We start from the raw sequence: 115,343 nt of genomic DNA, 5'->3' as shown, positions 1-115,343 counted from the left end.
ATCTATGGACAAACTCGCTAATCCCCTGCAATATCCGCTCGCCGTCCTCCTGGGCGGGATCGTGCTGGTCGCGGGCGCGCGCTTGGCCCGATTGCCGGTTCCAGTCATCGTCCCGGTGGCGGCGATCGTATCAACAGCAGTGGCGATCGCGATCGAAACCCGCCAACCGCCCGAAGTCGATCTGGAAAATCCAGAGCTGGTCCGTCAAGTCCGCGCTGCCCGCCTGCAAGCCGAGCGTCTGGTCCGCCAAGCCGAAGACCTACGCGAGGAAGCCGCCCGCCTGTTGACGGGGGGCGAGCAACTAGAGCTGCTCTCGGTCGTTCAATACGCTTGCGATCGCGCCAGCGAACTGCCGGAACGCGTCGATGCCTTTACTCGCCGCCTGCACGGCAGCGATTCGCTGTTGTCCATCCGCGACCTCGAAGCACAGTTGCAGGCAGTTTGGTCCCAACAACCTCCCGGTAGTGACGCTGCCCTGACCCAACGCGATCGCCTGATTGCAAGTTTGGAGCGCAACCTCGCGCTCGCCCGTGAGGGTCAAGACGCCCGCCAGGCACAGGTAATTGCCTTGTCCACCGCGATCGCCGATGCAGTCGGAACGATGCAGGAGCTGCAGAACCAACTGCGAGTTGCCGATCTGACCGATGCCGATCGCATCCGGGCGCTGCGCTCGCTTGGCGATGACTTGCAGGGCTTAGAAGCCAATCTCGGCGTACTCGTCGCGCGCTAGAAGGCGCGCTTTTGCCGAATTTGCGACCGAATTCGCGGAGCCCACACCATGCGCTTACCGTATTTTTCCAAACGCACTCGCCCGCTGGTATCGATCGCAATCGCCGCGATCTCGGTCGGACTTGCCTACATCCCGCTTCCTGGCTCACGGCGCACCCTCGTCGTCGTCAGCGGCACCGAACTCCAAGAACCGTTAACCTTGCTAGCCGATCGCTTCGAGGCAACCTATCCCACTATCGACCTCGACCTGCGTTTTCAGGGCTCCCAAGATATGGTTAACGCCTACGTCGATCGCGCGGGCGACGTTCAACCGACGGTGTTAATTCCGGCCAACGGGCAGATCCTGGAACAATTGCGCGATCGCATGACGGCGCAGGGTGAAACTGAGGTCTTCTGGGAGGAGCCACGCGCGATCGTCAAAACCGTGCTCGTCGGCATTGCCTGGCCCGAACGCGGGCAGGTGCTCTTCCCCAACGGTCGATTCGACTGGCATCAATTGGAACGCGCTCTGCAAGCGGGTCACTGGTCTGCCCTCGGCGGTGCCCCCACGTGGGGCAGCTTCGATTTCGTCGCCACCGACCCGGCGCGCTCGAACAGCGGTCAGCTAACGCTCGGCCTTTGGACCCAGGCGATCGCGAGGGGGCCGCTGACCCCGGGGAGCTTCGGCACTCCGGAAGCAACCGCGCTGTTCGGTCTGGTACGACGCTCGGTCTATCTGCCGCCGCGATCGACCGACATTTTGCTGCAAGAGTTCATCGCTCGCGGCCCCAACGATGCCGACGTTGCGACGGTGTACGAAAGCATCGCCCTCTATCGCTGGTCGCAGGCTGCCAAGACGCAGAACGGACCCTATCGGATCTATTACGTCGATCCCACCATCGAGACTGTGTCCACTGCCGCGATCGTCCGGCGCGATGTGGGCCGCGCGCAAGCTAATGCCGCCCGGGAGTTGCTGGACTTCCTAACTGCAGACGAGCAGCAGGAGATCTTCGTGCGCTTCGGATTCCGTCCGGTCGTCGGCAAACTCGACCTTACTGCCGTGCCGGAAAGCCCCTGGGCACAGGACGTTCCGGGCGCGCGGGTCGATCTACCCGCTCGCATTGAGGTACCCCTCTCTCCGGAAGTCATCGCTGAGGTTCAACGAACCTGGCAGAGAGCCCGCTGACGGCGATCGCGCGTCGCCGTAACCTTGCGTCCGTCATACCATGAGTCTGGCTTCTTCGGCAGACAAACTCTCATGAAACTGAAGCGCGGTACGCAGGCATGAGGGCACTGGATGTGGACCGCTGGCACAGATGCGATCTCGTCGCTATCGGCAGCTTTTTCAGCAGTTCTACTGGCGCATGCAGACGCGACCATTCGCGTCAATTACGGACTGCTTGGAATTTCCTGGCGCTTCGAATCGTTTGCAGAGTTTGCTGCTTCGAGCGTGGCAGAACGGCAACTGGGCTTTTACATGCCGCACGTAGATCCGGAAACGTAACAACTAGGGCTTGCTGAAAAAGTCCACAAAGCGAATTTAGGGGACAGAGAGCTCATGAAATCAGGCTTTCGCCATCTAGCCCCAGATTTTCGCCCCTAGTTCTCGGCTCAAGTGCAAGGGTTTTGAGGCTCTAGCAACCATAACCTTGCACTTCTCTGACGCAGAAAACGCTGGAACCTTCTCGCTGAAACCATTCCAGCCTTTTTCAGCAAGCCCCAACTAGCTCGCGCGGCTAAGACCGAAACTCAAGACGATCTCGATCCAATGCCGCTGCGTTGCTTTTCAATTTGCCGGCTTGGGAGCACCCCTGGCTCAATTCGACAAATTGCTCGCCGTTCCTGATGGGATTAAAGAATGCACGGTCTACGAACGGCCATTGAGAACTCGGTTCTGTCCGATCGAGGCTTGAATTTGCTCAATATCTTGCGCAGATTTCCCAACAACATCGAACAACCATCGTCCGACGACAACCTTTGTCCTCAAAAATGCCGAAGAGACTATTTCATACCGCCTGCTCGCAAGGGGGGATCGCCCCCTAGTCTAGCAGTCGGCTAGGAAGCTGCTGCGGCAGACATCGAATCGTCGAGATGTCCTTCCATTATTTCCAGCTGCTTAACTATCGAGTCATCCTACTGTCATTAAATCTGCATTTCGCTTCAGCGGTAATCCCCGCAACTGAAAAGAATGGCACCCTGCAGGAGCGCTAGCCGAACTATATTGGGAAGCACAAATATCCGACGAGTCAAACTGAAGGTTAGTTGGTTGCCAGCTTGCCCATGAAATCGGCAAATTAGCCAGAGCAAACCCAACGATCGGATATTACCTAGGTCGACTTGCTACTATTACGAATTAAAAAACTGGGGTGCTAGGATTCGAACCTAGGAATGGCGGAACCAAAATCCGCTGCCTTACCACTTGGCGACACCCCATTGATGCAGCGAAGAATATTCTAGCAGTTGAGTTGCGCTTTATGTCAACGCCCAGTGCAATCGCTGCAAATCCCGCCTAAGCCTTTGCCTCAGTAGCCTCGACGGTTCCGGCCGCAGGAACCGGATAGACGCTAACCTTCTTACGGCTTTTGCCTTTGCGCTCGAAGGTGACGATCCCGTCGATCAACGCAAACAAAGTGTCGTCGCCGCCGCGACCGACATTCACGCCGGGATGGAGCCGGGTCCCACGTTGGCGCACGAGAATATTGCCTGCTCGCACGACTTGACCGCCGTAGCGCTTGACGCCCAGGCGTTTGGAATTAGAGTCGCGGCCGTTGCGAGTACTGCCCGTTCCTTTCTTGTGAGCCATAGTTCCTAACGCTCCTTAACTAAATCTATTTTGCGTTACGTCAGCTTAAGTCAACTAGCTACTGTGGGTAAACTAAGCTTCGTCTTCTTCAGAGCAGGTTGGTTGCTCCTTCGCTAATGCTTGCGGAGTGTGTCAAAGTCCGCGATCTCTATAACCGTTGTTTCGGTTGCGAGCGGTTCGTCCTCTACTTCCGGTGCCAGAGCAATCGCGGTGCCATTGAGGTGAATTGCTGCGATTGCCAAACGCGTTAGCTCTTGTCGGTGACCCCGCTTTTTGCGAGTTTTCTTTTTGGGTCTCATCTTGTAGACGATGACCTTCTTGCCCCGGAAGTGCCGCAGTACCGTCCCTTCGACGACCGCGCCTTCGATGTAGGGTTGGCCGACAGTCACCTCACCCTCGTGGGAGATCAACAGCACGCGATCGAGCGTGAACGTGCTGCCTTCGGCGAGTGGCTGGCGATCGTCATCATCGGTCGTTACGATGCGGTCCAAGTCATAGAAGCGACCGGGCTCAACGCGCAATTGCGTCCCGCTGGCTTCAACAATGGCGTAAGTCATGGCGAATCCTTATCTAGTGGGTGCCGTACGGGTAGCTGCTCTATCAGCAGCGCTTAGCAATCCCGACCCGATCCGAGCAGTGCGTTTGACACGCAGTTTCTGATTCTAACCTCGATTTTGCTTTAGTGCCTAGGTAGATTCCAGGTTGCACCTGCCGCGATCGCATTACCCGTCCGAAACGACCGGCACTTGCATCGTCCCAGGTGCGATTCGGAAAATCGATTCTCGCGCCCGGCCCGCCAGATGTTGTCGATCCGCGATCGCCTGAAGCACTCCACGTGTTACAAATTTGTATTACAATCTGAGGGTCATCGTACGAGCGAGGTTCATGCCATACCAACAGCTCTCACTTCAAACCCCTGCCCCCGTTTACTCCTGGGCGCATCACGAACTGGGCGCGCAGGAAGTGCGGATGGCGAAGAACGTGGCATCGCTGCCGTTCGTGTTCAAGCACGTGGCCCTGATGCCAGACGTCCACCTAGGCAAGGGTGCACTCGTCGGCTCGGCGATCGCCACGCGTGATGCCGTGATTCCAGCAGCAGTTGGTGTCGATATCGGCTGCGGCATGGCCGCACTGAAGCTGCCCTTCACGAGCGAGCACCTCGACGGCAAGCTCAAACCTATGCGGCGAGACATTGAAGCCGTCGTCCCGGTCGGGTTCAACGAAAACGCGGATGCTGACAAGCAGGCCCGCAACTGGCAGGGCTGGCGCGGATTCAAGGACCTGCATCGCGGCGTGCAGCGCTTGGAAGCTAAGGCACTCAAGCAACTGGGCTCCCTCGGCGGCGGCAACCACTTTATTGAGTTATGTCTCGACACCGACGATGGTGTGTGGCTGATGCTGCACTCCGGGTCGCGACACATCGGCAACCGCCTCGCCCAATGTCACATCGCGACGGCAAAGGAGTTAGCGAAGCTTGCCGTCCCCGGTTTGCCCGATCCTGATTTGGCGCACTTCGTAAGGGGAACGCCAGAGTTTGCCGCTTACTGGCGGGACCTTCAGTGGGCGCAAGATTACGCGCGTTACAACCGCCGAGTTATGCTCGATCGATGCCGGCGAGTTATGGAGCTGCACCTGTCCGGTGGCAAGCCCGTTACGCCGCTCTTAGCGGTGAACTGCCACCACAACTACGCGGAGCAGGAAATCCATTTCGGCGAAGAAGTCATCGTGACTCGCAAGGGTGCCGTGCGCGCTCGAACTGGCGATTACGGTATTATTCCCGGTTCGATGGGTGCACAATCGTTCATCGTGAAAGGCAAGGGCAATCCAACGAGCTTTTGCAGTTGCGCCCATGGTGCCGGCCGCCAGCTCTCGCGTACCCAGGCGAAGAAGCGCTTTTCTGTAGACGACCTCGTGCAGCAAACGCAGGGGATCGAATGCCGTAAGGACGGGGGCGTCCTCGACGAAATTCCAAGTGCCTACAAGCCGATCGACAAGGTCATGCACCAACAAACAGACCTCGTTGAAATCGTGGCGACGCTGCGCCAGGTGGTTTGCGTCAAGGGTTGAAGTGGCAGTGGGGACGTCACATTCACCGGCGAGGGCGGACGCGATCGCCCGCAGCATCCTATCCGAATAGGTGGCGCTCCGATGTTGGGAGATGTTTTGGAGCAGCCTTGCGTCTTGCAAACCACGCTTACGTTAAGGTCAGACCGGTTGCATGCCTTACTCCATCCCGATAAATGGTACGCCAATCAGTTCGGCGCGCCCGAGAGTTTCGAGCAGCTCCATCCAGCTTTGTTGGTGGCTTGGATCGTCGGGCTCGGCCGCCAGGCGCTCGGCAATCTCCGCGATCGCATCATTGGATGGATTGTCCAATGGACCGCCCATCGGGAAGCGATTTCCGAGCATACGGCGTACCCATCCGCTGACGACCAAGTCCGGGTCTTCGGTGCGATCGGGCGCGCAATCGAGAAGGAAATACCAGCGATACAACCCACCGGCTTCCAGTCCAACCTCGGGAGGCAAGGTCACGCTGAAGAAACCGGGTGCATTCGGGACTGCGATCTCGCGATGGCGGTGCAGAGTTTTTCGTTCGGTAGCGTTCAACAAAACGAACTGCGCGCCTGCTACCTGCTCTCGAGCCAAGGGCACGTAAAACCAAAAAGTCGGTTGTTCGAATGCCGTCACGTCGTGACCTCGATTGGCATAGAGCGCTGTCAGCTCGGGTTGTTGGGGGTCGAGCGCGCAACTCGACTCCGGTCGAGTTGCGCCAGGTGTTGGGTCGCCGCCCGGTGTGCCGTTCTCGGGCGGCTCGGGGAGCGATACATTCGCATCCTTGGCGGAACGATCCGACGCAGTGGATTGAGCGAGGGCTGTTGCCGGGATCGATCCAAGCGCGATCGCCATAGCGATCGCGCGGGACGAAATTGTTAATGGTGTCATAGTGAAGATTCCGGGGTTGCTTTAGGAATGTTGTCTTTGGAAGCGCAGGTAGATCGAATAAGCTGCTACGCCAGTAGATGCGCTAACGATGCTGATAGCAACCGGGACGAGCGGGAGCCAGCAGCTGTACAGGAGGGCCATCCAGCAGACTCCATAGTTGACGAGACAAAGCGCGACTGCCACGGTAGCCTGCTGCCAGGGTCGCCTAGCGATCGCGACCACCGCTCCACCGGTTAGCGACCAACTCAACACCCACAGTGCATCCCCCCATTGCGGCCACCACCAAAACAGAACCCCCTCGTCCGTCGCTGCATCGAGTAGGTGGCTGATGAGGTGGGCGTGGATGTGAATCCCGCGCATTTCTCCGTAGGGCGTGTCGTGATCGTCGCGCACGGAGTCGGCAACGACGCCGATTATCACGATCCGGTCCTTGACCCAATCGGGATCGAAGCGCGCGCCTTTGCCGCCATCGAGAATTGACTGCACGGATACTTGACGGGCGATCGCCTGTGGGTAGAGCAGGTTGCGATAGCGTACGAGCAATTGATTGCCGTTTGCGTCGAGAGTTTGGTAGCCGCCACTGCGGGACTGGAGTCGTTGAAGTACGGATGAGCCTAGCTGCCAGTTGCCCGCTTCCGTTCCGATCGCGATGCCCTCGGCTCGAAGATAGCGCAGCGCAAGCTGCAAGCCGAAAGAATACTGAGTCGAGCATGGGTTGTCTGATTCGGGGGGCGAGTGCGAGAGTAGGTAGCGCCTAACAACTGCATTTTCCCGCGTGACCGGTTGTGGCTTTGCAAAGATGTCGGTTGCAGGACCGGCTGCCGTTACGCTGCCGCCCGAGATTCCGTCACCAGCAAACAGATCCGCATCGGAAAACAAGTCGGCAAAGCCCAGTCGATCGCCTGCGATTGCAGCGGGTGGCAGGATGCGCGTATCGGTCGCCCCGCCAAACGCGCAGATTGCAACGACGTTTTCGTTACGCTCCAGATGCCTTTCGAACGCCACTCTGCCGGGCAATTCTGGCTGGTCGCGAATGATGTCAATGCCGATGACGCGCGGCTGATATTGCTCTAATGTATCGATCAGTTCGGCTAGGGTCGTGTCGGGCAGGGGAAAGCCATAGCCTTGAGGGCCGACATCTGCTTCCGTTGCACCGACGATCAATAAGCGCTCGTCCGATGGCTGCAGGGGCAGTCGGGACAGCAAGCGATCGAAGGCTGGCAATTCTATGCCTTGCAACGCTCCATACCAGCGGGCGAGCATCACCGCAGTTGCACTCAAGGCACTGACGGCTGGTACGAACCACTTGGGGGGCTTAGCCTCTCGCAGGCGCAGCGCTCGCAGTTGCTCGTCCACCCAGACGCGATCGAATACAGTTGCGTAGATACGGTTTTTGACCGTTAGCTTGCCGTTGACATTGCTGACGATTCCCGACAGACGCAGAGCCATGCGATCGGCGCGATTACTACTCGCAATTGCACCCCGGTTCAGAACGCTCCGATAGAGCCGCAACAGGTGCTCGCAGTCGCGCGGGTTGCGGCGGAAGCGATCGCGAATCGTCCGCAAGTGCTCGGGATTGTCTTGGGATTCCCAGTGCGTCAGCACGCGCTTGCGAACGATGTGCGCCACCGCTGCAGTTTCGCCACCGCTCGGAATTTTTTGCGCGCTGTCGATTAGCAGCCAACACAGTTTCTGCGTCAGAAATGGTTGTCCCCCCGTCCAGGCCAGTACCGACGCGATCGCTGCATGCGGCTGCTCGGCAATGCCAGCCAATCCAGCCGCCAGCGGACCGCACTCCTGTAATTCGAACCCGCACAAATCGACCGCCCTACCGATATTGAAGGGCGTAGAGTGCGGGTCGCCGATCAGATCTGAAGGTGTGGCTACTCCGAGTAAGGCGAATGCAAGTCGCCTATATTCCGGCCGCCGCGCCCGCCGATCGTAGCAGGAGCGGATCAGTGCAAAAAATTCGTCAGTTGCAAAGCGGAGACTGAGTACGCTGTCGATCTCGTCGATGAAGATCACTAAATTACCTTGGATATGGACGAGTAACACCGTTTCGATAAACTCCCCCAAGCGCTGTACGGGTGAAAGGTCGTCACGATCTCGCAGCCAACGCTGGCGATTGACCTGGAGGTTGAAGCCGCTGATCAACTCCTGAACGATTCCGCCATACCACTGTTGCGCGGCGATCTCTTGACTGCCAATACCCGACAGTTCGATTTCAGCGCAGGCAACGTTGCGTGCCTGAAGCCGATCCATCGTTCGGACCCGCAAGCTAGACTTGCCCATCTGCCGGGAGTTGAGCACATAGCAGTACTCTCCCGCCAATAATGCCTCGCACAATTCGGCATCCGAACGACGCACCACATATGTGGAGGCATCTGCCGGCAAGCTGCCGCCGGGTTGGTAAGTCTGGGAACGGGCGGTCATGCAAATTCTCCTAGGCGATCGCGGAAGTAAGTGCGATAAAGATAGCAGCGCGGCTCGACCTCGTTTCCGAGCAATCGCACCAGGCCCATGCTCTGTAATTGATAGGCATGCACGGGGTCGATCTTTACAGGAGTGGTTGCCGCCATCACGCGCTGGCAGGCATTTGCCAACTCCGGTACCTGCTGCAGCCCGATCAGATATTCGCGCAAGTGATTGGCGTAAATCCCGGCTTCGGTAGGTGAGTTGTCGAGCACGTGCCCGAGCGTCTCGTGGGGATGTCCTTTGAGATGCGAGAGAGCTTGTTCGATGAGATATGGGTGACCGCCCACGTGTTCCATCAGCAGTGCGAGTCCCTCCACACCGATTTGTGCTGCATCCAGTTCTAGGTCGTGAAGGTTGGCGAACTCTTCGACTTGCTCGGGCGTAAACTCCGTCAGCTCGATCGGCAAACCGACATTAAATGGCGATTGGTTGATATTGAGCCGGATATACACGTCGGTAGAGTGCACGATCGCCAATCGCAGGCGCTTCCAGATCTTACGACTGCGTCCCTTCTCATACCAAGAACGCAGCAGTCCAAAAAAATCTTCATAGATTACTGGATATGGAAATAGCAAATCGACATCGTCCAAACACAATACGAGTGGACTGTCGGACTGTGCGAGCAGGTATTCCTCGAAATAAGTCGTGCAGCTCACTTTAGACCCCATGCCGGCTGAGTCCCAGTAATCTTCAAGCTGGATAGGTAATCCCAACTCACGAGTCAGGTTCAAACAAAACCAGCGCAAAAAACGGTCCAAGGCGTCGAAGTGCGTGCGTCGTTCCGCTAGTTCGAAACTAAGACCGACCGTCCGATACCCCTGCTCTGACAGTTGAGCGAGAACGCGCTCGACCAATGATGTTTTTCCCATCAGACTTGGTGCTTTAACACGAACCAGCGCGCCTGGATGCAGGAGAGCGTCGTAACATAGCGATTCGAGTGGCGGGCGTTCGACGTATAGGCTCGGTGACAGCGGCGTCGATGGCACAGGTTCTAGTGGTGCAAGCTTGAGAGCGCGCGGAGAGACCGGGGTAATTGGAATCCGTCGCTGGTCCCAGGCCCGCTTGAGTGCCTCGCGGAAGTTACTCTTCTTGACGCGCTCGCCCAATGCTTCGGAAAGTAGCCGCCAGAGTTTGGGAGCTACATCCTGGCTGATATAGCTAGCAGCGTACTGATTGCGAGCTGCAATTCGATCGTAATCGAGTCGCTCCCACGAGCCTTCGAGTACCCAAATCTCGACGTCAGTAAGATTTCTACCAATTTTATCAAAGACAACTTGGTTAGCAACTTTGATAGCCTCGTCGATCGTGAACTCCATAGCAATTAGCACTCGGATCGAGGGGGTAAAGACGTTTTCGAACCGGGCATCAAACCCGCATTGCAGAATTTTACCTGAATTTAACTGAACTTACCCGAATCAGCCAGTATTCAACTTTAGGTTGAGGTCATTTCAGGTGTTTCAAAGGGCATGATTTTAGCTAAACAAATCGAAGGCGAACTCAATGATACTAAGAACAAAGCTTGATTCATTGCTTACGTATATGAGAAATGCACGTATAGACCAACCGATAAGAAGCCGTGCTCGCCAGCCTGCTGCTCGAGTGACTTCGCATCCGCCAGACTCTGCTAAAGGTAAGGCGGAGCACACTCAGTATCTGCGTTGCCTAGCTGCGGGCGATCGCGCGGCATTCTGGCCGTTATGGAGGCAGCACAATGATTATTTATACCGTCGCTGTCTGATATGGATGGGCGGCAATCCAAACGATGCAGAAGAAGCTCTCAGTCGCGCAACGCTCAAGGCTTGGGAAAAACTTCCGGTTTATGCGGATCGGATTGAAAACCTGCGCGCGTGGCTCACTCGCATGACGCACAACCTTTGCGTCGATATGCATCGCGAGCGCGGTCGTGCGGCAATGCCTGTTGGAGATATTGAAGAGCTGATTGCTAGCGGATCGATTCGTTCGCGAATGGAGTCCCCTGAGACAGTTCTTCTCCGCCAGGAACTCAATTGTCATCTCCGCACCGCTATTTCCGAACTGCCCGCCGGATTGCGCGAGCCCTTTGTATTGCACCATTGCCAAGAACAGCCCTACACTCAAATCGCAAGTTACCTGGGACTGACGAATGCTAATGCGCGCAAGCGCGTCCAACAAGCTCGTTCCCAACTCAAGCGTCGTCTTAGCCGATACCTCAACGGCCGCGAGCCAGCGATAGCACGCCGCCGCCAGAACGTACCGACCAGAACCGCACTAGCGGCAACTGCGGCAATTTAATTTTTGGCTACATCAGCAACTGCCGATCGCGCATGCCCGCCGGTTGAGCCGGCGGGCGCAAGTACCCGCACAAATAGCATTCGCGTTGGCAGGATGCTCGGGCCGCACGCGAGTTAGGGAGCTGCACGCGATCGCAGCAAGTCCCTTTTGCACAGGTGCTCGTAGGAGAGCAGGTGAGTATCGCGCTAGATGACAGGACCGAGTCCGATCGTGGCAGCGTAAATCGCGCGATCGCCGAGCTCGTCCTCGATCCGGAGCAGTCGGTTGTACTTTGCGACGCGCTCGCTCCGGCAAAGAGACCCAGTTTTGATTTGACCGGCGCGAGTAGCAACGGCTAGGTCGGCAATTGTTGTATCTTCGGTCTCACCGGAGCGGTGGCTGATGATGCAGCGGTAGCCGCTACGCTGAGCGATCGCGATTGTTTCAAGGGTTTCGGTTAGCGTTCCAATCTGGTTGAGCTTGATTAGGATAGCGTTCGCAATGCCGCTCTCGATGCCTTTCTTCAGGCGCGCCGGGTTAGTGACGAATAGGTCGTCACCGATGAGCTGAACGCGATTGCCCAAGCGCTCGGTGAGCAGTTTCCACGTTCCCCAGTCTTCTTCTTGGAGGCCGTCTTCGATCGAGACGATCGGGTACTTGCCCGCCAGCGCGACGAGTCGATCGACAAATTCTTCGCCCGAATGCGGCTTGCCATCGCAAACATACTGGCCGTCCTGGTAAAACTCATTGGCGGCAATGTCAAGGGCGATCGCCATTTGCTCGCCGAGTGCGTAACCGGCTTTTTCAATGGACTCAACCAGAATCTCCAATGCCGCTTCGTTGGAGGACAAATTCGGTGCGTATCCACCCTCATCGCCGACGCCGGTCAGCAAGCCCTGACTGTCGAGGACTTTGCTGAGTGCGGCAAACACTTCTGCACCCCAGCGCAGCGCTTCGCTGAAGGTCGGCGCGCCAACGGGCACGACCATAAATTCTTGAAAATCGATGTTATTAGCAGCGTGGGCGCCACCGTTAATCACGTTCATCATCGGAACGGGTAACACGTTCGATAGCGGACCGCCAAGGTAGCGGTACAGCGGCAGTGCTAGTTCTTCTGCAGCCGCCTTCGCCGTTGCCAGGGATACGGACAAGATGGCGTTGGCACCCAGCTCGGACTTATTCGGCGTCCCATCGCGGGCGATCGCGGTGCGATCCACAAGGACTTGATCGAGGGCGTTGAGTTCGATGAGCTCGGGAGCGAGCTTCTCGGTGACATTGCGAACCGCGCGCAGGACACCTTTACCGCCGTAGCGCTCCTCGTTATCGCGAAGTTCGTGAGCCTCAAAGCTGCCGGTGGATGCACCGCTCGGCACTTGGGCTAGTCCGACAGCTCCGCTGACCAAGCGCACTTCGGCCTCGACGGTCGGGCGACCGCGCGAGTCGAGAATTTCGCGGGCGGCGATCGCCTCAATTGCCGTTTCCAGGTCGTACAACATACCCTCTTCCTCGTCGCTCGGTTTGTAGGTTTTGATGTGTTTTGATTGCCGGGTTCGGTTCTAAGGATACGTCCGAGTCTTCTAGCCGCGGCATTACTTTAGGTTCTCTTCGCGAGTTGTGGCATCGGCAGCCGATCGCGAGGCAGTGAGTGGCTTTTGCGCTAACACGACCTGTAGGCTGCCACCAGCGTGCAGGGTTCGTTGTGGTGAGACAAAGCCGAGCTCGATCAGTTCGCGCATGAGGTCGGCAGCGATGAACTGCCACGACGTTTCCGTCTCGAACAACCATAGAAATAACCACAGCCCCGGCTTCATCAACCAGTTGCGCGGGCGGTGGAAGTCGATGAACGTTAGCCTGCCGCCAGGCTGTAAGACGCGATATGCTTCGCGCAAAATTTGCTCGCGCTGGCGTGGAGCCATTTCGTGGAGTGCCGCACTGGTGTGGACGATGGTGAAGTGTTCGGCAGCAAAGGGCAACGCTTCCGCTCGCCCGCGCACGAATTCGACCTCCGGAACGCACGCCCGCGCCGCCGCGATCGCAACGGGAGAAATATCCAGTCCCACGACCTGGCGCGATCGCCGCGCGAGAAAACGCGAGGTTTGGCCGGCACCGCAACATAGGTCGAGGACGGGTGTTGACGGGGTAATGTCTAAACCCTGCAGTGGAAGTTGCCGGAAACGCGCTTCGCCGCCAACGGCGAGCGCCGAGAGGCGCGCGATCGCATCGTAGAGCAGTGGGTAGCGATAGCTCCAGGTTCTGAGAATTGTTGCCATTTAGGATTTCGTAACGAATTCGTTAAGGTATTTGCCCGGAGAGGTCGAAATCTATAGCCCTGAGTTGTAATATTGTTTAACTTAGTTAAAGAATCTGAACGCATAGCAACGCATTATAACTATGGGTCGTGTAGGCGTACTGCTGCTGAACCTGGGCGGACCGGATACCCTCGAAGACGTGCGTCCGTTCCTGTATAACCTTTTCTCCGATCCGGAGATCATTCGCTTGCCCTTCCGGCAGCTGCAGGGTCCGCTGGCGTGGTTTATTTCTAGCTCGCGAGCGCGTCGTTCCCAAGAGAACTACCGCGAAATTGGCGGGGGCTCCCCATTGCGCCGTATCACAGAGGAGCAAGCGCGCGAGCTTGAAGCCAATCTCCGCGCGCGCGGCCGCGATGCCACTGTATACGTCGGCATGCGCTATTGGCATCCATTCACCGAGGAGGCTGCCGTTCGCATCAAGCGCGATTGCCCCGAGCGCCTGGCAATTTTGCCCCTGTACCCGCAGTTTTCGATCAGCACCAGCGGCTCGAGTTTCCGCGTGCTTGAGCGGCTGTGGCAAGAGGAGACTGCTCTGCAGCAGATCGACTATACGGTCGTGGAGTCTTGGTACCGGCATCCAGGTTACCTGCAGGCAATGGCACAGTCGATCGCCAACGAGCTCGACAGCTTTGACGAGCCCGATCGCGTGCATTTATTTTTTAGCGCCCATGGCGTTCCGGTCAGCTATGTAGAGGAAGCTGGCGATCCCTATCAGCGCGAGATTGAAGATTGCACGCGCGCGATTGTCGAAACCCTCGGGCGAGTAAACGAGCATACCCTGGCCTACCAAAGCCGCGTTGGTCCGGTGGAGTGGCTGCAGCCTTACACCGACGATGCCCTAAAAGAACTGGGCGAGCGCGGGGTTAAGGAAATCTTAGTGGTGCCGATTAGCTTTGTTTCGGAGCACATCGAAACGCTGCAAGAGATCGATATCGAGTATCGAGAGCTGGCCGAAGAAGCCGGCATCGAGAACTTCCAGCGGGTGCCGGCGCTTAACACGAATCCGGTATTTATCAATTCGCTGGCGGAAATCGTCGAAGACGCCTTGAACTCACCATCGCGCCACTTCTCCGAGGTGACGCCGTTGAAGGAGAATACCAAGATGTATCCTCAAGAGCGATGGGAATGGGGCCTGACGTCGACGGCAGAGGTTTGGAACGGCCGCTTGGCGATGCTTGGATTCCTGGCACTGGTAATTGAAGCGATCAGCGGTTACGGTCCGCTACATTTCCTCGGCATCCTGTAAGTTCCAGTCAATTAAGTTGTTGCCGCCGAGGCGGGTTGTTGATCCCTAACACTATTGCCCGACTCTTCAAGGCAATTACGCTGTGAGCGTAGCTATCTGCGCAAAGCTCTCGGTGAGAGGCACCAGCTCGGCAGCCCGATCGGCAATCACCGAGCGAGAGTTGGCGGTGCAGTGTCTGGAAGCATGAACTCCTCTTCAGCTACGTTAAGGGGAGCATAAAAAGCCGTTGTGTTCTCCCTCTGTTTTTATCAAGATCTCCGATCCGGCTCCACCGAGGATCTGTCGTTTCAACCATTCTCTGCCCGTATTAGCTTAAGCGGGATGTATGGCAATCGCCGTACTGCTGCGGACGTGGGTAATTCCTCGGCAAGGTGACCTAGCCTGGATTATTCACGAAGATTTTGACGAAGCCTCAAACCCTTGCTCTGACTAAGCTCCAATCTACGTGTATAGAAACGAACTGCCTTTGCGCGAAAAAATCTGCAAGCCGTGCACGGCATAAGGATAAGAGTCTCTGCATAAGCGTTCATGAATAATCCAGGCTAGTCTGAGTAGCTATTGCTATTAGTCGGGGTGGTGTCCGCATGTCGGTTTTTCTTCCCGCATTAGTTCCTGTCGTCTTCATCGTGCTGATGGGGATCGTTGCCCAGCGTTTCCTCAAGCTCGATGGCACGACACTTTCACAGCTTTCTGTGTACGTGCTGATTCCAGCGCTGATTGGCGATCGCATTTATCGAGCGGAGCTGCCGGCAACCAGCGCAGCCGGTCTCGTGGCGGGATTCGTTCTGACCTGTGTGGCGATGTATGGACTGGCACTGGCGATCGCGCGATTGAGAAATATGCCGCCGTCGAAGCAAGCGAGCCTGAGCGCGACGACCGTGTTCGGCAATGTCGGGAACATGGGCTTGCCGATCAATGCGTTTGCCTTCGGCGAAGCAGGGCTTGAGCGCGCGGCGATATGTCTGATGGCATCGGCGATTCTGTTTTTCACCGTTGGCCCGGCCATTTATCAAGGTCGCGGGGTCGGGGCAGGGTTGCGACTGATCCTACGACTGCCCCTGCTGTATGCAACGCTGGCGGGGTTGAGCTTGCGCTGGATGGGAGTGTCAATGCCGTGGCGGTTGGGCGAAGGCATCCGCAGTTTGGGGGATGCATCGATCCCGATCGCCTTACTGATCTTGGGCATGCAGTTGGCCATGACGCCATTTGTGCTGGGGCGCTACGAAGTTAGTGTGTCGCTCCTGCGTTTGCTTGTCGGTCCGGCGATCGCGTTCGGGATTGGGCGGCTGCTGCGGCTGGAGGGGTTGGACCTGCAGGTCTTGGTCTTGCAGTGTGCGATGCCGTCAGCGGTTAATACAGTGGTTTGGGCGGCAGAGTTCGGCGGTGATGCCGGTCGCGTAGCCCGCACGGTCGTGGTTTCGACGGTGCTGGCGCTGGTCACGCTCCCGTTAGTGTTGTGGTTGCTGACGTAGGGCGATTGCTGCCGATGTAATTTTCCGTTAGGGGGCTCGGGATACGGGACTTGCCAGGCGATCGCCGAACACTGCTTGCTTATCAGAACCTGACGGTTCCTTAAGGTCTCTGGACGTACCGGACTACTGCGAGACTCGACCTGCAGCGATCGGCATTATCTGGTTTAGATAGGGCTTGCTGAAAAAGGCTGGAACCCCTGTAATGAAAGGATCCCAGCGTTTTCTATGCCAGAAAAGTGCAAGGTTATAGGCACCAGAGCCTCAAAACCCTTGCAATTGGGCCGAGAATCCGAGGCAAAAAGCTGGGGCTAGATAGTAAAAGCCAAATTCCATAAGCTCTCTGCCTCCTAAATTCTTTTTGTGGACTTTTTCAGCAAACCCTAGATAGCGTTCCAACGGGTTTGAAATGAGAGCACCTGCCAGCGAGCGGGCATTTCCGGATCGTTTGCCCGCAGCATAGGGCAGTCGGACTTAGACTTTCAGCTCGAGGGTCTTGAGCAACTCAGTATTGACTCCCGAATCGCGAACCAGGCTGATCTTACCCGTCCGGGCCAGCTCGCGGATGCCGAATTTGCCGAGCATTTTGATAATTGCCACCATCTTGCCGGGGTCGCCGACAACTTCAATCGTTAGGGTTTCTTCAGAAATATCCACGACCCGTGCCCGAAATACTTGTGCCAGCTCGATCGCTTCCGCTCGATTCGAGGTGGTGGCATTGATTTTGATCAGCATCAGCTCGCGCTCGACACAAGGTGTACCCGTGACGTCCTGAACTTTGAGGACGTTGATGAGCTTGTAAAGCTGTTTGGTGAGCTGCTCGACCGTGCGGTTGTCGCCCGGCACGACCATGGTGATGCGCGAGACACCCGAACTTTCTGCCGAGCCGACGGCCAGGCTTTCGATATTAAACCCGCGTCGTGCGAACAGTGCAGCAATTCGCGTCAGCACGCCGGCTTCATCTTCAACCAGCACCGATAATGTGTGTTTCACGGTCATTCTTTATCCTCGATCGCTCTGCCGGTCGATGACGGGGCGCTGCGACCGGTGCGTTGGTAAAGACGCGATCGCGCCGCCGACCCGATCTGCTAGCCACGGCAGTAAAACAGCATGAACTCGGTCGGGTGCCTCATCGTGGGGGCAATGGCCGACATCTTCCAATTCTACGAACTGCAGGAGCGGATTGAGCCCGAGGAACGTTTGCGCCGCGGCAATCGGCACCATGCGATCGCAACTTCCCCAGAGCAGTAGGATCGGAACGCGTACCTGCGGCAGCAGGTCTTTGACCGGTCGCGAAAATCCGGGACGGCGGACGGACTGCGAGAGGGCAACGAGCGTGTCGCCCGCTCCGGCATCGGCAGCTGGATTGGCAAGGATGGCAACGAGTTCGTCCGTGACGGCAGCGCGGTCGCGGTAAGCAACACCCGCCCAGCGGCGAATCACTGCCGGCTGTCGCAATACGCGCAACAGCCCCTTGATGAGTGCCGGCGAAGCCACTGCACCTTCAATCGCGTTGACGAGTGGCAATGCCCAACCGGGGAGCATCTCGGCACGTCCGGCCACATCTGGCAACGAAATCGGCACCAACCCGGCCGTCATTTCGGGATAGGTCGCAGCCGCATTGAGAGCAACGAGCGCGCCGACGGAGTTGCCGATCAATACAGTCGGTTGCCCGACAAATGTCGCCCAAAAATCGCGGACGAGGCGCGCCCAAAAGGCAGCCGAATACTCGGTAGCAGCTTTTCGCGAGCAGCCAAAACCCAATAGATCCAGCGCGTACACAGAATGAGTTGGCGCGAGTACTGGGATGTTGTGCCGCCAGTGCTCGATTGCCGCCCCGAAGCCGTGGAGTAAAATCAGCGGCGGATTGCTGGAGTTGGGGCTGGGGTTGGTGCTGGATTGGGTGCCGAGGTCGGTCCCGATGCAGGGCGATCGCCAGTAAGAATAGCGGATTTGCCAGCCGCGCCAAACCCAGTCGCGCTGGTTGCCGATGCGCTGGTGCCAGCGATCGCGAGCGCTTGGTTCTACAGTGACATCGGGCATAATAGCGAACGTGCCGTCGTAAGGAAGAAGTTAGTCCGGAGACAAGCCGTGCTCGGCAAGCCAGGCGCGATCGAACAGCCGCGATTGGTAGCGCGCGCCACCGTCGCAGAGGACGGTCACGATCGTGCGTCCGGGACCGAGCTGCTTGGCAAGGGTGTACGCTGCAACGACGTTGATCCCAACCGATCCGCCCATAAACAACCCTTCTTCGTGCAGCAAGCGGTAGACCATCTTGATACAGGCCGGGTCGTCAACGCGGACGGCATCATCAGCGGGAGCACCTTCCATATTGGTGGTGACGCGACCATTGCCAATACCTTCCGTAATCGAACGACCTTCGCTTTTGATTTCGCCGGTCTTGACGTAACTATAAAGACCGCTGCCCATCGGGTCGGCAACAACGCATTTGATGTCGGGGTTTTTCTCCTTGAGATAGAGGGCAACACCGGCGTAGGTACCCCCCGTACCCGTAGCCGCGACCCAAGTATCGACGGTGCCGTCGGTTTGCGCCCAGATTTCGGGACCGGTGGTTTCGTAGTGGGCGCGACGGTTGGCAAGGTTGTCAAATTGGTTGGCCCAAATTGCGTTTTCCATCTCTGCGGCCAGCCGACCGGAGACCTTGACGTAATTATTGGGATCGCGGTAAGGCACAGCAGGAACGGTGCGCACTTCCGCTCCGAGGGTGCGGAGTAGGTCGATTTTTTCCTGGGACTGGGTTTCGGGAATGACGATGAGGCAGCGGTAGCCTTTAGCGTTGCAAATGTGGGCGAGACCGATACCCGTGTTGCCCGCCGTACCTTCGACGATTGTGCCACCGGGCGCGAGCAAGGCGCGTTCTTCGGCGTCTTTGATGATGAACAGTGCTGCGCGGTCTTTAACCGAACCACCTGGATTGAGGAATTCGGCTTTCCCGAGGATTTCGCACCCCGTTTCATCGCTAAGGCGGTTGAGTCGAATCAGGGGCGTATTGCCGACGGTTCCCACGAACCCGTTGCGAATGTCCATGTGCGCTTGCTGTCTCGTCTTTGCATCATGGTAAAGCGATCGCGCCCCGGTAACCCGACCTCCCTTGACAGAGGTGGGCATGCTGTCAGGGTTCATACACGAGATCGCTTTGCACTCAAATAGCGCGAGCGGGATCGCGAGCTTTGCCGGGGCTACATTGTTCAAGAAGGCGTTCAGTCGGAAAAATTCGTCACTTTTCCCAAGACGAAGTAGAGCGGATACTGAAGATACGGCCGGCTGCCTTTACGGATGAACTTGTCGAACAACCAGGCTTCAACGCTTCGGTGTTCTTCGCAATAGCCGGGAAGCAACCACGCGCGCTACCCGCTGGTTTAGAGCTCGTTAAGGAAATGTTCGGCGTCGGTGTCGGGCGATCGCAGATATCTCTATAAATCGTCCGCCGGTTCGTAATAATGCGGGATGCGATCGAGAGCCTGGCACGCTTACTCAACCGTTGCCTCAAGAGTCAGACACGGAGTCAAGTATAGTGAGTGCGAGTACGCGACAGTTCGTGCCCTGAATCCCCAACATATATCGGGCTCAGCTAACGCAACCGGAGTGGGAATTGTCTGAGTTTGTCCGAGCGTTCGCGCTGGTGGTAGACGGTTTCTAGCTCGAGCCACCGGCACGTCGGGGGCAAATTGCGGACACAGCTACGGTTCGGCATTCAGTCTCCACGGGCTAGATCGCGCACACTGGAAATGAGCCACGTTCGGATGGCGATCGACAACCAACCGGTCGGTACCCAAATGGATCGCCGCCGAGCCAGACAGAACTAAGGAGTAAATGAGCGTGGATGCGATGGATTTCTTCCGCCGGAGTGCGGGCACGTGGCGATCGCTGCGAACAACTCATCATCTACCGTTTCGGCGGGCGGAAAATGGCAGTTCCTGCGTTGTCGTCGAAGCGCTAGCGGCCGGCACCCCTCAAACTGTCGAGATTTGCCAGATGCACGATATCGACCCAAGCCTTTGCGTCGGCGGCGCGCACGTTACTTGGAACGGGGCAATGGCTTGGGATAAGGATGACGAGAACCACGCGGGGAGCACCATATTTGCGATCGTGCCCGATCCGGGCAGCTCGCAAACTGGGCGACTGCTGCGCGATCGCGGTTATGCCGAGATAGTCCCCGTTGCCGGCTGCTATGTGATGGATGGTGAGGCACTGGTTTTGACAACCGACTACGAAACCATGGGTACATTCGAGCGCTTCTGGTTTGCCGGCCCGGATTTGCGGATGCGGACGAGCACAGTCACCCGCTTCGGCGGTTTTAACTCTGCAACGTTCTGTGCCGAGATTCGCTTGGATGAATCCGGCAATACCGATGGAGCTGCGGAAATACCGACACTTACCCCAACACGAGAACTGCCGGCATTGTTTGCCTGGTAGGTTGCGGTTGCCCTCGGCAGCGGTTGCCCAAAAGAGCGAGCAGCCGCGAGCCCATCAGCATTTCGGAGTCGCGAGCGACTCACTCGCGAGGGTTGAGAAGCTCATCAAACGGTAGTTCCCCCTCGGGATCTGTCGGGTTCTTGATGGCGGAACCGCCCGCTCGAGTTCCTGCGACTTTTAGCCCCTATGGGCGCACATGCCAGCAATGTCTGACGCCGTATAATTGGTCAGGCAATCCGCGCACGAGATAATGGTGTCTAAACCGCGAGTTCTTTCCGGCGTCCAGCCGACGGGTAATCTGCACCTAGGCAACTACCTTGGGGCGATTCGCAACTGGGTCGACGGGCAGCACCAGTACGACAACTTCTTCTGCGTTGTCGATCTCCACGCCATCACCGTCCCCCACGAGCCCAGAGTGCTTGCCAACGATACCCTAGCGATCGCGGCCCTTTACCTTGCCTGCGGGATCGACCTCGAGTATTCAACCATTTTCGTGCAATCTCACGTCAGCGCTCACAGCGAGCTGGCATGGCTGCTGAACTGCGTTACGCCGCTCAATTGGTTGGAGCGGATGATTCAGTTCAAAGAAAAAGCCGTCAAGCAGGGTGAAAATGTCGGCGTCGGCTTGCTCGACTATCCCGTCTTAATGGCAGCCGACATCTTGCTCTACGACGCCGACAAAGTTCCGGTGGGCGAAGACCAAAAGCAACACCTCGAACTCACTCGCGATATCGCCGCCCGCGTCAACGACCAGTTTGCCAGCGCCGATGCACCGGTGCTGAAAATTCCCGATCCGCTGATCCGAACCGAAGGCGCGCGCGTGATGAGCTTGACCGACGGCACGCGCAAAATGTCCAAGTCCGACCCGGCCGACGCTAGTCGCATCAACCTGCTGGACCCACCCGAGGCGATCGCCAAGAAGATCAAGCGCTGTAAAACCGACCCGCTGCGCGGTTTGGAGTTCGACAACCCCGAACGTCCCGAGTGTCAGAACTTACTGTCGTTATACGCCTTGCTCGCAGGCAAAACCAAGGAAACCGTTGCCGCCGAATGTGCGGATATGGGTTGGGGGCAGTTCAAACCGCTGCTGACCGGGACTGCAGTTGAAGCCCTGCGTCCGATCCAGGAGCGTCATCGAGAGCTATCCGATGACAAGCGCTACCTGGCGTCCGTGTTGCGCGACGGCCGCGATCGCGCAGCTGCGATTGCCGATGCTACCCTCGCTCGCGTGCGCGATGCCTTAGGATTCCTCCGGCCGTTCTAAGGCCGATGCGAGCCCGCGAATCCGAGCTAGATTGGCACTAAGATCGTAGGGCTTAAAGCCATGTGCATTTGCATTAATTGCACGTACGTAGATCGCTGTAAGACATACCACGCGGTGGAAACGCAGCACGAACAGCTGCATCTGACCGAAGCTCCGGACTTCGAGCCAGTCGAACCGACAATTAACGTAAATATCCGCTCGCGTCAGGACCACATCGAAATCGAGTGGGACGTGGTCGGCTGCAACAGCTTTGCCGAAGAGATGGGGAAATGGGTCCGCTTGCGACCGGGCGAGCCAGTACCAACCTGAGATTCAATCCGCAATCGTGGGTCGCGATCGCTCGTCGCGGCGACTGAGTCTTCTTGGAGACGTGGCAACTGCTCTCAGCAGGTCAGTGCGGTTGGTGAGGAAGGGCAGCTGACCCCCGCCAGTACCTCGCCTGCGGCAGCAAAGACCTGCATGGGTAAGGTATTTGGGACTGGCGCGTGAAGTGTCGCACTATACTAAGTAGGGCACCGAGCAGAGGGACGAGTTTGGCAGCAGCGGATGCGATCGCGTCGGTCTTTGACGATCTCGTAGCGGCAGGTGCAGCCGAGTGCGCGGTCGATGCATTGAGTTGCACGGTCGTGCCGCGATCGCGCGCGGCATTGAGTTTGGTGCTGGAACGCGCGCAACAGAAACGCCTGCGAGTGGCGATTTACGGTTGCGGGAGTAAGCTGACCTGGGTCGAGCCGTTGAATGCAGACGTGCGCTTGAGTACGCGCGCGCTCGATTGCCTGGTGGAGCATGCAGTTGGCGACCTCACGGTGACGGTGGAAGCTGGGGTTCGATGGACGGAACTCCAACACGTGCTGGCAAAAACCGGGCAATTCGTGCCGCTGGATCCGACATATCCCGATCGCGCCACGGTAGGCGGCGTTGTCGCAACGGCAGACTCGGGCAGCTGGCGGCAGCGGTACGGTGGCGTGAGGGATTTGGCGATCGGCGTCGAGTTCGTGCGAGCGGACGGGCAAGTCGCGCACGCGGGCGGGCGCGTAGTTAAGAACGTGGCGGGTTACGACCTGACAAAACTGATGGTCGGGTCCCACGGAACCCTAGGCGCGATCGCGCTGGTAACGCTGCGCACCTATCCGCTCCCGGATGACTCGGGCACGATTGCGCTGGTGGGGCCGGCAGACGCGATCGCGCGGGCAGCTCAGTGGCTGCGCGGCTCGGCACTGACACCGACGGCGGCGGACTTGCTGTCTGCCGGTGCAGTGCGCGCTCTGGAGTTAGGAACCTCCGGACAGGGAATCGATCTGGGATTGCTGGTTCGCTTTGAGAGCGTGGCGGCAAGTGTTGCCCAGCAGTGCGAGCGCGTTGCGGCGGTCGCTCAGCAGCTGGCAGTTCGGGCGGCAACATTTGCTGGGGAGGGCGAGCGAGATCTATGGGCGCGATTGCCGTTGTTGATTCATCCGCCGAGCTCGGGACTGGCAGTCACTTGCAAAATAGGAGTGTTGCCGGCGGAGGCAATCGCTTTCCTGGCTCGGTTATCAGCAGAGAAAGAATGTGGAATTGTCCGTGCGGGTAGCGGGTTGGGCCGCCTATACCTGGCGAGCGACGACCCGATCGCGCGGCTGCAGGAGCTGCGAGCGCAATGTGAAGCCGGGTGCGGGTACCTTAGCCTTCTGGAAGCCCCAGCAGAAGTGCTGCAACGCATAGGCCGCTGGGGTTACACCGGCAATGCTCTGCCGTTGATGCGGCGATTGAAACATCAATTCGATCCCGACGATCTGCTCAATTCCGGTTGTTTCGTCGGCGGCATCTGAGTGGCGGATGGAAGCCGGCCCGCGCCCTATCCGCAACCCTTATAAAACTGCTTAAAACTGCTATCGAAATCTTTACCCGGTCGACCTAAGTTACATGCAAACTTCGGACTCCCCGCAGCACCCTGCAACGCCACTACCCGAGGCGCGTCCGCTTGTCGCGCGTCCCGATATTCCCGGATTTGATGCCAGCAACCCGCCCGATCCCCAGCTCGCGAACGATTGCGTGCATTGCGGATTCTGCTTGGCAACATGCCCGAGCTATCGCGTCATCGGCAAAGAAACTGACTCTCCGCGGGGGCGTATCGACTTGATGAAAGCGATCGGCGATGGACGCGCGCCGCTAGCTACCGGAACCGTCCAACATTTTGACTCGTGTTTGGGCTGTCTGGCCTGCGTGAGCACCTGTCCCTCAGGGGTGCAGTACGACAAGCTGATTGCATCTACCCGCCCGCAAATCCAACGCAATTACCCGCGATCGCTTGGCGATCGCCTGTTCCGCACGCTGATTTTCCAGCTATTTCCTTACCCGCAGCGACTGCGGGTGCTGCTCGCACCGATGTGGTTGTATCAGATGTCGGGACTGCAGGCAGTCGTGCGCCAGTCGTCCCTGCTTGGATACTTCTCGCCGCGTTTGGCAGCGATGGAAGCTTTGTTGCCGAAGATAAATGCAGCATCATTCCGCGATGATTTGCCGGACGTTATTCCCGCCCGCGGCAAGCGGCGCTATCGCGTCGGGATGCTGCTCGGATGCGTGCAGCGGCTGTTTTTCTCTTCGGTCAATGCTGCCACCGCACGCGTACTTAGCGCTAATGGCTGCGAAGTCGTCATCCCAAAGGACCAAGGTTGCTGTGGGGCGCTCCCGGCACACCAGGGACAAGAAGAACAAGCCCGAGCGATCGCACGCCGCACGATCGACGGTTTTGCAGGCGCAGATGTAGAGGCGATCGTTATCAACGCTGCTGGCTGCGGTCACACGCTCAAGGAGTACGGACACCTAATAGCTGGCGATCCGGAGTATTGCGATCGCGCCGGGGAGTTTGCGGATAAGGTGAGGGACGTGCAGGAGTTTTTGATGGAGGTCGGGTTGACCGCATCGATGTCCCCACTGACGGCGAGTGGCGAGCTGACGTTGGTTTACCAAGATGCCTGCCACCTTCTGCACGGACAGCGTATCAGTTTACAACCACGCCAACTGCTGCGCCAGATTCCCGGGGTACGCCTGCGCGAGCCGGTGGATGCGGCTTTATGTTGCGGTAGCGCGGGCGTTTACAACATGCTGCAACCACAGGTAGCTGACGAACTCGGCCGTCAGAAGGCCAACAACTTGGCAGCTACGGGTGCTGACGCGATCGCGTCTCCCAATCCAGGCTGTGCGTTGCACATTCGCAAACACCTGCAAGGGCAAGATTGCGCGCTACCGCTCCTGCATCCGATGGAACTGCTGGATCGCTCGATCCGCGGCGAGCAGCTGGCGTGAGAGTCGTTAGAAATCTAGGTCGCGCAAAGCGATCGCATCGGTGCTTGACTGTCAGCCCCGAGAACTCTTGTCCGCTGGCAACGCGACTGGGTTAAGGCACGTGCTCCCTAGCGGGCTTAGCCTTTAGGGCATCAACTTGCCTGGCGGTTGGACACTACATCGGGATGGCTGGCGCGCAGATATCTCCTGAGCAGCGGTTCGAGTTCGCAGGTTCCGCCCCCTTCTGACAACAACGACCGTGCTTGGAGCGAGTCAAGTGTTGCTGTCAAATTCCGACCCGGGAATTGGCTCCGCAACTGCGATCGCATTGCTGAGCGAGCCGTCGGGCGATCGCATCGAGCCAGCCAACATGCGAGGGTTTTCTCCCCTGCCGACAGCCGTGCAAATTGGGTACCGAGCAGGTCCTCGAGTTCGGCTGGGAAGGTCTTGTCGGAGGCCAGGAGCGGGGCAACAATGCCATAAAATTTTTGGCGTGCCAGAGTTGCTGCGACCAGGAGGGCGCGGGGGTTGCCTGCATAGTGGTGAGTGAGGGCGTGCAGTTCGGCCGGACTTGCCTGCAGTCCGCGATCGCACAGCAGCTTGCAAGCTGCAGCCGGTAGCAATCCACTCAACTTGAGCTCGCGTGCCGGCCTTGCGCAGTTGCCAACACTCGGCATATTAGCCAGCTGCTCGCGGCTGGTCAGGACCAAGCAGCTTTGGTGGGCTTCAACAACAGCACGTTCTAACAACCGCTCGTAGGGCTTGCTCTCGCTTTCGTAGCGTCCAGCCCGCTCGCCGGTTCGGAACAAAGCGTCGTAGCGGTCGAGCACGATCAAGTAGCGCCGCGATCGCAACTGTGCCATGAGCCAAGCAACTCGGTCGTTACTCCCAGTCGGCGGGGGAATGTCCTTGGGATATCGTCGCGCGATCGCTTCGACCAACCCCGTACAATTTCCTCCTGCAAAAAGTGAATGCCAAATAACACGATCGAAGCTCCCCCCCACCCGTTCGACTAACTTGGCAGCCAGTGCGGTCTTCCCGACGCCGCCAACGCCGCGGATCGAGATAAGCCGGCAGCAATCGCGATCCAGCCAATTTCGCAGGAGCGCGAGGGTTGAGGTGCGGCCGTAGAGTTGCGCGGGCAGCTCTGCTCTACTGATGAAAATAGGCGGGCTATCGGAGTGTGCGGCAGCGGAACCGATTTCCGCGAGCGCGAGCCGAAAGGTGGTCTTGTTGACCGAGCGCTCGGTCAGCCAGCCAAGCACCTGCCAGAGCTGCGAGCCGACTTGACGCAAATAGTGAGGCGAGTAACCCAGATCGCGGGCGATTTCCTCGTAGGAGCTTCCATCCCAACTGCGCCGGAAGATTTGCTCCTGAATCGGGCTCAAAGAGCCTTGCGGATCGCGTTGATGCCACAACTCTATGAACAACGCGATCGCGTCATCGACATTCATAATCAGTCCCAACAGTTGGTTCCAGCTACAAGCGTCGGTCGCACGACCGATGGCAAGAACAAGACGATTTAACCCGGACGGTTGTGAAAATCTTTATCAAACCCGGTTTGGAAGGTTGTCAACCAAGACATATGCAGATGTGTGTTCATCAGTCAAGAGATAGTCAGATCCCTATTGGAAAATACTTTTCGGGATCGCGATGCGATCGCCTATCCTCAAATGACTGCAATTTGCCGCGATAAACACCCCGCATTCTCAACAAAAGAGTTTGTTGCGATTAAACTACAGCCGCTTTTAATTTCGATCCCCCTAGTAGCAAGGGTTACAAGAGTCGGCTCCATCGAAGTTATACGAACTAAAAAAATGGAGAAACGGCTGCTAGGTGGAGGGGCAGCGACCTGAGAAAACTCTGGCGAGTGGCATCTCTCAGGTTGAAATACGCGAAAGTGCCGAGTAACTAAAGATTCTGCTGCGCGCGGAGAAGGAACACCTGGAGGGGGTATGCCGACAGCAAGAGGGCTTTGAGGTGCAGCCGCGGGGATGGGGAGTGATATATGCCTTTGCTTGCTCAGGGGGACAGCTTCGTCTAAGCAATGCCTTCGAGTGGTTTCCTTCCTGACTGACATAAGTACCTCAAACCCCGCAAGCATGTGGCCAGATTCCAGGGGTTTCAGGAGATGTCTCATGTCAATCTCCTAAAGATCTGATACGGATAGCTAGGGCTTGCTGAAAAAGGCTGGAATCTCTGCAATGAAAGGGACTCAGCGTTTTCTATGCCAGAAAAGTGCAAGGTTATAGGCACTAGAGCCTCAAAACCTCTGCACTTGGGCCGAGAATCCGAGGCAAAAAGCTGGGGCTAGATGGTAAATGCCAGATTCCATAAGCTCTCTGCCTCCTAAATTCGTTTTGTGGACTTTTTCAGCAAACACTAGCTAGTCGATGAGCCGCCGCCACCCAGTCAGCGAGGCGATGAGATCCCGTCCCACCAGCTACAAAGACTTGACGATATGGATGTGGAGCGTTCCCGGCATAATGACTCATCTCGCGATGCTGACACCTACTACTCGTATCAAATTTTACGGATTCGGCATCAGAGTGTCAGGTTATCAGCATTGAGTGAAGCGGCAATTTGCTTGGTAATGTTGCCGTTGATGCTAACTTGACTCGTGGCTCAGGCTTTTCTCGACAGATAACCTCCAAGAGGATGGCTAGTAAGGCTTCTGCACCCGCAACACCCTTACCGTACAGTTACCCTGTTTTTTTAAGTATCCCAACCGACCTTTTCGGTAAAGTATCGGCAGGAATTGACGCCGAATGTGTGACCGGACTGAGTGCTATCCTAGAAGGGTTGTCTAAAAATCGCACATCTAGGGCTCGGGTGTTTACCAAGTACTAGCTCTATAGCTCTATAGTCTTGATAAATACGCCTGGATGGAGGTTGAAAACCCGAGCAAGGAGTCAAATTCGCGTTCATGGCAGTCATTAGCTTACAAGAACTACTTGAGTCAGGCGTCCACTTCGGACACCAAACCCGCCGCTGGCACCCACGGATGTCGAAGTACATCTACACGGCTCGAAATGGCGTCCACATTATTGACTTGGTGCAAACCGCTCAATTGATGGAGGAAGCATATTCCTTCATGCGCGACGCATCGGAGCGCGGCGAACGCGTACTGTTCGTCGGTACCAAACGCCAAGCAGCTGGGATTATTGCCCAGGAAGCAACCCGCTGCGGGTCCTACTTCATCAACCAGCGTTGGCTCGGCGGCATGCTGACGAACTGGGAAACGATTAAGACTCGCGTCGAGCGTCTCAAAGAACTCGAACGCCTTGAGGAAAGCGGCGCGCTCGATCGTCGTCCCAAGAAAGAAGCAGCCATGTTGCGGCGCGAGTTGGATAAGCTCCGCAAGTACCTCGGCGGAATTAAGATGATGCGACGCGTTCCCGATGTGGTAGTGATCGTCGATCAGCGCCGGGAACACAATGCCGTTCAGGAGTGCCGAAAGCTCGGCATCCCCATTGTTTCGCTGCTCGATACCAATTGCGACCCAAGTTTGGTAGACGTGCCCATTCCAGCCAACGACGACGCTATTCGGTCGGTCAAGCTGATTGTAGGCAAGCTCGCCGATGCTATTTACGCAGGACGCCACGGCACCCTTGAAGGCAGTGATGTCGGAGAGTACGAGGAGTTCGAAGGTGGGATGAACGAATACGCCGACGACGAGGGTAACCAACCGAGCGGCGAGGAAGAGTAAGGTACGCAAGGAAGGGCAAGGGATAGGTGGCGTACGTGCAGGAAGCAGGTGACAGTTCGGGCGATCCGACGAGGCACTGCATCCAGTGGTACACTGCTCCCAGAGTTCCGGCACGGTCGGGAATCGTCGAAGCAACGCGATCGCCTGGCCGACGAGCCATCGCAACCCAATATTGCTCCCGAACTGCAGCTAAGCCGCAGTTCGGGTCGGACTGTCTAGGAAAGGATACTGAAGCAACATGGCGGACATATCGGCAAAACTCGTCAAAGAGCTGCGCGAGAAAACTGGCGCTGGCATGATGGATTGCAAGAAGGCGCTGAAGGAATCCGACGGCGATCCGACTAAGGCCATGGAATGGTTGCGCCAGAAGGGCATTACCTCCGCCGACAAGAAAGCCGGTCGGACAACCGCAGAAGGTTTGGTCGACAGTTACATTCACACGGGCGGGCGAATCGGCGTACTGGTGGAAGTCAACTGTGAGACGGACTTCGTGGCGCGTCGCGAGGAGTTTCAGTCCCTCGTTCGCGATATTGCCATGCAAGTAGCCGCTTATTCCAACGTCGAGTACGTCAGCACCAACGACATACCTAAAGACATCGTTGAGAAGGAAAAAGAAATCGAAATGGGTCGCGACGACCTCGACAAGAAGCCTGCCAATATTAAGGAAAAGATCGTTGCCGGTCGGGTTGAAAAGCGTCTTAAAGAGCTATCGCTAATGGATCAACCTTACCTACGCGATCAGAGTATTACCGTTAGCGAGCACGTCAAGCAGACGATCGCGCAACTCGGCGAGAACATTCGTGTAAACCGCTTCGCGCGCTTCGTCCTCGGTGGGGACTCCAGCACCGCAGCGGAAGGCGGCAAGGCGGCAGAATAGCCGGCAATCAAAGCAGGCGACTGCAACCCACACGTTCCCAAAACCAGGGCGCGAGCAATTCCTCGAACGAAAAGCCGAGCCTGCCAGCTGTGCGATCGGGCTGATGCGACCGGGCATCTGGTGGGCTTTCAGGCATTCCAAACACATCTTTCAATCACCTTATGACGCGATCGCTCGAGCAGATCGAACGCGACCAAGCGCAGCTAGTGCAAGCGGTGACAGAGCTAGCAGCTCGCATTCGTGAGGTTTACGACGATTACCTGAACGCATTAGGTAACGCGCTTCCGCGTCAGCTTGCCCAGGCAAGTTATCAGATCTGTACGCATGGATATCCAGAAGCCTTTCTGCGGTTGAGGGGCGACCAACGCGAGCAGTTACAGAAGGATCTGCGCCAGCTCGGTAAGCAAGCTCGTGCGGCGATCGTTTCCGCAGGGAGCGCACTGCCGTCAACCGAACCCGATGGTACCAGTGCCAATGCCGAGCGAGCTGGTGATGACGAAGCATCGCTGGCAACCGAATCAGGAGAGCTGCGTCCCGACATGCTTGAAGCAGCACTTGGCGAACAGATACAGGTCAATCCCGAAGCACTGATGCTTTGGTGTCAAGCGCGAGAGCAGAGGATCGCACAGACGCTTAAGTCATTGTCAGGAGAAGCAAATACACTGCTCCAAACTGCAGGGGTGTTGCCTGGGCAAGTGCCGAAGCCAGTTCTTGCTGCAGCAGTGGATGCAGATGAGTCCGAGGCAGGCAGCGACCCGCCGAACACGCTGAGCTTTGTATTAGAAGTTCCTGGCAAGGACGAGTCTGCAAGGGCTACAGATGGTGGGGAGGAACCCGAGTTTGAAGATCGCGAGGTGCCAGCGGTAACGACTCCCATCGCGGCAATTCGCTTGCGTCTGGTAGAAATCGAATTTGCCGATCCGGACCTCAGCGCGCAGCGCGCAGACGTGCGTTCGCTACTCGAACGCTTGAGCCCGCTGCGGCGCAGGGCACGCGACCTGCGTCGCGCGCGCTCGGTTGCCAGAGCTGAAGCAGCGTGGCGCGCGACGTGGTTCGAAGACTAGCCCGACGGAAAGGTGCAAGCGCCCGGGCAACGGCACCGCGATGGCCCGGGCGGTGCCAGACCGAATAAGGTGACCGAGCGAACGGCCCGAACCGCGGTGAGGGCAGTTGCTAAATTGAAGGCATTGCCAAGGCAGTCAGTAAAGACGGGATGCAAACGCCTGATTGGGATCGACTGCATAAAGCCTTGCAAGTGGAAGCCGATCGCGGGTTTGGCAACCTTGCCGGCCGGCAGTACCGCTTCCATGAGTTTCTGTGCTTGAGTTTCGGGCAGCTGCCGCCAGACACGGCAACGCCAGAGCAATGCCACCGCTGGCACAAACTCGCACGCGAATTTGCAATGTATCCGGACATGACCCCGCGCGATCGCCAGCAGCTGCTTGCCGTTGCGCGTCGGTTGCTGCGCGACCTCCATGATTACGCAGCGTCGGTGAATGCTGGGGAGTTTGCAGCTCGCGGATCCGAGGTGCCCGACCGTGCGACAGCGATCCCGTCACAGGTGCCGCCACCCGCCAGCACCGTCCGCGAATCGGATACGCCTTACATTCCCCTCGACCGCCCGCTGCAGGGACTGGGCGGGTTGCAAACGCGACACGTGCGCCATCTGGTGCGGCTCGGACTGCACAGCGTCCGCGACGCGCTATTTTATTACCCGCGCGATTATGTCGATTATGCCCGGCAAGTATCCATTGCCGAGTTGGTCGCGGGCGAAACGGTGACGATCGTGGGCATGATCGCGCACTGCAGTTGTTTCACCAGTCCGCGCAACCCGAAGTTGTCTATTTTCGAACTGCAGTTGCGCGATCGCAGCGGGCGGATCAAAATTAGCCGTTTCTACGCGGGAGCTCGTTACGCCAACCGCGGCTGGCAAGAAAAGCTCAAGCGCCAATACCAAGTTGGGTCGCTGGCTGCGGCATCGGGACTCGTCAAGAAAAACCGCTACGGCCTGACGTTAGACAACCCGGAAATCGAGGTTATTGATAGCTCCGAACGCGGACCGGTCTCGGAGAAGATCGGGCGCGTCCTGCCGGTATATCCGCTCGCTGAAGGCGTCCCCGCCGATGCCGTCCGTCGCGCGATCGCCGCTGCGTTGCCTGCCGCCAAACACTTAAGCGATCCGCTGCCTGCAACCGTGCGGCAAACATACGACTTACTCGACTTGAGTCAGGCGATTGCGGACATTCACTTCCCAGTCGATACCGACGCGATCGCGCGCGCGCGGCGGCGGTTGGTCTTCGATGAATTCTTCTTTCTGCAACTCGGGTTCCTGCGCCGGCGGCGGCAGTTGCAAGCCGAGCAAACCAGTGCCGTTCTCGACCCCAGCGGCCACCTCATCAACCAGTTCAAAACGATTTTGCCCTTCGAACTTACCGGGGCACAAAAGCGCGTCATTAGCGACATTTTGCGGGATTTACAGTCATCGACACCGATGAACCGTCTGGTGCAAGGCGACGTCGGCTCGGGGAAAACCGTGGTCGCCGTCTTTGCCATCCTCGCAGCGATTCAGTCCGGCTTTCAAGCCGCGCTCATGGCACCCACAGAAGTTCTTGCCGAACAGCATTATCGCAAGCTTGTTGAGTGGTTTAACCTGTTACATCTCCCCGTGGAGTTGCTCACTGGCTCGACGCGGGCGGCGAAGCGCAAGCAGATTCGCTCGCAATTGGAAACCGGCGAACTGCCGCTGCTCGTGGGCACGCACGCGCTCATTCAAGACTACGTGAACTTCCAGCGGCTGGGATTGGCAGTTATCGACGAGCAACATCGTTTTGGCGTCGAGCAGCGATCGCGTCTCCTCGATAAAGGACAGTCACCTCATGTATTGACCATGACGGCAACGCCAATTCCGCGGACGCTGGCACTGACCCTGCACGGCGATCTAGATGTATCGCAAATCGACGAACTGCCGCCCGGACGCCAGGAGATTCAGACGACGGTATTGACCAGCAAAGAACGGTCGCAAGCCTACGACACGATCCTCCGCGAGATCGTGCAGGGTCGGCAAGCCTACATCGTGCTGCCGCTAGTCGAAGAATCGGAGAAGCTCGACGTGCGCTCGGCGATCGAGGAGCGCGATCGCCTTCAAGCAGCAGTGTTTCCAGAATTCAACGTGGGCTTATTGCACGGACGCATGAGTTCGGCAGATAAGGAGGCGGCGATCGCGGCGTTTCGCGCCAACGAAACGCAGATTATCGTCTCGACGACCGTGATCGAAGTGGGTGTTGACGTTCCCAACGCGACAGTCATGCAGGTGGAAAATGCCGAACGCTTCGGGCTGTCCCAACTGCATCAGTTGCGCGGTCGCGTCGGTCGCGGCTCGCACAAGTCTTACTGTTTGTTGGTATCGGCGTCCGCAACGGACAACGCGCGCCAGCGGTTGGGAGTTTTGACGCAATCGCAGGACGGGTTCTTCATTGCCGAAATGGACTTGCGGTTGCGGGGTCCGGGCGAGGTGCTGGGGCGGCGGCAGTCGGGCCTGCCGGATTTTGCCCTGGCAAGTCTCGTGGACGACCAAGATGTGTTGGATCTGGCACGCGAAGCTGCTGAGGAATTGCTAGATCGCGATCGCGACCTCGGCACCCATCCCGACCTACGTGCGGAACTGGAGCGGCGCTATCAGCGGATGACTGGCGGTCCGATGCTGACCTAAACTTCCGATGCTGACCTAAACTAACGACGCTTCCGGTTGTCGATATGCCAATGGAAAGGTTGGTCGGAACCATCTCCAGAATAAAAACCCAGATCCAGACTCGGAGAAGACTTGAAGTATTTTTAGCAGCCTCTGAACTGCTACATTTCCAGATGTTGATATGGGTCGCGAGTTGGAGAGTTTGCCGAGACCGAGAATTTGGAAGCCGCCGCATTAGACGATCGCTCTCACTGCCGTTGCACGGATCGTCGGGAAAAGCATTGGCAGATTGCTGGGGATCGACCTGCGCCACAAGGATTTGCCCGATCCCAATAACGCGGTAGGATCGAGCCTATTGTTGTGCCTCAAGTTGAGAACGCTTTTTATGGATATCAAGCTCGCGCTCCGTCGATTGTGTGTCTTCGTGCTGGCAGCTGTTTTCGCGATCGGCGTACTGGGCTGCGGCATCGACAGCGGCTCCGGCCTCTCCGGCAACTACCGCCAAGACACCATGACGCTGCTCGACAACCTCAAAACGTTGATCGCTATGTCGCAAGACGATGCCGGACGCGCCGACCTTCAGGATACTGTCCGTTTGCAAATCAACGACTACGCTGCTCGCTATCGCCGCGATAATAGCGTTGCCGGATTGCGTTCGTTTACGACAATGCAAACGGCTCTTAATGCACTTGCCGGTTACTATAGCTCGCCGTACGCGATCGGCCGACCGCTGCCCGAGAAGATCGAGAAGCGCTTGAATCAGGAGTTCGCTCAGGTGGAGCGCGCCCTTCAACGCGGCGCCTAGGGTGCGCGGCCGCACCGACGTCCCACCAGACCGTTCTCTCCTGGCAGATGCTCTAACCATTTGCAACAATGCGGCGATCGGCAGCCGCGCGCAGGCACGTCCTGGCCCGCAGCTCGTCATTAGTTAAAGCTATTGGGACGTGTCGCAACTGTCGTGCTATGCCTTTCCGTTCCTCAGTTGTCTCTTCTGCTCTTCGCCGTTGTCGCGGTTGGCTGTCACTTGCGGCTCTAGCCAGCACAATTGCGGCCGCTGCCCCGCCTGCCATGGCCGCTCGCCCTGACGCCAACTGTCACTTTGCTGCCGATGCCATCGAGCAGCAGTCCGAGTTAAGGGATGCCGCGATCGCCGGCGATGCGGATGCTCGCCAGCAATACAACGAATTGCTGCAAGAGCACGCGCGCCAGCTTGCTCAATGCCGCCGCCAGACCTGGCCGCCCCAGCAAGCAATTTGGTTGCGATTGTATCCCTGCGATTTACAAACGGGTGCCGTCGATGCCATCCTCGACGACATCGTTGCGCGTGGCTACAACCAGGTTTACGTCGAAGCGTTTTACGACGGACAGGTGCTGCTGCCGGTTGAGGATAATCCAACACCCTGGCCGTCCGCGTTGCGGGCGCCCGGTACCGAGTCAGTGGATTTACTGGCCCAGGCGATCGCCAAGGGACGCGAGCGCGGGCTGCGCGTGTATGCCTGGATGTTTTCCCTCAACTTCGGCTATTCCTATACTCAAGATGCCGAGAGGCAGCCGGCTCTAGCTCTTAATGGGAGGGGTCAGAACACCCTGGACTTTATTCCCAACGCTTCGCAGGTATTTGTCGATCCCTATCACCTGCTGGCTCGACAGGATTACGCCCGGTTGGTGCAAGCCGTGCTGCAGCGGCAGCCGGACGGAGTGCTCTTCGACTACATTCGCTACCCGCGCGGGATTGGCGGTGACTCCGTTGCCGACACGGTATCCGATCTGTGGATTTACAGCGATGCTTCGCGCGCGGCGCTGCTGGCACGAGCCGAGAACGCCAAGAGCCGCTTGTTGATCGAGCGCTACCTGGAGCGCGGGTACCTAACGGCTGACGATCTGAATGCGGCCGACAAACTCGGCAGCGGGCCGGCTCGCTGGCAGGGTCGTCCATCGGGTAGCTCTGCTCTCCAACGCGATTTATGGCGTTTGAGTGTGGCCCATGCTGCCCAAGGCGTAATCGATTTCTTGAATGCTGCAGCGCAGCCCGTGCGACAGCGGGGACTGCCAGCTGGTGCGGTGTTTTTCCCAGATGGCAATCAAATCGTTGGTGCGCAGGGATTCGATTCGCGCCTGCAGCCCTGGGCGAAGTTTCCAAGTACGTTGGAGTGGCACGCCATGTCCTACGGTGTGTGTGGTAAAACCGACTGTATTTCCGATTTAGTCCAACGGGTCGTCGATCGCGCTCCGAGCGGTACTCGGATCATTCCTGCGTTAGCTGGAGACTGGGGTCGCTCTTACGACAACCGCCCGCCCTTGGAAGCGCAGATGAACGACCTCCACCGCCGCTTCCCGCAAATCCAAGCGGTCAGTCACTTTTCTTATGAATGGCAAACCCCCGAACTCGCCCGCGAGCGCAAATTCTGCCCGACGCCATAGCAATCCCGCTGCATTGCTGCGCGATCGCTCGCCTGCAATTCTCGCCACACCTGATGACGTACCAAGACCTCCTCATAACCGGCACACGACTTTACCGACAATTGTCTCGGGAAGCACGGCGCCGAACTGACGGCTGTCGTTACTTGCCGCTGGGTTATCGCCACATACGCGGTAATTGCCTTCGCGAGTCACTTGTTCTATGCGCTTGATGACGAGCAGGGTAGGTCGATACGGATGGTTTAGCACGACTAGATCGCCCGGCCTCAATGGCGCGCGCCAATATAGGCTCGGCACGGCAAGCACCTCATCTCCCGCACGCAAAAGCGGCAGCATCGATTCACCGCTTACCTGGAATCGCTGCCGCCGCCGACATAGCCAGAGGATCAAGTCGACCGGAGATGCACTGGAAAGGAATGCCGTCATCCCGCTGCCAACATACTCCAAACTGTCTGAATCAGAGACCTAGACGGCTGCCACTGGGCTAGCCACGTACCAAGATACGTCGTTACGACCCTTGGTCGCCCAGAAGATTTCCTGTACGTCTTTGATGGACTTCATCAGTTCGAGAGTCTTATCCAGATCGACATTCACCTTACACGCCGAGCAGAGCTTGGCAGCTTTCCAGAACTTCTCGTGAAGTTGAGGATACTGCTCCAGGTGCTCGGGCTTAAAGTAATCCGTCCACAAGATTAGCAGTTCGTCCTTGGTAATTTGCGCCTGCTCTTCCTTAATCGCTATATAGCGAGAGACGGTGTTCTCGTAATCGGCAGTGGTTGCCGGATCGAGATCGAGAATTTTCTTGGTCATCGACACGACTGCTTCTGCAGCAATGCGTGCAGATGCCGGATCGTAAACGCCACAAGGTCCGTCGCAGTGAGCGCTAACGGATTGGGCGGGGAACCACTGCTTCAATTGTGCGGCGATCGATTTTGCAAGTGCCATGTTTTGACTCTCCTAAATCTTCCTCTGTATGCAGGCTTAAACCGCGCGCCCTCACCACACAATCTTGAATCGCTCTACCCTAAGCACAACACTTGTCGGCAGGCGATGGCTCTGTGGGGCAGACGTTGCGGAATCGACTTACCAGCCGTCACCCTTACCCAGCAGGAGTTTCAAACACAACATAGCATAGATGCCCTCCCCCGGCATTTCCGCGATCGCCTGACTTGCAGCCAGTTCCGAGGTAATAGTTAGGGCTTGCTGAAAAAGGCTGGAATTGTTTCAGCGAGAAGGTTCCAGCGTTTTCTGCGTCAGAGAAGTGCAAGGTTATGGTTGCTAGAGCCTCAAAACCCTTGCACTTGAGCCGAAATCTAGGAGCGAAAATCTGGGGCTAGATGGCGAAAGCCTGATTTCATGAGCTCTCTGTCCCCTAAATTCACTTTGTGGACTTTTTCAGCAAGCCCTAGTTAAACGGTTGTCGGCAAGCGGTAAGCGGTTGCCAGGTTGGGAGCTCTCAACCCGGAATGGGAAGACACCAAGTAGATCGGGGTTGCTGTTGGGATAAAACCGCCAAGGATCGGGCGCACGCTAGCTGGTACGCGCGGGGAGTGTCCTCGACAACACTTGCGTTTGTCGGAAACGATTGGTGCAATACCACTTCTGAGAGCAGGAACCTGGAATCCAGATTTTTTTCGGGTTCCACATTTTACCGATTCAAGCATCGAAGTCAACCGAACAATTGCTCGATCTTAGATAAGATTAGCGTCAATACTTCTCATTCCTTGATGGTGAAGTTTCAGTCGGAAAATGCGGGCAGATGTGCTAGTTAAGATCTCTTTGTAAAGGTCCTCATTCTTTCGAGAGACTGCGTGCGCGTTAGTTGCACATGGCACGCTGGCATCACGGCGGACATATTGGCTGGCTCGACATCGAGCGTCTGTTGGCGAGCTGGAATTGGCAGGCCTCTGGGCGATCGCCTGCGGCTGGTCCCGGCGATGTGACTCAAACGACGGACTATAGAAAGTTGCTGAGGCAATTGCCCGGCTGCGCGATCGCCCGAGCAACCAGAACTGCTAGCATGATTGCCACTCCTGAAGCCAGCAAATGCCGACCGCGCGATCGCCACGCTGTTGTCATTACAATATCTCCCAAAAAACTGCTGTCGAACGGCTTTAGGATCGATCCAGACCGCGTTAAGCTGAGTATTATTACAGTTTTCGCTGCAAAACGTCACTTTTGCCGCCCGTTCGCTCGCTCACCCGCGCCCCTTAGCCAATGCTCGACCGGATTCTCAATTCCCCACTCGACATCAGTGCTGAAGTACCGCTGTTGTTACTGGTGCTGATACTGATGGAAGCCGTGTTATCGGCGGATAACGCGATCGCCTTGGCAGCAATTGCCCAGGGACTGCATTCGCGGGAACAGCAGCGGCGCGCACTCAATATTGGCTTGGTGGTGGCGTACACCTTGCGCGTCACGCTGATTTTGACGGCTGCTTGGGTGGTTCGGTTTTGGCAGTTCGAGTTGCTCGGCGCAGCTTATTTGCTATGGCTGGTATTCGATTTCTTCGCTTCCGAAGAGGACGACAAGCACCGGCATCACGGCCATCAGTTTGCCAATGTCTGGCAGGCAGTTCCGGCGATCGCGCTGGCAGACTTGGCGTTTTCGCTCGATAGTGTAACCACAGCGATCGCTCTGTCCGACCGCGTATGGCTGGTCCTGACCGGCGGATTAATCGGCGTGGTAGCCTTACGTTTTCTGGCAGGATTGTTCATCCGTTGGTTGGACGAGTTCGAAAACTTAGAAACGGCGGGCTACATCACGGTAGGTTTTGTCGGGTTGCGTTTGCTCGCGCGGGTCATTGCACACGATTTGGTGCCGCCGCAGTGGGCACTGGTGGTAGTAGTTGCTTCAGTTTTCGCCTGGGGATTTTCGAAGCCATCCCGCCAACCTGAGGAAGTAGCTATCGACGAGGAGCCCGATCGAGAGAGCGCTCCAGACTAGCAAGAGCTTGCAGTTGCTGGGCATGCCGCGAGCTGAACGACTCGGACGGGCTGTTTCAGGTATGAGACTCTGGCGGCGTTGCCTGAGGCGGTTGTGCGGGTTCGAAATACCGGCTTTCAATTAGGAACGTGCCTTTGGGAAAGCGGACGCACCAATAGCCACCCGGCCGGCGATCGACCAGGGTACCTTCTTCGCCAAGCCGGATGACGCTGGGCGGGCGCAGCATCGGCATTGGCTCCGCAGTCTTAACATAGGCGGGCATCGCAACGATCCGAACTTTTTCGCCGATGCGATAAGGACTGCTGCTCTCTAGTTCCTCACTCATGCGTCCTCCTTATCAGGGCGTTTGCCAGGCACGCTCGTGGTAGCCCTCGCGGGTTGCGCAGGGGTCGTCGCCGTGATGGTGTGAGTGCCCGCGATCGTGGTGGTGATGGCCGTGTGACTCGAGACCGTTCTCGGCAGCACGGCGGAATTTGCAAGCCTCGCAGTTCATGTGCACCTGCCCGAGCTGCGCTTCGATTTCGCGATCGCGAAGCACTTGCAGCAGTTCTGGCTGCACTCCCAGTTCGGGCAGGCAGGCGATCTTGGTCTCTGGGAATTGCGCTTGTTGGGCGGCAGCAAACGCCGCAATCTTGTTAACGAGGACGCCCGTAAACAGGAAGTGCGGGAGCACGACGAGGCGGCGCGGTTCGTATAAGCGCGCGTGCGCGAAGCCCTCTTCTAGGCGCGGGTGGGTGATGCCGACGAAGCAGGTTTCTACAGCGCGATAACCACTCCCTTCCCAAAGCAACCGCGCGAGTTTACAAGCGTCGCCATTGGCATCCGGGTCGCTGGAGCCGCGGCCGACAAATAGCAAAACGGTATCAGATCGCGCGATTTGAAGGGGGTTGCATTCGGGCCGGTCCAGTTCGGCCAGTCGTGCCGTCCATAGATCCAAAATCCCGGCGGCAATACCGAAGTGCCGACCGTAGTGAATCTGTATCTGCGGGTGGCGCAACCGCGCGCGGTCGAGTTCGCCCGTCACATCAAACTTATTGTGGCGCGCGGCGAACAACAACACCGGTAAAACGGTAAGTTCGGTATAACCTTCAGCAACGCAGCGATCGACCCCATCTTGGATACTTGGCGTCGTTAGCTCCAGAAAGCACGGCACTACAGGGCGCGATGAGTCGAGGTCAGCGTAGATGCGCGCGAAATCTAGCAATGCCTGTCGGCCCTGGGCATCACGCGTACCGTGACCGACTAGCAACAGCGGATGGGGGTGCGGCAGCTGCGGCAGTGCCGGTTGCTCGAAGTGGCTCCGATCGATTGGACTCGTGGCAACGGTCAACAGCGTTTCCTCCTTGCAGGTTTGGTTGCGGTCGGGTGCAGGCGATCGCGCCTGCCTCACGACACCCAACAGATCGGCCGTCCACTCTACTGTAATGCGGGACTTCGGCTCTGGGGCAATCCAGCAAAATGAGGGCGGACTGACGCCAAGAACCTCAACCATCCTCGAATGCTATCATCCTAAAACCCTAAACTGCAAGGCTGTGGAGACGAGATCTGCCCGCATGGTCCAGCACGGGATTCTGCGCGATCGTCTTGAAGAGCGCGCACAGCGCCTCATTTCAAAAATTCCAGAACACTGCTGCAATCGAATCACTGAAATCGATCGTGCCGGGTGTGGAGATGTTAGGTATGGAGGGTAGTCTCCTAGATTCGATCGCTTTAGCCTTCAATACCGACAAACAGACATAGGTTCTCCGACGTAGACATAGCGGATAGTGCAGATACAGCCCAAGCGTTAATCCCACGCGCCGTGGTGGTGGCAGCACTGCTACGGGAAGCAAGTATTAGTTCCCCGTCATCAACCAAGCAATAACGCAGACCACCCCAACAGCGAATGCTACAAAACCACCAATTTGCTGCTTGCGGGCAACGGACTGCTTGTGTTGAGTCAACTGCTCTTCAGTCTTATAAGTAATGAGGAATCGGTCCCCAGGATTGGATGGTTTTTGAACTTTTAAAATACCGTCGCTATCGCTGACTTCTCCGAGCACGTAGACGTATTGACCGACAGGCAAAATCCATTCATTGAATTGATATCCTAATATCCGCTTGCTGTCGGTTCCGACTGGCAGGCGATTGGTCGGATCGAAACTAAAACCTCCGAAGGAGATAGATTCCCCGCGACTCACTTCGAAGCGATCTACGACCTCAATGGCATCAATTTCAGCACCATCAAGACTGATTTGAATCGTGCCGGTATCGTCTTCGAGCTGGAAGTCAATTTTTAGGTCACTCTCTGCTAAGGTATTGGACTCTTCACGAGTTTTTCGTTCGCTATTGCCTTCACCATCCTCTTCGTAGTAAGTGTGCTCGCATTGTTCGATAACGTTCGTGCGCGAGTAAACACAATGACGCTGCGACAACTCCGACATGAGGGGCTGTTCGCAATGGATGATACCCTTGACTTCAGCAGTTTGTCTGAAGGAACCAGCACTACCCAGTTCGTCAGCGATCGCGCGACTCAGCTCTTCTAGGTTTGAGACGTTGTACGTTTCAGCAGCCAGCATGGCTCGGCTATCCCCCAGCGTGCTGCGCCACTGCCTTAAAACAATGCCGGCAATGATGAAAGCGATCGCGCCAATGACTAGAAATGGCAATGTCCGTTTCTCCTAAAAATCTGGTGTCTAGAACCCGGGCTAAAGCTGTGCAAGAAAGAAGAGGATTGAGACGCATCTTCAATTCTAGTCTCTAGCAATGAGCGATAAATCTCGTGCTGCAAGAACTACTTTCTCCATCGCAAGGATAACTGAACCACCTCCGCGAAGCTCGAGAACGAAACAAACCTTCACCCAGGAAGGTCGATGGCCAGAAAGATGAGAAGCCTGACGTCTGCACCTAGATTCAGCAGTCCCTTAAAAGGATTTTTCCTGTTCGATCCTGCCAAACTTGGCGCGCGTGGGCTCGTAAGTCACTTCCAATAAGGAGTGGTTTTCTCAAGGCAAGTCAATGGAAACGAGAGCGTGTTCGGCACCTTGTTTCTTAAAGTACTGATGTTAGCTCGCACTTCCAAAGACACCTTCATGCCAAATACCGAGACGGAGTAAGAGTCTCTAACGACCGCCATGCCACAAACAAATGAGATCGGCAAGAGAAACGGCGTCACCTGGCATCACTAGTGGCGCTAAAAACGGTTTCATGGGTTGCGGGAAAAAGAGCGGCCCGCCTCGAGACGATGGTCCGCATGCCACAAAAAAAGCGACTTAGGGGCTTGCGAGCGATCCTCTTTTGCATCAGCTGGCTCCGTGCATCTTCCAAAATTTTCTTGACCCCAAATTGCTGTATTTCGACCCGACAGTACTTCACCTTTCCACTCGCAAATGAATGTCGCTTCCGTCGTTCTGCCTTCGTCCTCACAATCTTCTTCAACCCATTGCCAACCTTGCGCGGTTCCAGCGCAGGATCTCATGGGAACTCTAGGAAGTGATGTGGGAGATGGCAGATCTGGATCCTCCATTCCAAGGGATTCTTTGCCTCATCAGTGTTAGGCATTGTGCAAATTGGTGCCAATTACGACCTCAGTTGGATAGCCGAGCAAGTAGCAGTTTCTTGCAGCGACTCGGCAGTAGATTTGGTTATGGGCAGGTCGAAGCGTTACAACCAAATGGAAACGTCGAGGTTCAGGTAGTTTGGTAAGGACATCATTTTATTTCCCCTTTCTAACTCTTTCGAGCCAATCGCAGGTGAGAGAGCGCCAACGACCAGGTGCGTTTAGGGCTAAAAATACGTCCAGAGTCGAACCGTTTCGTCGTTGCTACCGCTGGCGAGCATGCGGCCGTCGGGGCTGAAGGCGAGCGCGTTGACGGTGGCAATATGACCTTTTAGTTGCAGAGTGCGGGAGCGACCGGTGCGGGCGTCCCACAGACGAATGACGCGATCGTCGCCAGCGGTTGCCAGCGTGCGTCCGTCAGGGGTAAAGGCAAGGGCGCGCGTCATTCCCGTGCAACCCGATAGCGTTGCCAAGAGGCAGCCGTCCCGGACATCCCAAAGCTTCACCGAGCCATCCCAGTCTCCGCTACTGCTCGCGAGTCGGGTTCCATCCGGCGCAAAGGCGAGGGCTGCGATCGAGTCAGCATGTCCCTGGAGCGTACGGTTTAGCTCGCTCGCGATCGCCATTCCGGTTTCAGGTCGAGAAGGAATAGCCCACACTTGGATTCCAGGAGCATCTGTCCCGATCGCGAGTAGCGTCCCATCCGGGCTGATGGCGAGCGAGCGGATGGCACCAGCGCCAGGGTTGATGAACCAGCTGCGTTCAAGTCCTGTCCGTGTCATCTCCCAGCGCTTATCCCACAATCGAACGAGGCCGTCGGTACTGCCGGTAAGCAGCTTTTCTCCCTGGGGGCAGAACTGCACGGTCGTCACTGGGGAAGGGTGGGCGATCGCGCGTGCGGCGTCTCCCGTGGTCAAATCCCAGATCCGGACAGCCCGCTCGCCGGCAACCGCTGCCAGCTGTTTGCCGTTCGGAGCGAATGCCAGAGCAGACACGCGCGCTGCGCTGCTGCTCAAGCGTCCGACTGCAACCGAGCTGACGGGATCCCACAAAGCGATCGCGGCAGGTTTCCCGGCGGTGCGGTTGCCGCCCGCAGCCAGGGTTCGCCCGTCGGGTGCGAAGGCTAGAGACGCGATCGCGCCGATGTTTCCCTTCAAGATGCGGGACTGCGGTTGCCTGCGCCGCGGGCGACGGGCAAGTGGGGACAAACGCCGCGTGGGTTGCTGCAAGTCGCGCAGGGCAGCAGCGGCCGTTGGCGAGCGATCGCGCGTAGCCGTGGCAGTCAGGCGATCGAGGATGGTGCCAAGATCGGCGCTGACGGGACGGTGGGTGAGATACTGCCGCCATGACAAGCCGCCGCCGACGGGGTCGTAGAGGTCAAACGGCTCCATTTGTGTCAGGAGGTGCAAGCAAGTGACACCGAGAGCGTATAGATCGCTGGCAAAGACCGGCTTGCCGTAGATTTGTTCTGGAGCTGCGTAACCGGCCGAACCGACAAGCGTTCCCGTTCGCCCGAGAGCCGTCTCGGTAGCGTACTTCGCCACACCGAAGTCAACGAGCGTCAGACGATCGCCGTCAGCACCCCGGCAGCGAATGATATTTTCGGGTTTGATGTCGCGATGGATGACGCGCTGTTGGTGGACGAACTCCAGCACGGGCAGCAACCCCAGCAGTAGCTTGCGGATGTCGCGCTCGCGAAAGGGACCCTCGCGCGCCAGCATGGTTGCAAGATTTTCCCCCTCAACGTATTCCTGCACGATAAACTGATAGCCGTCCCGCTCGATATAGTCATAGAGCGCGGGAATTTGTGGGTGCCGTCCCAACTCTCGCAGGCGTTCGGCCTCAGCACGGAATAGCTCGGCCGCCGTGCGCGATCGCTCCGATCGGCGGCGGGAGCGCGGCGGGACGAATTGCTTGACAACGCAGCGGCAGCCCTCCCGCTCGTCAACGGCCAAGAAAGTCCGACCGAACCCGCCGGATGCCAACGGGCGCAGGGGCCGATAACGATCTCCGAGCAGTAGCGCCGCACCGCAGCTATTGCAGTGGAAGCTGTTGGGTAGGTTCTGGTGTTGCTTGCAATCGGGATTCAGGCAATAAGTCACGGAGGAAATCGGTCGGGACATGTCGATCCGACTCGGCGGCCGTCAAGGCGATCGTGTGCAACCGGGTCGCAGTCGCTACGTCCACGCTTGCGGTCCGTGTGGCGATCTGGAAATCGCATCTGTATTACTCCGCTGAGAATTGGCGCCAGAGCGATCGCGACCTCCAGACATCTCTGCTTACAAAATTATCTCTAGCAATCTCCGTACTGGTTAGAAGGTAGGGTGAAAAGATCCTCCACTATCTCCATCCCATGCCCCAAGCTCAAAAGATCCTAATCTGAGTGGCTCTTGCTATAAGTCAACCAGATGCGACTGCAGCAGGTCTAAGTTCGCGACCTGGGGAGTAGCTGGGATCGATGATGCTGGAGGCAAGATGGTTACGTGGCAGGCGATCGCGAAGCAACAGACCCGTGCGGCGCGAAAAGGCACGCACTGGGCATTGATGGCAGGACTGGTTCTGTTGCCGACTGCCTGTGCGGACGATCCGATTACAAGCGGTCCGACTTCGCGTGCCGAGGCTCAATCTCAGGATCCCGACGACGAGCCGGTCATTGTTGCAGTTGCGGTGGCGACTGCCGAAGCAGCGATCGCTCCGCCCGCTTATCTCGGGACGACCGAACCGGTCCAGCAAGTAACCCTGCGGGCGCAGGCTAGCGGCGAGTTATTAGAACTCGCTGCCGATGTTGGCGATCGCGTGAGGGCTGGGCAAATCTTGGCACGCCTCGATGCCGATCTGCTACGAACGGCTGTGGCGGAAGCCGAAGCCGAGCTGAGCGCGCGGCAATTTGAGGTGGCAGCAGCGCGGGCAGAGCTTGCTAATGCTGAAGCCTTTGTGGAGCAAGAACGCGCCCGCTTGCAGCAAGCCACTGCCGATGCCGATCGCTTTCAGCAACTGGCAGAACGCGGCGCGATTGCCACGCAGCAAGCCGAGCAGGCCCAAACGGAAAGGCTGACTGCCGAACAAGTTTTGCGAGCCGCTCGCGAGTCGGTGCGCACCCGCGAGCAAGCGATCGCCGTTGCCGAGCGGCGCGTGGAGTCGCAGCAGGCGATTGTGGCCCAAGCACGGGAACGCCTATCGTTCACCGCGATCGCAGCACCTCTGACCGCTGTAGCGATCGAGCGTATGGTTGAGCCCGGCGACTTCATCGACTCCGGTCAAGTGCTGATGGTCCTCGGCGATTTCAGTGCTATCCATGCGATCGTCGACGTTCCCGATCGCGATCGTGCCAACCTCCGGGTCGGACAGCCCGCAAAAGTACGCCTCGATGCTTTGCCCGATCGCGAGTTTGCCGGGCAAATTACCCGCATCTCGCCTGTTGCCGATGCTGCAACGCGTGCCGTGCCTGTGGAAGTGACGATTCCCAACCCCGATGGCGCAATCGGCAGCGGCTCGCTGGCCCGCGTGAGTTTTGCAACCGAAACCGCACCGCGACCGTTTGTACCACAAACGGCTCTGGAACTGAGTGCCGAAACCGGCGAGCCGACGATCTTTATCGTTGCCGATATCGACGCAGGCACCGAAACGATCGTGGAAGCGCGAACAGTCCGCACGGGCGATCGCGTTGACGGCCGGGTCGAGATCTTAGCGGGGCTCGAACCAGGCGAAGCCTACATCACCCGCAGCAGCGGCGAACTTGCCTCCGGGCAAACCGTGCGCCGGACTGGATTGCCCAGCTCGTAAGGTATGACTGGCGGGCTGCCAACTAGTCGGCAGCGCCTCGAAGGATCTCTTACTAAATTGAAAAAAGTGAGTAACGGATGATAGAGGAGGGATCGGCGACCTGAGGCAATTCTATGAGTGGCGTCACTCACGTTGAAATTCGCGAGAGGATCCAGGAACTCCAGGCATTCCGTCACTCGGAGAGGCATTCGTCAGCGAAAGAGCGCTTGTAAGCGCTCTACCTGGGTCCAGACGAGCAGTTGACGGTCTCGGCCGCGCGAGGGTGCTGGGCAAACATCGAGGCTCGCTCCAGCGCAGGCTGGCACGGCATCGCCAGGGCGGTTTGCCACGACCATCAACTGCTCGGCAAGTATGGGGCGGTCCACTAGCCCCGGTCGGTCGCGTGTCATTCCCGATTGGGCGTTGCGCTGCCTCCATAAGCAACTTTCGGGCCCAGGGAGCTGGTTCGAGGGCTACACGCAGATTCAGTTATGGCTGCGCAACCAGCTGAGCGTTGAGTCCAACTAGTCCACTGTCCATCATTTAATGCTCTAGCATTGCAAGCGAAATTGAAGTTACCGCGATCGCGCCATCGTCGGCAGAGGCAAGCGCGGCGTGCGCCATCAAAAACTTAGGGACGGACCTGCCACTTCTCGGAGCACGGGTTGGGTCAGAAGCCACTCAAAGGTCGCATCCGCTTCGTCAAGGAAGATGAGGGTTACTTCGGTCTGATGACCCCGATGAGTCGTCGCCTCACGCTGCCCGGTGTGATGCGATTGGAGCAATGGAAGTAGAAGTTCAAGGCATTTTGGTCGGGCGCCGCGGTGGAACCAGCAACGGGCGTGAGCCATATCATTCAGGTGTCCCAAGCGTCAGCTGGTGTTCCTGCGTATTCTTGAGGAGCTGCCGAAAGTTTATCCGGTTGACTTTGCCGATCCTGCACGTGGACAAGGGTCGCCTGCATACGGCCATGATTCAGGTGCTACCTGAGAACGTGATGCTGCTATTCCAGCCGCCGTTCTATCCGGAGCTCAATCCCACGAGCAAGTGTGAAAAGCACTTGCAGCGAGACCGGCACTGGGAAGTGTTTGAGGGCTTTGAGTAAATGTAGAGCAAGCTGGTGCAGCTGCTCGACGGACTTAACCAGAGGTTGTGGCAGCGTTCGCGGGATATGACGTCTTTCTCGACGCTCTATCTGTCGCGAAAATTCTTTGAGTTGGGATCGGTACCCTGACTCCCCCGCCCCTGGCTGCGTCACTACCCCAGGGAGTCCAGTCAACCTTTGAACCGATATGAGAACATCTCTACCCTCATCAGCACAAACTGAGCGCAGCAGAATATCGAGAGGTCATGGCTAACGAAATGAAAGTTGGTGGGAATTGACAGGAACGATCGCGGCTCCGTAGCCAACTGCTCGAGGCATCTATCCCAAAAAAAAGGATCGATTTTCTGAGGCTCGCCGGTATCTTGACAATCCTCTCAGGCCCTTTAAAGCACTTCGATTAAGTCACTGTAGTCCTAAGGTCGTCATAGCAGTAGGGGCACTTCAGCCACCGGGCACCACAATCCGGCAATTCTTCAAGGTGCCCTATAGGGATTTCGGCGATGGTTAGGCTTCACTGCAAGGCGTCCTTAATGAGCCCATAATCCCTTGTTAACGCCTTTATGGAACCCTGTGGGGGTGACTAACCTGCATGCGTTTTGAGCAATACATCTCAAGCGTATTGAGAGCGTTTCTCAGTCGGTTTGTCAATGAGAACAGGAGAACATAATTGTGACTAAGCTCGTTGGTTTCGCGTCGCTTCCTGCCGATACATTTGCTGCCGGTCCGCCAGCTGGGGAAGGTATTTCTGCGAACGGCCGGATGGGGCCCTTTCCAGGGCAACCTGTTCAAGGCTTCAGCGGCGTCCAGTTCGACACCAATAAGGTCTTTTGGTTCCTGTCCGATAACGGTTTTGGCTCGCAAGATAACAGCTCCGACTATTTACTGCGGCTCTATCGCGTCGACCCCAGCTTTGTCGGCTCGGAATCCGGTGATGGCAGTGTAGATGTTCTGGGATTCGTGGGGCTTTCCGACCCCAATGGGTTGATTCCGTTCGATATTATCAACGAAGATACGGAGTCGCGATTGCTGACCGGTGCTGACTTCGACATCGAATCGTTCGTTATTGATAACAACGCCGATTTTTGGATTGGAGACGAGTTCGGTCCGTTCTTGCTGCACTTTGACAGCGAGGGCGTGCTCCTGGAAGCACCCATCCCGACCCCGAGCTTGGTGGACCTCAATACCCTCAACGGTCAGGAACCCCTCGTAATCGCGCACCGCGGAGCCAGCGGCGACTTCCCCGAGCATACGATCGAAGCCTACCTCGCGGCGATCGCGGCGGGTGCTGACTTCGTCGAGCCGGACTTGGTTATTACCAGCGATGGCGTTTTAATCGCCCGTCACGAGCCGATTCTCGATGGCACGACTAACGTAGCCGACGTATTCGGTCCCGAGCGCCAGTCCACCAAGAACCTGGATGGCGAAGATGTCACGGCTTATTTCGCCGAGGACTTCACCCTGGCGGAGATCAAACAACTGCGCGCCGTGCAATCTCGTGCCGGCCGCGACCCATCCTTCGACAATCTCTTCGAGATTCCGACCTTTGCAGAAGTCATTGAAGCGGTCAAACAGGTTGAATTCGAAACGGGCGTAGCCGTCGGCATCTACCCTGAAACCAAGCACCCCACGTTCTTCGACCAACAAGGTCTGTCCCTTGAAGAACCGCTAATCCAAACCCTACAGGACACGGGCTTCACCGACCCGAGCCGGATCTTCATCCAGTCTTTCGAGATCTCCAACCTGCTCGATCTGCAAGGGCAACTAGACGCTGCCGGACTCAGCGACATCCCGCTGGTGCAGCTCTTCGGCGACACGTCAGGTCAATTCATCAATGAAGGGGGCGGCGGTTTCTCCGTTCCTTACGACGCGATCGTCAATGCCGATCTCGGCGAAGCCGAGCTCCAGGCAATCTACGGGGACCTGGCCCAATTCATCGACTTCGAGAACCCCACCTACGGCGACCTTACCAGCCAAGCGGCGATCGACGCGATCGCCCAGTACGCCTCGGGCATCGGTCCTTGGAAGAACAACATCCTCCTACGGGAACCCCTCAGCACCCCGGTAGACGGGAACGGTGACGGCGTAGCCGAGATTCGCTCGCAACTGACTGGGGAAATCTTCCCGCTGATCGAGCGCGCCCACAACTCCGGGTTGCAGATTCATCCGTACACCTTGCGCGACGAAGAGCCCAACCTCACATTAGAGCCCGACGGCTCGCCGCAAACACCCGAGGAGGAGTTCGAGCAGCTCATCGAGCTCGGTGCAGACGGTTTCTTCACTGACTTCCCACGGACCGGCGATCCGGTTCGCGATCGGTTGGTGGCTGATGAGGTGCGATCGCCCCAGAACCCGGACTTCGACTTCGAGAACACCCTCAACGGTCAGACCCCGCTGATTATCGCCCACCGCGGCGCGAGCGGCGATTTCCCCGAGCACACCCTCGAAGCCTACCGTTTGGCGATCTACCAAGGCGCAGACTTCGTCGAACCCGACCTCGTCACCACCAGCGATGGGGTATTGATCGCCCGCCACGAGCCGATTCTCGATGGTACCACCAACGTAGCTGACGTGTTCGGTCCCGAGCGCAAGTCCACCAAGAACCTGGACGGCGAAGACGTCACAGCTTACTTCGCCGAGGACTTCACCCTCGAGGAAATCAAGCAACTGCGCGCCGTTCAACCGCGTGCCGGTCGCAGCCCTGCCTTCGACGGACTCTTCGAGATTCCAACCTTCGAGGAAGTCATCGAGTTGGTGGAAGAAGTCAGCCCGTTTGCCGGTCGCGATATCGGCATTTACCCGGAAACAAAACACCCCACCTTCTTTGACGAGCAAGGTCTGTCCCTCGAAGAGCCGCTGGTTCAAACGCTGCTCGATAACGGCTTCACCGATCCGGACCGCATCTTCATCCAGTCCTTCGAGATTGCCAATCTGCTCGACCTGGCAGAGCAGCTCGACGCTGCAGGCATCGGTAACATCCCGCTGGTGCAACTCTTCGGCGATACCACTGGCAGCTTTATCAACGAAGGCGGTGGCGGCTTCTCCGTCCCGTTCGACTTGGTTGCCAACTCCGGTCTCAGCGAAGCCGAACTTCAAGCAATCTACGGCAACTTGACGGAATTCATTGACTTCGAGAACCCCACCTACGGCGACTTGGCTAATGCTGCGGCGATCGCGGCGATCTCCGAGTATGCCTCGGGTCTCGGTCCGTGGAAGAACAATATCCTGCTGCGCGAGTCGATCGACCCGCCCGTAGATGGCAATGGCGATGGTGAGGCAGAGATCCGCACCCAGTTGACCGGTGAGGTTTTCCCGCTGATCGACTTCGCACACGATGCGGGGATGCAGATCCACCCGTACACCCTGCGGGACGAAGAACCCAACCTCACCCTCAACCCCGACGGCACGCCTCAGTCTCCCGGCGACGAGTTCCGCCAGCTGTTCGACCTCGGCGTCGATGGCGTCTTCACCGACTTCACGCGCACCGGGCGCACGGTCCTTGAAGGGCTGATTCCGAACAACGTCGAGGAGCCCAACCTGCGGCAATCGCGTGGCTACGAGGGTATGGGCTTCAGCCCCGATCGCAATACGCTCTACCCGATGCTAGAAGGCACGGTGTTCGGCGACCCGGAAGGATCTATCCGCATCTACGAGTTCGACGTGGCGACCAGTACGTTTGCAGACGAGCTGGCGGGTCTCTACCAACTAGAGGAGCCGAACCACGCGATCGGTGACCTCACCCCCATCAACGACAATGAGTTCTTGGTCATCGAACGCGATGGCGGTCAGGGCGAGTCGGCACAGTTCAAGAAGATCTTCAAGATCGACTTGTCCGCAGTGGATGATGAGGGCTTCGTGGAGAAGGAAGAAGTCGTTGACTTGTTGGACATCGACGACCCCAACGATCTCAACGGCGACGGCGAGACTACCTTCGACTTCCCGTTCGTAACGATCGAAGACGTGCTCGTTTTGGACGAGAACACGATTCTGGTTGCCAACGACAACAACTACCCCTTCTCTGTCGGTCGCGGTCCGGATATCGACAACAACGAAATCATTCAGATTTTCCTCGATACGCCGTTGGCGCTGGCTGACGGTCTGGGGTCCACCGCCGCATACGTGCCGCCCCAGGCGGTCTTCGGCGGATTCGCTGACGACACGCTGGACTCGGAAGCTGGTGACTTCGACGGCACCAACGCAGCGGTCTTCGGCGGCAGCGGTGACGACACGATCGACAATTCCAGCGGTGGCGGCAGCCGTCTCTATGGTGGGTCTGGCAGCAACGAATTTTTCGCCGGTAAGGGCGATCGCGTCGTGGGCGGCAACGGTCCCGACACCATCGACGCACTCGTAGGTGGCGGCAGCAGCCGCGTCTACGGTCTCGGCGGTAACGACGACTTCTTCCTGGGCACGAACAACCGCGCATCTGGTGGTAAGGGCGAAGACCGCTTCTTCTTCCCGAACGGCGATGGCGACAACACCGTTACTGGTGGTGGCGACGCCGACCAGTTTTGGATCGCGAGCGCTATTTTGCCTGAGGCACCGAATACCCTTACCGACTTCACCAGTGGCGAAGACGTCATCGGCATTGCCGGCATCGAAGGCATCATGGAGTTTTCCGACCTGAGCATCGGTGGCGAAGCCGACGCGACGATCGCGGCGGGCGGCGTACAGCTAGCAATTCTGCTGGGCGTGCCGGGAGCCAGCTTGGGTGCATCGGACTTCGCAATCCTCGAAGGACCGGTCGCGCTCTAGAAAATTCTCTTGACCCGAACGCACTACCTAAGTTGACCAAGCCGAGGGACTCAGTTCCCTCGGCTTTTGCTATCAAGCACCAACCCAGATGAGACATACATTTCGGCTGCCCGGCCCGAGCGAGGAGCCAAGCTATGCTCAACAGTCAAGACGATCTCTATCCCCGCCGACGACCAAAAGAATTGCTTGGGGTTATGCGGTCGGTTCGCAGCTAAAGCAGTTAAAGAGTTAGCCCGCAGACCGAGCTGGAACTCCCTGATGTCAGGGCAAGATTGTCCCGAGCATCGGCGCGATCGCTGCTGGCAAGCTGCAACTGAAGGAGTCGTTGAAATCGAGAAAGAGAGCCGGACATAAGCCGGGTTCTGTTCTCGGGACGAGCCCGAGGGCAGTTATCTATCTGGGACGCGCGTTACCGCACGCCTCAAGCGGTACGCCTTCTTCGGAGCTGGGAAAAGACCAACCATTGCTCCTCCGACCTTGCTCCCAACCGGGGTTTACCGAGCCAGCACCTCACGATGCTGCTGGTGCGCTCTTACCGCACCTTTGCACCCTTACCGCACGGGCAAGCCCAGCGGCGGTATGTTTCTGTGGCACTTTCCTCGCGATCGCTCGCACTGGGCGTTACCCAGCGATCTGGTCCTTAGGAGCCCGGACTTTCCTCAGACTCGCCATAAAAGCGAGCCCGCAACCGCCTCGCCAACTCTCTTTCACGTCCAGTCTAGCCCTCTGCTGCCAAACACTCGTGCGCTGCCGCTGCCAAAAAGTTAGTGAACCCCCTATTCAGACCCTGTTAGAAATGCTACAATTTTCAGATATGCCGTACTTACAAACTGTTTTTAGATCCGCTTAAGTGTGTTCGCTGCACGGCGTGCTTCCGAAGCGATAGCGCGTCATTTTGGGGGAGCGACTGAGTACATATGATTCCGAGCCTGCGGTCATGGGGCATATCAGTCCCACTGGTCGACTATTAGGTGTCGGTTTTTTCTGTCGCCAAATACGCATTCACAATTTCCTTTCTCCGAAACCTCCATGACATCTGCCGCTCGCAACTCGACAGACCCCGTGCGCACCTACCTGCGCGAGATCGGTCGCGTCCCATTGCTCACCCATGAAGAGGAAATTCATCTTGCCAAGCAGGTTCAGCAACTCGTGAGGTTGCAGCAGCTCCAGGATTCTCTTGCCGAGCAACTCGAAGCTGCACCCACCGAACAGCAGTGGGCAGATGCTGCCGAACTGTCGCTCGACGAACTGCGCCAGCAGGTAACGGTTGGCGAACGCGCCAAGCGCAAAATGGTGGAAGCCAATCTACGTTTGGTCGTTTCGGTCGCAAAAAAATATATCAAGCGCAACCTCGATTTGCTCGACCTCATTCAGGAAGGCACGATTGGAATGCAGCGGGGCGTTGAGAAATTCGATCCGACCAAAGGCTACCGCTTTTCCACCTACGCGTATTGGTGGATCCGCCAGGCCATCACCCGTGCGATCGCCGAAAAGAGCCGGACGATCCGCCTGCCCATCCACATCACCGAGAAGCTTAACAAAATCAAGCGCGCCCAGCGTCAGCTTGCCCAAAGGTTGGGTCGAGCGGCAACCGTTGCCGAACTGGCCGAAGAGCTGGATCTGACGCCCAAACAGGTTCGCGAGTACATCGAAAAAGGTCGTCAACCCCTATCGCTGGACCTCCGCATCGGCGACAACCAGGATACGGAGCTGATCGAACTGCTAGAAGATGACGGCACGACGCCGGAAGACTACGCAGCACAATCGTCATTGCGCTCGGATCTAGAGAAGATCATGGCGGATCTGACACCGCAACAGCGCGAAGTCGTAGCGCTACGTTACGGGCTGGCGGACGGGCAACCGCTGACCTTGTCTAGCATCGGAGCTCGTTTGAATATCAGCCGCGAACGCGTCCGGCAAATCGAGCGCGAAGCGCTTTCAAAGCTCCGCAAACGCCGCAGCGACATGCGCGAATATCTGGCCAGCTAGCTGCCAGGACCGCGCTCCCATCCGAGCCTGCTCGGAGCATGGCAATACCGATACCGACCGCAGCCCGATTGCCCCGATCTCTTTGCGTTTAACCCGATGCTGGGCGACCTGTTTCGGTGCAGATTGGCAATTTTCATGGCGAACCCTAGTAGACCATTCATGGCAAGTTGGGTTTGGGTGCAAAAGTGGCAAAATCCACCCGTCAGACGTTCGGTTTCCGCTGTGGGTGAGATAAACAGACTTTGTTACGCTGACATTAAGTATGTTAAGACCGAGCGCTTTCCCATACCGAGCGCTGTTCTTCCTGTCGAACTGACAGGTGGAACCAACTAGGAGATAAAAGCTAATGAACGGTCAATTTCCCGAGCGCGATAACTCGAGCGACTTATTCGCAAACCCAAGCAAAGATCGCGCCAGTTTGTGGCATTACGTGCGGTCGCTAACGCCAGAGCTCGTCGAGCGGTTGTCGCAGCCAGACTCTCCCGAGACCTTCCAAGTCATGGAGCGGAATATCATCGGGTTGCTGGGCGGGTTGCCTACCGAACAGTTCGATGTCAGCATCAACACCAGCCGCGAACATCTGGGACGACTGCTAGCCTCGGCGATGATGAGCGGTTATTTCCTCCGCAATGCCGAGCAGCGTTTCCAGTTCGAGCAGTCGTTTGCAAGGGCTGAAACCAGCATCGGATCGGCACCGGCTGACTTGTAAGGCTCGCAGCTGTTTTCACGCCCCTCCCGCGAGTGCTGCCGCACATGAGGGACCGCGTCCAGAACGTGTGCACTATCATCCTAGCCGCGGCTGCGGGTAGCGCTTTACGTCCGTGGTAAACCCAATGGAAGATGTCCCTCCATCCGACCGGTTGGATGCGAAAGACATCGAGCAGTTGCGGCGATCGCTGCTCGGCTGGTACGCGCAGCACGGCCGCGATTTACCTTGGCGGCGCACGCGAGATCCTTATGCGATTTGGGTGTCGGAGATCATGCTCCAGCAGACCCAAGTCACAACCGTACTCCCCTACTACCAACGTTGGCTGGAGCGGTTCCCCACTGTTTTTGCCCTCGCCCGCGCCGATCTACAATCAGTTCTAAAAGTTTGGGAAGGGTTGGGTTATTACGCGCGCGCGCGCAACCTTCACCGAGCCGCGCAAATGGTTGTCGATGACTGCGACGGTCGAGTTCCACGGGAAGTAAATGTCGTAATGCAACTGCCTGGAATCGGGCGAACGACCGCGGGGGGATTACTCAGCGCAGCTTTTAATTTGCCCGTGCCGATTCTCGATGGCAATGTGAAGCGCGTTTTGACGCGTTTGAGCGGTTCGACCCTTCCCCCGACCGCAGCCCAGCGCCTGCTATGGCAACTCTCGGAGCAGCTGCTCGATCGCAACCAGCCGCGCGACTTCAACCAAGCATTGATGGACCTGGGTGCAACCCTGTGCGTCCCCCGGCAACCCAGTTGCCCGCTTTGTCCTTGGCGCGAATGCTGCGTTGCCTACCATCTCGGTCTTCAGGAGCAAATCCCCGTGTCTGCGCGATCGCCCGATCTCCCTCACAAACATATTGGTGTTGCCGCGATTTGGAACGATCGCGGACAAATCCTCATCGATCGCCGTCCGGCAAGGGGACTTTTGGGCGGATTGTGGGAATTTCCCGGTGGCAAGATCGAGCCTGGTGAAACGGTGGAAGACTGCATCGCGCGCGAGATTACTGAAGAGCTCGCCATTGCGATTGAAGTCGGCGATCGCCTGGTTGAAGTTACTCATGCCTATTCGCATTTCCGCGTCACCCTCTACGTCCATCATTGCCGGTATCTTGAGGGCGAACCGCAACCACTAGCCTGTGAAGAGATCCGCTGGGTTAAGCCGTCAGAGCTGGTCGAGTTTCCCTTTCCGCGCGCGAATCTTCGCATTATCGAAGCACTGCCCCCGACATCACCATACCTATAGCAATGGATTGCGAGCGGCGGAAGCTCTCCAGAGAGCTATCCTCGGTTCTGCTAGCAATTCTCCAAAATTGCATGGCGGTAAGTTTTTTTCGGCAGGATCTTACGGTTAGGTCGCAGTCGTTTCGAGCCTGTTCGTAGCCGCCATAACCTCCGCCAGAACTGACGAGCGAGAGGTCGTGTCATCGAACGCTGAATCGGAACAGATAGCAGCACCATTGCCTCAGTTGTTTTCACCCCTTAGCACTGGTGGGTGCATTTCCGGCAGACAGGGTTCGCGATCGCGCCAAGTTTTAGTGAGATCGACTATAATACTTTTGGTGACATTCACCATAATTCATCTCTACGCCAAGCTCGAGCATCCCAGTGTTTGCAACTGCTCTTCCCTCGATTGCCGAACGACAACCGGAACTGCCCCCCGACTTGTTTGCAGCGATCGCCGCGCTTAAGCGCGACCTAAATGCGGTCGTTCTCGCACATTACTATCAGGATCCGGACGTCCAAGACATTGCCGATTACATCGGCGATTCGTTGGGACTATCGCGCCAAGCGGCCTCAACAGATGCCGACACGATCGTCTTCGCGGGCGTGCACTTTATGGCCGAGACCGCGAAAATTCTCAATCCGAACAAGCTCGTGCTTCTGCCTGATGCCGAAGCCGGTTGTTCGCTCGCCGACAGTTGTCCGCCAGCTGAGTTCGCAGCGTTCAAGGCCGCGCATCCAGATCACATTGTCGTGTCGTATATCAACTGTTCGGCGGAAATCAAGGCACTCAGCGACATTATTTGTACGAGTTCGAATGCCGTGCGCATCGTCGAGCAACTCCCGCGCGATCGCCAGATTATATTTGCTCCCGACCGCAACCTCGGCCGCTACGTCATGCAGCAAACCGGTCGCGATTTAGTGTTGTGGCAGGGAAGCTGCATCGTTCACGAGACGTTTTCGGAAAAAAAGCTCGTGCAGCTTAAGATGCAGCATCCCGAAGCGGAAGTCGTCGCACACCCGGAATGCGAGGACTCGGTGTTGCGCCATGCTAGCTTCATTGGATCGACTACAGCGTTGCTGAACCATTGCCAGAATAGCGTGCAGAAATCGTTCATCGTCGCAACAGAGCCGGGCATCATTTACCAGATGCAGAAAGCAGCCCCGGATAAGGAATTTATTCCCGCACCACCGATCGCTAATTGCAACTGCAACGAATGCCCGTATATGCGGCTCAACACCCTAGAAAAGCTCTATTTGTGCATGCGCGATCGCCAACCCGAGATCGTATTACCAGAGACAACACGCGCCGCAGCTCTCAAACCGATCCAGCGCATGTTGGAGATGAGTACTTAACATGTTGGAAAAGAGTACTTAAATCGTTCTCGATGGCAAGCGGTGGCTAGCTTTTCGCTGCGGCATCCGGCTCGACTCCGCGGGACTAGTTCGCGCCCGATCGCGGCCAAAACTGCTGGAGAATTTCGCGTGGGCTGCGGTTCCAGGTGTCGACGTGGCGGTATATCTTGCCGCGCTCGTCGAGCGTATAAGTCGAGTTGCCGCCGAACCATAGATCGGCACGCCACGGTAGCCGCAAGGTGCCGCGCACGGTCCAATCGACTTTAATCATGTTTTCGGTATCTCGGCGAATGTCGTGGACGTCGAAGTGAATCTCGGTGAAAAATAGTCGGGCGTGGAAGCGTAGGGTCCAGAAGATAATGCGGTAGTTGAACTTGTATTGGAATGTGTTGACGGGGTCTTTAAAAAAGATATTGCCTGAATAGATGCTGTAATCGATGTCGCGGACAAACAATGTGGGCAAGTCGCAACGTAAGGTCGCGATCGCCGTCTCTACGGCATCAAATTCGCTTTTGGTCGAAGAAATTTTTTTCATACGCGATCGCGTCTGGCATTCAACGCGCCCTGTTGGAAACTGGCGGGGCTTATCCAGCTGGAGCCGTAAGGTCGAGCGCGAGCGGGCATCCAGGTTCCGGCTCTAGCACCTCCGTCGCTAGTTTTTCTCGTGCAAGGCACGATCTCAACTCATCGATGCTGCCTTTGGTCTGCAACAGCGACGCCAGTGCGCCGCTGTAATGGATATCACCCCCCGCTGCGGTCGGTAGCATAACTTGCGGGCGCAACCACTGGGCGAGCTTGAGCGCGCTGCCCCGACCATTGATAATCGGTCCGGCCAGCGGCAGCTCCAAGTTGACCACCGGATTGATCGCCACGTCAACGGGTGCGAACTCCTTGACTGTCTCAGGCGGAAAGCCATGCGGTTCGTAGTAAAGCGTATGGCCAGTTGTCAGATCCTTCAAGAGATAGGCATTCTCTCGAGTTGGTCCGATGGGGGCACCCGTCAGGGCGCGGACTTCGACGCGATTGTCGAGCGAAAACTTTTCCCCCGGCAGTAGCTCGTTCACCGATTCGAAGCCGAGAGCGCGGGCCACTCGGGCAGCATTCGCGGAGCCAACCACGGGGGTCGACTTGTTCAAGACCTGCAATGTCGGCTTGTGAGCGTGGTCTGCAAGCCCCTGGGACAGCAGAATCAAGTCCGAATCCTCTAGGAGTAGTGCTTGCGGGCGCTTGCCCTCAAACAACCACGGCAATCCCGCAAAGACCAGCGAGCCAACCAGCCAAGGATCGACTAAAATGCGCTGCCCTCCGATCCCGATCGACCAACTGTTGGCACCGTAGTACGTTAGCTCCACACAGACAGTTCGAGAGAACTCGAACGAATTCAACGATACGAGTGTAAAGGAAGTGTGAAGATTTTGACTCTGCAATCAGACAGATCGGGCGATCGCCACGCATTCCCGCCCTGTGTTCTCCATTTCACAAGCCATCGAGAGTGCGGTAGCAAATTTTACCCTAGCTTCCGACAGGCGCGAACTAGTAAGTGCGTTCTTCAGGGAAACGTGGTTTTCATTTCTTATTTTTTTACGCGATCTTTCAAACTCAATTCCCCATTGCTTCCCCATTCTTTCCCACAGTTTTCCCCAGGGCGCACCAAGGTTATCCACAAGTGAAAACGCAAGAACGTCCCTTGCGGATTGAGCTGGGGAAATCGCGATCGCGGAATCGCACACGGCGATCGCACTTAGTTCAAATTGAGTTATGTAACGAAAAGCCCATTGAAAGTCTCATTCGGTCGTTAGAAATTCTTCAGGCGGCGATCCCAGTTAATATTTCGCAACATTGACAAACCCCTCGAAATGCGCGAAAAATAGATTCCAACGCACAGAGCAAGCTTTTCGCAACGCACTATGCCACAGGGTTCTGGGGAATACATCGGCACTCCTCCAAGACAGTCTGCTCCCAGTGCCTGCTACCACCTAATCCTTGTCAAAACGATTAAGACCCACTTAGATACTCCTAGCACTATGGATAACAACGTCAGTTTGCTTGCTGAAATTCCCGAACAACTTCACGACGCCCTGCTACGCTTTATCGACTTACATCCATCTTGGGACCAAGATCGCGTGTTTTCTGCAGCTTTGTCGCTTTTCCTATTGCAGAACAGTGGTGGAGAGTCTTCACAGTCCTCACCTTATTACCGCGATTGCGCCCAGGTTTATCTCGAAACATTGTTCCAGCAGTCGGCAGCATAGTCGACCTAATCCCTGTGGCGATACCCTCCGCTCGAATTAGGTTGTGTCTAGAAATTGACGCGTGCTGAGGTTCTAATGGCGAGCCTTACTGTCCCCACCATTCCGTACAATTGGCTTTGTTGCTTGTTTTTGAGGTGCGGACGTGCTGGATACGCTCGTAGTTGGGGCAGGTTTGAGCGGATTGAGCGTCGCGCGATCGCTCCAAATGGCAGGGCGCAATGTGCTGGTTGCCGAGGCGCAGGAGCGTGTTGGCGGTAACATTCTCACGCAGCAGAGCGATGATGGGTTTCAGTGGGAGGAGGGGCCAAATAGCTTCTCGCCAAACCGCGAACTGCTCGAACTCGCAGTCGGTGTGGGGCTCAGGGACAAGCTGATTTTTGCAGATCGCCGTTTGCCGCGTTTTGTTTACTGGCGCAATAGTTTGCATCCGGTCCCAATGAGCCCGCCGCGAGCAGTGACGACATCGCTATTGAGTCCCTTAGGTAAATTACGCGCGGTAGCCGGCGCGATCGGATTTGTGCCCCCAGCGCTCTCCGACGAGGAGTCCGTTGCCGAGTTCTTCACGCGCCATTTGGGGTCCGAAGTTGCCGAACGACTGGTTGCGCCTTTCGTTTCGGGGGTTTACGCAGGTGATGTCGAGCGATTGAGTGTCAGCTCAGCCTTCCGGCAAGTCGCTAAGCTGTCCGAGGTCGGTGGCGGGTTGCTTGCTGGAGCACTCCTGACGCGCCGTGGTAAATCCGGCCCTCCTCAAAAGCTCCCTCCAAGGGTTGACCCCAATTTGCCGCGCGTCCAACGCGGTGAGTTGGGGTCTTTCGTCGGCGGGTTAAAAATGCTGCCCGAGGCGATCGCCGCTAAACTCGGCACCAAGCTTAAGCTGCACTGGACCCTAGAACACTTAGTTCGCTGCGAGGGCGGCTATCGCGCCGAATTCGCAACTCCGGAGGGGCAACAGCAGATCGAGGTGCGTTCGCTGGTATTGGCAACACCTGCTTACAGATGCGCGCGGGTATTGCAATCGCTCGCTCCTTCGGCTTGCCAAGCGCTATCCGAAATGCCTTATCCAGCAGTAGCGTGCGTAGTGCTGGCGTATCCGAGCTCGGCGTTTTCCTCTCCTTTACAAGGGTTTGGCAATTTGATTCCCCGCGGACAAGGTATTCGCACGCTGGGTACAATTTGGTCGTCGGCACTTTTCCCTGGGCGAACGCCGCCAGGCTGGGAGATCTTAACGAGTTTTATTGGCGGCGCGACCGACCCCGAACTCGGTACGCTGTCCGCACAGCAAATCGTGGCAGAGGTCCGTCGCGACCTGCAGCGGGTGTTGGTCGATAAAGAACCCAACACCGAACCGCGCGTCCTGGCAGCTAAGGTTTGGCCGCGCGCGATCCCTCAGTACGTGCTCGGTCATAGCGATCGCCTCAACCGCATCCAAATCGACCTCGACCGGCTGCCCGGCTTATATTTGTGCAGCAACTTCACCGATGGCGTAGCGCTCGGCGACTGCGTGCGGCGGGGCTTCGAGACTGCTGAGGCGATCGGACAGTACCTCAACTGAGACAACCGCCAGCTTCAGGGACAACGGACGAGCAATCTCGCACAAGCTAAACGGATCCCCAAATCGACGCAGCGTTGATGGCAGGCATGGAGGGTCGGTTGTTTTCATCATTGCTGCCAGCGTTGACACCCGATTCTGCCGATCCGCTCGCCCCAACTGGCAACAGATGCGCGAGTACGGCCGGCTGTTGGGCTATCTATCCGTTTCAACCGACTTCAACCGTTCCCCATAGCGCCAAGGATTACTTCGCGGAGGCGATCGCGTGGAACGCTATCGGCAATCGTGACGGCACCGATGTGTTGAGGGAGAATAAACCGCACCTTGCCGGCTTTGACCTTCTTGTCTGCTTGCAGCGCAGCCAAGATCTCGTCAGGGTCGAGTGCGAGGGGTATGTGCGTCGGCAACCCAGCTTTTTCGATCGAGCGGGTTTGGCGATCGCAATCCTCAGCATTCCATAGCTCCAGTTTTACCGCCAAGCGCCCGGCTGCCACCATGCCGATCGCGACGGCTTCGCCATGGTTGACCGAACGGTAGCCGGTCAAGCTCTCAACAGCATGGCCGATGGTGTGTCCGTAGTTGAGAATCGCCCGCAGTCCCCCCTCGCGTTCGTCCTTAGCAACAACTTCTGCTTTTGCTCGGCACGAATGCGTGAGGATGTGGTGCAGTAGATCGGCATCGACGTCGCGCAGGCGATCGAGGCGCTCGGCTGCTTCGAGACGCTCGAATAACTCGCGATCCCAGATAATGCCGTACTTGATGACTTCTGCCATGCCTGCTCGCCACTCCCGGGCGGGTAGGGTTCTCAACACGTCGGGGTCGATCGCGACCGCACTCGGTTGGTGGAACGCGCCAATCAGGTTCTTGCCGCGCGGATGGTTGACGCCAGTCTTGCCGCCGATAGCTGCATCGACCATTGCCAGCAGTGACGTCGGGACTTGCACGACGCGCACGCCGCGCAGCCACGTGGCTGCTGCAAAACCGGTCATGTCGCCGATGACGCCGCCGCCTAGGGCCAGAAAGACCGCCGATCGCTCCAGCCGTGCCTTTAGCGCGACATCGTATAACTTGCTGACAGATCGCAGGGTTTTATAACGCTCGCCGGCTGGCAGGATCGCGGTAGTCACCTTACAATTTGCTGCCTCCAATGCCGCGATCGCGCGGTCGCCGTAGTGCTTGAATACAACGGGGTTTGAAACAAGCAGTACCTGTTTCCCCGTCAGCCCCACATCCTGGAATTGCACGCTCAAGCGGTCGAGCAGTCCCGCCGCGATCGCGATCGAATAGGGTTGCTGTGGGAGGTCGACGCGGACGACCGCAGATGCAGGAACAGGCGAGAGGTCTGACATGGGTTCGCGGAGAGGCAATTTCTCCTAGCCTAGCGCTAGCATGCATCAGAGACGCACGCGATGATGCTGTAGGCTGCACTGGAAATGCTCTGGCGTCCTCGTCCAACGTCCATTTTGCGGCAGCGGTTTCAGAGCTCGAAGCTGCTTCGGGAGTCTTTGCAACAGCGAGCTCGGGGGGGGGCAGGTTGAAGGCAACTCGCAACCCGGCTAGAATCTTTCCCTGTTAGGACAAAGCGTATCGTCAGAATCGACTATTGGACCTGTTGTGAGTTAGCCGATAATGCCTCTGGAAAACAGGAAACCAGGCAGTGCCATGCTGACTCTCCAACACGCTCCCCTGCGGGACTATGAAACGACGATCTGTGGCAGCCTGAGCAAGCGAGGGCGATTCCGGGCAGAGTTGACTACAGCTGAATTTATTTCACAACAAGTGTATTTCACTCCTTCCTAGAGAGACACTTATGGCAGATTGGGGTTTGCCACTAATACCTGCTGCAACCACTGCAACAGGTCCAGGCATAAATGCCTGGACCTACCTTGCGATGCGATCATTCCAGGCAGCGTCAAAATCCAGTTGAAGTCAGGCGATTGCTACCCATGAATGGGGAAGCTAAGTTGCTGTCGCATGTCCCTCTCTGGAATGAGGAGACCTACAGCAGCTACATGATTCTTGTGAAGAAGATGTTAGACCTATTGAATAGATTGGTAGCGAAGTAGCCTCTAAATGGGTTGTTTCAAGAAAGAAACCAAACTCTTCCGTCACGAGTCTTCTGTAGAATGAGGAGGCGTATATTGGGTGGATAAAACCATCGCCCAGCAATAGCAGGACGGATTCAAGTTTGTAAAGAAGGTTCGGTTCGCCCTATTCTGTGTGGGTGGATGCGTATTACCCGGCCGGATTCGTCACAGTTTTCGACCGCCCTTCTCGTTCCAACAAGCAATGCTTCTTTGGCAGATTCTTCTTCAGGTGTGCTTTCCCCAATAACCTCTAACAATATGAAGCTAGAGAAACCCGGTAAAATAGACTCGAACCACACCCATTAGAACTAGTTGGCGAGTTCGAGAGAGATAGAGACATGAACTTGAAATACTTAGCATATCCTCTAATTGCACTTGCAATCGGGACAACAGTGACAACTCCTGCCCTAGCCGATCGCGACAGAGAAATCGAGAAAGTTCAAGAGTCTATCCAGGTTTACAAGGAAATGCTTGCCGACCCCGATACTCGGATCCCTACGTCGTTAATTCAAGCGAGTGAGGGTATTGCTATCATTCCCAACGTAGTGCAAGGAGGCTTTATTGTCGGAGGACGTCGAGGCACTGGAGTGTTCGTTCGCCGCCTTCCCGATGGAAGCTGGAGCAATCCTGCCTTTTTAAGCATTACAGGCGGCAGTTTTGGATTGCAGTTCGGCGGAAATTCAAGCGATATCGTCCTCCTATTTGTCAACCAACAAGCCGTGAACGAACTGATGGAGGGTGATTTAGAGTTTGGTGTTAATGTGTCGGGTACAGCTGGACCCGTAGGTGCAAGTGCGATCGATCCGACAGAAGTGGGCGGAGGCGTGCTTTCTTACTCCCGTAGTGCCGGTCTTTTCGGGGGAGTTGCTGTTGAGGGTGGTGAACTGAACTTCAATGACGACCGCAACGAGGATTACTACGACGATCCGACAATTATCCCCCAGGAAATTGTGAACAACTCCAGTTTGAACTCCCCGCCAATTACGCAAAAGCTTTGGCGAGTTTTGTTAGACTCCGAGCGACAAGAGATTGCACCGTTTCGAACAAATAAGTAACTCCGGCTTCAGTCCGAGGGCCGTCCGATCGTCATCTTCAGTAAGGGTGATGGAGGCGGCCTTTTTACAGTTCATCAGCCCACTAAAAACCATCATGGAGGAGCTTAGTCGCAAATGTTGATACGTCTTCTATTTTGCCCTACAAGTACTCAGCATAAAAGTTGGATGCCAACAATTTTTCACACATTGCCACCAGAATCTATCGAAGAGTATTAAACATATAACTTGAAAATGCATCGAAAGAACCGTTGTAAATAGTAGTACTAGGAAACAGTCACACTCATTCGCATTTATTTATGCCTCTTCAGAGAGGTAATTTGTATATTGACGAGCTAATACCTAGCCTCTAAGTCTCGAGTCCATTTTTGCTAAGAATCTAACATCAAACACTCGGATCTGAGGACAGTTGCAAGTCATAGTTTCGATTTTCGACTGCATAAATTTTTGTAACCAATCGATAGCTTTGGTAAAATTCAATACACACGACGGACTCTTTGCTTCTATTATCAATTAATATTATGCTCCTGCGAAGAAACTTGAGATGGGAAATAGTTCAAAAAACAAGGACGGGCTGATGCCCGGTATTGAAGAAGCTGCCTGTTCAGAAGATAAAGGCGCAAAGAATGGCAAGCAGAAAATGGGCAAGCAGAAGGCAAGTAAACAGAAGAAAAATAAGAAGAAGAAGCAGGGAAAGCGCGGGCTCCAAGTCTTAGAGCGCAGAGTGTTTAACTACATGTCCGAGGCCGAAGGCAGCTCTAAACTCCCTAAGAAGTTTTACGAAAGCGAGCTCGCTCGCTTACAAGTCGAGCTAGTAAAAATGCAGTATTGGGTTAAGCATACCGGTACCAGGGTTGTCATTATCTTTGAAGGTCGCGACGCCGCCGGTAAGGGTGGCACCATCAAGCGCATTACCGACCCTCTCAACCCACGGGGATGTCGGGTGGTGGCGCTAGGAACCCCGAGCGACCGCGAGAAAACCGAGTGGTATTTCCAGCGTTATGTGGCCCATTTACCGGCGGCCGGAGAGATCGTCTGCTTCGATCGCAGTTGGTACAACCGTGCCGGTGTAGAGCACGTTATGGGTTTTTGTACTGAGGAGCAATATCGAGAATTCATGCAAACCTGTCCGCAATTCGAGCGGATGCTGGTCCGATCGGACATTATTTTGCTGAAGTATTGGTTCTCCGTCAGCGATGGCGAGCAAGAGCGACGATTTCAGTCGCGTACAACCGATCCGAGTCGTCGCTGGAAGCTCAGCCCGATGGATTTGGAGTCGCGCGATCGCTGGGTCGAGTTCTCCCAAGCTAAGGATGCGATGTTCTCCCACACTAATATTCCCGAGGCACCTTGGTTCACGGTAGAAGCCGATGACAAAAGACGAGCGCGCCTTAACTGCATCAGCCATCTTCTGAGCAAGATTCCATATGTGGATATGACGCCGGAGCCGCTGGAATTAGCACCCCGCAAGAGTCCTCCCACCGACTACGTGCGTCCTCCACTGAACGAACAGTTCTTCGTTCCCCGTCAATACTGAGCCGGAGATCCCCCGAATGCTCTGAAGCGGTCGGTCGTTGCCAGTTAGATGCCGGAGCAACGACTGGAGGGGGTCGCGACCGGAGACAATCGTCGCGACTGGGAGCGATCGTTGGGAGTTATCTAAGTGTTTTGGTGCCGCGCGATCGCGATTTCGATCGTCGCGCGCAGCTCGCGTTCCTTGAACGGCTTGAGGATGTAGCCGTAGGGACGAGTCTGTTTGGCGCGCTGGAGCGTGCTTTCCCCCGCATACGCCGTCAGATAAATCACTGGAATGTCGAACTCTTTGTAGAGGCGTTCGGCCGTTTCGATGCCGTCCATGTCGCCTTGCAAATTAATGTCCATGAGTGCCAGATCCGGTGGGTTCTCCTCGATCGCGGCGATCGCTGCTTCGCCCGACGCCACGCGTCCGACGATCTCGTAGCCCATCTTTTGCAGGCGGCGCGACAAGTCGAGGGATACCACGGCTTCGTCTTCGACGATCAGGATTTTGTTATCAGACACGGATTAGAACCTCCGACGCTCTTGGGGTTGGGGGAACACGACTTCGAAGCACGCGCCCGTTGTATTGGTGACCTGCAGCCGGCCGCGCAGCTGCTCTGCAAGCGAGGCGATCAGGCTCAGACCCAGTGAATTCGTCTCGTTCGAGTCTAACCCCTCTGGCAATCCAACTCCGTTGTCTTCCACGCGCAGGCGCAAGTTGCCGTCTTCAAGAGTGCGAAACTCAATCGCGATGCGACCGCGCCGACCGTCGGGGAAGGCGTGCTTGAGCGCATTTGACACCAATTCATTAATCAGTAACCCGCAGGGAATTGCCGAATCGAGGGTCAGTCGCACGTCGTCGATGTGGGTATCGGTTTCGATCCACGCAGGGTTGGCATTGTATGAGGCGATCAGGTGCTCGGTGAGGTCGCGGATATAGTCGGAGAAGTCGATGTTCGCCAACCGAGCGGACTGGTAGAGCTTCTCGTGAATTAGTGCCATGGAGCCGATGCGATTTTGGCTGTCTTCAAGCAACGCTAGGGCTTGCGGGTCGGCGATTGCCTGCGACTGCAGCGAGAAGATGCTGGAGATGACCTGCAGGTTGTTCTTTACGCGATGGTGAACTTCTTTGAGCAGTAGCTCCTTTTCTTCGAGGGAGGCCTTCAGCTCGCACTCGGCGAGCTTGCGATCGCTGATGTCGCGGCAGACACCAATCGCTTCACCGGTGGCGGTGGCGGTGACAGATAGTTCCTGAACAAACGTACGACCACTACGGTGGAGAGCATCGATCTCGCCGCTCCACTTCCCCGCGGTCAACAATTCGGGGCGTAGCTTAGTGGCAATAGGATCGCTGTCTTCGGACGGATAGTAATCGCACCAGTGGGTACCGAGCAAGTCATGGGTGTTGTCATAGCCGAGCATCTGCACGTAGGCCGGGTTGACGTACTGCAGCTCGTCAGCCGCGTTCACAATGAAGATTCCGTCGGTAGTAGTTTCAATTGCCGTTAGCTGCCGCTGGAGTTGCTCTTGGGCAAGCTGGCGCTCTTTGGCAAGGGCGATCGCGGCGGCGGCGGAGCTAAGCAACCCCACTTCCAGAGGCTGCCATTCGCGCGCTTCGCGGCAGTTGTCAAAGACAATCGAGCCGAAGAAGTTACCGTTGACAAACAGTGGCAGCACCAGAAAGGCGAGGGCATCCTCTGCTGAGAAGAAGTGCCGCTCGCCGGCGGGCAGTTCGGCAACGATGCCCTGGCGGATCTCGCCAGCCAAGAGCCGCGATCGCCAGTCATCCGAAAGGGTGGAGTAATCCAGCTCGGGACGGGCGTTCGGGGGGACGTCGGGGGCGTGCCAGGCCGCGCGTTCGTGCGCGCGCCAGCAGCCGTTTTCGTCGCACGTATTTTCGTAGACGTGGATGCGGCTGGCAGCAGAGACCAACCCGAGGATCGAGATTGCTTCGCTGTAGAGGTTGCGATTGGTGCCAGCAGCCAGCAAACGGCGCTGAACGCCGACGAGGGCAGTCAAGTAGCGCTCGCGGCGTTCGAGCGCTTCCTTGGCGCGTTTGCTCTCGGTGATGTCCTGGGCGATGCCGGCAAGGCGGTAGATGTGCCCGTTGCCATCGCGCACCGGGAACGCGCGATCGTGAATCCAGCGCACCTCGCCGTTGGGACGCTGCAGGCGGTATTCAATATCGTACTCCCCGTACAATTGCAGCGGGAGTGCGGCGGCAACGCGATCGCGATCGTGAGGATGCACGTAGAGCAGCCAATCTTGGGGCGAGCAGTAAGCGGTTTCGAGGCTGCGTCCCCATGTCTGCTCATACGCGGGCGAAACGTAAATCGCTTCTTGGCGGCTGAGGTCGGTCATCCAGAATACTTGCTCGATATTCTCGGCGAGTTGGCGGAACTTCTCCTCGCTTTCGCGGAGGGCGAGCTCGGCTTGCTTGCGTTCGGTGATGTCGATGCCGACAGACACGGCTGCGCTGCCCTGGCGGTATTTTTGAGCGGCAATCAGATACGTGCGGGCAGTGCCGTTCGTTTGGGTCGCGATCGTCTGACTGGCAGTTTGCCGGGAGCTAGCCAGAAAGTCGCGCATAAAATTGGCGTAGCTGGGACTAGTTTTGAGGAAGCCCAACTCCTGTCCGACAAGGTCTTCGGGGGTGAGGTTGAGGGTCTGTGCCATACGTTGATTGACGCCCAGATAGCGTCCGTCGCGACCGACCCAGGACACAAACCCCGGCACGGTATCGATAACGGCACGCAGTCGATCTTCGGCTTGCTTGCGCTCGGTAATATCGTTGAGCGTACCGGTGGTGCCCACAATCGCACCATTGGCATTGCGGCGCGCGCGCGCGGCCAGCTCCAGCCAGCAGTCCCCGCCGCTGCAGGTATGGAAGCGGATTTCGTAGCGGCAGGTGTCTTTCTTCGCCGCCAGGAGCGGCGCGAAGTGCTGGCGGTGGCGGGTTTGTTCGTCGGGATGGACGAACTCGGCGATCGGGCGACCGAGATTGCGTTCGGTATCAAAGCCGGTCAGCTCCGTCCAGGCCGGGTTGAGAAAGGTCCAGCATCCGGCAGCATCGGTCTGAAAAATGACTTCCTTAAGCCCGTCTACGACCGAACGGCATTTCTCATCGCTGGCTTGCAGCTCGGCTTCCACCCGCTTGCTGGTGCTGATATCGCGAGCGATGGTGGCGATCTTGAGCGGGTTGCCCGTGGTGCAATCGCGAATTAGGAACGCGTTAATCGACACCGGAATCTGGCGATCGCCGCGGCCGCGCAGTACCGTTTCGCCGTTCCACTGGCCGCGATCTCGCACGACGGGCAATACCTCGCGGTCGAAGCACTTGGCAAGGTTGGGGCCGAGGTAATCGGCGATCGTGCCGCTGGCGGCTTCGGCATCGACGAGACGGCAGCCAGCCGGGTTGAGAAATTCGATACGCCCGTCGAGATCGGCAATGCCGATGAAGTCGGTGCTGTTCTCAACCAAGGCAGCTAACTTTTGGCGCTCGACCTCCGCGCGCTGGCGCTGGGTGATATCGGTCGCCACACCGAGCAGGCAGCGCTGGCCGTCCAAGTCCAAGCAACGACCGGAAATAAACCAAGTGCTCTTGTTTCCGTCTTTTCCAACGAGCGTAGCTTCTGTGCTGGCTTCACCGCAGGCAAAGGCCGCTTCGATGTGCGCGCGCAACCGAGATCGCTCGCTCGGCGCAAACAGCACCATCGGATCGAGTCGCTCGATATCTTCGCTGGTATAACCGCAGGCGCGCTCCAGTTGGCGATTCCAACGCAGCAAATGATTGTCTTCGGCAAGAATGAAAAATGCGCCGGGAAGACTGTCGACGATCGTGTCGGAGAGATTCTTCTCGTGCAGGAGTTTTTGCTCGACGCGATCGCGATCGCTATGACCGGACGAGCGCTCGCCAAGACTAGCAGGCAGCTCCTCGACAAGAGCTTGTAGCTCGTCAGCCAGCAGACGGCGCCGGCGCCGGTCGAGGTCAAGTTGGGTGCGGAGCGTTTCGGGGTCGATCGTGCCTTCTGAATCGGCAGTTTGCAGCGAGCGTAAGTGAGGCGAGTTGGGGATGCGCCGGGCAACAGCTGCGATGCGGTCTAGCAAGTGCTGGTAGTTCATACGCCGATGGAAAGTAACGATGCCGATCGCGTTACCACGAGCATAGCTGCAGTTGCTCGGGGCGTCAGTGTGCTCTCGGCTGTCAGTTAGCTGCTTAGGTATATTACTGAAAGCGTTATTACTGGAAGCGTTCGCGACCCAGACGGTTCGAGCGGGCCGTAGCGCGATCGCGGACGAGTGCTGTTAGCGCACAAGACTGCTTTTGCTAGGGCAATCGGCCGTCTGAAGCGCGCAATTAAAGTGTTGACTGCAAGCGGAGGCATTGTGGCACCGACGCGATTGTTAGTTGCGGCGAGCGGGACGGGCGGACACCTGTTTCCAGCTCTAGCCGTTGCCGAGCAACTGAGCGACTGGGAGATCGAGTGGTTGGGCGTGCCCAATCGCCTGGAGACGAAGCTGGTGCCAGCGTGCTATCCACTGCGCACCGTGCCCGTGGAAGGTCTGCAGTCGCGATCTCCCTTGCGGCTGTTGCGGGCGTTGGGGTTGTTGGGACTATCGACGCTGCAAGTGTGGCGATTGCTGCGCGATCGCCGCGTGGATATAGTTTTTACCACGGGCGGATACATCGCGGCTCCAGCAATTGTGGCGGCACGGCAGCTGCGCATCCCGGCACTGTTGCACGAGTCGAATGCAATTCCGGGACGGGTGACGCGCTGGTTGGGGCCGCAATGTCAGACGGTCGCGTTGGGTTTTGCGGATGCGGCAAAGCGGCTGCCGCGCTGCCAGACGGTGTGGACGAGCACGCCTGTACGCGAGCGCTTCCGTTCCCCGCAACCACTAGCATTACCGGTGCCGGAGAACGCACCGCTGATTGCCGTGGTAGGCGGGTCGCAGGGAGCGGTCGCGGTGAATCGACTCGTGCGCGCGTGCGCTCCAGCTTGGTTCGCAGCCGGGGCGACGGTGGTGCACCTCACGGGCGAGCGCGACCCGGATGCAGGAACGATGAAGCACCCACAGTATGTGGAGCTGCCGTTCTACGACAACGTAGCCGGGCTGTTCCAACGCGCGGATTTGGCAGTGTCGCGGGCGGGGGCGGGAACGCTGACGGAACTTGCCTTCACCCGCACGCCCTCGGTGTTGATACCATTTCCCTTTGCAGCCGACGACCATCAGGCGTATAACGCTGCTGCATTTGCCAGTGCTGGAGCGGCAGTAGTTTTGTCCCAGGCGAATTTGGAGCGCGATCACCTGCAGACTGCGGTGCTGGAATTGTTGGGCGATCGCGAGCGACGCGCGGCGATGGCCGCGCGGGCGGCGAGCCTGGCGGTACCCGAGAGTGCCGAGCAGTTGGCGGCATTAGTGCGGGCGGCAGTGGAGCGCTAGATGGCCGCGACAACGAGAACGAGCGCGCCGATGCCATTGGACCCGAGTTTCCTTCAGCGGGAGCCAGCGATCGTGGCACGGGAATTGCTAGGTGCGTATCTGGCGCGGCGGCTGCCTGCCGGAGAAACGGTGTATCTGCCGATCGTGGAGGTGGAAATTTACGAAGGATTTAAAGACAAAGCCTCCCACGCCCACCGAGGACGGACACCGCGCAATGCTGTGATGTTCGAGCCGGGCGGCTGCTTCTACGTGTATTTGTGCTACGGCGTGCACTGGTTGCTGAACGCGATCGCGGGACCGGCAGACTACCCGGCGGCAATCCTGTTGCGCGGGGCGGGAGCGATCTCCGGACCGGGACGGCTGACGAAGCACCTGCAGGTCGATCGCACTCTAGACGGACAGTTGGCAGTGCCGAAGTCAGGATTGTGGTTCGCGGAGTCGGGAATTACAGTGGCCGAGGAAGAGATCGAATACCTTCCACGAGTCGGGATTGCCTCAGCTGGGGAGGAGTGGGCCCACAAACCATTGCGATTGGTATGCCCCCAGATTTCTGCGATCTCTGCTGCACGATAAACTGCTAGTTATTAACAATGTCTGAGTGTTACTAGAACTGCACCCACCAGGTCGATCGATAATGCCGATGTCAGCAAGCCAATGGAAGCAACCTCCGGCAATCCGGGTCATTTCTAGGGAAAAGCCTCAATTTGCAGCAGCATTTAATTCGAGCAACATCTGCACATGTTTTTTGCACTTATGCTGTGACACGCGATCGCGGCTGCTACATTGAGAAAGGTAGCCAGCCGCTGGTAGCAGCTCGGCAGCGGAAATCGCAGCAGCAGAGCGGCTGGGAAGACAGCGGAACTGGAAATCAGCAGTTATGACCGAATCCGTCGAATGCAACATCCTCCTTGTAGATGACGAAGCTGGTTTACGCGAAGCCGTTTGCGCCTACTTCGAAGACGAGGGATTCCAGATTGTCGCAGCCAGCAATGCCATCGACGGCTGGGAACTTGCCCAGCAACGCCCCCCGGACCTCATCATCAGCGACATCATGATGCCCGGTGTGGATGGCTATCAGTTTCTCGCACAGTTGCGGGACGACCCGCGCTTCGAGTCCGTACCGGTCGTCTTTCTAACCGCAAAGGGTATGACTGCCGATCGCATTCAAGGTTACGAGGCAGGTGTTGATGCCTACTTGTCCAAACCCTTCGATCCCGACGAACTAGTAGCGATCGCGCGCAATTTGATCAACCGCCGTCGCGCGGCAACCGATCCGACCGATTCCGTTCACCTGGAAACCATTTCCCAGCAGATTGCCGAACTGAGAGGGCTGCTCGGTTCCCAACCGAGCGTTGTCGCGACGCCGTCTTCCGTGCAAGTTGACCTAACCCCACGCGAGCAAAGCGTGCTCGATCTCGTTGCTGAAGGGCTGATGAACAAGGAAATTGCCCGGCGCCTCAATACCAGCGTTCGTAACGTCGAGAAATACGTTAGTCGCTTGTTCGGTAAAACCGGCACCAACAGCCGTACCGAACTCGTGCGCTACGCACTCAAACACGGCTTAACCGAGTAACTCCAACCCACCCTCCCAATCAAGCGGCTCCAGTAAATTGGGGCAGGATAGACTGGGGTGCGGTATACAGGCCTAGCCGCCGTAGGGAGCATGCGGTACATTGCACGTGGAGTTTTAGCTACGTTATCAGCTTCGCGTTACTAACGTCCTCTTACTGTTACTAATGTCCTCTTACTATCGTTAATTGCGATTGATGGGTCCAGCAATTTCTCTGCAAGACGTCCGCAAAGTTTACGATCGCGTGCCGGTCGTCGAGGGACTGTCGTTTGCCATCCAACCGGGAGAAATGTTCGGACTCCTCGGCCCGAATGGTGCGGGGAAATCGACCACGATCCGCATGCTGATTGCGCTGACGCGTCCGAGTCAAGGGTTGGTGGAAGTTGCAGGTTTCGACGTCACGCGCCATCCCGCGCGCGTCAAAGCGAATATCGGTGTCGTGCTGCAACAGACCAGCGTCGATACCGAACTGACCGTGTGGGAGAATATGGAATTTCACGGGCGGATGCACCATATTCCCAACCCGCGCCGTCGCAAGGCAATCTCGCAGTGGCTGGAGTACGTGCAACTCGAGGATCGCCGTGACAGCCTCGTCAAAACCCTCTCCGGTGGCATGAAGCGCCGCTTGCAGATCGCGCGGGCCTTGCTCCACGACCCGAGTATCCTCTTCATGGACGAGCCGACCGTCGGTCTCGATCCGCAAACGCGTCTGCGCCTCTGGGAAATCGTCCGCGATCTCAACGGCAACGGCAAGACCATCCTGCTAACAACGCACTACATGGAAGAGGCCGCGTTTCTCTGCGATCGCATTGGCATTATGGACGCGGGCAAGTTCATCGAGTCGGGTACCCTGGCAGAACTGCGGCAGAAATACGGCGAAGGTTTAATCGTCAAGCAAACGGCCGATCGCCTGACCTCTGAGCTGTTTCCAACTTTGGAGGCTGCCAGCCAACATCTCGACTCCCTTCCGGACCGGACGGGCGTCATGTGCCGCCCGTCCAACTTGGAAGATATTTTTGTCGAACTGACGGGCCGGAGACTCGATTAAATACCCCAATCAAATAAATATCCGCGCCGCTTGCTACAGGTGTTGCTGGGCTAGGTTCCCTCGGCAGTCGGTGCTGTCTGCCAGGTGCGGGCGCGCTCGCGAATAGCTGCCTTTTCGTCTGCAGTCATCTTATTTAAATGGCTCAGGACGAGGTTCATACGACCTTGCGAACGCAGTTTGTCCTCGTGACGGAGTAAAAAATCCCAATAGAGGGCGTTAATCGGGCAGGCATTGTCTCCCGTCCGTTGGGTGTGGTTATAACGGCAGCCCTGGCAGTAGTCGCTCATCTTATTGATGTAGTTTGCCGAAGCCGCATAAGGTTTGGTGGCGAGCTTGCCACCATCGGCAAACAAACCCATGCCGAGCACGTTGGTTTGCATCACCCAATCGTGGGCGTCGATAAAGGCGGCGTGGAACCATTGCTCGACGGCTTGCGGATTGAGTCCGGCAATCAGCGAATAGTTGCCGAGCACCATTAGCCGTTGGATGTGATGGGCATAGCCAGTGCGCTCGACTTGCTGCAGGGTTTGCTGAAGGCAGTTCATGTCCGTTTGGCTGCTGTCCCAGAGGAAATCCGGGAGCGGTTGGGCGTGATCGAACCAGTTTTCTTCGGCGTAGTCCGGTGGGAACGTGCAGTACAAACCTCGCATGTACTCGCGCCAGCCCAATACTTGGCGGATGAAGCCCTCAACGCAGTTCAATGCCAAACTGCGATCGCGATAGGCTGTTTCGGCAGTGGCGATGACTTCGCGCGGATGCAGCAAGCCGAGATTGAGGTAGGGCGACAGCAGTGCGTGCCACATGGTCTCTTCACCTGTCACCATGGCGTCTTGATAGGGTCCGAACGTCGGCAGGCGATCGCGTACAAATCCCTCCAACGCTTGCAGTGCCTGCGATCGCGTTACTGCCCAGTGGAATTCATCCAAGCTGCCGTAGGTCGCACCGTCAAAGTTCTTGACAGTGGCGATCGCTTCTTGAGTAATCGCGTCCGGTTCGAATTGCAGCGGTGCCGGCGGTTTGAGTCCGCGTTTCGGCGGCTTGCGATTTTGCTTGTCGAGATTCCAGGTCCCGCCTTCAGGTCGGTCGCCGGCCATCAGCACGTCGTAGCGCTTTCGCATCTCGCGGTAGAAATCTTCCATAACCAAGCGCTTGCGCCCGTCGGCCCAGTTGCGAAAGTCATCGCTGCTACAGAGAAAATGGTTATTCGGAAGAACGGCAACCGTGCAGCCGAGAACGAGTCCGTCAATAAGTTGCTGAAAAGGGCGATCGGCTGGCTCCATGACGTACAGCGTGTCGAGGGTATACCGGGCGACCCAATTCCGCAAGGGTGTCTGAAAGTCATCGGCGATCGCATAGGTCACCGACCAACCCTCCGCGTGCAGCTCCTCGGCAAAGTGGCGCATGGCCGACCACACGAGCACGAGCTTCTGACGGTGATAGCGGCGCTGCCGGACGTAGTCGCGCGATTCGACGAAAATCACGGGAGTCGTCTCGCGGGCATCGGAGCGTGCGGCAAGCGCTGCCTGCCCTATCCACAGCTGGTCGCCCAATACCCAAACACCGATCGAGTCCGCCCCTACCACGTGCTTGCCTGCCCTGCTACTCGGAATTCTTGCTGGGTGCAATGTTACCCATGCTTTTGGTGCATAGCACCTATAGCTTTAGCAACGTTAGCGGCAGAACCGCTAAAGAAACCAAAAGGACAGCTATTTCATCAGAATCTAGCGATCCAAGCGGGTAAAGTAACCAACATTAAGCGAACTAGGACTTCGACGGGTCGAATGGGCTGAATAAAGGTCCAAACCCGTCCCGATGCAAACCAAGGACAACTTTGAGCTGTTTTCTGAGGAACCGCAAAAGGCGTCGCTTCCTAGCTGTTAAGACACCCACCTTTGGCTTTGCCTTCGGATCCACTCCATCCCACCTTGAAACGTATTCAGACTGCATGGGGGTGGTTGAGAAGAGCGGCAAATCGGACAGTCGCTTGGCAATAATCATTAGAAGCACTTGTGCAGAGGATCCGTAGATGCCGACGCGACATCCGACATCTTTCGGGTCGGGAACGCGATACCAACGCCGAGACTTTCTCGCCTCGGGGAAGCCATTTTCTCGATAGAAAATCCATTTTCCGGGCTGAGCACTCTGAAATAGAGTTCCGGGCTGAACTGGTAGAAGCCATGACCCATAAGATTGTTGGATGGGGTAAGACCGAGGTAATGTCCTCCCACCTCGACCATGCGCATGCAGTTTGCAATCGCAACCGGGAAGTTAAATACGTGTTCTAACGTTCCACCGTCGATCGCAACGGTGTATCGGGCGTGGTAATCTTCAGAGATCGGCTGGTTGAAGTCATGTTCGCATGTCGCGCCTTCGTAGCCTGAATAGTCGAAGGAGTCTATGCTCTCGGCTCCAAGAAACTTCAAAAGTTCCTCACAATAGTTCTCGTTACAGATCGCCTCAAGCCGTGTTCAATCGAGGTCGCGATAGTTGAATTCGCTTCCAAAAGGTTGCGGAGTTCGTCGGTACTCACGAAGATGTTTTGCCTTCCGATCGTCGCGACCCTCGTGAAATCGACATTCGATGACTTGGCGTGAAGCAGGAATCTCAATCCATCGAGGTTAATACCCACCGGTTTGTTCGAGCCTCCAATATGAGTTCGTTCCTGCTCATTGGCATCGAGCTTTGGCGGGAACTACGCGCTCTGCCGTGTAATCGCGGCCGTCTCTGCGCTAGACAAGAATACTAGGGCTCGCTTCGAACCCACAATAATCATAAATCCTCGTGAGCCGCCTGCCAAAATGCAGACGGCGATCGCACTAGCGAACGTCCAAGCGAACCACTTGAGGAACCCCCCTCACATTCGGTACGGCCAACCCCAAACCGATCGTCGGTCTATGAAACCGGTGTCGGCTTGGGGTACATCCTAATGTTATGCGGGAACTGCGGTCTCCTCTCCGTCCCAATCGGACAAATAGAAAAACTCGTCTGGCGCTCATTACATTTGCTGTCCTGTCCGGAGGGGCAGTCGCAACGGGAGCGCGCGCAGTGCTCGCGACGAATTACCTCCGGATAGGGAACGGCACTTACTGGCTTCGTACTCAAAATACCGTCTTCACAATTGCTGGTTTATAGGGAGATAATTCCCCAAGCTGCCAGAGCAACCGAAAGGGTTACAGCTCCCATAAAGATGGCGATTGCCCAGGCACTGATGCGTGCAAGCGTCTGGTAGGCATTGCTGTAAGGCGGGCGTTGCCAAGACCAGCGGACGTCGTTGACAACCAACCAACGAAAGAGTGGAGCTGGGGTTGCAAAATCATTGCCGACAGCTGCCAACGTGGCAAGATGATCTGAGCCGTAGCGAGGAGTGTGTGCAAATGTCACTTCACCCGAATCCCGCTGGGGTAAAATTCGCCGCCGTTGATAGGGTACGACTTCTTCCCCAAAATTGCTTTGATACTCGTCGCTGTTTAACAAGGCATCGACAAATCCCTGTAAGCCCTCAGTAGCCAGAACGACCGACCAAGCAAACCGCTCCCGTTGTCCGTATACATCGCGACCGAGCAGTCGCTGAACGCACAGATCTACAAAGCGGTAGTTGTTATTGCAATCATAGTTGCGTTCGCGGAATGTCTCGGAGAGCACCAAGCCTTTTACAAAGTCATGAACGGTAATTTGTCTGAACCGGAGTTGCGACTCCAGCGCGCGCTGCCGATTGCTCGAGATAAGCTGCTGTTCGTTGAAGACTTGCCGATATGCAGCAAAAATTACCTCGCTTACCTCTGTAGAAGTCGACGCAGTATCTAGGCTGTAGGCTCTGGGCTGCTCGTCTCCGAACACTTCGTAACCTTCCACACGGTGGTTGCGGCTTGTGGGAGAGTAAGTCAGCAAAGGTATTGACATTTGAACTCCTGTTGTAGTAACGATCGGTCTAGGTTCCGATGTGAAAAAAGCTATGCACCTGTCGTCGAAGAGGGGATTGAGCTAACTGAAGAAAAGCTCGAGCAGAACGCAACTTCAGGAAAACCCTATCGCTTTCTTAAATGCTGCTTTATCACCTCATATTTGGTTACAAGCAAGATGTAAAGGCTTATCCAATTCAGCGCACGAGTCTGCACTCCTTACTTTTAATGAGAATTGCATAGCTTCGCAACGACTGCGCGCTTGGGTTGCCTGGCTTTAATATTTCGTTATACTGCTTTAATATTTCGTCAACTCGGCTCCTGTTGTCCGAATGGTCTCAAGCTGAGTCCGTCCTCAGTGCAAATACCGGACAGCAGTCGATCCCATGCATCGACCGGTAGTTCTGGAACGATTGCGTCGGTAAAGATTGCTGCGATTGCCACCTTGCTCTGCCAAGCGGGTTGGGCTAACAGGCGATCGTAAAACCCGCCCCCATATCCGAGTCGATAGCCTCGCGTGTCGCAGGCTAAAGCTGGAACAATTAGGAGATCTGCTTGGGAGGGTATACAGAGCGGGGCGCAGGCGGATGGTTCGCTAATGCCTACGGCATTAGCGACAAGGGGCTCACCCGGTTGCCAGTAATGCCACGCCAGCGATGCGCCGACACAACGCGGAAATGCCCAGTGTCGCCTTCTGTCGGCTAGAAGCGGTGAAAGGTCGGGCTCGCCCAGATAACTAAAGTAAGATAGGACGACACGGGCGGTTTGGAAGTGCTCCGATGCCTGAAGGTGTGCGCAAAGTCGATTGCTGCGATCCCGCCAGTCGGAGGCAGAACGGGCGCGGCGGGCAGCAAGAAATTGGCGGCGCAGTCGGGTTTTCTCGGCAGTCACGAGAGGTCGCTCGGTGCCAGGATGCTCTGGGGGTCGCAGCGGAGATCGCTAGCGGATTGCAACCCCGCAATCGCTGTCTGCAACAGTCTGAAACCTTGCAATGACGGGTGTATTGAAATCATTACTGAACTGACTAGGGTTACAGAAGTCGTTGTGGACTGAGCCGAGTGCTGGCAGTCCAACTTCAGCAAGATAGGAAACTACCCACTCCAAATTGCGGATCGCGCGTTGAAGTGCTGACTCAATCATCCTTGCAAGTTTATGGAAATTATCTACAAAATTGCTGCTAAAGCGCGTGCGATTCTGGTTTGAACCACCAGATCTATCTCAGAATTGGCGGCCGTCTGCAAAACAAACATGGACTCGGTGCTCCCGATTTCTTCTAGGGATACTGCAGCACTGTACCGTAGCGCCCAATCTTCAGGCATCCGCAATGCCCAGTCGAGCTTTTTCAAAGCTAGCTGACTTGCCTTGGATCCAGGAGCTTGGCGTCCTATTCTGCCTAGACCCAAGGCTGCTACCCGACGAACATTCCCCTGACAGTGATTTGCGATTTCGACCCCAACAACATCTTGCAAAAGCTCCAGTGCTCTCGGGTCGCCAATACGGGCAATTGCCTGAATTAAACAAGCCTGGTATCCATGATCGTTGCTTGACTCATAGGCTTCGATTAAGGGTTTAACTGTAGCAGGGGCAAGTTCCACCAATCCATCAATTGCAGCTGCTCTTACTTTAGGATGCTTTGATCTCAGTGCTGCGATCAAAGCTGCCACCGGACTTACTGACTCATCTTGAGTCCCACCCGTTTCATCCTGCTGAGCGATGACTAAAGCTTCGAGACTTCTCATTTCTCGTATAGATTCCTCTGACACCTCTAGACGAGTACTAGCATCAAGAGCGTTTCTTGTAGAAGATTCTAATTCAATCAGTAAACCATCTATTGAGTCAAACAAAAAGTCAGACTCTTTCTGGCGTTGAACCTCGGCGATCGCCTCGTTTTGCAAAAGCCTTTCCAGGATTCGCTTGAGATTCAGTAACTTAATACTATTCGGAACGAATGCCTTGATTAAAGCTGGAGCAACTTCCAACAATCCCAGCCCTCCAAGGTCGAATGTAGCAGCCCAGCGCAGGAAATGGTTTTCGTGTTCGAGTGTCTGTAAGAGCTTCTGAAGATAAGTTGACTCCCGCGTAAGGGCATACAGATAGCGAGCTGCCGCGCACTGCACGCGCTCCGAGGGATGGCTGTAAAACTTCTCGACCTGGAGTCGTGCCTCCCAGACTTCGAAAGTAGCCAATGCTTCCAGCAAGGCTTCAGCTGCAATTTCCCCTTCCAAGTCGAAAAGTGCCAGAAGCCCAGGGATGGCTGCGCGATCTTCAATAGTAGCTAAAGCATGAATGGCTGCCTCTTGAAGCCTGAGATCCGGGCATTCTAAAACTTCAATCAAAGCAGGAACTGCCAAGGAGTTTTTCAATAAGCCTAGAGAACGGGCTGCTTGACGACGAAGGGGGTAACCACCTAAAGCAGTCCGGTCTCGCTCGTCCTTGAGGGCTTCGCAAAGAGCCTCACAGGCATCTTGAACTCGATGCTTACCCAACCACCAGGCAGCATAGTAGCGAATCCCATCGTCCTCGCTGCTCAAGGCAGCAATTGCAGTCTCTGCAGAACATATTGGCTGCGGGGGGCGAACAACAATTTCTTCCGTCATTATCTTCTCTGAGAACTTCTTAAGTAATGATGTTAGTGCCCAGGCAATTCTAAGTGCAATTTCACCCAAATCCGTTGGGTCTCAAACGAGATTTAAAGACCTTTAGAGACTTCAGTTCGATCATATCTATGTCAATAATGCAACACGGCATTCGAAAACCTAGAGAGCTTGCCCCACAATGAGTCTGACCTCAATAGCATAGGTCGTACCCACACGGACAAAGTCGAGCTTAGCTCGACTTTGACTCATTCATTTAGATCTCAAGGATTTGAGAGGCTTCGCTTGAGAACTTCTCCAAGATGGAAAAAGTCCAGCTTAATGCCTTGTCGTGGATATGTTTTGTACCCAGGAACGCGAGTACGCTCCTGGAACAATGTTTCCAGCTACTCTATTCGCCGTGATTGTTGTTAGCATCACTCGTAAGAGGTGCAATACTAGCGATTTTCCCGCCCGCGCGAATAATATGCTGCACTTCTTCGCTCATGCGCTTGTAAGGTACGGCGATGAAAATACTGCCGCTCTTGCGGATGGGAGCGTTGGGGCCCATTTGGCCGCTCTTACTCATGCCCTGTACTTCAATTCGGTACATGCGCGCGCCAGTTGTTTCTGATGTTCTGCTTAACGCTGATTGCCCGTTCATTTCTGTGCTCCTAAACACTAATGCATTGACCTAACAACTGCTCCGTTTAGACCTAAAGAAAGCGACTGCCTTTTCCATCAAGCACTTGAATTTGCTTAGTAGGCGGGCAATCCTCTAAATATCGGAGCATGCCTATGCCAGATGCATATGGCAAACTTTTCACTACAACGCAGTCTCTGTTGGAGTTATTGCAATTTCTATCGAGCGCATCTCAATTAATCCTCGTGCATCCAAGCCAATCGAAAGCCAATGCCCAGAAAGAGCCTACAAACGCTAGCCTTAGCCATCATTCGCTCGGTCTTCCCGGGCATGCGCAAACGCGATTAGCTCAGGGCATTAACCGCGTAGTCGATGTAGGTGTTAGCCTCAGTTGCCGCTTGACCGCTCAAACCGTGATTGAGTTTGATATACTTGAGCGCTTCGATGTACCAGCTCGGGGACAGCTCGAACGAGCGGTTCATCTCGTCCAGACCTGCAACCAGATACTCGTCCATCGGGCCAGTGCCACCAGCAATCAAGCAGTAGGTCACCATGCGTAGGTAGTGACTGATGTCGCGCGTGCACTTGTCCTTGCCGCGCTGGTCGGAAGCATACTGGGAACCCTGCATCTGAACAGTGTACGGGAACTTCTGGTACACTGCGTTCGCCGCGCCGCTAATCAGAGCGCTGGACTTCTGAGTCAGGGTACGGGCAGCCTGCATACCTGCAGCAGCGCGCTCGTAACGGCCATTTGCTGCTTGCAGCTCGGTGGTGCTCAGAAAGCGACCTTGGTTGTCAGCAGCAGAGATGGCTTCCGTAATCGGGGTTTTCATTCTCTTCGTCTCATCCTAAAAGTGCAGTTGCCCGAAGGGCAGACGGTATCTTGAGGCGATACCAGTGGTCTCGGTGGTTGGGTTTTCTACGCAACCGCAGCAGAAGCGCGATCGAAGTAGCTGGACAGCTCGGAAACAATTTGGCTGCAGTCACCCTGAGTGATCCCGCTCGGATCGTTGACGAGACGAATAGCAGCGTCCTTCATTTTTTGGACGCCGACTGCGACAGAGGAACCAGGGGTACCCAGCGCTTGGTAGGTCTCGCGCAGCCCGTTGAGGCAGCGATCTTCCAGAACGCTCGCGTCGCCAGCCAGCAGGGCGTAGGTGACGTAACGCAGGATGATTTCCATATCGCGCAGGCAAGCTGACATGCGACGGTTGGTGTAAGCGTTGCCACCCGGTTGCACCAGTTGGGGCTGGTCGGCAAAAAGCTCGCGAGCAGCATCAGTCACGATTTTCGACGAATTGCTGGTCACGCGGTTGACGGCGTCGTGACGCTTGTTGCTCTCCTTCACCATTGCTTCCAGAGCGTCGAGCTGGCTGTCGCTGAGAAACTCGCCGCGAGCATCGGCCTGGGAAACTACTCGGGTAAATGCGTCAAACATTGACTCGAAACTCCTAATAGGTAACTAGCGGAACATTCGGTACGCGCCCGCAGGCAAACTGCTCGCACAGCGCGCTAAGCAAACAAACCTCCTCAGCAAGTGCTCTCTTCATTTCCCTCGCCTCCACTCAGCGCGATCGCCGAAAGAATTCTGAGGAGAGCAACATGAACCCTGAGAAAAGGGACATAGCCCCCCTAAATGCGGGACTAATGCCAGCCTTCATGTTGGTTTGTAAACCCCCATGGGAATCTTTATACACCTATACACCGTTCCCGCGAGCAATAGTGTTACGAACTGCAACGGTCGCCATTCAAGCAAACCTACGGTGGAAGCCTGCAGGTTGCCGAACATCGCCAAGCTAGTGTTGGCGGGGCGTACAGACCCGGGCAGTAAGCAAGTTAATCTTCATTGCCACCGCTATTGTCTAGCTGCCATCGAACTACACACAACGGCCTCTAGATCGACCAAGGCTTCAACTTCTGTAACCTTCCAATACAATTCCCCAGGCAACCTTCCGATCCGGTTGCAAGGCTAAATAGGGTTTGCTGAAAAAGTCCACAAAACGAATTTAGGAGGCAGAGAGCTTATGGAATCTGGCTTTTACCATCTAGCCCCAGCTTTTTGCCTCGGATTCTCGGCCCAAGTGCAAGGGTTTTGAGGCTCTGGTGCCTATAACCTTGCACTTCTCTGGCATAGAAAACGCTGAGATCCTTTTATTGCAGGGATTCCAGCCTTTTTCGGCAAGCCCTAAATATCTTAGCTTGCAGCCCCCGACATTGATTAACAACCCAGCTTAGCTCTATGAAGGTAAGACTCCTTCAGGACGTTCCTTTATCCGGGGAATGGGTTAGTAGTTCTTGCTCTGTCTCACACCACGTTTCACAAGGTGTACTACCGAGAAGTAATGACTATTTGTTGCGGGTATCCTGCACGTCTTGTATGTGCATCGAATCCGTGATAGTCAACTGCGTCGTCACCACCGATGATCGCTGGCAACCGGTGAGGCGTTGCGCAGCCATCAGCACCGAATTCACCACCGCCCTAGGGATAAAACCGGCAAAAAGCCACTTCTGAATCAGCTTTGATAGGAAAATAGTATTGCCTCACTATGGGGATCGGAGGTGGCTGGAAAAGAGTTTCAGCAGCCATCCAACTACTCCGGGGATAATTTACTCTGGAGACAATGGGGGCGCTCCACAGCAACGCTCCGACTCATCATCAACCGGGGCTGGCAATATTCGTACCCAGGTTCGCCATGAATTGCTTTCCAAACAACCTCTGAGCCAACTTGGACTAAAGTGGCTGAAGCCCTTATGCCCCCCGTAGACTTATACTCTTCCTAGTTCCAAGGGTTCAGGACTCATAAGATCCTTTAACTCTGCATCCTACACCTCCCCACTCTTGAAGACTTTTCCTTGCAGCTTCTCTCGGGCTGAAAATTACCTTCCTGACAACCTTCCACTCTCTTGTCATTAAAGCCTCAAATTCCTCTTCTTGTTCTTTTGGCCCGCCATTTGTAATGAAGTATTTAAACCCATTTTTGCTTTCAACAAACTCACCGTTAAAAAAATTATAGACTCTACCACTTTCCAAATTCTTGCGCTTTATCTCGATGCCTGCTGCTTTTAAATCCTTGGCTGCTTCCTCTTCAAGCTCGTATTGTAATTTTAGCTTGGCTGCCATTGTCTCTGTAGTCAGACATGGAACTAGTTCCGCCATTTCCACTGCTGCTCTAAATGCCTCGCTACTGTCATTTAATACAACAGTCCCATTGCCAATAAAAAGCATCCCCATATCTAAATGGAATTTCCCTGGCTGCTCTACACAGATGACTTGCTCGATACTGTCCAGTCCAAAATCCTCGCATATAAGTTGCCTTACACCATCCTCGTCAAGCCGGTAGATATGAGCTGTTGCCCCGATTGCGTCCTTGCCAACTATAGCTACTGACTTTCCCGTTGCGTCCTCTCCCGCTATTGCATTTCCGCCTTCTATATATGCTCTGATATGACCTACTACTTTTCCCTTTGCTCGTTCCACTCGCTCCCGTATCGCTGCCATCCTGGATGCATTTACTCTTACCCCTAAGAGGATCCAAGAACGGTCCTCTTGCAATGCCTTTTCTAGGGTCTCTTGGGGGATCATTCCCTGCCATCGATGCTTTCTCCCTGCGGTCATCGCCCACTCAAGCAGTCCTTCATCAAAGTGGTTTGGCACAGCCACTCGCCCATTCTTGAGGTACTCAACACTGTCCTCTGCCCATTTAGATACAAGCTCCTGACTTTCTAATACCGTAGAGTCGAGGGTCTCGTAATCTTGTTGTGCTAGCTCTCGTTCGACATCTTCTCGGCTTTTGGTATCGGTCAGAATTTCAAGTCTTAGTCCGAGTTCTCCAGCCGTTCTTACAAAAAATCTTAAGTGATCCAATTCCGCCTTGGCTGAACTATCTCTTTGTCCGCGCGAGTAATTTATATGTAAAACCCGCGTCCGGCCACTCGGTGTCTTCTTCTGTGGAAGCGATCCCCCTGTGTCCGTGCTCGGGAGCGCTCCTCGGATTCTTCCCTCAATTGACTCGATTGCTTTCGTATTCTTTCTGGCTTCTCCTTGCATACTTCTTAGTGTTTCATGTAACAGATGCAGCGATCGCTCCTCAGATTTGCCAACTTCATAGACACTTTGCTTTTCTTCCTCATCTTTACGAACGCACATTCTGACTAGATCGCACCAGCTCTATGTTGTCTAGATTACCACTTGATATGTGCATTATGGAATTCTATTCGAACGTCATAGAGTGGTAGGAGAAGTTCGAGACTATTGAGAGTTCATTGCGGTATGTGTTTGGCCTTCCCAAAACACGAGTACTCTTCGAGCCAAAACTCAAGTCCACATTTCCCCCTCAGTTGAACTGCTATAACAGAAGTGCTAGAGAATGTGAATGCTAACTTGGTAGTTACTGCACAGGAGATAAACGTTGCTCCATGGCATCACAATGGGATAGTTTGCGCCAAAATTTGGGGGAGTGGCAGGGGTCTTTTACCGTGCTATCGCCAACTGGGGAGATTCGCAGTAACACACCCAGCGTCCTCACCTTGGAAGAACTGACCGATCGCAACGCAGTCCACTTCGTTTTGCGGCGCTGGCCGGAAGGGCAGCCGACAAGCGAAATTGTGATGGAATTTACGCCTCCCGGCCCGGGCCCGGACGTGTTGTTTTTCGATAGCGGTTCATTTTCGCAAGGTCCGGCTCAATGGCTGCCCGATCGGTTGTTTGGTTGTGAGTTGGGTTTTACAACCCGCGATCGCCGCTTGCGTTTAGTTGCGATCTTCGAGCGCGGCATCTTCAACCGCATCACAGTTATCCGCGAACGACGAGCGGGATCGGATGCGGCAGAGCGTCCGGCTTTGACAGCCGCCGACCTTGTAGGCACCTGGCAGGGGATAGGCGTGCGACTGTTCCCCGATTTGCGATCGCCTCAGAACTTTGAAAACACCTTGCAGGTCAAGTCGAGTGGTACGAACAAACTGGAGTTTTGGCCCGATCGAGCAATTTTGGATACGGACGAACCGCAACCTGCGCAAGCGATCGGGCCCCAGCGGATTTGCTCCATCGACATGGGACGCAACTGGCAACTTCTCCCCGATGGCGGATTTCTGGGCTACCCCCAAAAGTTGCAATCCGGACAAGCCTTCGCCATTGAGGCTGGCTGGCACTTATCTCCCGATTGCCGAGAACGTTTAGTTCGTCGCTATGGAGAGCGCGGCGAATGGATCGATCTGAGCTGGATTCGAGAAACGCGAACTGCCGCTTGCTAACTCTTAACAGGCTTGTAGCGATAGGGACCGGAAACCGGTCCGGCAACTTGCCGGCCGGAAGCATCGTACCAACGCTCCCACACGTTCAGTTCGGTAGTAGAGAGTTCTGCTGCAATCGTCAAGCGCGCCGCGCCGCGATATTGATGGGCACAACCGCCTGCAGGCGTGCCGCCAGCAAAGCGATCGCCCAACCACTGAAAAAATAAACTGCATTCGTAAGGACCGAGATCCTCTGGCATCAGACTTCTGGCTCCGTCACGACTACAGAAACTTGCCCACCGAGATTCATCAGCCAGGGTGTAAAAGGCTACTTCAAGCTGCCGGTCATTGGCGGCGGGACGTACCTGCATAATTCGACGACGGGCAAACTGGACGGTAGGAGTGTTAGCAGTCTGCTCGGCATAGATATAGCGGGTATCAGCATCGGCAGTAGTGCAGTTAACAAGGTCGAGCGCACAATTCTCGTAGCGCACGAGGGCAAAGTCTGGATCGGCAGCGGCTTGCTCCGAACTGTCAAAACACCCAATTAACAGTTCGCTCAGAGCGATTACGTCCGCACCAGTTACATCACCGCTGGCTACAATCGAAGTTTGATTTCGCATGGCATCATTGCACGATTGCTTGAAAAACGTCTGTCTCTGGCCGACCGGAAATTAAACGCTCCCAACCAATCGTCTCTAAAAAAGCCGAAGCGTCTTCGGTTTCGACAACATCGACTCCCCAGTCCCCTTGTTGTAGGGCATTGACATCAGCTGAGGTGGCAGACGTCGTTTTAACTCCACCCAGAGTTAGTACGGCATAGGTGAGTTCCCGATCTAACTTTTGACGTCGGTAATTTGCTAAAGCTGTTGCCAAAAAAGTGGCAAGTTCCTGCGGGGAGTCTACGGCAAGCACCTCGCAACGCCAATGGGGATGGTCGATTACCCGAACTTGCCAGGTATTTGAGGCTGTAGCAAACGCTGCGGCAAACTCCTCTGCTGATAAGGGTGGGGCCTGCTCGTCAGAAATGCTGTAGTTGTGAGATAAGAGCATTCGAATAGTCATAAATGATGCGCTTTCGTGGTGTGTGTGTTCGGGAGAGTGTAATACGAGCTAAGGTGCCATAATTGTGCCGGATAGATGCAACCAGTCGTTGTGAAGAAGTACAAAACTTACTAATCCGCGTCATCACGGTCGGGTATTGCCCAAAGAAGTGTTAATGCGGTCATGGGAGACATTCATTTAGCTCGCTGCCATGCATTTTTTCTTCTGAGACTTTACCAGATCTCACAAACCCGAACGCACCAGCCAAGGTAACCAGCGCCTTAAGTGCGTTCCATGCAACCACACCTGCGTCGCAACCGTGGGCTCCCTCTACTCCCGATGCTAGGTCACCCAGAAAAAGTCGCGGGCATCCAGAAGACTCATGTCAAAGGCACCAGTCTGCGCGTTAGCGACCTCGTCAGTCAGCGAGCAGATGGCACTGCCGTCAGCCTCACGCTCGCACCAGCCCTTAAGCGGCACTCTTCCATAACCAGAAAGTTCTAGACGTCGCTTGCGAGCAAGTGACTGTCGACGAGATATGGTCCTTCGTCAAACAAAGTAGTAGTAATGCAGCCCTAAGACAGCGAGTGCGGAAAAAGTTCAATTGGAATGACGCTTGCCAAAGAGCGCTGAATCGATGTTAAGCAAGTGGGAGGGTTAGCATGCCGAAGAGTTGCGGGAGGAGCTGGTGGCGAACACGGCAAGCCAAACTGATTGTGCGTGCTGGCGCACCGATGGGTGGCGAGTGAACGAGAGCGTGCCGACCCCAGAGCAGCAGCACATTGTCGGGAAGGAGAACACGTAGCGACTGGAAAGAACCAACTGAATTACAAGACAGCAAACAGGTCGGTGACACCCCTCCAGAACAAGTTTGCAAGGTGGGGGGAGATAAAAGTAATAATGCGGTTGGCGTCGACTAGTTCAACTGGGTCGGGCTGCACAGTATATTGGGGAGCACGTCTGCCCAGCTAGCTAGACTGACGGACCGAGCCAGGACCTGGCAGGACATCGCATCCTATCCTACACTTCTCGAATTCACAACCCACGGCGGAACTTGGCACCCCTCGAAAATTTACATGCCTTAAAAACTCATAGGGATATTTGCTCTATTTAGAAATGATGCAAAGGATTCCTGCATTCAAGCAAGAAAGCCGCACGCAATTTTTACAGCGATGCTTCAGTCTCAGTTCCCAACGTTCGTGATTGCTGAGTGTTGACTTACATGATGATTGGAGAGAGCAAGCCTTGCAACATGAGAGTGGTAGCGAGATCTACTCTTGAGGAGGCATCGAACTAGCTATTCATTATGAGATACCAGGCGATCGCTTAGATCGATGGACAAAAGACAACCTCGGATGTACGATCTTCAGGAATGAGGTTTGGTAAAGTTTCAGACTTTCACGAGTTCGGGTTACTTCTAAACGGGAAATCTTTTACCCTCTCGGCGATTCTGGTGAAACATTAGGAATTCAGCAAACAAATGCAGCAAGTTGAAGCAGACAAACTATTGCTGAGCATACAACAGCAGTTAAATGACAATACTTTCGACCGTAGCGATCGCGATCTGATCGAGCGGGCAATTGAAGGGATGGGCGATCCGCGAGGCATGGTTCGGCTGAATTTTGCGCAAGCCCTCGAACGCGTAGGCAGGGCAGCAACCCCGCAGTTGCTTGAAGCATTGCGGAATCATGACGATCCGGTCGTTCGTCGCGCGAGTGCAAAAACTTTAACACTCCTCGCCGATCCGGAGGCAGTTCCGGTACTAATCGATGCGTTCTTAACTGATGAGGATCGAGTTGTACGCAGTTCGGCAGTAGGTGCTCTCGCCGAGACAGGTGAAGTGTCCGCACCGCCTTTACTCGAAATCCTAGCGGACCCGGCCCAGTCTGAGACGGCGAAGGGTCATGCAGCTTGGGCGTTGGCCTTTATGGGAAGAAAAATTGCTGACTTGCTTTACAAAGCATTCGAATCTGACGTCGAGGAGGTTCGTATTGCTGCAATCGGAGCAATTGCAACACTCGTCCGAGAACAGAAAGACGAAAAGGCCTTTCAACTCTTGTGCTCGTCTCTGACTGATGACTTAGTCAACATTCGTATTGAAGCAGCGGCTCTTCTCGGTCAAGTTGAGGACCGGCGTGGAGTGCCGGGTTTGGTAGACAGCCTGCGCGACTCGGATGGGGGAGTTCGAAAAGCTGCTGCTATGTCTTTGATGAAACTGGGCGCGGATGAAACCTTGAGCGAATTGCGAGCCGTTCGCGATCGCGAGCTCGATGAGTCTATTCAGCGTGTTCTGGCACTTGCCGTCCGGCAACTCGAGCAGAAACAAACTGCTGAATAAGAACCGTGCAACTGCATGCTAGGGAAGGGCGTTTCTTGGACAGTCAAGGAAAAGCCATCTCCCCAACCGTATTTCAGTTATCTTTCTACTGGAGAGGGGAATAGTGTTTGCCAACCCCCTCCCCGCGGCTTGAACTTACCAAGAACAAGTGGTTCCAGCACTCTAAAAACGTGCTAGACAAGTAATGGATCCATACCCATCTTGCCGATAACCAAGCGCAGCACGGCAATTTGCTGTCCAAACTCCAGAGCCACGATCTTGTCGAACACGGCACTAGCACGAGCCGAGAGCTGGTAATCCAGAGGCATGGAAACGACATCTTCAGAGCGCATCCACTCTGACAGCTGATACCAAAATGCCAGCTTGTTGTTACTAGAAAGTGCCCCGTAGGCGCGAGTGATGGGGTTGTTAACCTTCCCAACTAGATCGCGCATGACCTTCAACTGAGCTTCATTTGAAAGACTGGCAACCTCATAGATCGGGTCGCCAGCTAGCTGAATCCGCAGCGTTGCATCAGGCGCAGCTGAGGTAACCAATCCACCCATGTTTTCGTACAAAGACTATAAAAGTCCTAGCTGGTCGTCAACCGGCAAGTTACCAAAACTTTCTACGGCTTTGGCAACAGCGCCGAAACCGGTATAGGCAATGCTTTTTTCAGTGGCAAGAGTCATGAGTTTTGTTCTCGTAGAGATTGCTGAGATTGGAGAAAGTTCGATTAGAAAAAAAGCAGGACAAATCTTACTCGTTTCCCTAAGTTCCGAACGCAAAGAGTCGAGGTTGCGTTAGCTGATAGCCTGCGGCTTTGAGCTTTTGATTGCTCACCCGCAAGCTCTTGCGCTGCGGGCTAGGCTGCGATGGATCCCATTTAGCAGGGGGAAGACCGTATTGGCGACAAACACCACTCACCTGCTCTTCGATCGTGAGCTGGCTGTCGTCAACCAGATTGTAAGTGCCCTCAAGCTCATTTAATCGGGCAAATTCGATCGCTCCAACAATGTCATCAAGATGTATCCAATTAATGACGCGATCCCCTTTACCTGGCAGGGTCATGCCAACCATTCCGCCAAAAAAACCGATGGGCTCTCGGCCGGGCCCATAAATTCCACCCAGGCGAAGAATGCACGCCTTCCGATTACCATCGGCTGCTTGGGACACGATTTGTTCGGTTTGGTGCAGAACCCGACCGCGACGGTCTGCAGGTGCAACGGGGGAATTCTCATCGACCCAGCTGCCTTGGCGATCGCCATAAACGGAGCAGCTACTAAGATAAATCAGTTGCTTCACTGTGGGAGCATACTCCAAAGCCTCCAGCAAGTTCCGAGCGGTCTCCAGGTAAGTGGCAGCGTAGGTCGCTTCATCCACAACCTGATATCCCGTAGGCGCAACACTGACGACCACCGTGTCTTGCCCCTCTACCAAGGATCGGACCTTACTGACATCATCCCCCTTCACGACAAGGACTCGAGACATGCTCTCGGATAAGGACGCGACCCGATCTTGTCGGGTAGTCGTTCCCGTCACCGAATGGCCTCGGGCTTGCCAGTAACTTGCCAATGCACTACCGACATAACCGCACCCGAGAATTGCTAAATTTCCTTTGGTCCGGCGGCGCTGGACCTGCTGTCGCAAACGCTCCCGTAACTGAGCCATGTCTAGCTCAGGAGTGTCCCGACCAGAAGAGTGTTTCCGATCCACAGAGTTGTACATTCAAGCCATGAACCTCTAAGTGTTAAACAAGCGATCGCTAGCAAGCCAGAATGAAACGACTGCGTTGCATGAATCGAAACAGCCCAGATGGGATCCCCCACTGTCAGGCGTCGCTTTCCACGAGCCGCTCAGAAATTTTAAGTTTTGTAAGCCTTCTTGTTCCTAACTTATCGCCGCCATTGATGCGAAGGCAGGGAGGATAACCGTATGAGTAAAAATACTTTTCAGGAATGATATTCTATCCTTCAGGACATCGAATCGCTCGCCCAGCTGCGATGGTGTATTGCCCTTATCCCTGCCCAAGAATCTTATCCGACTGCAAGGTTTCGGGGTTTCGGCGCGGTCGCACAGGAGCTTAATTATCGTGGCAGTTCAGTGACGCGACTCAAGATTCGTAAGCAGCCGCCAGTTCAGTTAGACTGGACTATTCACGAAGTTTTTGGCGCAGCCTCAAAACCTTGCTATGACTAGGCTCCAATCTGCGTGTATAGAAAGCACTGTCATTGAGCAAAAAAGCCTGCAAGCCTTGCACGGCAAAAGGTTTAGGGTCTCCGCATAAGAGTTCGTGAATAATCCGGGCTAGGGCAGCTCCCTTAGTCCAGTGATTGTCTCTAGGAGGGAGGTGGTCTCAATCCGAATGACGATTTATATTCAAAAAAGTCCGCCGCATCTGGATGGCGATCGGTCGCGAGGAAGATTGGCAGGCCCTCACATACTTGAGGCAACTCTACCCAGAGTGCCGTATGTGCTTCATCCAATCTCGCTTTTCAAACAATCTCTAACTGCTAAATTTGCCTTCTGCCATATTCGTTCGAGACAACGCACTGGTCGCAATCTCGCGTAGGTACGGATCGATCGCTTCGTTATGCGCGAGCTCGGTTAGGACTTCAGATGTTCTCGGGTTCGCGATCGAGCCGAGCGTATTGGCAATGGAGACGGCAAGTGCTATGTTTGCGGTCGATTGTAGGGTATCGATCAAGATCTCTAGCGCCGGCGTACCAACTTGACCCAGCGCCATAACGGATGTCAGTTGGACGACCGGACTCGGATCGCTCATAGCCTTTTTCAGACTGTCGAGAACTGGCTGTGGGAAAGGCTCGTCTGGATGCCACGTGGCAATTTGCGCCAGTGCCTTCGCGCAACTCGCTTGCACGGTTGCGTTTTTGCCGTTTGTAAGTCCGTCGATCAAAGGCGCAATGGCAGGCTGACCGATCGCTCCGAGGGCCTTGACTGATGCCCGCCGATAAACCACGTCATCTTCACCGAGATTTTCCATTAGACGCGGGATGATAGTCGCGTCATCGAGATCGGCAATTTGACAGATTGCTCGCTCTCGCAGGTTAGGGTTTTTATGCTTGAGCTGCTGGAAAAGAGTGTCAACAGACATGGAGAGACGACCTTGTAGATAGATTGTCAATGGAGCAAACGTCAATCGAGCCGCGGCTGCGATCGCGTTATCGCCCTGGCTTTCTCGCGAACCAGCCAGTCTTCATCATCAATTGCAGCGATGCAGGCCTGTGTCTCACCTAAGCGATCTAGAGACATCAGAACTGCATATTTCAAGTCCCAAATGTTAGTGTCCAGGCAGCGTTTCAGCTCAGGAATAGCACGCCGATCGCCGAACTCACCTAAAGCAATAGCAGCTGCCGCCCGGGATTTTCGAAACTGTGGCATGGGGTTATGTAGCGACGCGAGGGCTAGCTCGTAGCCAGGGGTATATCGCAGCCAGCCGAGGAGTTTGATGACGTGATAGTGAGCGCCGTAGTCGTTACTCGCACCATTAGTGTATGTAGCTAGTAGTGCCTCCCCAGCTACATCGGCATGAGCTTCGAGTAGGGTCTTTCCAGCTAGATAACACCGTCCGAAATCAGTTTGATAGAGTTCGCCGATCGCAAACTCTACACTCGGCGGGAAGTCGTACTCGTGAACCAAAGTCAGCTCATCCGGCCGATCGCGAATTGCGAGATCGAGCGCGGGTTGGACATCGTGGAAGGTTAGGTCTGCCTGCAAGATTCCAGCTTCTGCCAAAAACCGAATTCCCCTCAAACGGAAAACGACTGAAACCGGGCAACGGGCAATATCTGGGATAGCAGCGTAATATCCTGCATCAATCAAATCTTGAATTGATAGCCGGCGGGCATTTACATTGGGGTGTTGCAGGAAGGCTACGACACCCCCAATCGTGGAAAAATCGCCCGTGAAGCGGCAAACTGCCGAAATAGCGGCGCTGGCAGTTGGTTCGTCATCAGCATCGACGAATTGGCGGATGCGATTGAGTGCTGGGTTGTAATTCAACTTAGCTAGCACGTGGACGATCGCCCGGTGCAGCTGGCCGGGTTTTTCGAGCAGGCACGCGATCTCTTCGAGAATATCAGCATCTTCAGTGCCGATTTCTCCAATCGCCCATACAGCATTTTCAACTGTATAGACATCATTCTCGCCCAAGCACGCGCGGATAGCAGGTAATGCTCGTACGGCACGCAACCGCCCCAGCGACTCAATCGCTTTGCGACGCACGATGCGATTATCTAATGTAGTGTCAGTACTCTTGACAGTTTTAATCAGCGCATCAATCGCACGCTCTGTTGGGAAATTGACTAAGTGAGCGGCGGCAATGTAGCGTGAATCCTCTTCACCGACTTGCTCCTGAGGCGTTTCCAGCAACGCAATGGCTTCTTCTTCAGTCAGTCCGAAGAGATTGGAAAAGCGTTTGTCCATGCGTCGAAGGTTCTAGTTGGGCAAGGGGGCGCAATGGGCGAGACAGTCGAGCTCGATCGTCGCGAACGGCTCGAATCTAGGTCCGGTACATACTAAGTTGACATTGAAAAAACTTGGGGATTCCAAGTAACATCCAGCCGAGAAAAAGCCGGAAGTCTAGCTTGAAATCCCCAAAGCTAGGACTGCTTAGACACTAAATGAGTGCAAAACAGCTAAGCTTGCGTCGGACTACGAAAGAGAGTTGATAACGTAGTCGAGCAGCGCGCGGAACTCGGTCAGTGCCTGAGGCGACATGTCGCGAGGCGAGCAAGCGCGATCGCGGGTGTGGCGCATGGCTTCAACGTAGGGAGCGGTCGGCAGGTTCAGCGTGCGGTACACTTCACGAGCGCCGGCAATACCCCACTCGTCGAGCGGGCCCGTGCCGCCGACAACCAAGCAATAGTTGATCAAGCGCAGGTAGTGCTTGACATCGCGCAGGCACTTCGCCTTGAAGGTGTCCGAGGAATTAGCTTCACCCGGGTTGTTCAGGTACGGATACTTCTTGATGCAAGCATCGTAGCCTTCTTGGGCAACGGCATCGAGGCCGTTAGCCAGCTTCTCAGCTGCTTCCAGACGTGCAGCAGCACGCTGAAGGCTACCTTGGACGGACTCCAGATCGGAGGAGCTGGGGAAACGGCCTGCTGCGTCAGCAGACGTGACAATTGTGGTGACAACCGATTTCATCGCTTTTATTCTCTCCAGTTTGATTCGATTGAGCGTTGATTGTTCGCAATTGGTTGGTTACGACGGTCGGTCGCGATTAGCTGAGTGCAGCAACCACGCGATCGAAGTAGCCAGCTGCTTCTCCCGCCAGAGCCGAGCAGTCACCTTGAGCGGTTTCCATTTTGCGGAAGCGGCTACCACCACGACCTTCGGAGTTGCCATTGGTGATGTGAGCGGTGGAAGATGCCTTCATGATTTGAACGGCACGGACGGTGGACTGCGTGGGAACGCCCAAAGCAATGTAGGTTTCCTTAAGGCCGTTCAGGCAGCGATCGTCGAGCACGGAAGCATCGCCAGCGAGGAGCGCGTAAGCAACGTAGCGCAGGACAATCTCGCCATCGCGCAGGCAAGCTGCCATGCGACGGGTGGGGTAGCAGTTACCACCTGCTTGGACGAGCCCGGTGTTCTCGCAGATCATGCCGGATACAGCATCGGAAACAATGCAGCTTGCATTGCTAACGATGGCATTAACAGCATCCAGGCGCTTGTTGCCTTCAGCCACGAACTGCTTCAGGGAAGCCAGCTCTCCACCGCCGATGGGGGACGTTTTGGTGTCGGAGGAAACAACCGCGCGAGAGAATGCATCAAGCATTTCTAAGGTCTCCTAATTTGGTTGAAAAACAATGAGTTGTGATTTGAGGACCATCGACGGATCGATCGACAGCAGCCTCTAGCTTTGCAGGGGGATTACAAGCATCCGATCTCGTGCCCAACCTAGGGCTAAGAGCGCACTTCAGAATCGTGTTGGTGACTTGCCACTCATCAAGTTCCGCTTGAGGTCGGGGTGGAGCTTGGAGTCCCCACACCGATCTCCAACTAGCTGTTCCAAGTATCCGAACAGCTAAGTCTTCGAAGTGCCCTCCACCTTTTCTCCACTAAGGGATCAAGGTTCTCAAGACCAGACATGTAAACCATCTGCTCTTGCTTAAGTATCAAAGTAAAGGAACGAGGGTCGCGATCTGCCGGTTAATGAAGACAAGGCAATATTTCGTTACATGGCTTGCGCCAAGAACGAGCCGCATCGGAGGGAGGGACTGCTATCAGTTGGCGGGTCGAGGTGGAGCGGACGAGTTCCGATCGCCTTGTCAATATGACGCTAAGCCCACCGAGATGCCCCCTGGGGGCGCATTAAGGATTTTCTCCTCGGACCCACTGCTCTTGTCGGTTGCCAGTCCCCGATGAACTGACTGTTCGTCGAAGCTGTCCTTTGACGCTACCAGGCTGGCTTTCCCTGGCGCGACTTACCCGAGCGCTTCGGTGACTTTCGCTTATTCCTGACGCGCTAAAGCCTCTGGAACCGCTAAGGCGTCTGGGAGCAGGTCCTGATTGCCCTTGCTACTGATGCTGGCAACGAATGCCGAGATTGATGCTGCCAACGTGCGCGCTCACTAGCTCAGTGCCGGGGCGTCTTCAAATAGGGATGATGGCGACGCAGCCATCGGGCACAGCCAAGGTGAATAGAGAACGATAATTCACTCTCGCTGAAATGCACTGTGGAATCCGACCGGCTTTCATCTCAGCGCCTGCTAGAGACCTGACTTAATAGGAACTGACTTTCTTGGCCAAGTCTGCAACAATCGCATAGCAAAGGTTTCAAGCCTTGTAGCGATTCCCAACAAGTTGAGGCTCTCGAGATCGCACAACGTGAGAATGAGGCTTTCGAGTGCCCCGAGGACCTGCCGATTTTACCCGCCAAAAAGTTATCGGGAAAAGTCTGGGTTCGAGAAGAGGGCGCGCAATTTCCTAGGAGCTGTTCACCTTGCGGTTTAAGTCATCTGGCTAAACTACTGACATGCCCTTGAGCGGAGGTACAGATGCGTATATTGGTAAAATATCCCAAGCCATTCGCTCCAGCGAGCATGAGAGCGTTTTGAGCTAAGACTTCACTTAGGCATCAAATTCTGAGCCCAAGGGCTCCCCAAACGATCATGAGCACTCCATCTAGTTCTGGTAGTTCGTCAAAGGCGACACCAGATTCAACTCCGGCCAGCCAGCCTGCAGCATCAGCAGCAGAAGTTGCTGAGGTGCTTGCCGAGTTCGCACAGTACCGTCAGCGTATTGTTGACGAGACGGTTGAGATTGCCAAAAAGCTTAAGCTGTCTAAGAAAGACACGATGGCTCGTCTCGAGCAGCATCCAGAGCTGGCTCGCATTGATGGCATCGTGAGCGACCTACAACAGCGCGTAAGCGCTGCCAATGACAGCGACTAAACCGAGTGCCGAACTCGCTCGACCCAGCTTTTGCCAATGGTCTGGATAGAGGAGATTGTGTGCCCCCTATTCTTGACTGCTTTCCACAAAGACTTCTCCACACCTGATGAGTGCAGTACCACCCTTGAGCGATCGCGCTAAACAGCTCATTCCCAAGGCTCGCATTGTTAGCTTTGCCCGCTGGGAAGGAGACTTGCCTCCTGAGGCGATCGCGCGACTGCAAGCAGCAGATGATGCAGGTCGCTTTCTCGACGATGACGACCTGGAAGCCATTTTCGATCTGTCTCAAGGAGCGAACTGGCAAAACCTCGAGCGCCAGTCGCTCCTGCTAGCAGGCCGCTTGCGAGATACTGCTGCCGAGATCGTTGCCGAAGCACGGGAGCAGGTGCTTGAGTCTTTCCCCGGCATTACCGAGCCCGGTGGTGGTCTTCACCCTAAATTTCGTGCAGACGCCTGCTGGCGAGACTTCTGGCACTTCCTGCGATGCATAACTTACGGCACAGTTGGCGATCGCGATGATTACCTCAGCCAAGACGGACTGCACCATATGAACCTGTTGTACTGCGAGTTGCGCGTCCCACTGCCTGCGATGATCTTTGGGATACAAATGCTGCAGCAATCGGCAACCGACCGATGCTCGACCGAGTACGAGCAGTCGAGCTTGACGCGCTGTGCTCGCCCCCTCCGTGAAGCACTTCTGGCCTTCAAAGAAGGTCTATAGGAGACGCTCGCGTTCGGCCAGCTTTAAATTGAAATTGACGGGTCAAAGGAGAAGTTCTCTGCCCCTTCTCTGCTCAGTGGCTACTCGCAGCTAGCTACAGCTAGCTTGTCACGGGGTTTGAACTGCAAGCTTGCGCTCGAGATCGAAAAGGAATCCATGAATGTACTCTTCGGTCCATTCAGGTCCATAAAAGCGCTGAAACATTCCGCGCGCGGGGTCCTTGGCGGCTCGATAACGCAAGTAACGCAATTGGGCTTCCCGGACCTCAGACAAGCAATCCTCGAGCACGGGTTTGGCAGCCTTCACGAACTTCAAGTATGCCTGAAGGTAATCTTTAAACGCAGCAAAAACATGAGTTTTGACAACGTCATCCTCCTTGGGACGCGTCCATAAAAACGCATCCGAGAAAAAGGGTTGAGCTTCTTCCGGGAAGTCCCCACCCCAAGGCAAATTGACTTGATGTTTCTGAAATAGTTCCCAGATCGGAGATGTGTAGCGCTCTTTATAAGCTGGATCGTCGCGAAACAGCGGCTGCATATCCAAAGCAATCAGGTGCCCGCCTGGTAAGGTTACGAGATCTGCACCAAAGAAGGGGAGGTCGTAATGCAACTCCGGGAAAATAACGAAATTCAAAACCTGAAGCTGCTTCCCACCTCGAACGTGAGCGGCCCGAATCTGACGAAGCTTCGGAGCCCGGTAGGCATAACTAGTCGTTACAACTTCCTGAGCTTTTTTTGCACTCCCCGTCATCGCACTCTTATGTTCGAAGCCTGCCGGAATCGGGTAAGGCCCCAAATCGAGGGAACGGTTGAGTTCGTCGATCGCGTACTCTAAGAAAGGTTGATATAGAGTCATGGGTGCTTGACTCCAGCTGATACTGGCTTAGCGCGATCGAACAGAAACTCGTAGAGGAAGCGCTCTGCCCATTCGTGACCGAAGTAGCTGCTGAATAGCCCGTGGGCTGGGTCGCGATCGGCACTGTACTGATCGTAGTCGTGATGGGCTTGGTCGATCCGCTCGATATCCCTTGGATCGGTAAAAGGAACTGCAGCATCGAGCATTTCCCAATACAGATTCAAATAGTCCTGGTATGCGGGAAAAACTCGCTGCTCGACTGTCTCGTAATCGGTTTTTGCAAAGATAAGATACTTTGAAAAATACTGGTTGGCATCATAAAATTTCATGCCCAGATCTTGAGCCAGATCTCGATAGCGATCGTAGATCGGTCGCATGGGCTCGATATAACGCTGCTGGTAGTCTATGTCACGAAAGAGGGGTTGAAAGTCAACAACAACTAGAAACTTGCGGTTATTGAAAGAGAGTAAGTCGATTCCCAACAGCGGCAAATCGAAAGAAACCCTTGGGTAAATGACGCTATTAAAAATCTGTGCGGACTCGCCCGCATCAATATAAGTATAACGAATCTTACGGAGCCGAGAACTCTCGTAACACCAGCTTTGAATGGTTGCTGGATTCTTACCTCGCTCGGAAACTTGCCGAGCTAGGGTTGTCGGAATAGGCGTTTCTTTAAGCTCAAACCGACCGAACAAACTATCTTCTAAATACTTCTGAAAAGGCTTGTACATGGCAGGTCTTGAACTGAAATCCCATACTATCCATACTTAGGATAGGTTTTTATTCTACCTTTCACTTAGCTTTGCACGACAAAGCAACAATACTTAACGGGGTGCTGGTATAGGCTTTGGGGTGGACGGCTGCGCTTGTCGAAATTGTCTCGCCAGAGCGCTGGTAAGAGTCGGGCTGATAGATTGCCAGCGTGTAGGTTCTCAGTGCCTCCAGGATAAATCCAGGGCTACTAAAAACAAATAGACTTAGTTTAGCCTGCGTTCCCCCTAACGGCTCGCGTACCGAGCCCGGATTCGAAGCCTCTCCCGAGCAAAGCGCGTGCTGCGTAGGCGAAAACAACCCAACATTTTCCCAAGAAGCAGATGCTGATTGTAGATGTTGTTTCCAAATTGCGATACGACACCCCTCTGTTCGCGATGCTGTGAATATTTTTGTCCGTTCCTCCCCAGGACGTTTAGGTGTTTAAGAACCTCACTTGCCACCAGCACGTTGGCGGTTGCGCTCGATCGCTTGCATTAACTCGTCTTCACTAGTACACCGAAACTCAGAGCAGTACGTCATCAGGTTTACGCCTCCAGCCGTGCGTACCGTGCTAACGCGAACCCGGAAATCGTCGGTAATAAACCAGCAGCGTTCTTGACCGCGGTTGCAATCGTAGTCCGTATCGATTGTTACCACGCCGTCTTCGGCAAACCAATAATGACTCACGACTGGAATGCTTTCGACATAGCCCCGATCGCGAATAAGCTTGCCGCGCTGTGGATCGGATTCATTGGGAATGTCAACCAAGATCGCGGCATTACTTTCATCGTCAGACCAATCCATGAGATTTGCTCGCCAGCTGAAACTAGCACCCCCAACCGCAACGGCCGGATTCACGTCTTGCTGGTGGCAGATCTTGCTGACGCTTGGATCGTCGGCGTCAACAACGCGGACGATCAAGTTGGACTCGCCTGACTCGTCATCACTGCAGTCAAAATGATGGACTGAGCGTTGGGTATACCAGGTACCCTGGCTCTTACGAAAAAAGTTCATCATTGTCATTGGGGGGGTGAGGCGCATGTAGAGAAAACCTTTGGCAAAGGCTAGGCCTTATAAATTACAAATACAGGAGTTGTATCGCTTCTTCAAATGCAATGCTGCCCGCTCAAACCTCAGGGCAAATTGCAGGCATAAGGATACCATGATGCAGCCGGCTCAGCACAACTGTTGCCTGCCCGCACTGATACGAGGATTGCATATGCTTCCGACCGCGGCACGATTGCCAAGCCTTGCTTTAACATTTTGTTACAGGCTCCGGGAGGCTGTAAGGGGCGATGATACGCTGATGGACTAAAGCGTTCTTTACCTCCAATTGCCGTGTCCGATCTTGCAACTCCGCTTCCCAAAAAGTTGCTCGACGCACTGAAATCGGGACGCGCGACTCTTGAAAAAGATGCTTTAGCATCCAATTCAAACCGCGCTGATTTATATCAAGCCGATCTCAACGGCGTCCAGCTTCAAAAGTCCGACTTTTCGCGCGCTCTATTCACAAATGCAAGGTTGCAGGGTACTGACTTGAGCGGAAGCAACCTCAGCGGTGCCGATCTGCGGGGTGCGGATCTGAGAAAAGCTAATCTGAGCCATGCCAACCTACAAGGTGCATACCTGACGCGATCGGATCTACGCGGGGCAGACTTTACTAACGCCAATCTCGATGATGCGAAGTTCCAGACAGCACTTTATGACGAGCTGACGCGCTGGCCGGAGGGCTTTGCTTACAAGACCAGCGGGGCGATCGGTCCGGGCGCTCAATTAAGTGGAGCTTATCTGCACACGGTACATCTCAGAGGGATAAACCTAGAAGGAGCCAAACTTATTGGTGCTTATCTGAGCGGGGCGGACCTGACGGGAGCCAACCTACGCAATGTTTCGTTTAGTGGAGCGGATTTGCGCAAAGCGGTCTTGACCGGGGCCTGTTTGCGTAACGCTCGCCTTAACAGTACGCAGCTCGATCGCGCTGATTTTCGCGCAACCGATCTGACTGACGCGCAATTCGAGCACGTTCAAAGCCTTGCCGGCGCAGACTTCTATCGAGCGCATGGTCTCAGCCTAACCGCGCGCTTAACCCTGCTTAACCGATCGGCGGACGAACTTGACGTCTGGAACGGCAAAACGCGGCGAACGACTCGCACCAGCCTTGAAGCTGACGCTGGCTCGACTCTGTGATGCCGTCACTGGAAAGACTTCCCAGCTGGGAGCGAACTAGTCTTCAAGCAAGGTACATGGTGAGATGGGCGCGATCGCCTTTTGCGAGCGTCCATAGAGCACCCGAACAAGTTACGGATTTTAGGCAACGGTAGGATTCAACGAACGATCGCAATAAGTAATGAATTCTTAATCTCAGGCAAGGCCATAGGTACTGCCTCGGGTCCCCTTTGGGCAAAGGTTTCAGCCTCATGCCCGCACCTCGTCAAGAGTTCATTCACTCGAGAAGGTATCACTTTGTAACAGATCTTGAATCACCTTCAGCTTGGTGGCCGCTTCAAACCTAAAATTGGTAACGAAAAGGAAACTCTTCGATACCTGCTTTCAAGGTGGGCGGTTCTTCATCGGAATTTCGTCTTGCTTGAAAGTTGTTAGGACTGCGTCTATTCCTTGTTTTGCACTCTCTATAGGGGTTGCAAGCTTTAAGCAATGTTCGACTTGACTGACAGCCTTGCTTCTTCGAATTGCAAACTTGGCATAGAAGCGGTAGTTCTTTTACGCGGTCTCTGAATCGACGCATGTTGTTGAGAGGGAATTGGATTACATGACTTTTGGACCTGCATCTCGTTTGGGAGTAGCCCGATTTGAGGAAACTCCCCCCGTAGAGCTGCTGCCCGGCCGCTCCGAAGAAGACGTCGAAGCCGTCATTGCTGCGGTGTACCGACAGGTTCTGGGGAACGCCTACGTTATGGAAAGCGAGCGCGTCGTTGTTTCCGAGTCGCAGCTCAAGCTCGGAGCGATTAGCGTCCGCGAGTTCGTGCGCCAGGTCGCCAAGTCCGACTTGTACAAGTCACGCTTCTTTGATAGCTGCCCTCGATACCGTTATACCGAGCTTGCTTACAAGCACCTTCTAGGCCGGGCTCCGGATGGCTTCGAGGAAATGAAGTACCACAGTACTGTCTTGGACCAGCAAGGCTTTGAAGCCGACATCGATTCCTACATCGACAGCGACGAATACCAAGAAAAATTCGGCGAGTTCACCGTCCCGTTCTACACCGGCTACAAAACCCAGACCGGTAAGAAGATGGTCGGCTTCACGCATCTGTTCAAGATGCTGCGGGGTGCCTCGAGTAGCGATTTAAAAGGCAGCTTGGCAGGCAAGTCACCGGTCCTCAATGCATCTGCTATTCAAGGGACCCCCTTGGCCGTTATTGCACCGTCAAGCGCTTCAAATGGTTGGTCCTTCCAAAAGCCCACAAGCTCGCCGAGCGTCCCTCTGAAAGTTGGCGATCAAATGTACCGCATCGAGATTACGGGCTACCGTTCCAAGGCGGTCAATCGAATTTCCAAGTTTCGCCGCAGCAACCGCGTGAAGTTGGTTCCCTTCGATAAACTCTCCGAGGAGTATCAGCGGATCCATCGCGATGGTGGTGTCATTGCCAGCATCACACCGGTTTAAGAGTTCTCGGCCGAACCGCCAGCATGGGAATTGTTGGCGGTTCGTCTGCTCTTGACCGAGGCCGCAGAGACTCAATCCTAGAGATTCGATAGCCCCAACTCTCTGACATATCCCAACTCTCGCCGAGCAAGATGTTTGCTAGGACTCAGGTTAGGGTATCTAGAAGATCGCCACTTTGAAGAAAAATTGAGGAATAGCCAACGATGATTTCTACTGCACCGGCCGTTAAATTCGGTATTGATGCTTTTGCAGGGCCGCCCGTTGAGTTTCGCTCTCCTGAAGACGGCGCGCTGGTAATTCGTGCGGTCTACCGTCAAGTTCTGGGCAACGCTCATGTTATGGACAGCGAGCGTCTCGCCAGCGCCGAGTCGATGCTGTGCGACGGCAGTATTTCCGTGCGAGGCTTCGTTCAGTGCGTGGCCAATTCGGAACTGTACCGCGAACGGTTCTTCAACACGGCATCTCCTTACCGGTTCGTCGAGCTGAACTTCAAGCATTTGCTCGGCCGTGCTCCCTTAGATCAAGCCGAGATCTCAGAGCATATCCGCCTCTACAACGAACAGGGCTACGAGGCCGAGATAGCGTCTTACATTTTCAGCGATGAGTACCAAGATGCCTTCGGCGAAAACGTAGTTCCTTATTACAAGGGCATCCGCAGCCAAGTCGGTCAGAAGCAAGTTGGCTATAACCGGATGTTCGCATTGTTCCGAGGGCCGGCAGAGAGCAGCACGCCTATCAAAGATGCCAAGCTGTATTCGGTTGCCACCAACAGCACGAACAGTATCGTCCCCCCTCGTTCTGGCGAACGCAGCAGTGGTGCGGCTGATGCAACCGGCAAGCGCTTCAAGATTGTTGTTGCAGGACAAACGGCTGGCGGCCGACGCCGTTTAGCCAACACCACCTATATCGTGGCAGGTGACAACATGACTTCGCAGATCCAACGGATCAATCGTACGTCCGGTCGGATAGTCAGCATTGAAGAGATCAATTAACGCTCTCTTCCAATGTGGGAGTGATTCACTCCCACCACCAACTATTTACCTACCTTAATCCTTCTCTGCTCGATTTTTTCAGAACATCCTCTCACTTTTGCAAAGATTTAAGGAGCAAAACATGTCTCTCTGGGCGATTGACAACGAGCCGCTAGAACTGCGGGATGGCTTTACGGAAAGCGACTTGCAAGAAGTGATTCGGGGTGTATACCGGCAAGTTCTTGGCAATCAGCACTTGATGGAATCCGATCGGTTTACAAGCGAAGAGTCGTTGCTGCGGAATGGCGACATTAACGTACGCCAGTTTGTCGGTGCAATCGCCAACTCCGATCTGTACCGACGTTTGTTCTTTGAGTCGACGTCACAGTATCGGTTCATCGAACTGAACTTTAAACATCTGCTCGGTCGTGCTCCCCAAGATCAAGCCGAGATCTCCGAGCACGTTAGCACGTACAACGAGCTCGGTTACGAGGCAGAAATTTCGTCCTATATTTATAGCGACGAATACTCCAGCAGCTTTGGCGATAACACCGTACCGTACGTCCGCACTACCCAGACTCGCTCTGGTATCAAGAACGTCGGTTTCAATCGTACGTTCGCGATCGCTCGCGGCAACTCCTTCGGCGACAGCAGCCTCAAACAATCCAAGCTCGTTATCGACCTCGGTGCCAACCTGGCAACTCAGATTGTAGCTCCGGTCGGAACTGCTAGCTCCTATGCCAGTACGGGCAAACGCTTCCGCGTTCGGGTTGCTAAAGCAGGAGCGGGTTCGCTCTTCCGCAAGAGCAATGTTGAGTACGAGGTCTCTTACACCCAGCTCACCCGCCAAGTTCAAAATATTCATCGCCGCGGCGGTCGTATTTTGAGCATCGAGGAAGCCCGATAAGGTTGCGGCGAACTCTAGGGAAATGCAAATCGCAGAATTCGTCGAGCAGTCACTGGGTCGCTGGCGATCGCAACGTAGCGGTCACAACTTAGCTTTTCAACACTTCGAGGAAGTTCGTTCGACGATTGACATTTCAGCTCGTTCGAATGACGACGCGGAGGTTCTAAAGTTGTGTCAGTTGCACGATGTTGAGCCGGACAGTATTGCTAGCCCCTTCCACATGGAATGGGAAGGCGAATCCGATTGGGACGAGGATGAAAGCCCTCGCGGCAATTGTCTCCTCGTTCCCATTCCCAACTCGCACGATCCAAGTAGAGGGCTGTTGTTGCGATCGCAGGGATATGCAGAGACGATCCCATCTGTAGGGAGATATGTCTTTACCGAGGAGGGCATGTTTGTTCTGGCAACCGAGTACGATCGCGCTGCGGCGGAAGAACGTATTTGGTTTGCAACGGAAAACCTGCGTTTCCGCGTATCCACCATTAAGACTAGTAATGGCACAGGTATTTTGACGGCATCATTTGCCTCGGAAGTACGTTCGCTATCGGGCTAATTCGTTCGAGCTTGTCGAGCTTTCCATCTGCCTGTTGGCTGTCTTGAAACTCTAGTTTTTCACTGCGACAATGGACGGCGAAGAGTGCATCTCACCTGATAAGAGCCACCCACGCGATCGATCGATGTCCGATCCGATCCAGCTGGCTCAATGGATGGCGGGCGACTTCAGCAACTACAAGCAATCATACGAATATCCCACACTATTCGCGCATATTCGAATTTTCTTTCGACCGCTGCCTTTCGAGTTCTTCAATACTATAGGTTTCTACTCCGAACAAGTATACGATTACGACCTCTGGAGCCCCTACCGGCAAGGCGTACATCGCCTTATTCCCCGGGGCAATGAAGTTTACATCGAAAACTACGCATTGGACGATCCGATGCTGTACGCGGGTGCCGCTCGCGACCTCGAGATTCTATCTACAATCTCACCAAATTGCCTGAAACGGCGTTACAACTGCTCGATGGTATTTCGGCGGAGAGGGGGGGAGAGTTTCGTCGGTTCGGTAGAGCCAGGAAATAATTGTATCGTTCCTAGAAATGGTCGAAAGACTTACCTGGTGAGCGAGGTAGAAGTTACAGAACGTACTTGGACCAGTCGCGATCGAGGCTTCGATCTCGACACACACGAGCAAGTTTGGGGATCTGCCGCTGGCGCGCTCGAATTCGAGAAGCGCGACAGCTTCGCAAGCGAAGTACCGATCGTGTTTTAAAACAACCTTATCTAGTTCGAGACCGTTCCAAGATATGCCATGCTACCCCCAAACGCTGAGAAAAAATTACGGGCATGGATTCGCAGCCGGCATCTTATCTGCTCGGGAAATTTTTACCTGTTCGAAACTGTTGAGTATTCAACTCTCGACAACTTCTCGGAATGCGTGCAGGCGCTGGGTGGAACGGTGATCTCAGTCGATCTCGCAAGAAAGATCTTGATTGGGAAGCACCGAAAGGTCGTTCTTTATCGAGCTAAAGCAAGTATTAATACCCCTCATCACTCTCTAAAAGAGTATTGGTTATATTCTGGTGGCTTTTATACAAGGTTTGACGAACGAGGCTGAAGACACGGGCGGTCGAGTCGTTTGCGAACTGATTCCCCAAAGACAGTCGTTCTTACCCTGGATGGTACTGTTACCAATGCCATCGGGCGTTCCTATCCTGCTATCGATAGTTGCGGTGCAGGGTAGCACCTATGTAGACTCGGCAACCGCGCAATTATCCAGTCCCGCGCGTTCCTCCCGTAAGGCAGGCATCAAGTCCATATAGTTTCCCGGTGCCGGCCGACTTCTCATGAAAATAATGCTCTGGGAGATTCAGCGGTTGCGGTCGAGGGGTGGCAGCATGCAGTCTTACGCAAACAAGAGCTTTGACTTTTTTAACAATACTGGCGACGCGAACGGCTTTTTGGGATGATCGGGATTAGTGCGAATTGCAGGCGATCGCTCATTTCATGAGCCCGTAACGGACTGGGTCACGCACCCAACAGTGAGATGCTGCCTGCACCTTTGAGGAAACCGAGATGATCAGAAGTCAATGCACGAGCCCGCTTTCCACAACCGAGATCGAATCGGCAATCGCCGAGTTGGAAAAGTCGCGCGAGAAGCTCGTTAACGATTTGTTTCAGATGGCGCAGCGAGTAGCACTATCGCAGCGGGCAACGATGGAGCGAATCGGTCGCAATCCCGAGATTCACAGAATCGACGCCGAGATCGAACAGTTGCAGGCGCAGCAAGTCGCCTTGCGTAAGGTTTAGGACGTGTCATCAGTTGGAGACAGACCCCTGTTCGAGCAAGGTTTCCAGTCATCGTAGGACTGTGAAGAGTGATAGTCTGAAATCCAGTGCCGGCAAGGCATTTGCGGGTTGAGATTGACAACTCTTAGTCAGGCGCAGTCTGAGTTGTGGCATGCGATGAGACAGTTAGGATCGTCGCTAGTGCTCGATGCTTCCCGATTGTGGTCTAGGACAAACGCATCCTTGGAATTCAGCTCGATTTTTGTAGTACGCTGGGCTCGATGCCGACTTGTTGAGAAGAGTGAGCTAAGTTCAAGCACTCGAAATCACTAAAACCCTATTTCAGTTGTGGTAGAGAAATCTGTAAGTGTGTGCCCGAGGTTTTAGTCTATAGTGTCGTAATTTGTAGTTTATAGTGTTGTAGTTTATGGATGTCTCGCAACTTCAGCATTTCTTTGATTGTTGTCTGGGTAATTGGGATATCGAGCGGACATATCATTTCCTGTCGCGTAAGGAAGTCGAGCGATCGCATACAAAGTTTAGCGTGCGCGCGCTGACGGAGACGCTTAAAGATAAGGTGCTGGCAGATAACGCATACTCACTTGCACCGGAGCGGGCGGAGCTGGCAACGGGATTTCAACTGGCGTTCCATACGATATCCGACAAGGGCGAGGAAGTGTCGCAATCGTTAAACGCCCTGTTCGTACCGCAGACCGAGGAAGCCGAGGGGGTGATGTCGGGCGACTACCTGCGCGATCGCGCCTACGAAGAGGACCGCCCGCTCGTATCGCACTTTCAATTCGATCCGCGCTCGTCAGAGTTGTTGATGACGACTCCTTACACGCAGGTCGTGGCAGTGGATTCGATCGTGTTGCTTAACCCAGAGTTGCGATTGCGCAAGATTCTGACGTACCGGCGCCCGCGTGACGGTCAGCCCCTCAGTGAGGTGGTGTTGATCGGCTTCGGAGTCGAACAGAAGGTGGGTACGGCAGTGGAGTAAGCCCGCCTCGGCCGCATCGCGGGTTCGGAAAACGTTAAGTCACGCTAAGAAACGCTAGCGCAGCTGGAAGGGTACGCCACACTGGGGGTTAACGTTTCACGCATCGATTCTGGCGAATGTTCGGCAACACATAGGTGTTAGTAATGCTTTGGCATCAGCGCGATCGCCAAATCGATCCAAGGCATGTAGCGAACATTTGTACGACTTGGCGCGACTATTTATCCTAGGCGTGGCACGCGTGCCACGCAGGGATAAACCTTATTAGCGGTTGGGAGGTAACTCAGTAATGGCGAAACGCACAGGCTCGGGATTCGGGCGGGGAAAGAAATCCAACTCCAAAGTCATGAAGACTAAACTCAGCATGACGCTGACGCAATCGGGCAGCGATTTGCTGGCACGAATGGCAAAACAGGCGGGCGTTACCAAGTCGGAGTTGGTAGATCGCATCGCGCGCGGAGAAATCGCGATTGCGAGTCCCGTTGCGGAACTGACAATTTCCTTGGCTGGGGCTTCATCTCCTAACGATACCCAAATTTCGGCCGTTCGCGCGGCCGAGCAACCCGGACCTCCCGTTGTGGAACCGCAACTGGCAGGGAGCGGCGCAGTTATTTCAGCTGAGGACTCAGGCGAGATAGCACTGCAGCTAGCCGAGATGCAGCAACAGTTAAGTCAGCAACACACAATCGCCACACAAAACGAGCACGAAGTACGTCTCAAAACCGAGCGCATTGCCGAGTTGGAACAGCAGCTGGCACAGCAGCAAGTTCAGTCCGAGCGTCGCGGGCGAGATGAGGCGATCGCGCAGCGCGAACTCGCCCAGCTCGCCACGCGCATTACCGAACTGGAGCAAGAAGTTACTGCCCGCGAGGCTGTTGGCGCAAGCGCGGAGCAATCGCCTGTCGGGGATCGCGCGACGATCGCGCAGCAGGCTCGGACGATTGCAGCCCTTCACCAACAAGTTGTTGCGGAACAAGATCGACGTTCGAACTGTTCGGCACAGATGGAACGCCTGGAGCAAGAGCACGATCGCCTACATCGGGACCTCAATACTGCACAGGTGAAGATTCAGGAGCTACAGCGCGAAGCCATCTTTGGAGCCCACGTGCTCGGAAAATGGCGGCGTTAGCTTCAGGGGGCCGTCCTTAAAGCAAAGTAGGGTTGAAAATGAGGGCATGACTTGCCCTCAATGCCCGATTTCCCTCTGTCTGCAGCTTCTTCTTAGCGCGTCGATGCTCGGTTAACTAGCAATCGCCATCCTGGATTCGATCTGGCAACCGATACTAGGCAAACTCGAGCAGTTGGCAGCGGGATGCAAGATGTAGGACGCGAGCTTCCCTTAAAGTTTCAGGAAATAATGCGATCGTGCGATTGCTTCTGCTCGCCTACGGTTTGCCGAATCCGACACTCCCCCTAAAATGAGGGCAGATTTTCGGTGAGGAGTTGTTATGACCGTGTCGCCACAGCCCGGACCGGACGAACATCAGAGTGCCCCTCCACCCAAAGGACGAAGATGGTTATTGTGGACGGGAGGAGTCGGACTTTCGATCCTAGGGGGTGGTGCTCTCGCCGCGATCTATGTCATCGAAACGCAGGTCAGTCCTCTCGTTGAGCAGACCGTCAGCAACATTATCAATCGCCCATTGGAAATGGGAGCGGTTGAGGGCTTCTCACTCACTAGCATTCACTTTGGAGAAACGCAGTTGCCGCCGACGGCAACCAGCGCAACCAGTGCAACGGTTGGGTCCGTTGAAGCGCGCTTTAATCCTTGGGAGGTCATCACCGAACGGCAGCTAACGCTGCACGTGAGCTTGATCGATCCGAGTGTCTTGGTCGAGCAGCGCCCGGACGGCGCTTGGTTTACAACGAAAATTGTTTTGGAGGAGCAAGACACGCTCGTCGAGGTCGTGCTCGGAGAGGTTGACGTATTCGATGCGGATGTTTCTCTGATCGCGCGGGATACTGACGGACGGTCTGTCGACCCCGTGGACCTGCAGGTACCTCATGTCAATGCAGTTTTCCTCGATAACGGAACGCGCGTAGACGCCCAAGTCGACGCTCATTTTTCAGAAGACGGTAAGAATCTCGGTGCGATCGCGTTGGTTGGCGAAGTCGATGTTGAGGGTAAGTCCACCACGGCTGCAATACAAGCCAGCGATCTGGAGTTATCAGAGTTAGGGAGACTGGCACCCTTTCTGCCGCTGACGGTGCAGAGGGGAACTGCCGAAGCCGATATAGAAGCTGCGGTCGGGTGGGCAGATCGTATCACTGTGTCGGCGGAGGGCACGGTCGAGATCGCAGACGTTGCGGTGCAAGTGGACGGTATTCCCACCCCCGTGACCGAGACCAATGCCACGTTCTTGTTGCAAGGACAGAGAGCGCGCATCCGCGAGCTGACCGGGCGTTTGGGCGAGATCGAAGCCGAAGTTGGCGGTACGGTCGATCTCAATACGGGTTACACCCTAACGGCAGGCATCGAGCCGGTCGAGATCGCGCAACTTCTCGATGTGGTGGACGTGGAGTTACCCTTGCCGGCAGAGGGTAAGTTGGACGCACGCGTGCAGGTGACCGGTCCGCTGGAGAACCCGCAAGTGGGGCTAGAGGCAGTTAACACCACGCCGCTCGAGATCGATAGAGTTGTCCTATCTGAGGTCCGTGCAGAAGTTGCTGTTGATACGGCAGCGCGGACGGCAACCCTACGGCAATTGCGAGCGGTGCCTGCGGCTGGCGGCGAAATGACTGGTGGCGGACAGGTCGTCCTGACAGAAAGCGGCGACCCAAAACTCGAATTCACCGCGCGTGTCAACAATGTCCCCGGGGCGATCGCGCGCGCCTATTCTGAGGCATTGCCGAACGATCTGGGAGCGATTAACGCCAATGTCAGCGTCGCGGGGGTCGCGACGGATTTGACGAGCTTGGCTGGTAGCGGCACGGCTGCACTGGACTTACCGGCGGGCAGCGTGACGGTCCCGCAACTGACGCTTGAAGACAGCATACTAACCGCAAGCTTGCAGGTACAAGCGGTCCCAATTGCCCAGTTCGTTCCACAGCTGGCCGGTCAAATCGATCCGCAACAAACGGTATCGGGCGATTTTGACGCGCGGATTGACCTGGGGTCGGGCGCGATCGCCGATATTGATGGGTTGGCCACGGGTGGGTTGCAAATTGCAGGGGGACGCGTTGGGCTGACGCAAGTGCGCATGCAAGAAGGCATGTGGACTGCGACCGCCGACCTCAGCGGAGTTCAAGTCGGTCGATTGCTACCGCAACTGCCCGAGTACGCGCGCGGCGTAATCGACGTTACCCTCAACGCTAGCGGCAGCCTTACCGATCTATCGCCGGAGAGCCTGCGCGCGAAGGGTTCGGCACGTTTAGATAACATTGCTGAGGGCACAATCGCGACAAACGACTTCCGCCTCGCGGACGGTGCGTTCTCGGTTAGCGTGAGGCCGGAGGGACTGCAACTGCCCGCTGTCGATCCACGCCTGAGCGGCAGAGCAGAGGGCGAAATCCTGGTGCGAGGCACGCTAGATAACCTGACGCCGGATGGGGTTCGTGCCGAAGGGAGCTTGGAGTTGCCCGATGGTACGATCGGCATTCCCGAGCCGATCGCGACGTCGTTTCGCTGGACCGGTCAGCGGCTAGTGGTGGACGAGTTGCGGTCGCGCGGCCTGGATGTCAGCGGCTACGCCGAGGTGGATCTGTCGCAGCGCGATGCACTTCAGCTCTTAACGGGTTTTAGCTTCGACGTGCGCGCTACTAATTTGGATTTGGGGCAATTTTCGACGCTGGTCTCAACCGCGATTCCCACCCCGTCCATCCGCGGTTTTGCCAGCTTCGATGGAACGCTATCCGGGACGCTCACCTCACCGGTCGTCCGCGGCGAACTTGCTATAGCAGATTTCGGTATCGAGCGGTTGAGTTTCGACCCGCAGCTAGCCGGAGCGGTAGAGATCTCGCCGAACGCGGGGATTAAGGTAGACCTGCTCGGCTCGGATCCAACCGAAGCGGACTCGGCAACTGCCCGCGAAGCGGGTGATGCAAGGGAACCCGATCGCGTGCTCCTTACGGCAGCTTGGACGCCGAACGGTCGCTTCCCAATCGAGCCAGACATGCTGCTGCTGCGCGTGGATGACGCTGAAATGCGCGGCCGGCGTCAGGGAGGTGACTTTGCCATCGCGCTCGACAAGTTTCCATTCGGCGTGGTGAAGAATTTTGCACCGTTGCCGCCGGAGCTAGCTACTCAGCCGGCTTCCGGCGAGCTCTCCGGCAATGTAACGCTGAATTTCGACTCCTTGCTCGCAACCGGTGCTATCGATCTAGAGCGACCGCGCTTCTCACGCCTGGTCGGCGATCGCGTCGCCGCCGAGTTTACCTTCGATGGTGGCAGCTTGCTAGACGGGAACGGACAGATTCTTTCCGCTACCGGTCAGTTGCAACTCGATGAGAGTATCTTCAACCTGCAAGGTGAATTAACCCTCGTCCCAGAGGGACTCGACTACATCGCCGCCGTCGATATCGAGCGCGGGCGTTTGCAGGATGTTCTGGCTGCCGCGCAGATCGAAGACTTCTCCGATCTCAATCTCGACTCCCTGGATGGCAATTTCGGCGACGCTGCCGACCTAGCTGCCGTCCAGAACCTCAACAGTGTTTGCGCGACTATCGCGGCGCAGACGCCGCCGCCCGAGCCAAGCGATACCGTCCTCGATTTGAGCGGGGGGGATCTCGAACTTGCCAGTTTCTCGTCGCGATCGGCTGAGCCTTCCATCAGCCGGTATAGCTGCTTCGTAGCAATTTCTGCAACCATCGATGCCGAGCAACAAGCTCGCGAAGCCAACCCGGCACCGCCCCTCAGTACGATTCGCGGTGACTTTGAGGGCACGATCGCGGTATCCGGTCGCGTGGGCGGATCGACGCAGGTTGCAGTTGTCCCGACAGACGCAGCCAGCAACAATCCCAACGGCGTGCTGTTACCGCAATTAGCAGTCGAGATGGATCTCAGCGGCAGTGATTGGCGATATGGACCGTTTTACGCCGAAGAGTTTCGAGCCCAGGGCAACTTCACCGACGGCATCCTTACCCTCGATGCAATCGGCGTGCGGACGGGCGATCGCGTCATCGGCGCTCGCGGCACGCTGCTCGGAGAGTCCCAATCGGCACAGGCGGTCGTGCGCAACATTCCGATTGACGACGTGGATCGATTGCTGCCACTCCCAGACGGTATCGTCAGCTTTGGGGGCATGCTCGACGTTGACATCAATATTGCAGGCAGCCAGTCCGACCCCAGCGCCCGCGGCTCGATCGCGATCGCCAATGCTAGTTTTAATGAAAAACCAATTCAGACTGTCGAGGGCAGCTTTGTTTACAACGACGCCCGCGCAGATTTGTTTGTTGAAGTTCTGTTGTCAGAGTCGGTCAGCCCACTGACCGTCGAAGGCTCGATTCCCTACATGTTGCCGATCGCGGTCGTGCCGCCGGCCGACAACCGGCTCAACCTAGCCGTGCGCGTTGCGGACGATGGTCTGGCCTTACTGGATGTGGCAACGCGCGAGCAGGTGTTGTGGAACGGCGGCAACGCGGAGGTCGAACTCGACATTTCCGGACCGTTTGATGTTAGCGATATCCGCCTCGATCGCTTGAAAACTCAAGGTTTGATCGCGCTGCGCGACGCGTCGATTCGCATCCCGAGCATCTTGTCCGCAGAACCGATCGCCAACATCAACGGCGACATCCTGTTCGACTTGGATCGCATCGCGATCGAAGAACTCACTGCCACCCACAGTGGCGGACAGATTCAAATCTTGGGCACGCTACCGTTGTTTGTATCGAGCGGCCGTGAAACCGAGCGCCTGGAAGTTACCCTCGGGGGAGTTTCGGTCGAACAGAATCTAAAGACGTTACCGCCCATCGCCGTCTCTCCCGACGATGACGGTCCCGAGCAGCCGGCAGTCGGCTCGGGACAAACAGTTCCGATCGTTCTCGACGGTCTTTTTGAAGGAGATGTGCGCGGAATAGTCTTCGTGGGCGGTGCAGCGATTGCCCCCGTGCTCAGTGGTGAAGTAGGGGTTTCCAACGCACAGGTGTCCCTGGCCGGTGCGGCACCAGTCGATACGGATGACTCTAACGCCCGTGCAGACGATGAGACTGCTAGTGTTCCCGGTCCGAAAGTGCAGTTAGACGCATTGTCGATCGTCCTCGGTGACAAAGTTTTTGTCGGGGTGCCACCGCTTGCAAACTTCTTAGCCACTGGTGACTTCCAGGTGAGCGGCAGCCTGTCGGCTACCGAGCTTGCCCTGCGTCCCGAGGGAACCGTCACCCTCAGAGAAGGGGAAGTCAATGTTTTCTCGACTCAATTCCGCCTCGATCGCGGTGTCGAACAAACTGCTCGCTTCGAACCCGCACGGGGACTCGACCCGATCCTCAATGTGCAAATGTCTACCTCCGTCGCCGAATCAACGCGTCCGCTGACCGCAGCCGATCCAAGTGCTACGGAGTTCAACGACGCGCCGGCAACGACCTTCGGACGGCTAGAGATCGTGCGCGTGCGCGCTCTCGTTGACGGACCGGCAAGCCAGCTATTAGAAGATGGAAATGTCAACCAACGCGTTTTCGAGTTGAGCAGCGACCCACCGCGAACCGAGTCCGAGATCGTGACCTTAATCGGCGGCAGCTTATTTGCTGGTGGTGCAGCGGTGAGTTTGGCCAACTTGGCAACCACGGCGCTCTTTGGCTCTTTGCAAGCAGATGTTGCCCGCGCGCTCGGGCTGAGCGAGTTCCGAATTTTCCCCACGCTCCTCCCCCAAGATGATGAAGACAGCAACGCCACCACCCTCGCGCTGGCGGCAGAAGCAGGCGTTGACCTCACAAAAGCCTCAACCGTCTCGATTCTGGCACTGCTCAACGACGATCCGGTCCTTTTCTTCAGCTTGCGCTATCGCGTCGGCGATCGCATCCAACTTCGCGCCGCCACGGACCTCAACGATCGCAGCCAAATGATTGCCGAGTATCAATTCCGTTTCTAAGCCGCTGGAACAACCGGCCTCCCAATTGCGCTTGCCGAGTTAGGGCTTGCAGAAAAAGACTGGAATTGTTTCAGCGAAAAGGTTCCAGCGTTTTCTGCGTCAGAGAAGCGCAAGGTTATGGTTGCTAGTGCCTCAAAACCCTTGCATTTGAGCCGAGATCTAGGGGCGAAAATCTGGGTCTAGATGGCGAAAGCCTGATTTCATGAGCTCTCTGTCCCCTAAATTCACTTTGTAGACTTTTTCAGCAAGCCCGAGTTAGGGCTTGCTGAAAAAGGCTGGAATTGTTTCAGCGAGAAGGTTCCAGCGTTTTCTGCGTCAGAGAAGTGCAAGTTTAT

Annotated in this window: 96 protein-coding genes, 1 tRNA gene and 1 other RNA gene; 51 read left to right on the top strand and 47 right to left on the bottom strand. The window is 55.8% G+C overall.

The genetic code is table 11. The features are described from left to right. The first annotated feature begins 4 nt into the window (after positions 1–4). From KR51_RS06115 to KR51_RS06105, 3 genes are all read left to right on the top strand, one after another. A complete protein-coding gene (locus KR51_RS06115; protein WP_022605924.1) occupies positions 5–730 on the top strand; it encodes a hypothetical protein in 726 nt (241 codons plus the stop codon). A 48-nt stretch (positions 731–778) separates the two neighbouring features. Continuing rightward, positions 779–1,894, top strand: a complete 1,116-nt coding sequence (locus KR51_RS06110) for a substrate-binding domain-containing protein (protein WP_022605922.1) — start codon at positions 779–781, stop codon at positions 1,892–1,894. A 111-nt stretch (positions 1,895–2,005) separates the two neighbouring features. After that, complete coding sequence (locus KR51_RS06105; RefSeq protein WP_022605920.1) at positions 2,006–2,212, top strand: hypothetical protein; 207 nt, start codon at positions 2,006–2,008, stop codon at positions 2,210–2,212. A gap of 857 nt (positions 2,213–3,069) precedes the next feature. Here the strand turns inward: KR51_RS06105 and KR51_RS06100 are convergent. The 3 genes from KR51_RS06100 to rplU form a co-directional block, all read right to left on the bottom strand. Further along, a tRNA-Gln gene (locus tag KR51_RS06100) sits at positions 3,070–3,141 on the bottom strand. A gap of 76 nt (positions 3,142–3,217) precedes the next feature. After that, entirely contained in the window at positions 3,218–3,511 is a 294-nt protein-coding gene (gene rpmA, locus KR51_RS06095) for a 50S ribosomal protein L27 (RefSeq protein ID WP_022605918.1), read from the bottom strand. 113 nt (positions 3,512–3,624) lie between these two features. Then, positions 3,625–4,068, bottom strand: a complete 444-nt coding sequence (gene rplU, locus KR51_RS06090; RefSeq protein ID WP_022605917.1) for a 50S ribosomal protein L21 — start codon at positions 4,066–4,068, stop codon at positions 3,625–3,627. A 328-nt stretch (positions 4,069–4,396) separates the two neighbouring features. Here rplU and KR51_RS06085 point away from each other — a divergent pair, with 328 nt between their 5' ends. Continuing rightward, a complete protein-coding gene (locus KR51_RS06085) occupies positions 4,397–5,578 on the top strand; it encodes an RtcB family protein (protein ID WP_022605915.1) in 1,182 nt (393 codons plus the stop codon). Positions 5,579–5,734: 156 nt separating this feature from the next. On the opposite strand, the gene KR51_RS17340 is transcribed toward KR51_RS06085, so the two are convergent. The 3 genes from KR51_RS17340 to KR51_RS06070 are packed head-to-tail and all read right to left on the bottom strand — an operon-like array spanning position 5,735 to position 10,257. After that, complete coding sequence (locus tag KR51_RS17340; RefSeq protein ID WP_022605913.1) at positions 5,735–6,454, bottom strand: DUF928 domain-containing protein; 720 nt, start codon at positions 6,452–6,454, stop codon at positions 5,735–5,737. Positions 6,455–6,475: 21 nt separating this feature from the next. After that, positions 6,476–8,887: a CHASE2 domain-containing protein gene (locus KR51_RS20120; protein WP_022605911.1), complete on the bottom strand. Its 2,412-nt coding sequence runs from the start codon at positions 8,885–8,887 to the stop codon at positions 6,476–6,478. Then, positions 8,884–10,257: an AAA-like domain-containing protein gene (locus KR51_RS06070; protein ID WP_232214543.1), complete on the bottom strand. Its 1,374-nt coding sequence runs from the start codon at positions 10,255–10,257 to the stop codon at positions 8,884–8,886. The genes KR51_RS20120 and KR51_RS06070 overlap by 4 nt, the downstream gene beginning before the upstream one ends. A 271-nt stretch (positions 10,258–10,528) precedes the next feature. On the opposite strand from KR51_RS06070, the gene KR51_RS06065 reads away from it, so the two are divergent. Further along, the gene (locus KR51_RS06065) at positions 10,529–11,200 is read left to right on the top strand and encodes an RNA polymerase sigma factor (protein WP_071783215.1); all 672 of its coding nucleotides are present in this window, start codon (positions 10,529–10,531) and stop codon (positions 11,198–11,200) included. Between the two features lie 185 nt (positions 11,201–11,385). Here the strand turns inward: KR51_RS06065 and eno are convergent, their stop codons facing one another. Together eno and KR51_RS06055 are read right to left on the bottom strand one after the other, a co-directional pair. Then, a complete protein-coding gene (gene eno, locus KR51_RS06060) occupies positions 11,386–12,675 on the bottom strand; it encodes a phosphopyruvate hydratase (protein WP_022605906.1) in 1,290 nt (429 codons plus the stop codon). A 93-nt stretch (positions 12,676–12,768) separates the two neighbouring features. Beyond that, complete coding sequence (locus KR51_RS06055; RefSeq protein WP_022605904.1) at positions 12,769–13,449, bottom strand: class I SAM-dependent methyltransferase; 681 nt, start codon at positions 13,447–13,449, stop codon at positions 12,769–12,771. Between the two features lie 121 nt (positions 13,450–13,570). Here KR51_RS06055 and hemH point away from each other — a divergent pair, with 121 nt between their 5' ends. Together hemH and KR51_RS06045 are read left to right on the top strand one after the other, a co-directional pair. Beyond that, positions 13,571–14,734: a ferrochelatase gene (hemH, locus tag KR51_RS06050; RefSeq protein ID WP_022605902.1), complete on the top strand. Its 1,164-nt coding sequence runs from the start codon at positions 13,571–13,573 to the stop codon at positions 14,732–14,734. 584 nt (positions 14,735–15,318) lie between these two features. Further along, positions 15,319–16,206, top strand: coding sequence for an AEC family transporter (locus tag KR51_RS06045; RefSeq protein ID WP_022605900.1), 888 nt, complete (start codon positions 15,319–15,321; stop codon positions 16,204–16,206). A 471-nt stretch (positions 16,207–16,677) separates the two neighbouring features. On the opposite strand, the gene ilvN is transcribed toward KR51_RS06045, so the two are convergent. Genes ilvN through KR51_RS06030 form a run of 3 tightly spaced genes read right to left on the bottom strand, consistent with a single transcriptional unit; the run spans position 16,678 to position 19,251 of the window. Then, a complete protein-coding gene (gene ilvN, locus KR51_RS06040; protein ID WP_040655402.1) occupies positions 16,678–17,196 on the bottom strand; it encodes an acetolactate synthase small subunit in 519 nt (172 codons plus the stop codon). A gap of 9 nt (positions 17,197–17,205) precedes the next feature. Further along, the gene (locus tag KR51_RS06035) at positions 17,206–18,246 is read right to left on the bottom strand and encodes an alpha/beta fold hydrolase (RefSeq protein WP_022605896.1); all 1,041 of its coding nucleotides are present in this window, start codon (positions 18,244–18,246) and stop codon (positions 17,206–17,208) included. A 30-nt stretch (positions 18,247–18,276) separates the two neighbouring features. Continuing rightward, positions 18,277–19,251, bottom strand: a complete 975-nt coding sequence (locus KR51_RS06030) for a cysteine synthase A (RefSeq protein ID WP_022605894.1) — start codon at positions 19,249–19,251, stop codon at positions 18,277–18,279. Positions 19,252–20,043: 792 nt separating this feature from the next. Between KR51_RS06030 and KR51_RS06025 the strand changes: the two genes are divergently transcribed. The 5 genes from KR51_RS06025 (at position 20,044) to KR51_RS06005 (ending at position 25,189) form a co-directional block, all read left to right on the top strand. Then, the gene (locus KR51_RS06025) at positions 20,044–20,640 is read left to right on the top strand and encodes a phycobiliprotein lyase (protein ID WP_022605893.1); all 597 of its coding nucleotides are present in this window, start codon (positions 20,044–20,046) and stop codon (positions 20,638–20,640) included. Positions 20,641–20,893: 253 nt separating this feature from the next. After that, entirely contained in the window at positions 20,894–21,904 is a 1,011-nt protein-coding gene (gene trpS / locus KR51_RS06020) for a tryptophan--tRNA ligase (RefSeq protein WP_040655398.1), read from the top strand. A gap of 60 nt (positions 21,905–21,964) precedes the next feature. Further along, positions 21,965–22,213 (top strand): Ycf34 family protein, encoded by a 249-nt coding sequence (locus tag KR51_RS06015; protein WP_022605889.1) that lies wholly within the window; start codon positions 21,965–21,967, stop codon positions 22,211–22,213. Positions 22,214–22,437: 224 nt separating this feature from the next. Further along, positions 22,438–23,712, top strand: a complete 1,275-nt coding sequence (locus tag KR51_RS06010) for an FAD-binding oxidoreductase (protein ID WP_232214542.1) — start codon at positions 22,438–22,440, stop codon at positions 23,710–23,712. A gap of 94 nt (positions 23,713–23,806) precedes the next feature. After that, a complete protein-coding gene (locus tag KR51_RS06005) occupies positions 23,807–25,189 on the top strand; it encodes a (Fe-S)-binding protein (protein ID WP_022605886.1) in 1,383 nt (460 codons plus the stop codon). 131 nt (positions 25,190–25,320) lie between these two features. Here KR51_RS06005 and KR51_RS06000 read toward each other — a convergent pair whose 3' ends face one another. Then, positions 25,321–26,634 (bottom strand): NB-ARC domain-containing protein, encoded by a 1,314-nt coding sequence (locus KR51_RS06000; protein ID WP_084202402.1) that lies wholly within the window; start codon positions 26,632–26,634, stop codon positions 25,321–25,323. A gap of 1,460 nt (positions 26,635–28,094) precedes the next feature. Between KR51_RS06000 and rpsB the strand changes: the two genes are divergently transcribed. The 8 genes from rpsB to KR51_RS05970 all read left to right on the top strand — a co-directional run bounded on the left by rpsB (position 28,095) and on the right by KR51_RS05970 (position 35,863). Next, entirely contained in the window at positions 28,095–28,877 is a 783-nt protein-coding gene (gene rpsB / locus KR51_RS05995; RefSeq protein WP_022605880.1) for a 30S ribosomal protein S2, read from the top strand. 48 nt (positions 28,878–28,925) lie between these two features. Continuing rightward, a complete protein-coding gene (locus KR51_RS19305; protein WP_156914988.1) occupies positions 28,926–29,096 on the top strand; it encodes a hypothetical protein in 171 nt (56 codons plus the stop codon). Between the two features lie 19 nt (positions 29,097–29,115). Then, complete coding sequence (gene tsf, locus KR51_RS05990; protein WP_022605878.1) at positions 29,116–29,754, top strand: translation elongation factor Ts; 639 nt, start codon at positions 29,116–29,118, stop codon at positions 29,752–29,754. A 161-nt stretch (positions 29,755–29,915) separates the two neighbouring features. Further along, on the top strand, positions 29,916–30,818 hold the full coding sequence (locus KR51_RS05985) for a hypothetical protein (protein WP_022605874.1): 903 nt from the start codon (positions 29,916–29,918) through the stop codon (positions 30,816–30,818). Positions 30,819–30,967: 149 nt separating this feature from the next. Beyond that, on the top strand, positions 30,968–33,463 hold the full coding sequence (recG, locus tag KR51_RS05980) for an ATP-dependent DNA helicase RecG (RefSeq protein WP_022605872.1): 2,496 nt from the start codon (positions 30,968–30,970) through the stop codon (positions 33,461–33,463). Positions 33,464–33,827: 364 nt separating this feature from the next. Then, on the top strand, positions 33,828–34,247 hold the full coding sequence (psb27, locus tag KR51_RS05975; RefSeq protein WP_040655338.1) for a photosystem II protein Psb27: 420 nt from the start codon (positions 33,828–33,830) through the stop codon (positions 34,245–34,247). A 1-nt stretch (position 34,248) separates the two neighbouring features. Then, positions 34,249–34,374, top strand: a complete 126-nt coding sequence (locus tag KR51_RS20910; protein ID WP_269634887.1) for a hypothetical protein — start codon at positions 34,249–34,251, stop codon at positions 34,372–34,374. A gap of 136 nt (positions 34,375–34,510) precedes the next feature. Next, the gene (locus tag KR51_RS05970; RefSeq protein ID WP_022605868.1) at positions 34,511–35,863 is read left to right on the top strand and encodes a family 10 glycosylhydrolase; all 1,353 of its coding nucleotides are present in this window, start codon (positions 34,511–34,513) and stop codon (positions 35,861–35,863) included. 72 nt (positions 35,864–35,935) lie between these two features. On the opposite strand, the gene sodX is transcribed toward KR51_RS05970, so the two are convergent. The 3 genes from sodX to KR51_RS20905 all read right to left on the bottom strand — a co-directional run bounded on the left by sodX (position 35,936) and on the right by KR51_RS20905 (position 37,939). Beyond that, positions 35,936–36,286, bottom strand: a complete 351-nt coding sequence (gene sodX, locus KR51_RS05965; protein ID WP_022605866.1) for a nickel-type superoxide dismutase maturation protease — start codon at positions 36,284–36,286, stop codon at positions 35,936–35,938. A gap of 39 nt (positions 36,287–36,325) precedes the next feature. Continuing rightward, a complete protein-coding gene (sodN, locus tag KR51_RS05960; RefSeq protein WP_022605864.1) occupies positions 36,326–36,805 on the bottom strand; it encodes a superoxide dismutase, Ni in 480 nt (159 codons plus the stop codon). Between the two features lie 1,011 nt (positions 36,806–37,816). Beyond that, on the bottom strand, positions 37,817–37,939 hold the full coding sequence (locus tag KR51_RS20905; RefSeq protein WP_269634885.1) for a hypothetical protein: 123 nt from the start codon (positions 37,937–37,939) through the stop codon (positions 37,817–37,819). A 138-nt stretch (positions 37,940–38,077) separates the two neighbouring features. Between KR51_RS20905 and KR51_RS05955 the strand changes: the two genes are divergently transcribed. Beyond that, positions 38,078–38,806 (top strand): TerC family protein, encoded by a 729-nt coding sequence (locus tag KR51_RS05955; RefSeq protein ID WP_022605863.1) that lies wholly within the window; start codon positions 38,078–38,080, stop codon positions 38,804–38,806. A 55-nt stretch (positions 38,807–38,861) separates the two neighbouring features. On the opposite strand, the gene sipA is transcribed toward KR51_RS05955, so the two are convergent. The 4 genes from sipA to KR51_RS05930 all read right to left on the bottom strand — a co-directional run bounded on the left by sipA (position 38,862) and on the right by KR51_RS05930 (position 44,467). Next, positions 38,862–39,131, bottom strand: a complete 270-nt coding sequence (gene sipA / locus KR51_RS05950; protein ID WP_022605861.1) for a regulatory protein SipA — start codon at positions 39,129–39,131, stop codon at positions 38,862–38,864. 12 nt (positions 39,132–39,143) lie between these two features. Next, a complete protein-coding gene (locus tag KR51_RS05945; protein WP_022605860.1) occupies positions 39,144–40,298 on the bottom strand; it encodes a sirohydrochlorin chelatase in 1,155 nt (384 codons plus the stop codon). Between the two features lie 343 nt (positions 40,299–40,641). Next, positions 40,642–41,454, bottom strand: a complete 813-nt coding sequence (locus KR51_RS05940) for an E3 ubiquitin ligase family protein (RefSeq protein ID WP_022605859.1) — start codon at positions 41,452–41,454, stop codon at positions 40,642–40,644. A gap of 1,117 nt (positions 41,455–42,571) precedes the next feature. Beyond that, on the bottom strand, positions 42,572–44,467 hold the full coding sequence (locus KR51_RS05930; protein WP_022605858.1) for a serine/threonine-protein kinase: 1,896 nt from the start codon (positions 44,465–44,467) through the stop codon (positions 42,572–42,574). Between the two features lie 352 nt (positions 44,468–44,819). Between KR51_RS05930 and KR51_RS05925 the strand changes: the two genes are divergently transcribed. Next, positions 44,820–46,127 carry an efflux RND transporter periplasmic adaptor subunit gene (locus KR51_RS05925; RefSeq protein ID WP_022605857.1) on the top strand — a complete coding sequence of 436 codons (1,308 nt, stop codon included), beginning with the start codon at positions 44,820–44,822 and terminating at the stop codon, positions 46,125–46,127. Between the two features lie 191 nt (positions 46,128–46,318). Here the strand turns inward: KR51_RS05925 and KR51_RS05920 are convergent, their stop codons facing one another. After that, positions 46,319–46,516: a hypothetical protein gene (locus tag KR51_RS05920; RefSeq protein WP_040655332.1), complete on the bottom strand. Its 198-nt coding sequence runs from the start codon at positions 46,514–46,516 to the stop codon at positions 46,319–46,321. A 255-nt stretch (positions 46,517–46,771) separates the two neighbouring features. Between KR51_RS05920 and KR51_RS20900 the strand changes: the two genes are divergently transcribed. From KR51_RS20900 to KR51_RS05910, 3 genes are all read left to right on the top strand, one after another. Further along, positions 46,772–46,900, top strand: coding sequence for a hypothetical protein (locus tag KR51_RS20900; protein WP_269634883.1), 129 nt, complete (start codon positions 46,772–46,774; stop codon positions 46,898–46,900). A gap of 128 nt (positions 46,901–47,028) precedes the next feature. Beyond that, positions 47,029–47,211 (top strand): hypothetical protein, encoded by a 183-nt coding sequence (locus tag KR51_RS19300; protein ID WP_156914987.1) that lies wholly within the window; start codon positions 47,029–47,031, stop codon positions 47,209–47,211. A gap of 669 nt (positions 47,212–47,880) precedes the next feature. After that, the gene (locus KR51_RS05910; RefSeq protein WP_022605856.1) at positions 47,881–51,963 is read left to right on the top strand and encodes a glycerophosphodiester phosphodiesterase family protein; all 4,083 of its coding nucleotides are present in this window, start codon (positions 47,881–47,883) and stop codon (positions 51,961–51,963) included. Positions 51,964–52,299: 336 nt separating this feature from the next. Here KR51_RS05910 and rnpB read toward each other — a convergent pair. After that, positions 52,300–52,667: RNase P RNA component class A (gene rnpB, locus KR51_RS17350), an RNA gene on the bottom strand. Between the two features lie 325 nt (positions 52,668–52,992). Between rnpB and KR51_RS05905 the strand changes: the two genes are divergently transcribed. The 4 genes from KR51_RS05905 to nadA all read left to right on the top strand — a co-directional run bounded on the left by KR51_RS05905 (position 52,993) and on the right by nadA (position 57,229). Further along, positions 52,993–53,952 carry an RNA polymerase sigma factor, RpoD/SigA family gene (locus KR51_RS05905; RefSeq protein WP_022605855.1) on the top strand — a complete coding sequence of 320 codons (960 nt, stop codon included), beginning with the start codon at positions 52,993–52,995 and terminating at the stop codon, positions 53,950–53,952. A gap of 346 nt (positions 53,953–54,298) precedes the next feature. Further along, positions 54,299–54,661, top strand: a complete 363-nt coding sequence (locus KR51_RS05900) for a DUF760 domain-containing protein (RefSeq protein WP_022605854.1) — start codon at positions 54,299–54,301, stop codon at positions 54,659–54,661. A 124-nt stretch (positions 54,662–54,785) separates the two neighbouring features. After that, positions 54,786–55,895 carry an A/G-specific adenine glycosylase gene (gene mutY, locus KR51_RS05895; protein WP_022605853.1) on the top strand — a complete coding sequence of 370 codons (1,110 nt, stop codon included), beginning with the start codon at positions 54,786–54,788 and terminating at the stop codon, positions 55,893–55,895. Between the two features lie 362 nt (positions 55,896–56,257). Further along, positions 56,258–57,229, top strand: coding sequence for a quinolinate synthase NadA (gene nadA / locus KR51_RS05890; protein WP_022605852.1), 972 nt, complete (start codon positions 56,258–56,260; stop codon positions 57,227–57,229). Between the two features lie 85 nt (positions 57,230–57,314). On the opposite strand, the gene KR51_RS05885 is transcribed toward nadA, so the two are convergent. Beyond that, on the bottom strand, positions 57,315–57,764 hold the full coding sequence (locus tag KR51_RS05885; RefSeq protein WP_022605850.1) for a DUF2358 domain-containing protein: 450 nt from the start codon (positions 57,762–57,764) through the stop codon (positions 57,315–57,317). Positions 57,765–57,813: 49 nt separating this feature from the next. Continuing rightward, positions 57,814–58,581 carry an MBL fold metallo-hydrolase gene (locus KR51_RS05880; protein WP_022605848.1) on the bottom strand — a complete coding sequence of 256 codons (768 nt, stop codon included), beginning with the start codon at positions 58,579–58,581 and terminating at the stop codon, positions 57,814–57,816. Between the two features lie 672 nt (positions 58,582–59,253). Here KR51_RS05880 and KR51_RS05870 point away from each other — a divergent pair. Both KR51_RS05870 and hemG read left to right on the top strand, forming a co-directional pair. After that, positions 59,254–59,481, top strand: coding sequence for a DUF2811 domain-containing protein (locus KR51_RS05870; RefSeq protein ID WP_022605846.1), 228 nt, complete (start codon positions 59,254–59,256; stop codon positions 59,479–59,481). Between the two features lie 142 nt (positions 59,482–59,623). After that, positions 59,624–61,033, top strand: a complete 1,410-nt coding sequence (gene hemG, locus KR51_RS05865; RefSeq protein ID WP_022605844.1) for a protoporphyrinogen oxidase — start codon at positions 59,624–59,626, stop codon at positions 61,031–61,033. Positions 61,034–61,248: 215 nt separating this feature from the next. Here the strand turns inward: hemG and aroB are convergent, their stop codons facing one another. Then, positions 61,249–62,379, bottom strand: coding sequence for a 3-dehydroquinate synthase (aroB, locus tag KR51_RS05860; protein WP_022605840.1), 1,131 nt, complete (start codon positions 62,377–62,379; stop codon positions 61,249–61,251). Positions 62,380–63,455: 1,076 nt separating this feature from the next. Between aroB and KR51_RS05855 the strand changes: the two genes are divergently transcribed. Then, positions 63,456–64,172, top strand: a complete 717-nt coding sequence (locus KR51_RS05855) for a lipid-binding SYLF domain-containing protein (RefSeq protein WP_022605837.1) — start codon at positions 63,456–63,458, stop codon at positions 64,170–64,172. 541 nt (positions 64,173–64,713) lie between these two features. Next, positions 64,714–65,706, top strand: coding sequence for a polyphosphate kinase 2 (gene ppk2, locus KR51_RS05850; protein ID WP_232214541.1), 993 nt, complete (start codon positions 64,714–64,716; stop codon positions 65,704–65,706). Between the two features lie 122 nt (positions 65,707–65,828). Here ppk2 and KR51_RS05845 read toward each other — a convergent pair whose 3' ends face one another. After that, positions 65,829–66,209: a response regulator gene (locus tag KR51_RS05845; protein ID WP_022605835.1), complete on the bottom strand. Its 381-nt coding sequence runs from the start codon at positions 66,207–66,209 to the stop codon at positions 65,829–65,831. Between the two features lie 3 nt (positions 66,210–66,212). Next, positions 66,213–69,809: a PAS domain S-box protein gene (locus KR51_RS17335; RefSeq protein WP_022605834.1), complete on the bottom strand. Its 3,597-nt coding sequence runs from the start codon at positions 69,807–69,809 to the stop codon at positions 66,213–66,215. 264 nt (positions 69,810–70,073) lie between these two features. On the opposite strand from KR51_RS17335, the gene murG reads away from it, so the two are divergent. The 4 genes from murG (at position 70,074) to KR51_RS05815 (ending at position 73,750) form a co-directional block, all read left to right on the top strand. Beyond that, positions 70,074–71,132: an undecaprenyldiphospho-muramoylpentapeptide beta-N-acetylglucosaminyltransferase gene (gene murG / locus KR51_RS05830; RefSeq protein ID WP_022605833.1), complete on the top strand. Its 1,059-nt coding sequence runs from the start codon at positions 70,074–70,076 to the stop codon at positions 71,130–71,132. A 30-nt stretch (positions 71,133–71,162) separates the two neighbouring features. Continuing rightward, positions 71,163–71,705 (top strand): DNA-3-methyladenine glycosylase, encoded by a 543-nt coding sequence (locus tag KR51_RS05825; protein WP_071783213.1) that lies wholly within the window; start codon positions 71,163–71,165, stop codon positions 71,703–71,705. Positions 71,706–72,009: 304 nt separating this feature from the next. Next, complete coding sequence (locus tag KR51_RS05820; RefSeq protein ID WP_022605831.1) at positions 72,010–72,705, top strand: response regulator transcription factor; 696 nt, start codon at positions 72,010–72,012, stop codon at positions 72,703–72,705. A 193-nt stretch (positions 72,706–72,898) separates the two neighbouring features. Continuing rightward, on the top strand, positions 72,899–73,750 hold the full coding sequence (locus KR51_RS05815; protein WP_022605829.1) for an ABC transporter ATP-binding protein: 852 nt from the start codon (positions 72,899–72,901) through the stop codon (positions 73,748–73,750). Positions 73,751–73,800: 50 nt separating this feature from the next. On the opposite strand, the gene KR51_RS05810 is transcribed toward KR51_RS05815, so the two are convergent. From KR51_RS05810 to KR51_RS05755, 9 genes are all read right to left on the bottom strand, one after another. After that, a complete protein-coding gene (locus KR51_RS05810) occupies positions 73,801–75,333 on the bottom strand; it encodes a cryptochrome/photolyase family protein (RefSeq protein ID WP_022605826.1) in 1,533 nt (510 codons plus the stop codon). A gap of 414 nt (positions 75,334–75,747) precedes the next feature. Continuing rightward, positions 75,748–76,173 (bottom strand): hypothetical protein, encoded by a 426-nt coding sequence (locus KR51_RS17330; RefSeq protein WP_051358088.1) that lies wholly within the window; start codon positions 76,171–76,173, stop codon positions 75,748–75,750. Positions 76,174–76,876: 703 nt separating this feature from the next. Then, complete coding sequence (locus KR51_RS05790) at positions 76,877–77,650, bottom strand: phycobilisome rod-core linker polypeptide (RefSeq protein ID WP_022605825.1); 774 nt, start codon at positions 77,648–77,650, stop codon at positions 76,877–76,879. A gap of 308 nt (positions 77,651–77,958) precedes the next feature. Continuing rightward, a complete protein-coding gene (locus KR51_RS05785) occupies positions 77,959–78,540 on the bottom strand; it encodes a 5-formyltetrahydrofolate cyclo-ligase (protein WP_022605824.1) in 582 nt (193 codons plus the stop codon). A gap of 272 nt (positions 78,541–78,812) precedes the next feature. Then, complete coding sequence (locus KR51_RS05775) at positions 78,813–80,315, bottom strand: HEAT repeat domain-containing protein (RefSeq protein ID WP_232214540.1); 1,503 nt, start codon at positions 80,313–80,315, stop codon at positions 78,813–78,815. A 319-nt stretch (positions 80,316–80,634) separates the two neighbouring features. After that, complete coding sequence (locus tag KR51_RS05770) at positions 80,635–80,886, bottom strand: phycobilisome linker polypeptide (RefSeq protein ID WP_022605818.1); 252 nt, start codon at positions 80,884–80,886, stop codon at positions 80,635–80,637. A gap of 323 nt (positions 80,887–81,209) precedes the next feature. Then, positions 81,210–81,698 carry a phycocyanin subunit alpha gene (gene cpcA, locus KR51_RS05765; RefSeq protein WP_022605817.1) on the bottom strand — a complete coding sequence of 163 codons (489 nt, stop codon included), beginning with the start codon at positions 81,696–81,698 and terminating at the stop codon, positions 81,210–81,212. An 86-nt stretch (positions 81,699–81,784) separates the two neighbouring features. Then, positions 81,785–82,303, bottom strand: a complete 519-nt coding sequence (locus tag KR51_RS05760) for a phycocyanin subunit beta (protein WP_022605815.1) — start codon at positions 82,301–82,303, stop codon at positions 81,785–81,787. 1,353 nt (positions 82,304–83,656) lie between these two features. Beyond that, on the bottom strand, positions 83,657–84,730 hold the full coding sequence (locus KR51_RS05755; RefSeq protein ID WP_198016707.1) for a hypothetical protein: 1,074 nt from the start codon (positions 84,728–84,730) through the stop codon (positions 83,657–83,659). A gap of 551 nt (positions 84,731–85,281) precedes the next feature. Here KR51_RS05755 and KR51_RS05750 point away from each other — a divergent pair. Then, positions 85,282–86,115, top strand: coding sequence for a DUF3598 family protein (locus tag KR51_RS05750; protein ID WP_022605809.1), 834 nt, complete (start codon positions 85,282–85,284; stop codon positions 86,113–86,115). Here KR51_RS05750 and KR51_RS17325 read toward each other — a convergent pair. From KR51_RS17325 to KR51_RS20115, 3 genes are all read right to left on the bottom strand, one after another. Then, complete coding sequence (locus KR51_RS17325) at positions 86,112–86,717, bottom strand: chromophore lyase CpcT/CpeT (protein ID WP_022605807.1); 606 nt, start codon at positions 86,715–86,717, stop codon at positions 86,112–86,114. The two genes, KR51_RS05750 and KR51_RS17325, sit on opposite strands and share 4 nt — an antisense overlap. Positions 86,718–86,721: 4 nt before the next feature. Further along, the gene (locus tag KR51_RS05740) at positions 86,722–87,159 is read right to left on the bottom strand and encodes a DUF2656 family protein (RefSeq protein WP_022605806.1); all 438 of its coding nucleotides are present in this window, start codon (positions 87,157–87,159) and stop codon (positions 86,722–86,724) included. Between the two features lie 321 nt (positions 87,160–87,480). Beyond that, on the bottom strand, positions 87,481–87,618 hold the full coding sequence (locus tag KR51_RS20115) for a hypothetical protein (RefSeq protein ID WP_198016706.1): 138 nt from the start codon (positions 87,616–87,618) through the stop codon (positions 87,481–87,483). A gap of 1,000 nt (positions 87,619–88,618) precedes the next feature. On the opposite strand from KR51_RS20115, the gene KR51_RS05735 reads away from it, so the two are divergent. Further along, the gene (locus KR51_RS05735; protein ID WP_022605804.1) at positions 88,619–89,476 is read left to right on the top strand and encodes a HEAT repeat domain-containing protein; all 858 of its coding nucleotides are present in this window, start codon (positions 88,619–88,621) and stop codon (positions 89,474–89,476) included. Positions 89,477–89,649: 173 nt separating this feature from the next. Here KR51_RS05735 and KR51_RS05730 read toward each other — a convergent pair whose 3' ends face one another. The 6 genes from KR51_RS05730 to KR51_RS05705 all read right to left on the bottom strand — a co-directional run bounded on the left by KR51_RS05730 (position 89,650) and on the right by KR51_RS05705 (position 95,255). After that, positions 89,650–90,021, bottom strand: coding sequence for an orange carotenoid protein N-terminal domain-containing protein (locus KR51_RS05730; RefSeq protein WP_051358087.1), 372 nt, complete (start codon positions 90,019–90,021; stop codon positions 89,650–89,652). A gap of 205 nt (positions 90,022–90,226) precedes the next feature. Then, positions 90,227–91,126, bottom strand: coding sequence for an SDR family oxidoreductase (locus KR51_RS05725; RefSeq protein WP_022605802.1), 900 nt, complete (start codon positions 91,124–91,126; stop codon positions 90,227–90,229). 835 nt (positions 91,127–91,961) lie between these two features. Then, on the bottom strand, positions 91,962–92,570 hold the full coding sequence (locus tag KR51_RS05720; RefSeq protein WP_022605800.1) for a HEAT repeat domain-containing protein: 609 nt from the start codon (positions 92,568–92,570) through the stop codon (positions 91,962–91,964). A 41-nt stretch (positions 92,571–92,611) separates the two neighbouring features. After that, the gene (locus tag KR51_RS05715) at positions 92,612–93,901 is read right to left on the bottom strand and encodes a HEAT repeat domain-containing protein (RefSeq protein ID WP_022605799.1); all 1,290 of its coding nucleotides are present in this window, start codon (positions 93,899–93,901) and stop codon (positions 92,612–92,614) included. Positions 93,902–94,129: 228 nt separating this feature from the next. Continuing rightward, entirely contained in the window at positions 94,130–94,624 is a 495-nt protein-coding gene (locus KR51_RS05710) for a globin family protein (protein WP_022605797.1), read from the bottom strand. Between the two features lie 76 nt (positions 94,625–94,700). Further along, positions 94,701–95,255, bottom strand: coding sequence for a globin family protein (locus KR51_RS05705; protein WP_022605795.1), 555 nt, complete (start codon positions 95,253–95,255; stop codon positions 94,701–94,703). A gap of 1,336 nt (positions 95,256–96,591) precedes the next feature. Between KR51_RS05705 and KR51_RS05700 the strand changes: the two genes are divergently transcribed. Next, positions 96,592–96,873, top strand: a complete 282-nt coding sequence (locus KR51_RS05700; protein ID WP_022605794.1) for a hypothetical protein — start codon at positions 96,592–96,594, stop codon at positions 96,871–96,873. A gap of 106 nt (positions 96,874–96,979) precedes the next feature. Further along, the gene (locus tag KR51_RS05695) at positions 96,980–97,594 is read left to right on the top strand and encodes a globin family protein (protein ID WP_022605792.1); all 615 of its coding nucleotides are present in this window, start codon (positions 96,980–96,982) and stop codon (positions 97,592–97,594) included. Positions 97,595–97,702: 108 nt separating this feature from the next. On the opposite strand, the gene KR51_RS05690 is transcribed toward KR51_RS05695, so the two are convergent. From KR51_RS05690 to KR51_RS05680, 3 genes are all read right to left on the bottom strand, one after another. After that, positions 97,703–98,449, bottom strand: a complete 747-nt coding sequence (locus KR51_RS05690) for a phycoerythrobilin:ferredoxin oxidoreductase (RefSeq protein WP_022605791.1) — start codon at positions 98,447–98,449, stop codon at positions 97,703–97,705. Next, the gene (locus KR51_RS05685) at positions 98,446–99,180 is read right to left on the bottom strand and encodes a 15,16-dihydrobiliverdin:ferredoxin oxidoreductase (protein WP_022605790.1); all 735 of its coding nucleotides are present in this window, start codon (positions 99,178–99,180) and stop codon (positions 98,446–98,448) included. Before KR51_RS05685 ends, KR51_RS05690 begins: the two co-directional genes overlap by 4 nt. 472 nt (positions 99,181–99,652) lie before the next feature. Continuing rightward, positions 99,653–100,219 (bottom strand): phycobiliprotein lyase, encoded by a 567-nt coding sequence (locus tag KR51_RS05680; protein WP_232214539.1) that lies wholly within the window; start codon positions 100,217–100,219, stop codon positions 99,653–99,655. 321 nt (positions 100,220–100,540) lie between these two features. Here KR51_RS05680 and KR51_RS05675 point away from each other — a divergent pair, with 321 nt between their 5' ends. The 10 genes from KR51_RS05675 (at position 100,541) to KR51_RS05630 (ending at position 115,008) form a co-directional block, all read left to right on the top strand. Beyond that, a complete protein-coding gene (locus tag KR51_RS05675) occupies positions 100,541–101,389 on the top strand; it encodes a pentapeptide repeat-containing protein (RefSeq protein ID WP_022605788.1) in 849 nt (282 codons plus the stop codon). 583 nt (positions 101,390–101,972) lie between these two features. Further along, complete coding sequence (locus KR51_RS05670) at positions 101,973–102,827, top strand: phycobilisome linker polypeptide (RefSeq protein ID WP_022605786.1); 855 nt, start codon at positions 101,973–101,975, stop codon at positions 102,825–102,827. A 203-nt stretch (positions 102,828–103,030) separates the two neighbouring features. Continuing rightward, a complete protein-coding gene (locus KR51_RS05665; protein WP_022605785.1) occupies positions 103,031–103,819 on the top strand; it encodes a phycobilisome rod-core linker polypeptide in 789 nt (262 codons plus the stop codon). A 121-nt stretch (positions 103,820–103,940) separates the two neighbouring features. Further along, a complete protein-coding gene (locus tag KR51_RS05660) occupies positions 103,941–104,705 on the top strand; it encodes a phycobilisome rod-core linker polypeptide (RefSeq protein WP_022605784.1) in 765 nt (254 codons plus the stop codon). 22 nt (positions 104,706–104,727) lie between these two features. After that, complete coding sequence (locus KR51_RS05655; RefSeq protein ID WP_022605782.1) at positions 104,728–105,258, top strand: phycobiliprotein lyase; 531 nt, start codon at positions 104,728–104,730, stop codon at positions 105,256–105,258. A gap of 124 nt (positions 105,259–105,382) precedes the next feature. Then, positions 105,383–105,973: a chromophore lyase CpcT/CpeT gene (locus tag KR51_RS05650; RefSeq protein WP_040655316.1), complete on the top strand. Its 591-nt coding sequence runs from the start codon at positions 105,383–105,385 to the stop codon at positions 105,971–105,973. An 803-nt stretch (positions 105,974–106,776) separates the two neighbouring features. After that, positions 106,777–107,010, top strand: coding sequence for a hypothetical protein (locus KR51_RS05645; protein ID WP_022605776.1), 234 nt, complete (start codon positions 106,777–106,779; stop codon positions 107,008–107,010). A 406-nt stretch (positions 107,011–107,416) separates the two neighbouring features. Further along, a complete protein-coding gene (locus KR51_RS05640; RefSeq protein WP_022605775.1) occupies positions 107,417–107,989 on the top strand; it encodes a phycobiliprotein lyase in 573 nt (190 codons plus the stop codon). A 286-nt stretch (positions 107,990–108,275) separates the two neighbouring features. Beyond that, positions 108,276–109,115: a hypothetical protein gene (locus KR51_RS05635; protein WP_022605773.1), complete on the top strand. Its 840-nt coding sequence runs from the start codon at positions 108,276–108,278 to the stop codon at positions 109,113–109,115. Positions 109,116–109,434: 319 nt separating this feature from the next. Then, on the top strand, positions 109,435–115,008 hold the full coding sequence (locus tag KR51_RS05630; protein WP_022605771.1) for a translocation/assembly module TamB domain-containing protein: 5,574 nt from the start codon (positions 109,435–109,437) through the stop codon (positions 115,006–115,008). The last annotated feature ends 335 nt before the right edge of the window (positions 115,009–115,343 follow it).

It is taken from the genome of Rubidibacter lacunae KORDI 51-2, assembly GCF_000473895.1.
Lineage (GTDB): Bacteria > Cyanobacteriota > Cyanobacteriia > Cyanobacteriales > Rubidibacteraceae > Rubidibacter > Rubidibacter lacunae.
This window is presented reverse-complemented; position numbering and strand designations above follow the sequence as displayed.

Bases quoted from the DNA above. Each gene is read 5' to 3' on its own strand.
- KR51_RS05665 (WP_022605785.1), top strand. From the start codon at position 103,031: ATGATTTCTACTGCACCGGCCGTTAAATTCGGTATTGATGCTTTTGCA.
- KR51_RS05655 (WP_022605782.1), top strand. From the start codon at position 104,728: ATGCAAATCGCAGAATTCGTCGAGCAGTCACTGGGTCGCTGGCGATCG.
- KR51_RS06030 (WP_022605894.1), bottom strand. From the start codon at position 19,251: ATGGACATTCGCAACGGGTTCGTGGGAACCGTCGGCAATACGCCCCTG.
- KR51_RS05650 (WP_040655316.1), top strand. From the start codon at position 105,383: ATGTCCGATCCGATCCAGCTGGCTCAATGGATGGCGGGCGACTTCAGC.
- aroB (WP_022605840.1), bottom strand. From the start codon at position 62,379: ATGTCAGACCTCTCGCCTGTTCCTGCATCTGCGGTCGTCCGCGTCGAC.
- rpmA (WP_022605918.1), bottom strand. From the start codon at position 3,511: ATGGCTCACAAGAAAGGAACGGGCAGTACTCGCAACGGCCGCGACTCT.
- KR51_RS05705 (WP_022605795.1), bottom strand. From the start codon at position 95,255: ATGCTTGATGCATTCTCTCGCGCGGTTGTTTCCTCCGACACCAAAACG.
- KR51_RS05770 (WP_022605818.1), bottom strand. From the start codon at position 80,886: ATGAACGGGCAATCAGCGTTAAGCAGAACATCAGAAACAACTGGCGCG.
- KR51_RS05700 (WP_022605794.1), top strand. From the start codon at position 96,592: ATGAGCACTCCATCTAGTTCTGGTAGTTCGTCAAAGGCGACACCAGAT.
- KR51_RS06105 (WP_022605920.1), top strand. From the start codon at position 2,006: ATGTGGACCGCTGGCACAGATGCGATCTCGTCGCTATCGGCAGCTTTT.
- KR51_RS05930 (WP_022605858.1), bottom strand. From the start codon at position 44,467: ATGTCCCGACCGATTTCCTCCGTGACTTATTGCCTGAATCCCGATTGC.
- recG (WP_022605872.1), top strand. From the start codon at position 30,968: ATGCAAACGCCTGATTGGGATCGACTGCATAAAGCCTTGCAAGTGGAA.
- KR51_RS05690 (WP_022605791.1), bottom strand. From the start codon at position 98,449: ATGACTCTATATCAACCTTTCTTAGAGTACGCGATCGACGAACTCAAC.
- ppk2 (WP_232214541.1), top strand. From the start codon at position 64,714: ATGGGAAATAGTTCAAAAAACAAGGACGGGCTGATGCCCGGTATTGAA.
- KR51_RS05640 (WP_022605775.1), top strand. From the start codon at position 107,417: ATGGATGTCTCGCAACTTCAGCATTTCTTTGATTGTTGTCTGGGTAAT.
- mutY (WP_022605853.1), top strand. From the start codon at position 54,786: ATGGAAGATGTCCCTCCATCCGACCGGTTGGATGCGAAAGACATCGAG.
- KR51_RS05970 (WP_022605868.1), top strand. From the start codon at position 34,511: ATGGCCGCTCGCCCTGACGCCAACTGTCACTTTGCTGCCGATGCCATC.
- KR51_RS05725 (WP_022605802.1), bottom strand. From the start codon at position 91,126: ATGGCTCAGTTACGGGAGCGTTTGCGACAGCAGGTCCAGCGCCGCCGG.
- KR51_RS05820 (WP_022605831.1), top strand. From the start codon at position 72,010: ATGACCGAATCCGTCGAATGCAACATCCTCCTTGTAGATGACGAAGCT.
- eno (WP_022605906.1), bottom strand. From the start codon at position 12,675: ATGTTGTACGACCTGGAAACGGCAATTGAGGCGATCGCCGCCCGCGAA.
- KR51_RS06005 (WP_022605886.1), top strand. From the start codon at position 23,807: ATGCAAACTTCGGACTCCCCGCAGCACCCTGCAACGCCACTACCCGAG.
- sodN (WP_022605864.1), bottom strand. From the start codon at position 36,805: ATGGCACTTGCAAAATCGATCGCCGCACAATTGAAGCAGTGGTTCCCC.
- KR51_RS05715 (WP_022605799.1), bottom strand. From the start codon at position 93,901: ATGGACAAACGCTTTTCCAATCTCTTCGGACTGACTGAAGAAGAAGCC.
- psb27 (WP_040655338.1), top strand. From the start codon at position 33,828: ATGGATATCAAGCTCGCGCTCCGTCGATTGTGTGTCTTCGTGCTGGCA.
- KR51_RS05945 (WP_022605860.1), bottom strand. From the start codon at position 40,298: ATGGTTGAGGTTCTTGGCGTCAGTCCGCCCTCATTTTGCTGGATTGCC.
- KR51_RS05645 (WP_022605776.1), top strand. From the start codon at position 106,777: ATGATCAGAAGTCAATGCACGAGCCCGCTTTCCACAACCGAGATCGAA.
- KR51_RS17325 (WP_022605807.1), bottom strand. From the start codon at position 86,717: ATGCGAAATCAAACTTCGATTGTAGCCAGCGGTGATGTAACTGGTGCG.
- KR51_RS05635 (WP_022605773.1), top strand. From the start codon at position 108,276: ATGGCGAAACGCACAGGCTCGGGATTCGGGCGGGGAAAGAAATCCAAC.
- KR51_RS05740 (WP_022605806.1), bottom strand. From the start codon at position 87,159: ATGACTATTCGAATGCTCTTATCTCACAACTACAGCATTTCTGACGAG.
- KR51_RS05660 (WP_022605784.1), top strand. From the start codon at position 103,941: ATGTCTCTCTGGGCGATTGACAACGAGCCGCTAGAACTGCGGGATGGC.
- KR51_RS05905 (WP_022605855.1), top strand. From the start codon at position 52,993: ATGACATCTGCCGCTCGCAACTCGACAGACCCCGTGCGCACCTACCTG.
- KR51_RS05985 (WP_022605874.1), top strand. From the start codon at position 29,916: ATGACGCGATCGCTCGAGCAGATCGAACGCGACCAAGCGCAGCTAGTG.
- cpcA (WP_022605817.1), bottom strand. From the start codon at position 81,698: ATGAAAACCCCGATTACGGAAGCCATCTCTGCTGCTGACAACCAAGGT.
- rpsB (WP_022605880.1), top strand. From the start codon at position 28,095: ATGGCAGTCATTAGCTTACAAGAACTACTTGAGTCAGGCGTCCACTTC.
- KR51_RS05685 (WP_022605790.1), bottom strand. From the start codon at position 99,180: ATGTACAAGCCTTTTCAGAAGTATTTAGAAGATAGTTTGTTCGGTCGG.
- KR51_RS17335 (WP_022605834.1), bottom strand. From the start codon at position 69,809: ATGAACTACCAGCACTTGCTAGACCGCATCGCAGCTGTTGCCCGGCGC.
- tsf (WP_022605878.1), top strand. From the start codon at position 29,116: ATGGCGGACATATCGGCAAAACTCGTCAAAGAGCTGCGCGAGAAAACT.
- KR51_RS05735 (WP_022605804.1), top strand. From the start codon at position 88,619: ATGCAGCAAGTTGAAGCAGACAAACTATTGCTGAGCATACAACAGCAG.
- KR51_RS06015 (WP_022605889.1), top strand. From the start codon at position 21,965: ATGTGCATTTGCATTAATTGCACGTACGTAGATCGCTGTAAGACATAC.
- KR51_RS05630 (WP_022605771.1), top strand. From the start codon at position 109,435: ATGACCGTGTCGCCACAGCCCGGACCGGACGAACATCAGAGTGCCCCT.
- KR51_RS05760 (WP_022605815.1), bottom strand. From the start codon at position 82,303: ATGTTTGACGCATTTACCCGAGTAGTTTCCCAGGCCGATGCTCGCGGC.
- KR51_RS05720 (WP_022605800.1), bottom strand. From the start codon at position 92,570: ATGTCTGTTGACACTCTTTTCCAGCAGCTCAAGCATAAAAACCCTAAC.
- KR51_RS05885 (WP_022605850.1), bottom strand. From the start codon at position 57,764: ATGAAAAAAATTTCTTCGACCAAAAGCGAATTTGATGCCGTAGAGACG.
- KR51_RS05710 (WP_022605797.1), bottom strand. From the start codon at position 94,624: ATGAAATCGGTTGTCACCACAATTGTCACGTCTGCTGACGCAGCAGGC.
- KR51_RS05870 (WP_022605846.1), top strand. From the start codon at position 59,254: ATGGATAACAACGTCAGTTTGCTTGCTGAAATTCCCGAACAACTTCAC.
- KR51_RS05750 (WP_022605809.1), top strand. From the start codon at position 85,282: ATGGCATCACAATGGGATAGTTTGCGCCAAAATTTGGGGGAGTGGCAG.
- hemH (WP_022605902.1), top strand. From the start codon at position 13,571: ATGGGTCGTGTAGGCGTACTGCTGCTGAACCTGGGCGGACCGGATACC.
- KR51_RS06085 (WP_022605915.1), top strand. From the start codon at position 4,397: ATGCCATACCAACAGCTCTCACTTCAAACCCCTGCCCCCGTTTACTCC.
- KR51_RS05815 (WP_022605829.1), top strand. From the start codon at position 72,899: ATGGGTCCAGCAATTTCTCTGCAAGACGTCCGCAAAGTTTACGATCGC.
- KR51_RS06115 (WP_022605924.1), top strand. From the start codon at position 5: ATGGACAAACTCGCTAATCCCCTGCAATATCCGCTCGCCGTCCTCCTG.
- KR51_RS05790 (WP_022605825.1), bottom strand. From the start codon at position 77,650: ATGTCAATACCTTTGCTGACTTACTCTCCCACAAGCCGCAACCACCGT.
- KR51_RS05855 (WP_022605837.1), top strand. From the start codon at position 63,456: ATGAACTTGAAATACTTAGCATATCCTCTAATTGCACTTGCAATCGGG.
- KR51_RS20905 (WP_269634885.1), bottom strand. From the start codon at position 37,939: ATGACAACAGCGTGGCGATCGCGCGGTCGGCATTTGCTGGCTTCAGGA.
- sodX (WP_022605866.1), bottom strand. From the start codon at position 36,286: ATGACGGCATTCCTTTCCAGTGCATCTCCGGTCGACTTGATCCTCTGG.
- KR51_RS05955 (WP_022605863.1), top strand. From the start codon at position 38,078: ATGCTCGACCGGATTCTCAATTCCCCACTCGACATCAGTGCTGAAGTA.
- KR51_RS06045 (WP_022605900.1), top strand. From the start codon at position 15,319: ATGTCGGTTTTTCTTCCCGCATTAGTTCCTGTCGTCTTCATCGTGCTG.
- KR51_RS05825 (WP_071783213.1), top strand. From the start codon at position 71,163: ATGCCATTGGACCCGAGTTTCCTTCAGCGGGAGCCAGCGATCGTGGCA.
- KR51_RS06055 (WP_022605904.1), bottom strand. From the start codon at position 13,449: ATGGCAACAATTCTCAGAACCTGGAGCTATCGCTACCCACTGCTCTAC.
- KR51_RS05680 (WP_232214539.1), bottom strand. From the start codon at position 100,219: ATGATGAACTTTTTTCGTAAGAGCCAGGGTACCTGGTATACCCAACGC.
- KR51_RS05900 (WP_022605854.1), top strand. From the start codon at position 54,299: ATGAACGGTCAATTTCCCGAGCGCGATAACTCGAGCGACTTATTCGCA.
- KR51_RS05670 (WP_022605786.1), top strand. From the start codon at position 101,973: ATGACTTTTGGACCTGCATCTCGTTTGGGAGTAGCCCGATTTGAGGAA.
- sipA (WP_022605861.1), bottom strand. From the start codon at position 39,131: ATGAGTGAGGAACTAGAGAGCAGCAGTCCTTATCGCATCGGCGAAAAA.
- KR51_RS06035 (WP_022605896.1), bottom strand. From the start codon at position 18,246: ATGCCCGATGTCACTGTAGAACCAAGCGCTCGCGATCGCTGGCACCAG.
- rplU (WP_022605917.1), bottom strand. From the start codon at position 4,068: ATGACTTACGCCATTGTTGAAGCCAGCGGGACGCAATTGCGCGTTGAG.
- KR51_RS05925 (WP_022605857.1), top strand. From the start codon at position 44,820: ATGGTTACGTGGCAGGCGATCGCGAAGCAACAGACCCGTGCGGCGCGA.
- KR51_RS06110 (WP_022605922.1), top strand. From the start codon at position 779: ATGCGCTTACCGTATTTTTCCAAACGCACTCGCCCGCTGGTATCGATC.
- KR51_RS05730 (WP_051358087.1), bottom strand. From the start codon at position 90,021: ATGGGTGGATTGGTTACCTCAGCTGCGCCTGATGCAACGCTGCGGATT.
- KR51_RS17340 (WP_022605913.1), bottom strand. From the start codon at position 6,454: ATGACACCATTAACAATTTCGTCCCGCGCGATCGCTATGGCGATCGCG.
- KR51_RS05920 (WP_040655332.1), bottom strand. From the start codon at position 46,516: ATGACACGCGACCGACCGGGGCTAGTGGACCGCCCCATACTTGCCGAG.
- KR51_RS20120 (WP_022605911.1), bottom strand. From the start codon at position 8,887: ATGACCGCCCGTTCCCAGACTTACCAACCCGGCGGCAGCTTGCCGGCA.
- KR51_RS05695 (WP_022605792.1), top strand. From the start codon at position 96,980: ATGAGTGCAGTACCACCCTTGAGCGATCGCGCTAAACAGCTCATTCCC.